This is a genomic window from Paenibacillus sp. 01T443 (genome assembly GCF_056398325.1).
Genome location: NZ_JBFTPE010000013.1, coordinates 57672 through 151305, shown reverse-complemented (window position 1 = coordinate 151305; position 93634 = coordinate 57672). Strand labels below are relative to the sequence as shown.

At 48.3% G+C, this 93634-nt stretch carries 71 protein-coding genes and 1 pseudogene (1 of these 72 running past the window's edge); 60 read left to right on the top strand and 12 right to left on the bottom strand.

All coding sequences use genetic code 11. From position 1 onward, the window contains the following. Positions 1-618: 618 nt before the first annotated feature. Both AC1DLI_RS23750 and AC1DLI_RS23745 read right to left on the bottom strand, forming a co-directional pair. Positions 619-945 carry an antibiotic biosynthesis monooxygenase family protein gene (locus AC1DLI_RS23750; protein WP_477606967.1) on the bottom strand — a complete coding sequence of 109 codons (327 nt, stop codon included), beginning with the start codon at positions 943-945 and terminating at the stop codon, positions 619-621. A gap of 130 nt (positions 946-1075) precedes the next feature. After that, complete coding sequence (locus AC1DLI_RS23745; RefSeq protein WP_477606966.1) at positions 1076-2230, bottom strand: AI-2E family transporter; 1155 nt, start codon at positions 2228-2230, stop codon at positions 1076-1078. 167 nt (positions 2231-2397) lie between these two features. On the opposite strand from AC1DLI_RS23745, the gene AC1DLI_RS23740 reads away from it, so the two are divergent. Beyond that, a complete protein-coding gene (locus tag AC1DLI_RS23740; RefSeq protein ID WP_477606965.1) occupies positions 2398-3789 on the top strand; it encodes a polysaccharide deacetylase family protein in 1392 nt (463 codons plus the stop codon). 234 nt (positions 3790-4023) lie between these two features. On the opposite strand, the gene ilvD is transcribed toward AC1DLI_RS23740, so the two are convergent. After that, positions 4024-5709, bottom strand: a complete 1686-nt coding sequence (ilvD, locus tag AC1DLI_RS23735; protein ID WP_477606964.1) for a dihydroxy-acid dehydratase — start codon at positions 5707-5709, stop codon at positions 4024-4026. 241 nt (positions 5710-5950) lie between these two features. Here ilvD and AC1DLI_RS23730 point away from each other — a divergent pair, with 241 nt between their 5' ends. The 18 genes from AC1DLI_RS23730 (at position 5951) to melA (ending at position 23337) form a co-directional block, all read left to right on the top strand. Then, complete coding sequence (locus AC1DLI_RS23730) at positions 5951-6655, top strand: response regulator transcription factor (protein ID WP_477606963.1); 705 nt, start codon at positions 5951-5953, stop codon at positions 6653-6655. Beyond that, on the top strand, positions 6645-7748 hold the full coding sequence (locus tag AC1DLI_RS23725; protein WP_477606962.1) for a sensor histidine kinase: 1104 nt from the start codon (positions 6645-6647) through the stop codon (positions 7746-7748). Before AC1DLI_RS23730 ends, AC1DLI_RS23725 begins: the two co-directional genes overlap by 11 nt. Positions 7749-7837: 89 nt before the next feature. Next, positions 7838-8818 carry a D-alanyl-D-alanine carboxypeptidase family protein gene (locus AC1DLI_RS23720; protein ID WP_477606961.1) on the top strand — a complete coding sequence of 327 codons (981 nt, stop codon included), beginning with the start codon at positions 7838-7840 and terminating at the stop codon, positions 8816-8818. A 213-nt stretch (positions 8819-9031) separates the two neighbouring features. Next, positions 9032-9337 carry an urease subunit gamma gene (locus AC1DLI_RS23715; RefSeq protein WP_308995766.1) on the top strand — a complete coding sequence of 102 codons (306 nt, stop codon included), beginning with the start codon at positions 9032-9034 and terminating at the stop codon, positions 9335-9337. Positions 9338-9373: 36 nt separating this feature from the next. Beyond that, positions 9374-9742, top strand: a complete 369-nt coding sequence (locus AC1DLI_RS23710) for an urease subunit beta (protein WP_477606960.1) — start codon at positions 9374-9376, stop codon at positions 9740-9742. Next, positions 9739-11454 carry an urease subunit alpha gene (gene ureC, locus AC1DLI_RS23705; RefSeq protein ID WP_477606959.1) on the top strand — a complete coding sequence of 572 codons (1716 nt, stop codon included), beginning with the start codon at positions 9739-9741 and terminating at the stop codon, positions 11452-11454. Before AC1DLI_RS23710 ends, ureC begins: the two co-directional genes overlap by 4 nt. A gap of 42 nt (positions 11455-11496) precedes the next feature. After that, on the top strand, positions 11497-12189 hold the full coding sequence (locus AC1DLI_RS23700) for an urease accessory protein UreF (protein ID WP_477606958.1): 693 nt from the start codon (positions 11497-11499) through the stop codon (positions 12187-12189). Between the two features lie 32 nt (positions 12190-12221). After that, positions 12222-12950, top strand: a complete 729-nt coding sequence (gene ureG / locus AC1DLI_RS23695) for an urease accessory protein UreG (protein ID WP_477606957.1) — start codon at positions 12222-12224, stop codon at positions 12948-12950. Beyond that, positions 12951-13832: an urease accessory protein UreD gene (locus AC1DLI_RS23690; RefSeq protein ID WP_477606956.1), complete on the top strand. Its 882-nt coding sequence runs from the start codon at positions 12951-12953 to the stop codon at positions 13830-13832. It abuts the gene before it with no gap. Between the two features lie 232 nt (positions 13833-14064). Beyond that, complete coding sequence (locus tag AC1DLI_RS23685; protein ID WP_477606955.1) at positions 14065-14490, top strand: MarR family winged helix-turn-helix transcriptional regulator; 426 nt, start codon at positions 14065-14067, stop codon at positions 14488-14490. A gap of 144 nt (positions 14491-14634) precedes the next feature. Further along, positions 14635-15690, top strand: a complete 1056-nt coding sequence (locus AC1DLI_RS23680) for a BMP family lipoprotein (RefSeq protein WP_477606954.1) — start codon at positions 14635-14637, stop codon at positions 15688-15690. Between the two features lie 122 nt (positions 15691-15812). Next, positions 15813-17312 (top strand): ABC transporter ATP-binding protein, encoded by a 1500-nt coding sequence (locus tag AC1DLI_RS23675; RefSeq protein WP_477606953.1) that lies wholly within the window; start codon positions 15813-15815, stop codon positions 17310-17312. Further along, complete coding sequence (locus AC1DLI_RS23670) at positions 17305-18354, top strand: ABC transporter permease (protein WP_477606952.1); 1050 nt, start codon at positions 17305-17307, stop codon at positions 18352-18354. Before AC1DLI_RS23675 ends, AC1DLI_RS23670 begins: the two co-directional genes overlap by 8 nt. 1 nt (position 18355) lies before the next feature. After that, the gene (locus tag AC1DLI_RS23665; RefSeq protein WP_477606951.1) at positions 18356-19279 is read left to right on the top strand and encodes an ABC transporter permease; all 924 of its coding nucleotides are present in this window, start codon (positions 18356-18358) and stop codon (positions 19277-19279) included. 72 nt (positions 19280-19351) lie between these two features. Then, complete coding sequence (locus AC1DLI_RS23660) at positions 19352-20026, top strand: sulfite oxidase-like oxidoreductase (protein WP_477606950.1); 675 nt, start codon at positions 19352-19354, stop codon at positions 20024-20026. A gap of 4 nt (positions 20027-20030) precedes the next feature. Next, positions 20031-20753 (top strand): nucleoside phosphorylase, encoded by a 723-nt coding sequence (locus tag AC1DLI_RS23655; protein ID WP_477606949.1) that lies wholly within the window; start codon positions 20031-20033, stop codon positions 20751-20753. A 33-nt stretch (positions 20754-20786) separates the two neighbouring features. Then, positions 20787-21680 carry an AraC family transcriptional regulator gene (locus AC1DLI_RS23650; RefSeq protein ID WP_477606948.1) on the top strand — a complete coding sequence of 298 codons (894 nt, stop codon included), beginning with the start codon at positions 20787-20789 and terminating at the stop codon, positions 21678-21680. A 160-nt stretch (positions 21681-21840) separates the two neighbouring features. Continuing rightward, positions 21841-23337, top strand: a complete 1497-nt coding sequence (gene melA, locus AC1DLI_RS23645) for an alpha-galactosidase (RefSeq protein WP_477606947.1) — start codon at positions 21841-21843, stop codon at positions 23335-23337. Here the strand turns inward: melA and AC1DLI_RS23640 are convergent. After that, complete coding sequence (locus AC1DLI_RS23640) at positions 23334-23948, bottom strand: 3'-5' exonuclease (protein ID WP_308995781.1); 615 nt, start codon at positions 23946-23948, stop codon at positions 23334-23336. The genes melA and AC1DLI_RS23640 overlap by 4 nt on opposite strands. A 1116-nt stretch (positions 23949-25064) precedes the next feature. Between AC1DLI_RS23640 and AC1DLI_RS23635 the strand changes: the two genes are divergently transcribed. The 4 genes from AC1DLI_RS23635 (at position 25065) to AC1DLI_RS23620 (ending at position 31290) form a co-directional block, all read left to right on the top strand. Next, positions 25065-26333 (top strand): MFS transporter, encoded by a 1269-nt coding sequence (locus tag AC1DLI_RS23635; protein WP_477606946.1) that lies wholly within the window; start codon positions 25065-25067, stop codon positions 26331-26333. A gap of 179 nt (positions 26334-26512) precedes the next feature. Beyond that, positions 26513-27850, top strand: a complete 1338-nt coding sequence (locus tag AC1DLI_RS23630) for an ABC transporter substrate-binding protein (protein WP_477606945.1) — start codon at positions 26513-26515, stop codon at positions 27848-27850. A gap of 30 nt (positions 27851-27880) precedes the next feature. Continuing rightward, a complete protein-coding gene (locus AC1DLI_RS23625) occupies positions 27881-29665 on the top strand; it encodes a cache domain-containing sensor histidine kinase (protein WP_477606944.1) in 1785 nt (594 codons plus the stop codon). Between the two features lie 5 nt (positions 29666-29670). Next, positions 29671-31290 carry a response regulator transcription factor gene (locus AC1DLI_RS23620; RefSeq protein ID WP_477606943.1) on the top strand — a complete coding sequence of 540 codons (1620 nt, stop codon included), beginning with the start codon at positions 29671-29673 and terminating at the stop codon, positions 31288-31290. Positions 31291-31335: 45 nt separating this feature from the next. Here the strand turns inward: AC1DLI_RS23620 and AC1DLI_RS23615 are convergent, their stop codons facing one another. Further along, entirely contained in the window at positions 31336-32061 is a 726-nt protein-coding gene (locus AC1DLI_RS23615) for an alpha/beta fold hydrolase (RefSeq protein WP_477606942.1), read from the bottom strand. Between the two features lie 126 nt (positions 32062-32187). On the opposite strand from AC1DLI_RS23615, the gene AC1DLI_RS23610 reads away from it, so the two are divergent. The 5 genes from AC1DLI_RS23610 to AC1DLI_RS23590 all read left to right on the top strand — a co-directional run bounded on the left by AC1DLI_RS23610 (position 32188) and on the right by AC1DLI_RS23590 (position 38050). Further along, positions 32188-33138, top strand: a complete 951-nt coding sequence (locus AC1DLI_RS23610; RefSeq protein WP_477606941.1) for a helix-turn-helix transcriptional regulator — start codon at positions 32188-32190, stop codon at positions 33136-33138. A 359-nt stretch (positions 33139-33497) separates the two neighbouring features. Next, positions 33498-34547, top strand: a complete 1050-nt coding sequence (locus tag AC1DLI_RS23605) for a GGDEF domain-containing protein (protein ID WP_477606940.1) — start codon at positions 33498-33500, stop codon at positions 34545-34547. 209 nt (positions 34548-34756) lie between these two features. Next, positions 34757-35575 (top strand): ABC transporter ATP-binding protein, encoded by an 819-nt coding sequence (locus AC1DLI_RS23600; RefSeq protein ID WP_477606939.1) that lies wholly within the window; start codon positions 34757-34759, stop codon positions 35573-35575. 9 nt (positions 35576-35584) lie between these two features. Then, positions 35585-37405, top strand: a complete 1821-nt coding sequence (locus tag AC1DLI_RS23595) for an FtsX-like permease family protein (RefSeq protein ID WP_477606938.1) — start codon at positions 35585-35587, stop codon at positions 37403-37405. A gap of 84 nt (positions 37406-37489) precedes the next feature. Continuing rightward, positions 37490-38050, top strand: a complete 561-nt coding sequence (locus tag AC1DLI_RS23590) for a hypothetical protein (RefSeq protein ID WP_477606937.1) — start codon at positions 37490-37492, stop codon at positions 38048-38050. A gap of 73 nt (positions 38051-38123) precedes the next feature. Here AC1DLI_RS23590 and AC1DLI_RS23585 read toward each other — a convergent pair whose 3' ends face one another. Then, complete coding sequence (locus tag AC1DLI_RS23585) at positions 38124-39365, bottom strand: serpin family protein (RefSeq protein WP_477606936.1); 1242 nt, start codon at positions 39363-39365, stop codon at positions 38124-38126. 142 nt (positions 39366-39507) lie between these two features. On the opposite strand from AC1DLI_RS23585, the pseudogene AC1DLI_RS23580 reads away from it, so the two are divergent. From AC1DLI_RS23580 to AC1DLI_RS23475, 22 genes and pseudogenes are all read left to right on the top strand, one after another. Further along, positions 39508-39663 (top strand): annotated as a pseudogene (locus AC1DLI_RS23580) (serine/threonine protein kinase); the annotation flags it as partial. Between the two features lie 778 nt (positions 39664-40441). Continuing rightward, on the top strand, positions 40442-40618 hold the full coding sequence (locus AC1DLI_RS23575) for a hypothetical protein (RefSeq protein WP_477606935.1): 177 nt from the start codon (positions 40442-40444) through the stop codon (positions 40616-40618). 250 nt (positions 40619-40868) lie between these two features. Continuing rightward, positions 40869-43709: an extracellular solute-binding protein gene (locus tag AC1DLI_RS23570; protein WP_477606934.1), complete on the top strand. Its 2841-nt coding sequence runs from the start codon at positions 40869-40871 to the stop codon at positions 43707-43709. Further along, positions 43706-44605 (top strand): carbohydrate ABC transporter permease, encoded by a 900-nt coding sequence (locus tag AC1DLI_RS23565; RefSeq protein WP_477606933.1) that lies wholly within the window; start codon positions 43706-43708, stop codon positions 44603-44605. The genes AC1DLI_RS23570 and AC1DLI_RS23565 overlap by 4 nt, the downstream gene beginning before the upstream one ends. 16 nt (positions 44606-44621) lie before the next feature. After that, a complete protein-coding gene (locus tag AC1DLI_RS23560) occupies positions 44622-45491 on the top strand; it encodes a carbohydrate ABC transporter permease (RefSeq protein WP_477606932.1) in 870 nt (289 codons plus the stop codon). Between the two features lie 20 nt (positions 45492-45511). After that, entirely contained in the window at positions 45512-46981 is a 1470-nt protein-coding gene (locus tag AC1DLI_RS23555) for a hypothetical protein (protein ID WP_477606931.1), read from the top strand. Continuing rightward, entirely contained in the window at positions 46978-47643 is a 666-nt protein-coding gene (locus AC1DLI_RS23550) for a Yip1 family protein (RefSeq protein ID WP_477606930.1), read from the top strand. Before AC1DLI_RS23555 ends, AC1DLI_RS23550 begins: the two co-directional genes overlap by 4 nt. A gap of 32 nt (positions 47644-47675) precedes the next feature. Beyond that, a complete protein-coding gene (locus AC1DLI_RS23545; RefSeq protein ID WP_477606929.1) occupies positions 47676-49895 on the top strand; it encodes a DUF5696 domain-containing protein in 2220 nt (739 codons plus the stop codon). 11 nt (positions 49896-49906) lie between these two features. Continuing rightward, positions 49907-50809, top strand: a complete 903-nt coding sequence (locus AC1DLI_RS23540) for a carbohydrate ABC transporter permease (protein ID WP_308995802.1) — start codon at positions 49907-49909, stop codon at positions 50807-50809. Continuing rightward, complete coding sequence (locus AC1DLI_RS23535; RefSeq protein ID WP_477606928.1) at positions 50725-51789, top strand: carbohydrate ABC transporter permease; 1065 nt, start codon at positions 50725-50727, stop codon at positions 51787-51789. The genes AC1DLI_RS23540 and AC1DLI_RS23535 overlap by 85 nt, the downstream gene beginning before the upstream one ends. A gap of 137 nt (positions 51790-51926) precedes the next feature. Continuing rightward, positions 51927-53282 (top strand): ABC transporter substrate-binding protein, encoded by a 1356-nt coding sequence (locus AC1DLI_RS23530; protein ID WP_477606927.1) that lies wholly within the window; start codon positions 51927-51929, stop codon positions 53280-53282. A gap of 138 nt (positions 53283-53420) precedes the next feature. Next, the gene (locus AC1DLI_RS23525) at positions 53421-54947 is read left to right on the top strand and encodes a family 43 glycosylhydrolase (RefSeq protein ID WP_477606926.1); all 1527 of its coding nucleotides are present in this window, start codon (positions 53421-53423) and stop codon (positions 54945-54947) included. A gap of 25 nt (positions 54948-54972) precedes the next feature. Next, complete coding sequence (locus tag AC1DLI_RS23520) at positions 54973-56433, top strand: glycoside hydrolase family 32 protein (RefSeq protein WP_477606925.1); 1461 nt, start codon at positions 54973-54975, stop codon at positions 56431-56433. A gap of 28 nt (positions 56434-56461) precedes the next feature. After that, on the top strand, positions 56462-57955 hold the full coding sequence (locus AC1DLI_RS23515) for a glycoside hydrolase family 32 protein (RefSeq protein ID WP_477606924.1): 1494 nt from the start codon (positions 56462-56464) through the stop codon (positions 57953-57955). Continuing rightward, positions 57931-58953, top strand: a complete 1023-nt coding sequence (locus AC1DLI_RS23510; RefSeq protein WP_477606923.1) for a PfkB family carbohydrate kinase — start codon at positions 57931-57933, stop codon at positions 58951-58953. Before AC1DLI_RS23515 ends, AC1DLI_RS23510 begins: the two co-directional genes overlap by 25 nt. A gap of 1050 nt (positions 58954-60003) precedes the next feature. Continuing rightward, the gene (locus tag AC1DLI_RS23505) at positions 60004-65637 is read left to right on the top strand and encodes a GH32 C-terminal domain-containing protein (protein WP_477606922.1); all 5634 of its coding nucleotides are present in this window, start codon (positions 60004-60006) and stop codon (positions 65635-65637) included. A 223-nt stretch (positions 65638-65860) separates the two neighbouring features. Next, the gene (locus tag AC1DLI_RS23500) at positions 65861-66304 is read left to right on the top strand and encodes an SRPBCC domain-containing protein (RefSeq protein WP_477606921.1); all 444 of its coding nucleotides are present in this window, start codon (positions 65861-65863) and stop codon (positions 66302-66304) included. A 26-nt stretch (positions 66305-66330) separates the two neighbouring features. Then, positions 66331-67059, top strand: a complete 729-nt coding sequence (locus tag AC1DLI_RS23495) for an MOSC domain-containing protein (RefSeq protein ID WP_477606920.1) — start codon at positions 66331-66333, stop codon at positions 67057-67059. 349 nt (positions 67060-67408) lie between these two features. Beyond that, positions 67409-68380, top strand: coding sequence for a PA14 domain-containing protein (locus AC1DLI_RS23490; RefSeq protein WP_477606919.1), 972 nt, complete (start codon positions 67409-67411; stop codon positions 68378-68380). A 51-nt stretch (positions 68381-68431) separates the two neighbouring features. Further along, positions 68432-71632 (top strand): 3-keto-alpha-glucoside-1,2-lyase-like domain-containing protein, encoded by a 3201-nt coding sequence (locus tag AC1DLI_RS23485; protein ID WP_477606918.1) that lies wholly within the window; start codon positions 68432-68434, stop codon positions 71630-71632. Positions 71633-71945: 313 nt separating this feature from the next. After that, positions 71946-72884, top strand: coding sequence for an aldo/keto reductase family protein (locus tag AC1DLI_RS23480; RefSeq protein ID WP_477606917.1), 939 nt, complete (start codon positions 71946-71948; stop codon positions 72882-72884). Positions 72885-72934: 50 nt separating this feature from the next. Beyond that, positions 72935-73783: an NAD-dependent epimerase/dehydratase family protein gene (locus tag AC1DLI_RS23475; RefSeq protein ID WP_477606916.1), complete on the top strand. Its 849-nt coding sequence runs from the start codon at positions 72935-72937 to the stop codon at positions 73781-73783. A gap of 234 nt (positions 73784-74017) precedes the next feature. Here the strand turns inward: AC1DLI_RS23475 and AC1DLI_RS23470 are convergent, their stop codons facing one another. Genes AC1DLI_RS23470 through AC1DLI_RS23460 form a run of 3 tightly spaced genes read right to left on the bottom strand, consistent with a single transcriptional unit; the run spans position 74018 to position 77213 of the window. Beyond that, positions 74018-75763, bottom strand: a complete 1746-nt coding sequence (locus tag AC1DLI_RS23470) for a CotH kinase family protein (protein ID WP_477606915.1) — start codon at positions 75761-75763, stop codon at positions 74018-74020. Between the two features lie 18 nt (positions 75764-75781). Beyond that, a complete protein-coding gene (locus AC1DLI_RS23465) occupies positions 75782-76498 on the bottom strand; it encodes a DUF4956 domain-containing protein (RefSeq protein WP_477606914.1) in 717 nt (238 codons plus the stop codon). Position 76499: 1 nt separating this feature from the next. Continuing rightward, entirely contained in the window at positions 76500-77213 is a 714-nt protein-coding gene (locus AC1DLI_RS23460) for a polyphosphate polymerase domain-containing protein (RefSeq protein WP_477606913.1), read from the bottom strand. A 157-nt stretch (positions 77214-77370) separates the two neighbouring features. On the opposite strand from AC1DLI_RS23460, the gene AC1DLI_RS23455 reads away from it, so the two are divergent. Beyond that, entirely contained in the window at positions 77371-78621 is a 1251-nt protein-coding gene (locus AC1DLI_RS23455; RefSeq protein ID WP_477606912.1) for a purple acid phosphatase family protein, read from the top strand. Positions 78622-78709: 88 nt separating this feature from the next. On the opposite strand, the gene AC1DLI_RS23450 is transcribed toward AC1DLI_RS23455, so the two are convergent. Continuing rightward, on the bottom strand, positions 78710-80239 hold the full coding sequence (locus AC1DLI_RS23450; RefSeq protein WP_477606911.1) for a sensor histidine kinase: 1530 nt from the start codon (positions 80237-80239) through the stop codon (positions 78710-78712). Next, positions 80236-80922, bottom strand: coding sequence for a response regulator transcription factor (locus AC1DLI_RS23445; RefSeq protein WP_477606910.1), 687 nt, complete (start codon positions 80920-80922; stop codon positions 80236-80238). Before AC1DLI_RS23445 ends, AC1DLI_RS23450 begins: the two co-directional genes overlap by 4 nt. 208 nt (positions 80923-81130) lie before the next feature. Between AC1DLI_RS23445 and AC1DLI_RS23440 the strand changes: the two genes are divergently transcribed. Continuing rightward, entirely contained in the window at positions 81131-82069 is a 939-nt protein-coding gene (locus AC1DLI_RS23440) for a peptidoglycan-binding domain-containing protein (RefSeq protein ID WP_477606909.1), read from the top strand. A gap of 210 nt (positions 82070-82279) precedes the next feature. Here the strand turns inward: AC1DLI_RS23440 and AC1DLI_RS23435 are convergent, their stop codons facing one another. Continuing rightward, complete coding sequence (locus AC1DLI_RS23435; RefSeq protein ID WP_477606908.1) at positions 82280-83230, bottom strand: substrate-binding domain-containing protein; 951 nt, start codon at positions 83228-83230, stop codon at positions 82280-82282. Positions 83231-83405: 175 nt separating this feature from the next. On the opposite strand from AC1DLI_RS23435, the gene modA reads away from it, so the two are divergent. From modA to AC1DLI_RS23395, 8 genes are all read left to right on the top strand, one after another. Continuing rightward, the gene (modA, locus tag AC1DLI_RS23430) at positions 83406-84257 is read left to right on the top strand and encodes a molybdate ABC transporter substrate-binding protein (protein WP_477606907.1); all 852 of its coding nucleotides are present in this window, start codon (positions 83406-83408) and stop codon (positions 84255-84257) included. A gap of 2 nt (positions 84258-84259) precedes the next feature. Then, on the top strand, positions 84260-84922 hold the full coding sequence (modB, locus tag AC1DLI_RS23425; RefSeq protein ID WP_477606906.1) for a molybdate ABC transporter permease subunit: 663 nt from the start codon (positions 84260-84262) through the stop codon (positions 84920-84922). Between the two features lie 312 nt (positions 84923-85234). Further along, positions 85235-86809 (top strand): glycoside hydrolase family 43 protein, encoded by a 1575-nt coding sequence (locus AC1DLI_RS23420; protein WP_477606905.1) that lies wholly within the window; start codon positions 85235-85237, stop codon positions 86807-86809. A 312-nt stretch (positions 86810-87121) separates the two neighbouring features. Further along, positions 87122-88468, top strand: coding sequence for an ABC transporter substrate-binding protein (locus tag AC1DLI_RS23415; RefSeq protein ID WP_477606904.1), 1347 nt, complete (start codon positions 87122-87124; stop codon positions 88466-88468). Between the two features lie 92 nt (positions 88469-88560). Further along, positions 88561-89454 (top strand): carbohydrate ABC transporter permease, encoded by an 894-nt coding sequence (locus AC1DLI_RS23410; protein WP_308995827.1) that lies wholly within the window; start codon positions 88561-88563, stop codon positions 89452-89454. A 1-nt stretch (position 89455) separates the two neighbouring features. Continuing rightward, positions 89456-90286: a carbohydrate ABC transporter permease gene (locus AC1DLI_RS23405; protein ID WP_477606903.1), complete on the top strand. Its 831-nt coding sequence runs from the start codon at positions 89456-89458 to the stop codon at positions 90284-90286. 161 nt (positions 90287-90447) lie between these two features. After that, the gene (locus AC1DLI_RS23400) at positions 90448-92229 is read left to right on the top strand and encodes a sensor histidine kinase (RefSeq protein WP_477606902.1); all 1782 of its coding nucleotides are present in this window, start codon (positions 90448-90450) and stop codon (positions 92227-92229) included. After that, a protein-coding gene (locus AC1DLI_RS23395; RefSeq protein ID WP_477606901.1) for a response regulator crosses the window boundary here: on the top strand, positions 92204-93634 show its 5' portion. Its footprint extends 168 nt past the window's final position; only the first 1431 of its 1599 coding nucleotides appear in the window; it begins with the start codon at positions 92204-92206; its stop codon lies beyond the right edge, outside the window. Before AC1DLI_RS23400 ends, AC1DLI_RS23395 begins: the two co-directional genes overlap by 26 nt.

Genomic DNA, 93634 nt, shown 5'->3' with positions numbered 1-93634 from the left:
CCTTAACACCTGCAAGCACCTCTCGAACTACTCTCATCTGTGTTTCTTCACTAACTCTTCTTCCTCCCATAACGGATCATCTCCCTTGTCCTAAGTTTAAATTATTGGATGGGAGGACTCCAGTTTAATTAGGGGGCCTAAGAGAAACTACACTGTAGCAACCGAGCTTAATATACAGTTACAGTTACACATGCACAAACCGTACAGTCGCCGCCTGAGCTTAATCCGCAGTAGCACAATTTCTAAACAGCAGTTTCACATGAACAAACTACGCACTGGTTCCCCCGATTCCCCCCGTGGTTAAACTAACAAATTCACATAGTAGAATAGAAGCGGTGACTTAAAGTGGGAATTCGGAGAACACAGACGCATCGTCCGATGAAGTAAACTTTGATCTCAATTACTTGGCTACAATGGATCTTGGTCAGCTTGATGCGAGATAAGAGGTACGGGAAAAGCCCCTGCTTCAAGCAGGGGCTAATATATTCCGTTTTCATATTCTATCAGTACCTCAGCCAGCATGGTAAGCTTTTAATCTTAATCAGATTACATTTCTTCTAAGTAGTATAAGTCCCCTATAGCTATCAAATTCCACCGTCTTACAGTAATCAAGCACAGCTACATCTCGAAAAAATAATCCCTCTCCACTTTGCAGACTCTCAGAGCGAAGCTTTGATACCATTCGCTTTTCCCTCGCTGCTGTGCAACTTGATGAGCGGCGTTCTCCTTCCACACTTGGATGGCATTTAAAGAATCCCAATAGGATACGGTAATGCCTAAGCCGGCATCGCGCGCAGACTCTATTCCTAAATAACCTTTTTGCTGCGAAGCAAGCTCCACCATTTTGTTTGCCATGTTCCCGTAACCCTTGTCGCCGTCTGTTCGCTGCGAAGCGAAAATAACCGCATAATAAGGCGGAGCAGGCGTTTTAGCAATTCCGTTCATAAGTCATTCCTCCAATAGGCAATAATTGAATAAAAAGATCTGTTATGAAGCCAAATGAATAAAAATGAAGCCAAGCCGTTAGCAGCAACGAAACGCTGGTAAGGCTTGACTTCAACGTTAATGGAGCAGATTAGTCTTTTTTCGTATGATCTTCCGGCTTCACGATTGTTTCCTTATTAGGCTGGGTTGGCGCCACATCGTATTCTCCTGCCGGCGTGCGAATCCAGCGGTGGAAGTAGCCTTGATCGTACAATGATTTTATTAATATCATCAGGATCGGGGCAAGGATAACGCCAGCTACCCCAAACAAGGACAACGATACAATCATGAATGCGGTCATGGTAAAGGCGGATACGCCAAGGGAATCGCCGGTAATTTTAGGCTCGAGAATTTGACGCGTGAGCACGACCACCAGAAAGAGGGCCGAAAGCCAAATGGCCAACGTTATTTTGCCCACGATGATTAAGTAAATAATCCAAGGAATAAAAATTGTACCTACACCGAGCAGCGGCAAGATATCGAATATTGCGGATACGACCGCGATGACGAACGCATTATCCACACCGAGCAGCAGCAGAGCAATCAAGATGACGATAAAGGTAATGCCGATCATTTTTGCCTGCGCTTTAAGGTAGAGCGCGATGCCTTTCAGCACATTATCGCGAAGGAAAAAAAATGCAGCTTTAAACGTATTTGGTGTCTTATTCTCAGCCGTTTGCTTCCAAGTCGTAATTTCAATGCTTAAGAAATAAGCTAATATAATCCCGATCACGAAGTTGAAGATAAAGGTCGAGAAGGAAGAGACATAGCTGATCATATTGAGCATCACGGTTTTACCGAAATTGGCAAGCGTGGCAGATGCGCCTTCAATTAAGTCCTTGGAGCGCTGGACCAGATCGAGGTCAGCCGGAGCCGATGAGAACCTCTGCTGGATCTCCTCAGTGATATTCGCGATTTGGGCAGCGAGTATTTTTTGGTATTTTGGAAAATTATCAACTAACTCCGTGCCTTGTTTCGTTACCAGATAAGCTGCCCCGGAGAAAGCAGCAAGGATAATAAGCGTAAAGAGGAGGACCGAAATGCCCGATGCGATCGATTTTTTCATGCCCAGCCTGTTCAGGCGCTTTGCCAGCGGTTCGATACATAAGAAAATGACAAAGGAAAAGAATATAGGCGTTGCGATTCGGTACAAATAACTGAATGAATACATAATTAAATAGACAGTAAGAGCAATCAGGGCGATGTCAAATGCGGTTCGCCAGTACTTTTTGTAAAAGGGCAGCATACGAGAACTCCTTCTTTTTTCCATAATCATATTTCCATAAAGATTGTACTATAGTTTTTAAAAAAGCGCCTATTTTTTATTGCATTATGCTACAATTAAAGCTACTGTTGTTGTTTTGTACCGCTATTCATTCGTCGACTAAATCATATAACGGTGGGGAAAACAAAATGGAAAATTTGCTGTTATGGGGATTATACGTTGCTTCCTTCTATGCGTTTCTTCCAGGTCTAATTAGCCGTACATTTGGCTTTCGTGTTTTTAAGAAGGGCCGTGTAGAAAAAGAGATATCCTTGACGTTTGATGACGGGCCGGATGAGATTTATACGCCTGAGCTTCTTGATCTGCTTGCACGCTACAATGCGAAGGCGACTTTCTTTGTCGTGGGTTCGCATGCTGAGGGGCAGGAGAAGCTGCTGAGGCGAATGAAGGATGAAGGCCACAATATCGGCGTTCATAATTATGTGCATAAATCAAACTGGCTTATGCGCCCTCGGACGGTTAAACGCCAAATTGAGCGTACCCTTGATATTATAGAGCAGGCAACGGGGTCGCGTTCGGCTTATTATCGGCCGCCATGGGGGATCGTAAACGTATTTGATTATGCGAAGCTAGGACATTTACAAATTATTTTATGGTCGGCTATGTTCGGTGATTGGCGAATTCGACTTGGTGCGGAGCGGCTGAAGAAGCGGATGCTGGAGAAGCTTAAACCAGGAGAAGTATTGCTGCTTCATGATTGCGGCATGACGTTCGGAGCTGATAAGCACGCGCCTCGGAATATGCTTATTGCTTTGGAGGCTTATTTGGAAGAAGGCGTCAAGCAGGGCTACCGATTTATAAACATCCAGGAAATGATGAAGCTGACTGAAGCTGCGAAGTCGATGCACATCTCGATTTGGAAAAAGTCTTTGATTTCACTATGGCTCATGTGGGAGAAGCTGTTCCACGTTGTCTTCCGTCTAAAAACGGTCGGCAATGTTGAAGATGCTGCGTTCCATTACCGGGTGATCCGATATACCGGTCAAGATGTTGAATTTGCGGACGGCGGGCGTGTGGCCAAGGGAGACAGAGTCGCAGAGCTGCATTTTGATAACAAAAAGTTGTCAACCATCGCGGCGACCTCCAAATCGCCTGTTGCGACAGGCATCCGAATGCTTCGGGAGGTTGAGCAGGCACTTCCGCTGCTTGCTAATCAGCTTGCTGCTGATTTTGAGGCTAACGATATCAAAGCCGTATATGGGGTCACGATGATCCATCGCGGTGCAGATCGTCTGGGCTTTGAAATTTTCCAGCTGCCTGAGGGCTTGTTCGCCAAGTCGACTCGTGTCTACTTGCGCATATTGATAAAGGTGCTCACGAATACGCAGAAGTCGGCCAAGGACAAAAAGAAAAGAGACCTGATTTCACCGCGCATGCTGCTGATGCCTGTTGCAACTATTAGACGTTATGCGACGAATCAGTTGAACATGATGCAGGATATAACCGATGTTGTAGAACGAACATTAAGCGCGGCAGCCGACGAAGCTGCACAACTAGGTACGAAAACAACAGCAATATAACGTGAATGAGGGTTGAATTCCCTCGCTATTAACAGCTGCTCAGGGTATGTTCCTTGATCAGCTGTTTTTTTATGTAGAAATTTTTACTAATAAATGTGTATAAAGGTTCAGGAGCTTGTGCTTGCATGCTTGCAAGAAAGTTAATTAGCGGTTAATACTGATACTTCACAAATAAACAAACAAAAAAGGAATGCAGGCTGTTTCCAGCTTGCATTCCTTTTTTTTAATTTAAAGCTACATTTTCATTACGCCGCCAGTGCTGGCAGAAGTAACAAGATGAGCATAACGGGCCAAGTAGCCGCGCTTGATTTTGAGTTCAAAGCCTTTCCATTCGGAACGGCGTTTTTCGAATTCTTCATCGCTGATCAGTAGATCCATCGTACGGTTGTTCATGTCGATCTCGATGATATCGCCATCTTGAACAAATGCGATTGGACCGCCTTCGGCTGCTTCTGGTGAAGCATGGCCGATGCTGATGCCGCGGGAAGCGCCAGAGAAACGTCCGTCAGTGATAAGGGCTACCTTAGCGCCAAGTCCCATCCCAACGATTTGTGAGGTTGGTGCCAGCATTTCCGGCATGCCTGGGCCGCCGCGAGGTCCTTCATAACGAATGACAACTACATGGCCTTCTTTAATTTTTCCGTTAGCGATGCCGTGAAGCGCATCATCTTGGGAATCGAAGCAGATAGCAGGACCTTTGTGGTAGCCGCCAACTGACTTGTCCACCGCACCTGTTTTGATAATTGCGCCGTTAGGAGCCAGATTACCGAACAATACGGCTAGACCGCCGCGTTCCGTATGCGGGTTATCAATGGTGCGGATAATATCCGTATCTTGGATTTCGCATCCCATTACATTTTCGCGAAGCGTTTTGCCTGTAACGGTAATGCAGTCGCCATTCAAAGCGCCTTCCTTTTTAAACAGCTCGTTTAGAACCGCGCTTACGCCGCCTGCATTGTGAACATCTTCAATGTGATAATCGGATGCCGGAGCGATTTTCGCCAGATGCGGAACGCGCTCAGCCACTTCGTTGATACGTTCAATCGGGTACTCGATACCTGCTTCATGTGCGATAGCAAGCGTATGAAGAACCGTATTTGTGGAGCCGCCCATTGCCATATCAAGCGCGAATGCATTGTCGATTGTATCCTTTGTAACGATATCACGCGGTTTAATGCCAAGCTCAATGATCTTCATAAGCTGGCGAGCCGCATCTTTAACGAATTCTTTGCGCTCTGGAGAAACGGCAAGAATCGTACCGTTGCCTGGCATAGCAAGTCCCATGCCCTCTGCCAAGCAGTTCATCGAGTTAGCTGTAAACATACCCGAACATGAACCGCAAGTCGGACAGCCGAATTGTTCCAGCTCCATCAGCTGATCGTCATTAATTTTACCGGCTTGGTGAGCGCCTACGCCTTCAAATACGCTGGAAAGCGAGATCGAACGACCATCGGAAGTTTTACCTGCTTTCATTGGTCCGCCGCTGACAAGCATCGTCGGGATGTTGACGCGAAGAGCGCCCATGATCATACCAGGTGTAATTTTGTCACAGTTTGGAATGCAGACCATGCCGTCAAACCAGTGAGCATTAACGACCGTTTCAATCGAATCGGCAATAATCTCACGGCTGGCAAGGGAGTAACGCATACCGATGTGGCCCATCGCGATGCCGTCATCTACGCCGATTGTGTTAAATTCAAAAGGAACGCCGCCAGCTTCGCGAATGGCTTCCTTAACAAGCTTTCCGAACTCCTGCAAATGAACGTGACCTGGAATAATATCAATATACGAGTTACAAACCGCAATAAACGGCTTGTCGAAATCTTCCTCTTTTACGCCTGCGGCACGCAGCAAGCTGCGATGCGGTGCGCGGTCGAAACCTTTTTTGATCATGTCTGAACGCATTCTTTTGGCCGCCATGTAAGTGCCCCCTATGTGCATAATAAAATATAATACTCTCGATTTTATCACAACGGACAAGCGTTGGCTATAACGCCTAGCAGTTACGGAAACGAAGCATTCATTAAGAAACCATTAAAAAATACTTAAACATTGTGATATTGCGCCAAACGACAGGACATGCCTGAGGATATTCATGTATAGTATGCTCAATGGACACAATGAGAACAACAATCGGGAGCTTAAAGGAGTGTGCTTTATTATGGAAAGACGCGTTTTAATTGTCGATGACGAGCGTGAAATCGCTGATCTTATAGAAATTTATTTGAAAAACGAAGGGTTCGCTACGGAAAAGGCCTATGACGGAGAGCAGGCATTGCAGGCTTTCGGGAAAAAACCGTTTGATCTGGTCATTTTGGACATTATGATGCCCAATATGGACGGTCTGGAGGCGACTCGCCGCTTAAGGCGCGACCAATCCGTACCTATTCTCATGTTAAGCGCAAAAGCTGAGGATATGGACAAAATCATGGGGCTGATGACCGGTGCGGATGATTATATGATCAAGCCGTTTAATCCGCTCGAGCTCATTGCGCGCGTTCGTTCCTTGCTTAGACGATCTTATCAATACAGTAATCAGACAGAAGGAAAAATCGATACGCGTTCGGATAAAGAGCTTCGGCTGGGTCCGCTGCGCATCGATAAGCTGAGCCATACCGCAGAGGCCGATGGCAAGCCCCTTCATCTTACCTCTACCGAATTCGGCATATTACATTTGCTGGCCAGTCAGCCCGGCAGGGTTTTCAGCGCAGAGGATATATTTCAGCAGGTGTGGAAAGAAAAATATTTTGATTCCAATAATACGGTGATGGTTCATATCAGCAAGCTTAGGGATAAGCTGGAAAAGGAACTTGGCGATAAAATGATCGTAACCGTGTGGGGGGTTGGCTATAAAATTGAAGGATAATATTGCCCTTAAACTTGTTTTCCGAACCCTTCTTCATTTTATAATTAGTGCTGCATTAGCTTTTGTAACGGTGTTTTTCTTCATATTTTCAGGCATGTATTTAGCAAAAAGAATAGGGTTCATAGAAGATATAGCTCGTAAATTAATTTCATTGTACGGTGAAGTTATTCTGTTTGGCGGAACAGGCATTGTGCTGTTCTTTTTGTATTTTTTTATTTTGCAGTGGCAGCAGTTTCATTATTTTGGTCAAATGAACAAGATCGTTCGCGGCATAGCGGAAGGCAAATATGATTTGGATTATAAAATTGAAATGCGTAAACAGAATCTTTTTAGCCCAATGGCTGCCAACATCAATAATCTCGTTGGACGTTTGCATCATGCGCTTGATGAAGAGCGGAAGGCTGAACAGACCAAAAATGAACTTATAACGAATGTTTCTCATGATCTGAGAACGCCGCTGACCTCGGTTCTTGGTTATTTAGGCTTGATTGAGCAGGACCGGTACCGCGACGAAGTGGAGCTGAGGCATTACGTACAAATTGCCTACGATAAATCGCAACGGTTGAATGTGCTTATCAATGACTTGTTTGAGTATACGAGAATGCGTCACGATACATCGGGGCTCAAAGTAACGAATTTTAATTTGATTGAAATGCTGGGGCAGCTGCTCGTGCAGTTTAGGCTGCCGTTTCAGGAAGCGGGCATGCAGAGCAAGCTCGTGGCCGATAATTCGATTGTAATGGTTAAAGGTGACGCAGCAAAGCTGGTTCGTGTTTTTGAAAACCTGATCTCGAATGCCATGAATTACGGCAGAGAAGGGAAGCAAGTGAATGTAACCGCCAAGTTAGAGGAACGCGCTGCGGTTGTAGAAGTTATAAATTTCGGTGATCCTATATCCTCTGCGGATCTGCCTTATATATTTGATCGTTTCTATCGGGTAGATAAATCTCGTACGCAGTGGGCAGGCGGATCGGGGCTGGGACTTGCCATAGCAAAAGGCATCATTCAAAAGCATGGCGGAACCATTTCGGTGACCAGCGACTTGGAACAAACCTCGTTTAAGGTAACACTGCCGATATTTATTAATAATTAAGCTTTTCTTATGGTTTGGTTACAGTCTCCTTAAGCTCCGTCTCCTATACTTGGTTGTATAGAAGCGTTAGTGAAGGGGAGATCAACATCATGCTGATGGAGAGAACGTATAAAGAAAGAACAAATAGCACAAATACGGCTATTAAATTTATGCTCATTGCGGCTTGCGGAGTGATTATCATCCTGTATCTGATGTCATTGAAGGGGAAACCGGCAGTACCCGAGCTGCAGCTCGAATCAGGCTCAGCCATTCTGTTGGACCTTGAAACAGGCGAGGTGCTTTATGAGAAAAATGCAAATGAGGCATTGCCGCCCGCGAGTATGTCTAAGCTGATGACAGAGCTGATTATTTTGGACATGACCAGCGAAGGAAAGCTGGGCTGGGGAGACCGTGTGACAACTAGCCTTTACGCATCCTTGGTACCTGGAGCTCAAATCGGTTTTGAGGCAGGCGAATCCTATACCGTTAGAGAGCTGTTTGAAGCGATGGCGGTACATTCGGCAAACGATGCCGCAGTTGCGCTGGCTGAGCATGTTAGCGGAAGTGAGGCGGAGTTTGCAGCGTTAATGAACAGCCGTGCCATGAAGCTGGGCTTGTCCAGTCAAACGGCATTTGCTAATGCAACCGGGCTAAGCTCCGAAGATTTGCTGCCTTATGAAGGAGCGTCTGCTAAAGCGGATACGGTGATGACGGCCAAGGATACGGGATCGCTTGCCGCCTATCTATTGAAGAAGTATCCAGAAGTACTGGAGGTTTCGAGCCGCAGCAGCGTAAAGCTCGCCAGCACGTCGCAGAAGCTGAAAACGACAAATCTCATGTTAACTGGAATGCCTTATGCCTTTCCTGGCAATGATGGCTTGAAGACGGGGTATACAGTGCAAGCTGGTTATTGCTTTACGGGTACAGCTAAGCAGGAGGGACGGCGGTTAGTATCTGTTATTATGGGAGCCCATTCGCCGGAGCAGCGATTTACGGAAACGAGTTTATTGTTTGATTACGGATTCAAGACGGATGGTTTAGCGAGTTTAATCGGACATATACAAAGTAAACTGGGGATTCAGACGGGTTAAAAGCAAGTGCGCTGCCGGTTATATCGATTTTCGTCGAAAAATGTCGATTATACCGAGCGGATTAATAGTGTAAGCATCGTGTTAAATCTAGAAAAAGCGGATGTCGCTTTTTCTAGATTTTTTGTTTTAATGTCACAAAATCTAACGCAATGAGATTTACTATCCATAATTTGCTGTCTATAATGGAATTATTACGGATGAAGAGGTGAAAACATGCAGTTGACTGAACGTGAAAAAGAGAAGCTGCTTATTACGATCGCAGCTGATTTGGCAAGGCGGCGTATGAACCGCGGCGTGAAGCTTAATTATCCTGAGAGCGTTGCGCTTATCACCTCTGAAATTATGGAAGGCGCGCGTGACGGGATGACGGTAGCGCAATTAATGGAGTTTGGAACGCAAATATTAAAGGCGGAGCAGGTTATGCCCGGTATACCGCAAATGATACATGAGGTTCAAGTGGAAGCAACTTTTCCAGATGGGACGAAGCTTGTCACGATACATGATCCGATTACGCATTAGGCGGTTGATACATAGTAGAGAGGGGAGCTTTGCCAAATGATTCCTGGTGAATACCGAACTGCTTTAGGCGAGATAGCATTAAATGCCGGGCGCCAAACCAAGCAGCTTATCGTTGTAAATACAGGTGACCGACCTGTTCAAGTGGGCTCTCATTTTCATTTTTTTGAAGTAAATCGCGCTTTAAAGTTCGACCGGGAAGCAGCGTTTGGCATGCGGCTTCATATTGCCGCGGGAACGGCGGTCCGCTTCGAGCCGGGCGAAGAAAAGCCTGTCACGGTCGTAGAGCTTGGAGGATCGAAGCTTTCCTATGGACTGAATGGCCTGAGCCAAGGAAAAGCAGAAGCTGGTGCTATGCCTGATGCCGTTCGGGAACGTTTGAAAGCATGGGAGGGCGGCGGCGCATGACGAAGATGGATCGACGAAGCTATGCTGCTATGTTCGGACCGACTACAGGAGATGCAGTAAGACTTGCGGACACGGAGCTTTGGGCCGAAATTGAGCATGATTTTACGGTGTACGGCGATGAGTGTAAATTCGGCGGCGGCAAGGTTATCCGGGACGGCATGGGACAATCGAGCGGCGCACTGCGTGATGAGGGTGTGCTCGATACGCTCATTACGAATGCGGTCATCATCGATCATTCCGGAATCGTGAAAGCGGACATCGGCATCAAAGACGGCTTTATCGTTGGAATTGGCAAAGCGGGTAATCCGGATATTATGGACGGTGTTCATCCGAATATGATCGTCGGTGCAAGTACCGAGGTAATCGCTGGAGAAGGGAAAATCGTAACGGCCGGAGCCATCGATTCGCATATCCATTTTATTTGTCCGCAGCAGATTGAGACAGCGTTATCCTCAGGCGTCACGACGATGATCGGCGGCGGAACGGGACCTGCGACAGGCACCAATGCGACAACGGTTACGCCGGGCGCGTGGCATATGCGACGGATGCTGGAGGCGGCGGAGCATTTTCCAATGAACATCGGTTATACAGGAAAGGGCAACGCCTCGTTTACTGCCCCGCTCATCGAGCAAATCGAAGCGGGTGCGATCGGACTAAAGCTGCATGAGGATTGGGGAACGACGCCAGCGGCGATCGATGCCTGCCTGCAGGCCGCAGATCAGTACGATGTGCAGGTCGCGATCCACAGCGATACTTTAAATGAGGCGGGTTTTGTAGAGGATACCTTAGCGGCTATCGGCGGCCGGACGATCCATACCTACCATACGGAAGGTGCGGGAGGCGGTCATGCGCCGGATATCATTATCGCGGCAGGCGAGCTGAACGTGCTGCCGTCTTCAACGAATCCGACTCGCCCTTTTACAATCAATACAATAGAAGAGCATTTGGACATGCTGATGGTTTGCCATCATCTCGACAGCAGCATACCGGAGGATGTGGCGTTCGCGGATTCACGGATTAGACCGGAGACGATAGCTGCCGAGGATATTTTGCATGATATGGGCGTATTCAGCATGATCAGCTCCGATTCCCAGGCGATGGGACGAGTAGGAGAAGTCATCATTCGCACCTGGCAAACGGCTGACAAAATGAAAAAGCAGCGCGGTCCGCTGTTGCCGGATAACGAGCAGAATGATAACTTCCGCATCAAGCGTTATATTGCGAAGTATACGATCAATCCAGCGATAACGCACGGTGTTTCGCATTTGGTCGGTTCACTTGAAGCAGGTAAATTCGCTGACCTTGTCATATGGAGTCCCATGTTCTTCGGGGTTAAGCCGGATCTTGTACTCAAGGGCGGAAGCATTGCATTTGCACAAATGGGAGATCCAAACGCCTCGATTCCGACGCCGCAGCCGGTATTCGGCCGTCCCATGTTTGCATCCTTCGGCAAGCTGGTATTCAACAGCTCCATAACGTTTGTATCTCAGGCAGCTTATGACCGAGGAATAGCAGAGGAGCTTGGCCTTCAGAAGCGTATCGAACCGGTGAAAGGCTGCCGCACGGTTACGAAGAAGGACATGATCCATAATGACGCGACACCGAAGCTGGAAGTAGACGCGGAGACCTACCATGTGCTGGTAGATGGCGAGCATGTAACCTGCGAGCCGGCAGAGGTGCTTCCGATGGCTCAGCGTTATTTCTTGTTTTAAAGGCTATATAATGCCTCAGGGGCTGGGAGGAGGCAATGGAAAATGAATGATAGTGTCAGATGGCTGGCCATGCAGCAGCTGCTGGATTCGGCCCTGCCGATCGGCGGTTTCTCGCATTCGTTCGGCTTGGAGACGATGGTTCAGGACGGCAGGATGAATCGTTCCAATCAGCTCTTCGCTTATGCCGCCGCGATGCTGCTGCAAAGCTGGGCGAGCTCGGATGCCATGGTCATCAAAGCCGTATACCGCGATGCACCCCAAGCGGATTGGGAGCGGCTGTGGTCGGTTGAACGGCTAGTGCATTTGCAACGGGTCGCTTCCGAGACACGCAGCGGCGTGGAGAAAATGGGCAGGCGGCTGCTTCAGCTCGCATCGGCGATTCATCCGCAGCTGGACTGGGCCCCGCTTTCTGAGGCGATGCGGGCTGGCAAATGTTTTGCTTCGCATCCGCTTTCGCATGGCTATACGTGCTGGCTGCTTGGCGTATCGGAGGAGCGGGCAATACAGGGTTATTTTTACAGCTGCATCGTAACCTGCGTCAACAGCGCGCTGCGACTCATGTCGATGGGACAGACAGAGGGGCAATTTTTGATTGCAAGGCTGACTCCATTGACAGAGCAAGCGATGTCAGTAGCGAGGGAGCTTGAACCGGAGGCGGCTTACTCAAATATGCCAATGGCGGAGATAGCGATGATGCGGCATGAGCGTTTGTATTCACGATTATTTATGTCTTAACGACTATCTATACGAAAATGGAGGAATAACAAATGTGCCAAGGACAAGGACATACACATCAGGAATGGGAAAGCCCGGCGATCGACAGCTCAAGACCGATTCGAATCGGAATCGGCGGACCGGTAGGGTCTGGCAAGACAGCGCTTGTGGAAAGACTGACGCGCGAGCTTCATACGAAATATAGCGTGGCCGTGATCACAAACGATATTTATACAAAAGAAGACGCCAGAATCCTTTTCAATACAGGCGTGCTGCCAGAGGAACGCATCATTGGCGTGGAAACAGGCGGATGCCCGCATACGGCCATTCGTGAGGATGCATCGATGAATTTTGAAGCGATTGAAGAGCTGGAGCGTCGTTTTGATCATTTGGATCTTATCTTTATTGAGAGCGGCGGAGATAATTTGGCGGCTGCGTTCAGTCCCGAGCTGGTGGATCGTTTTATCTATATTATCGACGTGGCCCAAGGAGAGAAAATTCCTCGCAAAGGCGGCCCTGGCATCATGCGTTCCGATTTGCTTGTCATTAATAAAATCGATCTGGCACCTTATGTAGGCGCAAGTCTCGAGGTCATGGAGGCCGATACTGTGAAAATGCGTGGTGATCGCCCATTCGTGTTCTCCAACTTGTTCGGCGGCGACGGCGTTGACAAGATCGTGAGTTGGCTGACGCATGAAGTTGCCCATGCGCGGGGGACGGAGCATTCCCATGTGATCCAACTGACCAATATACCTTCAGACCATCGGCATACTGCATCCTAAATGGAACTTGTAAATCAATTGGGTCAGCATGACGGCACGGTGAGTGAGCATCGCATCCGGACGTCTGTGCTGCGCGCAGACTTTGCAAATCGGCGAGGCCGGACGTTCGTCGAAAATAAGTTTCATACCGCGCCTATAAAAATTGCGAAGGCATTTCCGCTGGATGACCAGTTAGGCGTCATCGTCATGGATGTGTCGCCCGGTTTGCTCAGCGGCGACAGATATGAGCTGGATTGGTTTTCCGGCCAAGACTCTCATGTCATGATTACCAATCAATCTTACACGAAGGTGCATCCGAGCCAGCCAGCTGCTGACTCTTCGATGCTGCAGGTGTTCGCTCTTGAAGAGAATGCCGTCGTCGAGCATATGCCTGAGCCGGTAATGCTGTATAAGGATGCGGCGTTTCGAAACGAGACAAAAGTTAATTTGAAGGCGGGTTCGGTTTGGATGCAGGCGGATGTGCTTTGTCCTGGACGCACCCTGCGGGGCGAGCGGTTCGATTATCGATTCTATCGCAACTCGCTGTCCGTTTATTACGGGGAAGAGCTTATTTTCTCCCAGCGTCAACGGATCGAGCCGGCGAAGCAAGACATAACGGCGCCTGGCTGCTGGGATGAAATGACTCACACCGCAACCTTTTATCTGTTTTCCGATCGCGTGAACAGCTCGCATTTAGAACAGCTGCAGGAAAAATTGGATAGCTTTGCTTCGCCTGAGGGCCATTTGATCGTTGCAGGCGCGTCGCTGACATATCGGTTCGGGGTAGCGGTCTCAGCGGCTTCGACAGCAGCTTGGCCTTTGCAGCAGCTAATGCGGGAGTTGTGGCAGACAGCGCGCAAAGGTTTGCTGGATAAGCCTCCGCTGCGCTTTTTGCAGGGATAATTGCGTAAGATTATGTTTTCGAATTGTTTCCAAGTGTAAGCAAAAAGGCCAGCCGGCGTTTCTTTTGGTTGGCTTTTTTGCGCTTCTGTTAAGAAAGTCGTATATTTCTGTAAAAGAGGATTAGTTAATCTCATAAAGGAACGTTATAATATGAACAGCTGATTGCTTTTTATGAAATATAGGATAGGTTGGTGATCGATTGGAAGCTTCAAATGCAGAAAGGCTCGAATTAATGAGAAAACTAGACGAATCCTTTCGTCAAGTCCGCAGGCAAATCAATGCGGAATGGAATAGCTATAATGTGCATGGGCTTGGATTGACCCATGGCAGGATGCTCATCATCTTGTCGCAATCAGGCGCGCAGAAGGCATCGGCATTAGCGGAGCAGCTCATGATTACGAGCGGGGGAGTAACGGGGATCGCGGACCGATTGATAGAGCTGGGTTATGTGAAGCGGGAGCGGGGAGAGAAGGATCGTCGCGTGGTCATGCTTGACCTGACAGACGAAGGCTTAAAAATCGTCAACCTTATCGAAACAGTCCGCTCAAAATTGATGCATAAGCTTTTTGAAGGCATGTCGGTAACGGACATGGAGAAGGGTGTCCAGCTTTTTGAACATATGAGCAGGAATATGGAATCGGATGTTACAAATTCGTGACTATTTACATATTTCATTATTAATACACGGAAAATTGGTGTAGAATAAACTTGAAATTTGTCGAATGAAATAGGTTGACAAATTCCGATAAAACAACTAGGATTAAAAGGAATTAATACATTCAATTGTTTAGGGGAGATTACGATGAAAAAGGCATTAGCATTAGCGGTTTCGTTGTTTCTGATGGTTGCGATTGTCGCAGCTTGCGGAGCAAACAAAAATGATGCAGGAAACGCGGCGAATAACGGCGCAGCGACGAATAACACGGCTGGCGACAAAGCGGAGAAGAAAAAGATCGCGCTTGTGCTGCCTGAAAAAATCGGCGTGAACAAATTTTTTGTATTGATGGATGAAGGCTTCAAAAAAGCCGGCGATGAATTCGGCGCTGAAGTAAAAACAATCGAGTCCACTGACCCAGCAGGCTTCGAACAGAACCTTCGCGCAACCGTTGCCGAAGATTATGATCTGATCATTACCGCAACTTTCCAAGCAGAGGATGCATTGAAGAAGGTTGCTGCTGAAAACCCGGACAAGTCATTCGCTGTCATTGATACAGTCGTTGATCTTCCAAACGTACGCAGCGTTAACTTCCGCGAGCATGAAGCATCTTACCTGATGGGCGCGCTTGCTGGCCTTTCCACTAAAACAAATATCGTAGGCGCTGTCGTCGCAATGGACGCGCCGCTCCTTAGCAAATATACATCAGGATTTGAGCAAGGCTTGAAAAGCACGAATCCAGATGCGCAATTCCTTATCAACTATGTAGGCAGCTTCACGGATCCGGTTAAAGGTAAAGAGCTTGCTTTGCTGCAACAATCTAAAGGAGCTGACTTTATCGCAGGTATGGCTGCTGTTGGCGACAACGGCGTATTCGAAGCAGCGAAGGAAAAAGGCTTCTTTACATCCGGCCAAGATACAGACCGTACCGAAGAAGATCCAGAGCATATCGTTCTTTCGCAATTGAAGGGTACGGATGCGGTTGCTTACGAAACGGTGAAAAGCTTCGTAGATGGAAGCTTCGCTTTCGGCGTAGCAGACTACGGCTTGAAAGAAGACGGCGTAGGCCTTACGTTCGTAACCAGAGACAGCAAATCTACGCTTAGCCCGTTCATCGGCCAAGAAAATGTAGATAAAGTTAAATTGATTGCTGAAGATATCAAATCTGGTAAAATCGTAGTAGTAAACCCGCTAGCTCAATAGAATGACATGCCGGCTGCTACCCATGCAGCCGGTTTGCTTGTTGCTTGGAGGCTTCTTCCTATATGGAGGAAGTGGTTTTTTTTGTTTAAACGGTACGGCATGGAATGGGGAGGAGCATTTGTATGTTGCTGCAAATGGACAGCATTACGAAATCATATGGGAGCGTAACCGCAAATAACAATGTTCAGTTTTCGCTGCAAAGAGGTGAAATTCATGCCTTGGTTGGTGAAAACGGTGCTGGGAAGACAACGCTGATGCGCATATTGTACGGAATGGAAAGTCCGACAAGCGGTGAAATCCTTATGGATGGAAAACCGGTTTCGTTTGCCAGTCCTGCTGATGCGATCAAGCATAAAATAGGTATGGTCCACCAGCATTTCATGCTGTTCCCGACGTTTACGATAGCCGAGAATATTGTAATCGGGCGTGAGCCCTCTAAGGGAGTAGGCTTTGATCGTAGGGCCGCTGCCGCCGAAACGGAACGAATCGGCAAGCTTTATGGCATGCCGGTAGATCCTTGGAAGAAGGTTGCAGATTGCTCGCTTGGCATGCAGCAGCGCGTAGAAATTTTGAAGGTTCTTTATCAAGGAGCGGAAGTCATTATTTTGGATGAGCCTACGGGCGTTTTAACCCCTCTTGAAGTAAAGGAGCTGCTGATTGCGATAAAAGGATTAGCTGCGCAGGGTAAAAGCTTTATTCTGATCAGCCACAAGCTGCAGGAAATTATGGAAGTCGCCGATCGGGTAACCGTTCTGCGGGATGGCAAGGTTAGCGGAACGGTTGACGCAAAGGATACAAGCGCGGAACAATTGTCACGGCTTATGGTCGGTAGGGATTTGATACATATATCACGTAATGAGGCCAGCAGAGGCAAGAAAGTGCTGGAGGTATCAAACGTTTCCCTCAAAGGATTGAAAACAAAGCCGCTGCTCACGAATGTGAACCTTCATGTAGATGAAGGAGAGATAGTCGGCATTGCAGGTATATCAGGCAATGGCCAATCGGAACTCATTCAAACGATATCCGGCCTTATAAAACCTGATGGCGGTGAAATAAAGCTACTAGGACAGGACGTGACCGGTTCACCGGCGGGTGTTATTCGTGAGCGGGGGCTTGCTCACATTCCGGAAGACCGTTACCAATGGGGCGTTGCGAAGGATGCAACCGTTACGGAAAACGGTTTGATGGGTCATACAGGCAAGCATCAGAAATACGGCATGTTAGACGGTGCCGGAATTCGTCAGATGGTAAGTGAATGGGTTACGCGCTTTGGCATTAAAACAGGCTCGTTATCTACCAAGGCGCAGTTCCTGTCCGGAGGCAATCTACAAAAACTTATTGTTGCTAGGGAGCTTGCCCAGAAAACTCCGTTCCTCATTGCGGCTGAACCCACGCGCGGCGTGGATGTCGGCGCTATGGAGATCATCCACGGAGAGCTTCTCAAGAAGCGAGACGAAAGAGGGGCAATCCTGCTCATTTCCTCTGAATTAACCGAAATATTGAAGCTGTCTGATCGGATTTTGGTGATGTATGAGGGGCAGATCGTAGGCGAGCTGGATGCGGATACGGCTACCGAGGAGCAAATTAGTTTGTTAATGGCAGGAGGAAAAGCGGTTGGATAAGCTGGTACAAATCGGACGCTCGCTGCTGCAGCCGCTTTTGGCGGTTCTTGTCGGCTTGGCAGCAGGCGCAATTGCCATCGTCATCGTCGGGGGCTCCGTTACGGAAACATACGCTGAAATGTGGAAGGGCGCATTCGGCAGCTTCTACTTTTTTACGAATACATTAAGCCGCGCGACACCGATCATATTGATCGGGCTGGGAGTTGCGCTAGCCTTTCGTGCTGGATTTTTTAATATGGGCTCAGAAGGTCAAATGGTGCTGGGCGCGCTAAGCGCAGCAGTAACAGCCATCTACCTGCCTGGACCTGGTTGGTTCAAGCTTATTGCTGCAATTATAGCCGGTATTATTTCCGGGGGAATATGGTCGGCATTCGCAGGCTGGCTGGATGCCAGATTCCGAATGAATCTGCTGATCACCACTTTATTGCTTAATTATATTGCTACTCTCTTTGCAGGTTATATCGTATCTTATCCCTTGAAGGATCGCACGGGTTCGGCAGCAATGGCTCAAACCGTTATGATCGATCAAAGCGTATGGCTGCCAAAGCTTTTTAAAGGAATGAGCCTGCATGCCGGCTTCCTTATTGCTGCAGTTGGGGCCATATTGTTGTTCCTGTTTATGCGCTATACGGTTAGAGGCTATGAAATACGCATGCTGGGCGGCAATCCGCTATTTGCAAGCTATGGCGGCATCAAGCGGGGGAAAATGATGCTGATCAGCATGTTTGTCAGCGGAGGTTTGGCCGGTCTAGCAGGCTCCGTTGAGGTGCTGGGTACACAGTATCGTTATTTGGACGGGGCATTAACCTCGCCAGGATACGCCTGGTCAGGGATAATGGCAACGCTGCTTGCAAGCTCGCATCCGCTGGGAACCGCGGTAGCCGCGATACTGCTTGCCGCCTTGCAGACAGGCGGAATGGGCATGGAGCGTAACACGGAGGTGCCGCTCGAGGTATCAAGTATCATTCAAGCGGTCCTTATCTTATTCGTTTCTGCGAAATTCACTTATTCGTTTATAAAACGCAAGAAGGCGAGGTCATAATATGGATTTTTTATTAGATGCCTCCTTGTTTGCCTCGACACTTCGTATGGTAACGCCAATACTGCTTGCGGCACTCGGCGGCGCCATATGCGCACGAGTCGGTTTGTTTAACGTAGGTCTTGAAGGCTTAGTGCTGATCGGTGCCTTTTCTGCGATCGTGGGTAACCATTTTACGGGGAATGTATTTACTGCAGTGCTTTTTGCGGTATTATGCTCGCTTTTATTTTCGATATTGTTTGGATATATGAGTATACAGCTTAAGGCGAACGTCATTGTTGTCGGGATAGCCCTTAACTTTTTGGCGCTGGGGCTGACGACGTTCTCCTTGCGTGCGATCTTTGATGTGAAAGGCGCATACTACAATAAGGATATGGTGGGCCTGCCCAAATGGGATATTCCGGTTCTAAAGGAAATTCCATGGCTTGGGGATGTATTATCCGGGCATTCACCGCTCGTTTATTTATCGATTCTGCTAGTCATTGCCCTGCAACTATTTTTGTTCAAGACGGTAACAGGCTTTCGATTGCTTGCCGCAGGCGAGAATCCAACTGCAGCCAAGAGTCTGGGCATTAAAGTATCACGGATCCAATATGGCGCAGTGCTGATGTGCGGCGTGCTGTGCGGGCTTGCAGGCGCCCAGTTGTCGCTTGGGAATGTAACGATGTTTACGGAAGGCATGACATCCGGACGGGGTTTCATCGCGCTCGTTGCGACGATGCTTGGCCAATCGAATCCAATCGGTGTTGCTGCATCGAGCCTGCTGTTTGGCTTCATGGATGCACTTAGCATCAGGCTGCAGGGCTTCGCCCTGCCGACGCATTTTACGATGATGCTGCCTTATATCGTTACGATCATTGCTATGTTATTCTTTAAAGACAAAGGCTACATGCAGGAAGCGCGCAAATCGAATGAAAGCTCTCGGTAAATTGGACAGAGCAAGTAGACTGCTCGATTAGTCATACAAGTAAGCAAATAGGACAAGTATGGAGGTAAAACGATGCATAAAAAAGCAGATCGGCTCAAAAAAGTGACGGCAATCAGACAAGCGGAGATTGCGCAGGAGATTGCCCATCGGGTGCCCCCAGGTCAAACGGTTACGGAACGGTTTCCAATCCTGCATGAAGGGGAAGTTCCCGTCTATGATTTAAACAACTGGAAGCTTCGCGTATTTGGCGAGGTCGCTGAGGAACGGACTTTCAGCTTCGAGGAGCTGCTTGCTCTTCCGCAAACGAAGACCTTATGCGATATTCACTGCGTAACCAGATGGTCCAAGCTGGATACCGAGTGGGAGGGCGTGAAATTTAAGGATTTGCTGCCCCTGCTCGGCGTGAAGCCGGATGCCAAATACGTCATGATCCATGCAGATGAGGATTATGATACGAATGTTCCGTTAGCGGATTTGCTGCATGAAAATGTATTGCTGGCGCACCGCTTTGACGGCGAGCCTCTGACTGATAAGCATGGCTGGCCGATGCGCTTGCTTGTTCCTCATTTGTATTTCTGGAAAAGCGCAAAATGGATTACGGGAATTGAATTTATGAAAGAGGACCGCGAGGGCTTCTGGGAGCGCAACGGCTTCCACAACTATGCAGATCCGTTCCAGGAACAGCGTTTTAGCAGCGACGAGAACGCAATGCCTGAGGATGAATGGCTAAAAAAGGAGTTTGATTGAGCAGATGCTTCCTATATTACAAGTTAATCCGGAGGATTTGCCGGCTTACGCTATCGTTTGCGGCGATCCGCGGCGTGCCGAGCTTATATCGCAAAAGCTGGTTAATGTTAAAGAGCTTGCGTTTGCGCGGGAATACCGTACTTTCGTAGGGGATTATGAGGGTGTGCGGCTTGCTGTCGTAAGTCATGGCGTAGGCTCGCCAGGAGCGGCTGTCTGCTTCGAGGAGCTGATTCGGGGCGGCGTAAAAACACTAATACGTGTCGGTACGGCAGGTTCGTATTCGGCGGATCATCCTGCAGGCAGTCTGGTCGTAAGTACGGCTGCCGTCCGGGCTGAGGGCCTAACGCATCAGCTGGTGCCGGCAGGTTTCCCTGCTGTTGCTGACAGTGAGGTGACAGAAGCTCTTTATGCGTCGGCGCTGGAGAGCGAAGGGATTGTAAAGAAAGGCATTACCGTTACGCTCGACGTGTTCTTCTCCGGCGTTGTGGACATTCCACATCGTCAATACAAGCAAGCGGGAGCAATTGCCGTTGAGATGGAAATTGCTGCGCTGTATGTCATTGCAACGCTTCGTGGAGCGCGTGCCGGTGCAATCTTGGCATTGGACGGTTACGCGGATTCCGATTTGGCTGGCGAGTACGATCCGCATACGGATGTCGTAACGAAAGCGGTTGAGCGGGAGATCGAAACGGCGCTGCGGGCTGTTTCCAAGCTTGCGGCCGTGTAAAAATCTTGTTGCTGGGCAAGGAGGAAACGTCTCGTGAGCAGAACATTGTTTAAATGCGAGTGGCTGGGTGGCGATTTGCATCCGCATGTGTCTGCTTATTATTTTAAGCAGTGGTCTGATTACTCGATGACCTTTCACACGCATGACGCTATCGAAATTATGTATGTCATCTCCGGGGCGTGCGTCATCGAGCTTGAAGCGGCAGGGTCGGAGGAAGCTTGTGATATGATGCTCAAAAAGGGTGACTTCGTTATTTTAGACGCGAATGTTCCGCACCGGCTCATCGTCGACGAGCGCGGTCCATGCCGTATGCTTAACGTTGAATTTGATTTCCGGAAGCGCCATGCGGCGTTTCCCTCTATGCGTCAGCTTGCTTTGGAGGACGAGGATGTGGCTTATTTGTTCACAGCGCAGTCCTCTTATTTGTTTTTGCGCGATGCAAGCGAAGTGTACCAAGTACTGAAGAGCTTGGTGCTGGAGCTGGACAGCATAGGCAAACGCATCAATATGAAAGCGGAGCTTTTGTTCGCTCAGCTTCTGCTTGCCATTGCAAGACTGCACAAGGAGTCAGAAACGAAGGGCGTTAACCCTGCGGATCTCTATGTAAAACAAGCGATTGAGTACATGCACCACAACTATGACCGCGATATTCAAGTGAAGGATATTGCGGCGGCTGTCAACCTGCATCCCGGTTATTTGCACCGCGTTTTTCGGACACAGCTGGGCAAAACGCTTACAAGTTATTTGACGGAGCTGCGGATGGAAAAAGCGAAAATGCTGCTGATGGAGACGGATATCGCCATTGCGGATATTTGTGATTACGTCGGTGTAGGAAGCAGGCAATATTTCCACGCCATGTTCAAAAAATACACGAGCCTGACGCCGATTGCTTACCGGAATTCGATGGATACCCATAACTACCTGTAAAATAGTTCATAGCTGTCAGCCTGCTTAGTTGCAAAAGTGATGATTTCTGACACTTGCGGAGACACTTGGTCACTATTTTGATAACGCTTCCGAAATATCGTTGCTAAAATATAGAGGAGATTAAACGAATCTATTAGACGATAATTGGAGGCTGATTGGCATGTCTGCATTTAAAATTACATTTATAGGCGCGGGCTCGATTGGATTCACGCGCGGCTTGCTGCGAGATCTGCTTGCTGTTCCTGAATTCCAAAACATCGAGGTTGCGTTTACCGATATCAATGCGCATAACCTTGAAATGGTTACGGCGCTTTGCCAGCGTGATATCCACGAGAACGGTCTTTCGATAGCGATCCAATCGACTACGGATCGCCGCGAGGCATTGAAGGATGCGAAGTACGTAATTTGTACAATCCGCGTCGGGGGTCTAGAGGCTTTTGCAACAGACGTGGATATTCCCCTCAAATACGGCGTTGACCAGTGCGTAGGCGATACACTGAGTGCCGGCGGCATTATGTACGGCCAGCGGGGCATTGCAGAGATGATGAACATTTGCCGCGATATTCGCGAGGTGGCGGCGGACGATGTACTTCTGCTCAACTATGCTAACCCTATGGCGATGATGACATGGGCTTGCAATAAATATGGCAACGTACGAACGATTGGTTTATGTCATGGGGTACAGGGCGGACATTGGCAAATTGCCGAGGCCTTTGGTCTTAAGCAGGAGGAAGTCGATATTATTTGCGCGGGTATCAACCACCAAACCTGGTATATCCAAATCAAGCATGGCGGCGAGGATTTGACAGGCAAGCTGCTGGAAGCATTCGAGAAGCATCCGGACTTTAGCCGCACGGAGAAGGTGCGTATCGATATGCTTCGCCGCTTCGGTTATTACAGCACCGAATCAAACGGCCATTTGAGCGAATATGTGCCTTGGTACCGTAAGCGTCCGGAAGAGATTAACGATTGGATTGATATGAGCTCTTGGATTAACGGTGAGACAGGCGGATATTTGCGTGTATGCACGGAAGGACGAAATTGGTTTGAGACGGATTTCCCTAACTGGATGAAGGATCCGGCAAATGAATTCAAAAGCGAGCTCCGCAGTCATGAGCACGGCTCTTACATTATCGAAGGTTTGGAAACGGGACGAGTTTACCGCGGTCATTTTAATGTTGAGAACCATGGCGTCATCGCGAATCTGCCTAATGATGCCATCATCGAGGCGCCAGGCTATGTGGATCGCAACGGGATCTCCATGCCGACGGTAGGCGAGCTGCCGCTTGGAGCTGCTGCTGTATGCAACGTTAGCATATCTGTTCAGCGCCTAGCAGTTGAAGCAGCGATCCACGGCGACGATAAGCTGTTGCGTCAAGCTTTTATGATGGATCCACTTGTCGGTGCCGTTTGCAATCCGAATGAAATTTGGCAAATGGTCGATGAAATGCTTGTGGCGCAGGAGCAGTGGCTGCCGCAATATACTGATTCTATCGCAGCAGCTAAAAAGCGCCTAACGGAAGGGCCGTTGCTTCCTACGCGTGAATACGAAGGCGCAGCGCGTCTGAAGGTGAAGACGGTTGAGGAGATGCAGCAAGACCGGGAGGCTGCGAATAAGAATGCAGGCGAATCGGATAAAGGGAAGGAACGCGTTTAACGCGGTGCATATTTCAGTTCAATAGGTTCGAGGACGGCGCCGGGAGGACTCCATGCAGGCGGTCCGAACTTCTTGAGGTAACCAAGCGTGTTCATATAGTCTTCAACAGGCTGCTCTTCGTCCATCTTGCGGAATATTTCCCAGCAGGCGATGACATCATTTAAAGCTCTATGGCCGCCGATGAGCGGGATGCCGTATCGATCCGACATATCCTTAAGGGTATGCGGATAAACATGGCGTGCACGGCTGATGGTCAGCGTGTCGATGAAGCTGTTCGAAAAAGACCTGCCAGCGATGCGAAGCAGGGAATGATGCAGGAATCCGAGATCGAAGGCGGCATTGTGGGCAATCAGAACGTTGTCTCCGAGCATGCGGTTCAAGATACGAAATGCGGTATCTTCGTCCATTCCTGTAGCCGTCATTTCATCGGTGATGCCGGTCAGCTCGGTTATTTTGGCCGAAAGCTTACCGTCATATCGAACCAGTGTGCTGAATTCACTTGCAATTTCGCCGTTAACGCAGCGGATAGCCGCCATTTCTATAACACGGTCCTTCTTCGGATCAAGTCCGCTCGTTTCAAAATCAATGACGGTATAAGAATGTGCAGTCATAGCTGTTTCACCACTTTTTCTAGTAATAAGTTTGAGTTCCTTATGCTTATTATTCGCTAAAAGTGATAAATAACCTTTTATTTCGCGCTTGAAACAAAGAGACTGGTTCCGGAAAAGGCTGTATGCCTTTCGCCGAACCAGTCTCTTTTTTACTGAAGTTAAGGAATGGGCACATGAAAAACAGTGTCGTTTATACTGGCGCTGTGCAGCAGTTACGTACACGTTTCAACAAAAGCTCAAGCTGCTTTTCTATGCCGAAGCCTAAGTAAAATCATCTAAAATGAAGAGTACTTATTGCTGCGCTGTAGTTTTTACAATCTAAACCCTGCTCGAGAGTAGATTCTCTGACTGCATTGCAGTTTCTGCAATAGATTTCGCAGAATCCGTTAATTTTTCCGTCAAGGAGGGTGTTTCTGATGTATTTTCTGCAATGTAGGTCTTTGAACTGAATGTCATGTCAGCTTTCTATTGTAGAAAGTGCAGTAGACCTCATGCGATTCAGGAGCAACAACGCTACAGCAGTCTAAAGAGACGGCACAGTTAGGTAAAAAGCCTTCCTGGCCGTCTCTTTGGCATATGGACTTATCCTTAAACTGCGGCGTTAGTGGTTGTTGCCAGAAGCGTTTCCTTTTTTATCGGATGTTTTTGTTGTTGTGTTTTTTGTAGCATGACCTTGCTGCTTTGCCATTGTGAATTCCCTCCTTTTCGATGCAATAGCTGTAGTGTGTGATTAATGAATCGGTTGCTATTCGAAAATAGGTGTCTGAAGGCTGGTGAAAATCCTGCCAATCCAATGGCTTCATTTATTTCAACTTTGATTCGAGGAATCGAACAAATCCAATCCTAATTTTCATAGTCACATCCATTTGTTAATTTTTGTTAGATTTATGCACGAATTTCGTTTCGGCCAGCGTTTTCAAGTCGAGGCTGTGACCTTAATCGCGAGAACAATGAACTAAAACAAAGAATAGGTTTCCTAGAGCTTCCCATATGGGAGGCTAGTGACTATTTTGAGGAAGAGAGCGCTTTCTTGCTGAAAGGGAATACTGTATCGATATGATAAAATGAATAAAAAGAAAGCGTTATCGAGTTGATGTACAACGGGGGATGCAGCAAATGCGGAATGGGACGAGTTTTTGGACCAGATTAAACCTTTTTAAAGGTGCGCCGCTTTCTCCTGAAAGCAAACTCAGCAAGGATGCCGTTACGGCACTGCTCATTCATTGCTGCTTTCAGTTCGGCGCATCCATGTCAGGCTTGTTTCTAAATTTATATTTATGGCGGTTAACGCAGGATTTGATGGTCAACGGGATTTATAACATTATCGTATTCCTGCTGACGCCGCCGGCATTCGCGCTGGGAGGCTGGATTGCCAAACGCCGTGACCGAATGGTTACCTACCGGTTAGGAATCGTGATGATTGCCATCTTTTATTTGATGGTCGTTATTGCCCAGGAGCATGTCGCGCAATACTACATAATGTTTGCTATTTTCAACGGGATTGCCGCGGGGCTGTATTGGACCGGCTACTTAGTCATTCAATATGATGTCTCAACTGAAGCGAACCGCATACGTTTTCTTGCAATCAACATGATCGCATTTAACGCGTCCGGGCTTGCCGGGCCGGCACTTGCGGGGTTTATCATTCAGCGCAGCGAGGGTCTGACGGGCTACGTATTTATATTCATGCTGGCGTTTATCATGTTCTTGATCGCCGCGATTGTCAGCTTCCGTATACCGATGATTCCATCTCATCACAAAGCGTATTATTTAAAATTTATGGGGCTTGTCATGAACAAGAACCGACGCTGGATGAAGGCGTTGTTTAGTTTTTTTGTGCTCGGCCTATTCCAGGGCATTATGCTGTTTTTGCCTAATATCATGCTTTATCAAACCGTTGGCCGCGAGGATTGGGTCGGATATTTAGGTGTGTTTTTCTCCTCTCTGACCGTTGCTACCGGTTATGTCATCTCAAGGAAAGCGCAAAAAGAGCAGGTTCGCAAATACGTGCTGCTTTCTACAACGGGTGTCGCGTTAGGCTCGTCGCTGCTGCTTATCCAAGTGGATTTTTGGTCTGTCGCCTTATTTATGATCTTGTTCTCGATTTGCAATCCGCTTGCAGTCAATACGCTTACCTCTTATTATTACCGATTGATCGGCACACTGCCGCTCAAAGGCCAGCTGCGCGTAGAATCCGTCGTCATGCGGGAGCTTTTTCTTAACGCGGGAAGGGTGCTCTCCATTAGCTTGCTTATCTTTCTTGCTAAGGATTTGGAATCGGTATGGATGCCGGTTGTGCTGTTCAGCATGGCCGTGCTGCAATATGTATCGGTGCTATTAATTAAGGAGAAGCAGTGCGTGGAGCAAGAGCAATTAAAATCATAATGGGTTAACCTCAGCCTTGTGGAATAAGGGCTGAGGTTTTTTTTGCGTTTGCAGCAAGTGACCAGAGAATATTTAAACTTAAATACAGAAAAAATTATAAGTATTCATGCTGTAAAATCTGTTATTCTGAATGGATGAATACTTGCGGACGAATGAAAAAAGCAAAGGGGAGTTTATCCGTGCAGAGGAAATATCATACCATCTATCTCATGATTACGCTGGGAATGCTGCTGTTGACGGGCTGTATGAGAGGCGGCGGAGACCCTTCTATTCATGAAGAGGCTGACCATACTGAAATTACAAAAACGGTAACGCTTACTTTTTGGAGAAATTCCGGAAACAAGGCGGAAAATGCCGCTTATGATCAATTGATTGCAGCGTTCATGGAGAAGAATCCTTCGATTCGAATACAAATGATGCCATTCCCCTATAGCGATTATGATACGAAGCTTCGAACCTCTGTAGCCGCCGGCAACCCGCCGGACATAATGGCCATCGATGCGCCGAACCTTGCGTCCTATGCCGAGGCAGGCGCACTTTTGCCCTTAACGGATCGTTTTCAGCGTGATGGTCATATCGAGGATATCCCGCAAACGACAATTGACGGCTACACTTATCGGCAAAATATTTATTTGGCTCCAATGACGGAATCATCGATCGCGATGTTTTATAATAAAAAAATGTTCGAGGCTGCCGGAATCCCGCTACCTTCGCGTAATCCCGATGAGGCTTGGACCTGGGAGCAGGTGCTGAGCGCTGCAAAAAAAATCAATGACCCCAGCCGAGGGATTTATGGCATCGACCCTGCACAGGGCTTTCAAAATGCGGGAGCAACCGCCTATTTCAAATATCCGATCATTTGGCAGTTCGGCGGAGAGGTGATGAATCCGGAAGGAACCTCGGCGAAAGGCTATCTGGACTCACCGGAAACGAAGCAGGCATTGCTGTTCTATACGGAGCTGTTCACTAAATACAAAGTGGCTTCTTTTGAATATCCTGTCGATGCGTTTCCGAACCGCAAGTTAGGCATTACCATCGACGGAACATGGTCTCTCGCGCATTTAGCTGAAAATTTCCCGGATTTTAAACTCGGCGTGGACTATGACGTTGCCCCGCTGCCGAAGGGAACGAGGCAAGCTGTCGCCAATGGCAGCTGGGGACTTGGAATTTCATCGAAAAGCAAATATCCGGAGGAAGCATGGATGTTTGTGAATTGGATGACAAGCTATGATGGCTTGAAGCTGTATACCAGCATTACAAGGGATATTCCAGCGAGATATTCTGTTGCCAAGGAGTTTACGGAGCTGAACGAATATCCGAAAAATATTTTTGTCATCCAAAACCAAAAGTACGGCAGGCCTCGCCCGATTACGCCGGTGTTTCCGCAGGTTTCTGAGGCAGTCAAACACTTATTCGAGCAAGTAACGCTCGAGAAGCGTGATCTGGACGAGGCGATCCAAGCCGCGATCGGCACGATCGATAAGGCTTATGCCGATTCAATTGCGCTATCGCAATAATGATGCCAGTAAATGATGAGGGGGCTGCCAATGTTTTTCTCGCTAAGAAGCCGGCTGATGGCGGCTTTCTCCTTACTTCTAATTGTTCCGTTTATTACGCTTGTATTCGTTCTAAGCGAAGAATCGACCAAGCTTATCAAGCAGTCTATTGAAACCTCGACGTCGCAGACGATTGAACAATTTGGATCGCATGTCAATACCTCGATGACACAGGTTGAGGAAATCGGCAATCAAGTAATGAGCAATCGTGTGACGCAGGAATGGATTACGGCTCAAATGAGTCCTGACAGCAGCGTAGAGGAACGTCTTCTTGCGAAGCATAGGCTTATGGAATATGTTTCGTCTTATTCGATAAACAATTCCAGCGGAATATCCATCGGTGTTTTTTCTGATTTCGGAGGCGGCGTATGGACGCAGGATCGAACGTATTTGGAACAGGATTGGTATAGTCGCTTTCTAGAGGAGGACAAGCGCTGGACGGAAGCGCATTCCGATCCTGATCAAGCAGACACCATTATGAAAGCCAGATTGGTGAACAGCTATATGCTTCCTTTGGTACAGCTGCAATCTTTTACGAAATCAGGTTTTGTGAAAATCAATTATCCGACCTCGGTACTGCGTGATGCGATCGTGAAAATTAAATTCGGCAAAACGGGCAGAGCTTTTTTGCTCACTTCTGATGGCAGCAGCGTGCTGGATCAACAGCTTCCGGAGGATAGCCTGATGATATTATCGTCAGGTCTTGCGGAGATTAAAGCAGCAAAGGGTTATGATACAAGCGGCGTTTTTCCGATTAGGAGAGACGCAGAAACGTATTTGCTATTTTATCGTTATTTCGAAGAGCAGGACTGGTATGTTATCGGAGAGGTTCCCGAGAAGGAGCTTTTCGTGAAGATCGAGCAAATTCGCCGTACGATGCTTTTTATAAGCCTGATATTGCTGCTTCTTATTATTCTTGTCGCCTATTGGCTCTCTTCGGGGATTACACGGCCGCTTACATCGATGGCTAGAGCAATGAAGCATGTCGAGCGGGGAGAATTCACGCAGGCCTTCAGCATGATGCCGACGGTCCGTACAGGGCACAGTGAGGTTGGTTATGTAACCAGAGTGTTCGAGAATATGACGACGCGTTTGCGTTTTTTAATCGAGACGGAGTTCGAGACCAATCTCCGGCGTAAAAATGCGGAATACAAAGCGCTGCTCCTGCAAATCAATCCGCATTTTTTTAATAACACTTTAGAAATTATTAGCGGCCTAGCCGCCATGAAAAAAAATGATGTATTGATGGATGCGACGGAAGCTCTCGGCCAAATGATGCGTTACTCTTTAAATTTAAACAGTGATTTGGTTAAAGTAAAAGAAGAGATGAACTATATTCGCGATTATCTGTTTATTCTCCAGCTGCGTTACGAGGAAAGGCTTCATGTAGAGATTGAAGAAGATTTGGCTTCCAATACGCTGCTTATCGCAAAGTTTATATTGCAGCCGATTGTGGAGAATGCTGTTAAATACAGCTTGGAGGAAAGCGGCGTAGCGAAAATATCCCTTCGCGTCAAAACCGAGGAGGACAGGCTGCACATGGTCGTGGCAGATAACGGGATCGGAATGGATGCTGAATTAGTTGAGCATTTGATGAGAGAGCTGAGCAGCACCGATTCCGTAGACATTCTGAACAGCGGAGGGGACAGCATCGGACTGAGGAATGTATTATCGCGCTGTAGATTGTATTATGGGGAACAGCTAGAGGTCAGCATTGATTCAAAACGCGGAGAAGGAACAGAGATCCGAATCAGCATTCCCGCAGTAAAGGGGTGAGAGACGTGTACAGCATAATGATCGTTGATGATGAAGCAGGCGTTAGGAATAGCATAAAAGCAAAAATTGATTGGCAGGCATCAGGATTCCATATCGCGGCTGAAGCGTCGAACGGCGAGGAGGCTCTGAGCCTCTTGCAAGGAAGACGTCTTCCTGATGTGCTCCTGACTGATATAAGGATGCCGCAGATGGATGGTATCGGACTCATTAATGCTTGTAAACAATTATATCCGTCTCTCAAAATTGTCGTCTTATCCGGTTATTCGGATTACACCTATATGCAAGCAGCGATACAGGCCGGCGTCAAGGACTATCTGCTTAAGCCCGTGGGCCGCAGAGAGCTGGTTACTCTGCTCCAGAAGCTCTCTGCTGAAATTGCTGCCCAGCAAACAGACGAGCAGCTGCAGCATGCTGAGCAGCGGCAGAGAAAAGAACAACTGCTTGCCATGCAGGAGCAAATGCTGCTTCGGATGGTCAAAGAGGATTTCTACAGCTTGCTGATCATAAAAGAAAGGCTGGAACAGCTACAGCTGTCAGCATTTATCGATGAGCGGCTTCACGTCCGTTTTGTGGCTGTAGAAATGCGGGTGCCGGCCGGCAGGCTGGGCGAAGAACGAGGTCATATCGATCTGCTCCATATGGCGTTCCAAATGCTTTGTAGAGAAACGGCGAGCCTGTATTCGGGCGTATATCCTTTTTACGACGCGAGCCATCCTTCCATGATGCATTTTCTGGTGGAAGCTTCCTCCCGGGGAATTGACGGAACGGATTTAACGGATCGTCTGGTTCGCCAAATCAGAACGAATATCCAAAAGTATTTGAGGCTCGATTCTGTTATCGGAGTAGGGGAAACGGTTAATGGAATCCGTCAATTTAAAAACGGATATTCCTCAAGCATGCTTTCATGGAGCCAAAGCACCATTCATGGAACGAATAGAGAAGGTAATCTGCTGGTGCAGGATTTGATCGCTGCATTCTCGCCGGAGCTGGAGAGGCAGCTGGTCGTGTCCATCGAAAATGGTGATTTCAAAGCCTATTCGGCGCTGATCGAGCGCGTTGTTCCGCGCGGGGTCGATTTCCCGATGTTCTCCTTTACCTTTATCGCATCGCGCATATTGCTTCTATTTCATTCGATTGCGAAGAAGTATGAGGCAGGAGAAGCGGTGCTCCAGAAGCGGCTCTGGGACTGCCAGATGACAATCGGTGATTTCCATTCGAGGGAGCAAATATTGGAGCAGCTGGAGGAGCTTGCGCGGCTGGTTATGAATGAGGCGCTAAAGACCCGGAGCTCCAGCGGGCAGTCTATCGTTAAGACCATTCAAAAATACGTAGATGATAATTTCGCCTATGAGCTTACATTGGCTTCGCTCGCGGGGATGTTCCATCTCAATGAAACGTATTTGTCCGGGCTGTTCAAGCAGCATGTCGGCGTGACGTTCAGTGAGTATGTGACAAGCTTGCGCATGAAAAAAGCAGGTGAGCTGCTCGCGCAAAGCGATCTTAAATTGACTGATATTGCCATGCTCGTCGGTATTTCAAGCTCGAGTTATTTCAGTACGTCCTTCAAAAAGTACTATGGGCTCAGTCCAAAGGAATATCGGGAACGTCATCATACGAAAGCTTGAAACCGATCGCGTTCGGAATTTCATGCTGCATGATTAGCAAGGTTACTATTCGTTCTCAATGCGAGCGATGAAATTTAGCAGCAATAGGCGCAGCCCGGCTGGATCGCTTAGCATGGGCAAATGTCCGGTATCCAGGCTTTGTACCGACTGCGGTGCAAAATGCGAGATCATTTTATTTTGCAAGGAGGGACTTAGTTCTTTATCCTTGCTTAGCTTCACGTACAGCTTCGGCACAGCTGGAGCAGGCGCATCAGCCCGATCCGTATAGACACGAACGGACTCGGGTTTGAATTTATTTGTAATCAAGGCTGCCTGCTCTTCTGTGAGGTCATTGCATAATCCTGTACGGATGGAAGCCTCGGGAGGCTTCGTTCCCATTTTGCGCAGAATCAGAGACATCAGTATTCGCTTTGGCAGGGGGAGAACAGATAAGAAGGAGCCGCCTTTCTTTGGGATGATCGCTCCAACAGCGATAAAACCTGCCAAACGATCGTTCAGCTCAGCTGCCAATTTAAGTGAAAGTACACCGGCTAAGGAATGTGCCACGATAATAACCCTCCGTGTACCCCATTCATCGATTTGTTGTTTCATATGCATGACGTAATCCGCTAAAGCAAGCTCTCCCCGTTGTTCTTCCCGATTCGGAAAATCAATCAATAAATAAGGATGCTCGAAGCCCTCTAGCACTTTGCTCCAGATGTCTCTATTCAAACCAGCACCATGGATAAATACAACCCCCGTTTTTTCTTGCGCATAAGCATGATTGATCATGTTTTATTCCCCCACTATGATTATTCCTGATTGGATCTCAGATATAGCTTATCATTCAAACAAGACAATTATTGTCTTATTTAAAAAAGATAAGCTAAAATAAAGCTACAGAGAGAGGTGATGCTCTTGCAAAAATCACAGCGCCTTTTCCAATTAATGATGATGGTCAATGCGAGAAAAGCTTTTACCGTGCAGGAGCTTGCCGATGAATTAGGCGTTTCCAGCCGCACGATTACAAGGGATTTGCTGGAGCTCAGCGAGCTTGGGGTTCCCGTCTATTCGGTTCAAGGAAGAGGCGGCGGCTACAGGCTGCTGCAAGAGAGAATGCTTCCGCCGATCAGCTTTACGGAGGGCGAGGCGGTCGCTATTTTTTTTGCGTGCCAATCCTTGGAGTATTTCGGCTCCTTGCCGTTTGGAGATGGAGCTAGCTCTGCGCTTCATAAGTTTTTTCACTATTTGCCAGCCGATGTGAAAGGTCGAATCGAACGGTTGAAAGATAGGGTAGCGATCTACAGCCCGTACCGCCAGATGTCGCCTGACATTCTCCAGACGCTTCTGCATGCGATAATGGATCGCAGCATTGTGACGATCGGGTATCGCTCGAGCAAAGGAGTGCAGGAGAGAAATATTCAACCCGTCGGCCTTTACGCAAGCTCGGGTTACTGGTATTGTCCGGCGTATTGTTTTCTGCGGAAGGAAATGAGACAGTTCAGGGCTGATCGGATGCTTTCGGCAGTCATAAATCCAGCGATGGAAAGCCGGGAGGATATCGAACGGCAGACGCTGCTAGATAAGCCTGAAAAGGATCAGCTGGAGCAAACCGTGCTCCTGCTGGAGTTAACGGAAAAAGGAATATGGCAGCTGGATACCAATACACGGTTTGCGCCATTTATAAAACGCAATGAAGATGGCACAGGCACGGCTGCTGTTCAGATTGATGCGGAGGATCTGCATTTTTATGTTGAGCTGATCTGGGCGCTCGGGGAGGACGTCAGAATTACGGGGCCGACTGAGGCAGTTGCGCAGATCAAACAAAAAATGAAAGCAATGCATTTGCTGTATGAGCAATCAAGATGAAAACAAGGCATGCGAAACTTAAAATAAGAATGATGAAATGAAAGCCGCAGTCTCTCTAGGCGAATGAATTTCAATTAAGTGTAACTAAATGGTAAAATTCGTGTCTAAAAATGGGAATCGTAAAAAACCCAGACGGAGGTAACTAGCATTTCGATTAGTTAATGCAATAAAATAAATGATGATCCAGTATAATCAAAGAAATTAGTTATTTTCTGTATAAGTTGGTGTTCTGCATGACATTGTTTCTAGACATGAAGACGGTTATGATTTTAATCGTATTAGGCCATCTATTTTCAGTCTTGCTTATTAGCGCTTACTGGCGTACGCAAACTAAGGATCATATCTTGAGCAGGTTCTTGTTGGCTAAATGTACTCAAGGCTTTGCTTGGATGTTAATCGTTGTACGCAATGGAGTTCCGGATGTGTACACGATGTCGATAGCCAATTCCCTGCTATTTATTGGATTTGCGCTTGAAACGGTCGCGATGCTTAAGCTGCAGCAGGCGTTTCATCGCTCTACAAAAATGCTTTACGCTGCCTTGACCCTTGGCGCGATCGTCGGTTACCATCTTGTTATTATTTTTAATAATCACGAAAATATTAGAATCGCGGCCGCCTCGATTGGAACAGCGCTCTTTATGGTCGTTCCGGCTTACTTAATGATTCGTACTAAAGCTGCATCCTATATTATGAAGATCATGGGTCTGCTCTATATTTCTACGATAGTTTCACTTATTGGGAGAGCGATCGTCGCCTTGCTGTCCGACCAAACCATCGGTATGTTTACGCCGGGCATTTATCAGACATTTTCCTTCCTAGCGCTTTTTTTGATCATGTTTATCGGCAATATCGGTTTTGTACTGCTTTTGAAGGAACAGGTCGATCAAGAGCTCGTACGGTTGGCGAACTACGATGATTTGACGGGTGTTTTAAATCGGAGAACTTTCGTGTCGTTGTCAAAGCAAGTCATAGCCGAGCACGCCAAAAAACAAAAGCATCTTTCCTTGGTGCTGTTCGACATCGATCATTTCAAAAAAATCAACGACACCTACGGACATCACATCGGAGACCGAGCCTTGCAGCAGCTGGCGAAGCATATCGGTTCTCAGCTAAGAGGAACAGATTCCTTCAGCCGGTATGGCGGCGACGAGTTTGCTATATTGCTGCCAGGGGCGAATGAAAGTGAGGCTGACCGTCTGGTGGAGGCTTTTAGACAGACAACCATGCAAATTCACATACCGGGAATGACAGGCTCGCTTTCCATTAGTCTTGGCGTTGTAACCCTTATTCCGAACGAGCAAACAAAGCTTGAGGCGCTTTACAAGGTGTGCGACAGAGCCTTGTATGATGCGAAGGACAATGGCCGCAACGGTGCCGCACGGATACGGGCCGCCACATTGCTGGGCTGATTGGTTATGATCTTAATTTAATAACACTTGAAACCGACGTTAGCGAGATACGCTGAAGCCGGTTTTTTTGTGTGCACGCATAACTTGTTCTCAATGTTAAGGAAAACTTTAAGAAATCTTTAGTGTTACATTACGTTTGCTTGAGATGTCTTATTTATACTGAGTACAGAGCAAGGTGGACATTAGCTCAAGGTAAAGGAGAGGTCAGAATGACGACAATTACGTCGGTTATCGCGATCAAGCAAATATCTAAACGATACGGCAGCAAAAATACGAATCAGGTATATGCTTTAAATAATATCTCTTTCACGATGCAGGAAGGGGAATTTATCGGAATTATGGGGGCGTCGGGTTCCGGCAAGACTACGCTTCTTAATGTGATCTCAACGCTTGATACCCCTACGGAGGGGATGATCAGCATCGCCGGTACGGACATCACCCGAATGAAAGCGAGGGAGCTGTCGGACTTCAGGGCTAAGCAGCTTGGCTTTATTTTTCAGGATTTCAATCTGCTGGACAACTTGACCGTCTTTGAAAATATCGCACTGCCATTGTCCCTGCAAGACACACCTGCCGGAGAGATCCGAAGCAAGGTAATGCAGGTGATGGAGAAGCTTGGCATAACGGATCTTGCGGAGAAATATCCGGCAATGATCTCAGGGGGGCAACGGCAGCGAACGGCAGCGGCACGCGCAATCGTTCATAAACCAGCCCTGCTGCTCGGCGACGAGCCGACGGGCTCACTCGATTTAAAGAATGCCGTCAGTCTGCTTGAAACGATGAAACGGCTGAATGAAGAGGACAACATATCTATTCTTATGGTGACGCATGACGCATTTAGCGCAAGCTATTGCGGAAGAATCCTATTTATTCAGGACGGGCAGCTGGTAAAGGAGCTTCACCGATCGGGCAGCCGAGAAATATTTTATAAGAAAATCTTGGATGTTCTCGGCGATTACGGATCGACTGCCGCACAAGCTGCGGCTGAGAGAGTGCCGGTTGTTTCATCCCGTTCGGAGAGGCACTGAGGTGAGGAAATGTTAATGAAATTAGCCTTAACGGGCATGAAAAGCAAATTTAAGGATTATACGGTGTTACTTGCCGGACTTGTCATGTCGATATCGATCTTTTATATGTTTCAGACGATGGCCTGGAATCGCAGTTTTACAGAGGCGAATGCGGTTATTGACTCGATTCAGCTCGTTTATATTATGGGATCGATCTTGCTGTCGGGGATCACACTATTTTATATTCTTTATGCGAATGGCTTTCTGCTCTCGCTGCGCCAGCGGGAGTTCGGTCTTTATATGGTACTCGGCGCCAGAAAAAATAAAATACGCTCACTAATGTTTATTGAGACGGTCGCGCTTGGACTGATCTCATTGGCAGCGGGGCTTGCGCTCGGCTTTTGTTTATCTGCGCTTGTCGGGCAGCTGATGGCCAGGCAGCTTGATATAACATTGACTGGATACCATGCTGTTTATGGACCGGCGATCTTGTTTACGATTGTGTTTTTTGCGATGCTGTTTGCTTTATCTGCGTTATGGAACCAGTTGAAGCTCGCCCGTATGCAGGTGCTGCAGCTCGTTCACGGCCATGCCCAGGCGGATCGAATCCGGAAGCGGAGGATATGGAAACTTGTCCTTGGGATTGTTGGTCTCATTGCTTTAGGTCTTGGTTATTTTTCCTTAACGTTTATGGAGCAGCTGCGGGAAGTCGGGTTGTTTACGGCAACGTTTATGACACCGCTAGGCACCTATTTACTATTTATGGTCCTGCTTCCGCCCTTCGTGGAAAAACTGAAAAAAAGGAACAGCACGCGGGGAATACGGGCTTTCACCTTCGGACAGCTTAGCTTCCGGATTAACGGCCTAACGAAGCTGTTAGCGACCGTTGCGATGCTGGTAGCGCTTGGTGCTGGCGCGATCGCAGGGGGAATGGCTTTCGTGAACGATGCAAAGATAAAGAGCGAGAGCTACAGTGTATATGATGCGATTGTACACGATCCAACACCGGAGCAGGAGAAGGTTCTGGCTGCCCTGCCGTTCATCGATCGGCTTGAGTACCGTTATAAGCTTGAGAGAGAAATAGTGTATTACGCCAGGGAGGATCTTGAAGGCAATAGGCCGCTTATTCCATCCATACAAGGCCAAAAATACGGGGATCAACTCGTTCGAATTAACGAGATGCTGCGGGCAGGGAGCGGAGATACAGCAACAGCGTACAGTCAGGAGTGGGAATCCTTCATATGGCAGATTACGCCGAATCAGCAGCAGGATTATAAAATCTTAGATGAAAACCAGTTCATTTCCCTTTCAGCAAAAGAGCAAAAAATCGTCATTGGAAAAACGAGCGATTTTCTGGCACATCGTTCATCATGGGAGGCGCTGGACAATTTGGTTGCAGGCAGCAGCGAAGACGCCTATCTGCCGTGGAGTAAATGGCAGTATTACCAGAATGCGCTCGGCGATGCAAGCGGGACGCTATTTATGGGCTTTTTCCTCGGAATTGCGTTTCTAGCCATGATGGCGAGCTGCTTGATGTTCAAAATCCTATCTGGTGCAGCCAAGGACGTACAGCGGTATGAAATGTTAGATAAGATAGGCGTAAGAAAGGAAAAGCTGACGCGTTCGATTTACCATGAGCTTTTCCTCGTGTTTTTATTTCCAGGCGCTGTAGGTCTCTTGCATGTGCTGGTCGGGATGAATCTGTTTTCGTTCATTCTGTCCGAGCCCTATTATAAGCTGTGGATTCCGATTGCATTGTTTGCTGCTATCTATTCCGTCTATTATCTCTTAACGGTAAGGATGTATCAGAATATCGTATTGCCAGGCCGAAATAAGGCCGCTAGGCATTAAAAAATAGTCGAATCTTCTATTATGCAACTTCTTCCTCCTATTTGCGTCTTTATTTTGACGAAGAAATATTTGGGAGGCAGAAGAATGAAGCGAATAGGCATATTATTATTCGTATTTCTTTTTATCATAGTTGGATGCGGCACGGAACCGGAAATGAATGCAGCAACCCAAGTCGAACAGCCGGAAAACGAAACCGTCAAGCAGCAAAACAAAATGTCTAAGGAAATGCCCGGCACCTTTGATTTCATGGTGCGTTTCGGATATGGAACGGTAAATAAAAATGAAATTAATACCTTTCAAGATACAGTAACCAAAGATTTGATCATGAATGGGACGGCATCGGCGCAAATCACGTTGACCAAGGAAGAGATGCGAAGCATCTACAATCAAATGAGAGAAATAAACATCATGGGCGAAAAAGTTCTGGCTGCAGCCAATCAAACCTGTGAACGCGTTCCGTATAGCGAAGATATATGGGAAATCAATATTAACGGAGAAACAAAAACATTAACGTGGACAGATAGATTTTGCACTCAAACCAGTGATATGGAGCAATTGCTGGAACTGCGAAATTTCGTGGATCAGATCGTAAAGACCAAAGAGGAATATAAAAAACTGCCTGAATCAGAGGGTGGCTACGATTGATTACAGAGTTTAGATGAAGCATCCCATCGCCTTGGACATTAGGAGGGAATCTGCTTCATCTAACCTCATGTTTTTATGGTGTTTCTACAAGCCCTACAAACAGGAGAACACCGCTTTGCAGGTCTTGGATAGCGAAAAGAAACGGCCGGTTGACCTTCATTTCGAAGTTAACGCTGGGCTTAGCACTTCCTGCATCCATTCCAACTAAGGTTACGGCAGCCGCCTCAGTGCCTTGTTCAGAAACGTCGATAACGGTCTTATGCAAAATACGGTTGATAAAGAGCCGTTGATCGCCGCTATTTTCAGCTAATTCGCTGAAGTCCGCTTGTCCCGCATCGAATGGCAGGCGCATTCCCATTGCGCTTAAGGTGTCGATAAGCTCACGCTGGCCCTCTATACGAAATTTCGGCAGCGTTAATTTGCCATTCACTTCGTTAAATGGTTTGGTCCAAAATTCGGTATCCGCGAGCAGCTTCGCGGTGAGTGTCTCTTGGTCCGTACGTTGGCTCGGGAGAACGACGAGCATGCCCATTTGACCATCGCCGTATGGCAAACGGATGGCTTGGTAATCCTCCGTTTCGTCATATTCGTAAGTGCCTCCCTGATTCATGAAAGGGATGCGCTGTATTTCTCCGTCCGATTTTGTGAATTCATCTTCTTTTGTTGCTTTTGGCTCAAAGGGCGTCTTCCAAGTCCCATCAAAATATAGGGCGTTTAACAGCATGAATTTCGTCATCTCTGATATAGGCTTATCCAATATTGTTGGAATAAGACCGTTTGTCTGTTTGTTGACCCATTTGTTCATTTCCTTCAGCACGGCAGGGTCGACCAGATTTCGTTCGTTTAATTGGGCGTCGTAGGCTTCCTTTACACGGTCGAGATAATGCTTTCGGAACGGCCAGCCCTTTTGCAGCCAGAGCGAGTTTGCCATGGACAGCTTGATACCGGGTCCTGGTTGCAGCAGAAGTTCTCTCAGCTTTTGCTGTTCCTCATTCAGAACTTCCACAGACAGTCCATCTACATGCAATGTCCTCGCGATCTGGTCGCGTGTTTGGCCGGCGGCTCCATTCAGCGTCATCGACAACGCCTGTACGATGCTGACAGGTGAGATAATAACGTTTTCCCCTTGATGTTCAATAATCATTTTCTCCGCAAGTTCGAGGCCGAACGTATTTGTTGCCTTTGCCATTTGTGGGTCAAGCTTCTCAGCTAGCCGAGCTCGTTCCGGCATTGTATTTGTCTTTTCTTCTGGCTGTCCGCATGCTGTTAACAGCAATACAGCAGTCATGGCGATGAAAATGGTTTTGCGCAGCAAGTCATTCCCTCCCATTTTTTGCATGCATTATCCATATCGACGGTCTATGAGGAGCAAAGGTTGCTGAATATATCCAAATGGACGGTTTCATATTTAATATAATTTACATGAATGAACACATGGTAAGTTATTGACTAAAAAGATGGATAAAGCAGAGAAATCGCCAGTCAACATTACGTTAGGCGATGTTACATTTCAGCTTCAGGAACCCCATGAGTTCAATTGGATCCTGTCTCATGGTCATGTATTCCGTATATTTGACGTGCAAGATTCGGGTAATATTTATTTTGGCGTTGAGATCTGAAAATAAAAGTTCGGGCAGATTTCTATGATGTAGTTTCTGCAATGTAGGGTTATGAAAATAGTTGAACCGGAGCGTACAATGCAGTTTCTGCAATGGGAGCGCCTATTTTCGAACGGTTAGTAACGGTTGGCGCCCATTCTGTTGTAGTAAATGCATTATAGCTAAAATAAAGAAGTATATTTAGCCATTCTGCTGTAGTAACTGCAGTGTACCGGACTGGCTGACGGCTAAGAGGATGCTCTAGTCTTGCGAGGCTAAAAGTAATAAAAGTTCGTGCTGTGTACTACAGTGTAGTTTCTGCAATGTATCGATTTGAATCGAGGCGTACAATTTTGGGAATTCTGCTGATGCGGTTAAACGCTTAACTGAAACCATTCCTTTATACGAGGTTTTGGAGCATCTGCATCTCATCAAACCATTGGATCACTTTGAAGCGGCAGGCGGGATTGCAGCGGTTTTTGATTGGTTTGAAAGTGAATGCCTGCATTCTATTGGTCTTTTCCGCCGCCTCAAAATACGAAGACCAGGCATCCTCGTTTTATAGTACCAACATATGCCGATTGCAAATCGGATGAGTATCTGGATGCGATTTTTTCTTTTCATGAGTACGGAGAATCAAAAGGGCATGTCGCAGTAGATTTTATTATATGAATTCTCCAGCCAAGTAACCAAGATATGTGATATTGATTTTTACAGGTTAGCACCCACTTCAAATGATATGGGCGAAGATTTCTGGGGAGCCAAGCGGTCTATATCCACTGAGGAGTTCGTGTTGGGCGCTCTAATCGATGCGAGAACGAATGTATTTACTCATACCTATCAATGCGAGGAAGACGGCGTTCTTCGACCATTCACCGGTAAGGATAACCGAATTTCACTGCTTGTGAAGTTTATTCGCAAGGAAGACAATAATGTGCAATTCAGAATCGTGAATAAAAATGATAGATGAATAAAAATGATAGATGACTACAAAGATGACTCCAATCCATGGAGTCGTCTTTTTTTATGCCCGTTTTTGACCTCGAGCACCTCCTCTTCTCTATGATGAGTACCAAAAACTTTGAAAGTACGAACCCGAGCATTGTGAAATAAGTGCGGATTTCTTTTTGATATATTGTTCATGCAGCAGCAATTCAGAGTGCTTTCAACTAGCTCAGGCTAGGGCGGGAGAGCAGAAAAAACGAATTCGGGGGTTGGCCGTGAATAAAAATTTGATCTTTTACACCGTGATGTTCTTGCTTCTCATTGTAACGACAGGCGCGGCGGCAGTGTTCTCTTATTCCGAGGAAGAAACCGCTGATGCGGTATCATACAAGCTTGCAGATGCGGAGCGGCGGGCAGGCGGCATTCTTCTAAGCGCCAACAGCATGAGTACGGATAAGGCGAACGCAATTATCCTTCCCGAATGGAAGGGGCGGAAGCAAATTGCGGAGTGGAAGGAAGGCGAGACGCTTGAATGGTCCGTCGATGTGACAGAGCAAGCCGATTATGAGCTTTCACTCGGCTATTATCCGCTGAAAGGAAACGGACAGCCGATCGAGTTTTTGCTTTACGTAGACGAAAAAGCGATATCCGATCCCTACGCGCCCTTCGAGCTTAATCGCTTGTACTACGACGAGCCGGGTAAGCTCAAGCGAAGCGGCGGGAACGAGCTTCGTCCAAAGCAGCTTGAAGGAGAGGTTTGGCTCGATACGAAAGTGGCGGCAGCAGGAGAGATGGAGGACGGCCCGCTGCAGCTCTCGCTTACAAAGGGCATGCATGTCATAAGGCTTGAGAATGTGAGAGAAAGCGCAGCCGTTGATTACATCAGGCTGGAAAAAGCAGTAACGGCGAAGGCTTATGAAAACTATAAAGCATCGCAGGCAGCAGAGGCTTCCAAAAGCGGCGACGAGGCTTTCATTACGATTCAAGCGGAGCATGCTTATGCCAAATCGGATTCCGGCTTGTTCCCAACGACGGATCGGACATCGCCGCTCACGACGCCTTACAGCCCGACCTTACTTCGAATCAATACGATCGGAGGCAGCAACTGGGATGTTCCAGGCCAGTGGATCAGCTATAAATTCGAGGTGCCGGCGGACGGGTGGTATAAAATTGGAGCCCGATATCATCAGAACGAAGTGAAAGGCTCCTTCGTATCAAGGAAGCTTGCGCTTGACGGTCAAGTGCCTTTTCAGGAAATGAACGCGGTTCGTTTTCCTTATGCACTAAAATGGGACATTTTGGAGCTGGGAGAAGAAAAGGGCGAGCCGTATCAGTTCTACCTTACGAAGGGTGAGCATGAGCTGAAGCTGGAGGTTACGCTTGGCGATGTTGCGCCAGCCGTGCAAAGCGTTCAGCAAATGGTATATGACCTCAATCAGATTTACCGCAAGATCGTGATGATTACAGGCGTTAACCCGGACGTCTACCGCGATTACGAAATTGAGAAAAGCGTGCCGGGTCTTATCGAGCAGTTCCAGAAACTTTCCTCTCAAATGACGGAGGAAGCCGCCAAGCTGAATGAAATGTCGGGTCAGGCTAACGCAGGATCCAGAACATTGAAATTGCTGGCGCTTCAGCTTAACGGATTTATCGATCGGCCGGACCAAATACCGAAGCGATTGGAAAATTACAAAACAAACATCACTGCGTTGGCAGATTGGATGCTCAGCGTAATGAAGCAGCCGCTAGAGCTTGATTATTTGTATCTAGCTTCCTTAAATCATGAACAGCCAAAAGCAGAGGCTGGTTTGTTCGCACAGGGCGTTCATGAAATCAGGGCGTTTGCGGGATCATTTTTTCAAAATTACGATTCCATGGAAGGCAACGAGCAGGCGGATCGCTCCATACAGGTATGGACCGGACTCGGCCGTGACCAAGCCTATGTACTCAAGCGCTTAATTGATGAGTCGTTTATTCCTGAAAGCGGAATTAGCGTCAATTTGAATCTGGTGGGCACATCGCTCGTGACCGCGGTCATGGCGGGTGAAGGGCCGGATGTCAATCTCTTTACGAGTCGCGGCGATACGATGAACCTAGCTGTTCGCGGCGCGTTAACGCCCCTCGACCAGTACGATGAGTTCGCAGCCATGAAGCAAGAATATATGGACACGGCATTTATTCCTTACCAGTACAAAGGAAGCACCTTCGCCATTCCGGATGATCAGGAGTTTTTCATGCTGTTTTACCGGAAGGATGTTTTACAGGAGCTTGGCATCGAGCCTCCGCAAACATGGGAGGAGCTGCTGAAGATTGCGCCGGTACTGCAGAACAATAACATGCAGATTGGCTTGCCTTACGAGAACCTGGATGCCTTTCAACTGCTGACAAAGGGAATCGGAGCGCTCAATCTGTTCCCGACGCTTCTTATGCAAAACGGCAGCGGCATCTATAACGTGAAGGAAGATGGTACTCGCTTCGACGAGCCTAAGGCCTATAACGCCTTCAAGCAATGGACGGACTTCTACAACCTCTATGATTATCCGCTTTATAAGGATGATTTCAACCGGTTCCGTACCGGAGAGATGCCGATTGTTGTCTCAACCTATAAGCTTTATACCCGCTTAGCCGCAGCAGCGCCTGAAATTACGGGGACATGGGACATGGTTCCGATCCCAGGCAAGCAGCGCAAGGACGGAACGATCGATCGCTCGACAGGCGCAACCGGAACGGCATCGATTATTTTGAAGGATGCCAAAAACAAAGAAGATGCTTGGGCTTTCCTTCAATGGTTCAATCGACCGGAAATTCAAAGCCAGTTCGTCAGCGAGCTGGAAAATGAAATGGGTGTGCTTGGAAGAAGGGTGCCTGCGAATCTTATCTCGTTCGAATCGACGAATTGGAGCCGGGCCGAGCAAGCAAAGCTTACTGAGCAATGGAAGCAGGTTAATGAAATTCCTGAGCTGCCGGGCGGCTACTATACGTCAAGAAACATCGATAACGCGTTCCGTGAGGTCGTGTTCCAGATGGGCAACGCCAGAGAAAGCCTCTTCTATTGGAACAAAGACATTAACGAAGAAATTAAAAGAAAAAGGTATGAATTCGGGGTGGAGCAATGAAAAAATCGATAACCCAAACGATCGGCAGACATAAGGAAAGCTACTTGCTGATGACGCCGTACATGATTTTCTTTTTGCTCTTTACCATCCTTCCCGTCGTGCTGTCGATCGTGCTTGGATTTACTTATTACAACATGATCGAGCCGCCGCGTTTCATTGGCTGGTACAACTATATCCGGCTTTTCCTGGATGATGATATCTTTATCGTCTCTGTCAAAAATACGTTGTTCTTTGCTTTCGTCACCGGACCAGTGAGTTATATGCTCAGCTTTTTGGTCGCTTGGATGATTAATGATTTATCCAAAACGCTGCGCTCCATTGCGACGACCGTGTTTTATATCCCGACCATTATCGGAATCTCGGTGTTCCCGATGTGGCGGCTTATTTTCAGCCCGGATGCTTACGGTTATTTGAATGGCATGCTTATGGGACTCGGGATTATAAGCGACCCGGTCGCTTGGCTGCTGGATAAAGAGTACATTTTGCTTATTCTGATCGTCGTGCAGCTGTGGATGAGCCTAGGCATCAGCTTTCTGGCCTTTGTCGCAGGTCTGCAAACCGTGGATCGCAGCTTATATGAAGCGGGAGTTATGGACGGGATCAAAAACAGGTTCCAAGAGCTGTGGTATATCACATTGCCATCCATGATTCCGCAGCTGATTTTTGGAGCAGTTATGCAAATTGTTATTTCCTTTAGCGTAGCAGACGTTTCCATTCAGCTTGCCGGTTTCCCGAGTACGGAATATGCCGGTGAAACCTTGGTTACCCACGTCATGGATTACGGCAGCATCCGTTACGAGATGGGTTATGCATCCGCAATGGCAGTCGTCTTGTTCTTCATGATGGTATTCACGAACCGGCTCGTGACGAAAATATTGCAGAAGGTCGGAATTTGATCGCAGGAGGACATCCATGTTCACGATAACTACCAAAAAATCCGGCATAAAAGCAAGACGCTCGCTTGCCGGCAACATCGCGATATTCGGATTCGTGGCGCTTCTCGGTGTATTCTCAGCGTTTCCGTTTATCTTCGCGATCATTACATCGTTGAAGCCGATTGACGAGCTGCTTCAATTTCCACCTCGCTTGATTGTAATGAGGCCTACACTCAATAACTTTACGGATTTATTCCAGCTGGCCTCCAATATGTGGGTTCCGCTGTCCAGGTACATTTTCAACACGGCGCTTATTTCCATCGTGGGAACGGTGCTGCATGTACTGTTCGCGGCGATGGCGGCATACCCGCTTGCGAAGCATAAGTTTCCAGGCAAAAACCTATTGTTCTCGATCATCGTGATGGCGCTTATGTTCGTGCCTCAGGTAACGTTCATCCCGCAGTTTGTTCTCATGTCTGAGATGAATATCGTGAACTCGTACGCGGCATTAATTCTGCCTTGGATCGGCGCTTCGCTAGGGCTTTTCTTAATGAAGCAATTTATCGAGCAGCTGCCTGACGCTATCTTGGAGGCAGCGCGGATTGACGGCGCAAGCGAATATAAAACCTTTTTCTCGATTATTTGGCCCAATTCGACGCCTGCCATTATGACGGTCGTTATCTTTCAATTTATTAATCTGTGGAACTACGCGCCGAAGGAGCTTATCTTTGGGGAATCGCTCAAGGTGTTCCGGATGGCGCTCGAGCAAATCGTAGCAGGCGACCCTATAGCAAGGATGGGGGCAGGCTCCGCGGCTGCCGTCATTCTGATGATCCCGCCGATTATCGTATTTGTTTTGCTGCAGCGGAAGGTTGTAGAAACAATGACCTTTGCGGGGATCAAATGATGGAGGTTAGAGGTGGAGTCATGAAAATGAAATGGATGCTGGCTGCAGTGCTGCTTCTCCCCATTTTGGCTGCAGCGCCGTTAACGGTCTCGGCGGAAGCGCCTTACCAGTCCTACGTGTACAACGAATGGGATCAATCGAAAGCGGCTCCAGCGAGCTATTTGCCGGAACGCACCTACACAGGAAATCAGCTCGGAGCGGGAGCCTTCAGCGATCCTCAGGATCTATTCGTGGATAAGAGCGGTGCTATCTATATCGCGGACACAGGCAACAAACGAATCGTAAAGCTGAATGAACGCTTTGAAACGGTAGAGATCATCGACAAGCTCAGCGATAACGGCAAAGAAATGACGCTGGCAGCCCCAATGGGACTTTTCGTTACCGATGAAGGCACGATGTATATCGCGGATAAGGATAACGGTCGTATTATTCGGGCTGGCGCCGATCACAAGGTAGAGCTGATCATCGAGAAGCCTACCGATCCACTTATTCCCGAAGGCTTCCAATTCAAGCCGACGAAAGTGGCGGTGGATAACGCGGGACGCATCTATGTGCTGTCGGAAGGACAGTTTTACGGATTGATGCAGTTTAACAACAAGGGTCAATTTACCGGCTATTTCGGAAGTAACCGGGTAGAGGTCACGCCGGCCGTCGTGCTTGAGACCTTCTGGAAAAACCTGCTTTCGAAGGAACAGCGCTCGGCAATGATGAAGCTGCTTCCAATCGAATATTCGAGTCTTGACGTGGGAGCTGACAACTTTGTCTACACGACAACGATTATTTCCAAAAACTCGCGGGAAGAAATCAAAAAGCTGAATCCGCTCGGCAACAATGTACTGATGGGACAGGAGGGCGGTACTGATTTCGGCGATAAGGAGTTTTCCTTCAAGCAGGGCGTGAAGCAGGATACCTCTTTCGTTGACTTAAGCATTGATGCAGACGGTTTCATCGCAGGGCTGGACCGGACGAGAGGGCGTATCTTCGAATACGATTCGGAAGGCAATCCAATTGCGGTATTCGGATCGCTCGGCAATCAAAAGGGTACCTTTCTTCAGCCTTCAGCCGTTTCTTACTGGAAAGGCGAGGTGCTGGTGCTCGATACAGCAAAGCGCAATATAACGAGGTTTGCGCTTTCCGAATACGGGAGTCTCGTACGCCAAGCGACAGTGCTTTATAACCAAGGCTTGTACGAGGAAGCAGCCGTGATTTGGAAGTCGGTTGCAAAAAGAAATGCCAATAACAGCATTGCTTACGTGGGTATTGCCAAGGCGCTGGAGAAGGAAGGTAGCTACGATGAGGCGCTTGCCTATTACCAGCAAGGAACGGATCGTTCGGGCTACTCGGATACCTTTGGCCAAATCAGGATGCAAACCGTACGTAACAATTTACCGGTTATCATGACTGTCTTTATCCTCGCAATAGCCAGCTACTACGGCTATAAAGCCATTGCGGCAGCAAGGAACAAGAGACGAAAGGAGGTTACAAGGTGAGCGCATCGGCGGCATACCAGACACCGAAGAGACTATATCCTTTTCAGACACCGAAGAGACTAAATCCTTTTAGCTCCTTGCTTCATCCGTTTGACAGCTTTTATGCCATCAAGGAGGAAGGCAAGGGCTCGCTGCTTGTTTCAGCATTTATTGTTCTTGTTTTCTTTATCGCTACGATCTTCAAGCGGCAAAGCACCGGTTATACGTTCAACTTCTCTGACCTCAGCGCGCTGAACGTTTGGCTGATCGCAGCAAAAACGATTGTGCTTTATGCCCTATGGGTGGCTGGGAATTGGGCGGTTGCCACTTGGATGGACGGCGAGGGAAAAGCCAAGCAAATTGCAGTCGTCAGTGCATATGCCAGTATTCCTTATGTTGCGGCGGTCATCTTCACCACGCTGCTCAGCAGAGTGCTTGTTCAAGAGGAAGGCATGTTTCTTGGCTACATGACAACGATTGCCATGATATGGAGCGCCGTGCTTATGTATATCGGCCTGCTGACCATTCATGACTATGGTGCGGTCAAGACGCTGCAGTCCGTTGCACTGACATTTGCTGCGATGGGAATTGTGATCTTCCTGGCGGTATTGTTTTATACGCTGTTCCAGCAGGTGTATGTGTTCATTTATACGATTTATAACGAAATGCTGTTCCGCTTATGAGGCAGAACATTGATCGGAAAGGGGAGGGCAGCTTGAGATTACGATTATGGACAGCCTTCATGACGGCAATGCTGCTTATTATCGCTTCAACGAGCGGAATAAAGGTTCAATCCGCAGCGGGCACGGCAGTAAAAGCAGCACAAAACGGTGATTTCCAGCGTGTTGCGGACAGCGGCAGACTCACGCTTGATTATAATCCGAACACGGCTGAAATCATGGTGACGGATAAGGAGTCAGGTGCCCTTTGGCGGAGCAACCCGGTTGACCGGGACTCGGATAAGCTCGCCAAGGGTGCCAAAAAAATGGATTTATCCGCTCAACTGCTGCTTGATTACGTGGATGACCTGAACAAGCCGTTTCAGCTAAACAGCTTTACAGGCAGCGTCAAGGAAAAACAGCCGAATTGGAGTAAGGTGCAGGGCGGCATTGAGGTCATTTATGAATTTCCGAAAGCAGGCTTTACCGTGCCGGTCCGTTACACGCTTACGGGCGATGGTTTATCGGCAGCCATACTGACGGAAGGCATTAAGCAGCAGGATAAATTCAAGCTCGTTAACATCAGCCTGCTGCCGTTCTTCGGGGCGGCGGGCAGCACGGACAAAGGATATATGTTCGTTCCAGACGGCAGTGGCGCGCTGATCAATCTCAATAACAACAAAAGCAGCTACAAAAGCTATAACGAGAGAGTATACGGCGGAGATCAGGCGCTCGATTATTCGAGCAAAACTGATCAGAAGGAAGCGATTCGCCTTCCGGTGTTCGGAATGAAAAAGGAAACGTCCGCCTTTATCGCCGTCATTCATCAAGGGGCTTACCAAGCGGGCATTACGGCGGAAGTAAGCGGCAAAAACAATACGTATAACAACATTTTCAGTTATTTGAATCTGATCGAATTCGAAACCAATCTGCTGCTTGAAGGCACCTTAAACGAGAAGCAGGTAACGCGGGCTTCGCAGTCAATGACAGGCGGTATTGATTACGAAGTGAAATACTTTTTCCTTCATGACGCCGATGCCGACTACGCAGGAATGGCAAGCAGGTACCGCAGTTATTTACAGGATGAGCAGGGCGTAAAGCCAGCGGAATCCAAGACTGCAGCTGACGACAAATTGCCAATGCTTGTTGACTTTGTCGGCGGCGTGAAGAAAAAAGCGACTTTTCTCGGCATTCCATACAACACAGTAGAAGTGCTTACCTCGTTTAAGGATGCTGGTCAGGCGGCAAACCGCTTGCTTGATGACGGGTTTGCAAACTTAGCGCTTCGGCTTGAAGGCTGGACGGCAGGGGGAGCAAAGGGAGAGGTTCCCGTCTCGCTTAACGCAGATGGAAGGCTTGGCGGAAACAAGGCCTTCAAGAAGTTGGCGAAGGAGCTGGAGTCAAAGGGCGTAGCTTTTTATCCGACTGCCGATCCCGTCAAATTGTATGAAGGCGGAAACGGCTTCAGCAGGTTCTCGGATACCGCAAAGGGAATCAGCCGGGCGCCGGCACTGAAATATGATTACCGCTTGAGCGACCAGATGAAAAACAAGGATTTAAAGCGTTGGTACTTGCTGAAGCCAACTTCGGTTAATGAGGCTATTGACCGCTTTACTGCAGCCGCGGCAAAGGCAGGCTTGAAGCATGTATCCTTACAATCTGTCGGCTCGTTTATGTACTCGGATTTCCGGCGCGACAGCCAGCCGAAGAACATGACTGGCACCATTTGGGAAAGCGGACTGCAGAAGGGGCAAAGCAATCTCGGCGGCCTCATGTTCGATCAGCCGAATGCATACACGTTCCCATATGCACAAAGCTTGTCGGATGTCCCTTTATTCGCAAGCGGCTTTGACACAGAAGATGAGGAAGTACCGTTCTACAGCATCGCGCTGAGCGGACTTCTGCCTGCTTACAGTGAGCCTATTAATCTCTCAAGCATGCCGCAGCGCTATTTGCTGAAACTAATTGAAACAGGAACTTTCCCGGCCTATAAGTTTATTGCAAGGGATTCCTCGCTGCTAAGCCATACCGAATACGATTCGCTTTACAGTGCCGATTTTAATTTGCTTTACGAGGATATGAAGGAGCAATACGATCGTTTGAACGAAGCGCTTGGCGGCCTGACGGGTCTTGCGATTACCGACCATGAGAAGCTGCAAGAAGGCGTATACCGCACAACGTTCGAGAACGGCAAGTCAGCCGTCGTCAATTACAACAATGAGATGGCTGCCGTTGGCGCTGAGAGCATTCCAGCGCTTGGCTACCTCATCCGTTAGGGGGTGAACGCATGATTAGACAACTACGAGCTTTGCCATATACGAAGAAAAAAGAGCTTTACGGCTTTTTATTCGTACTGCCTTGGATTCTAGGCTTTATCTTGTTTTTCGCAAAGCCGCTGTTCACTTCGCTCGTCTTTTCGTTTCAAAACATGGAGATGACACCCGAGGGACTGCGCGGCGTGTTCATTGGCTGGGACAATTTCGAGTACGCCTTATTTAAAGACCCGGCCTTCATTAGAGAAGCGACCAATTCCTTTATCAACATGCTATATGGCGTTCCGCTGATTTTGGTTTACAGCCTATTCGTGGCCGTGCTCCTCAAAAACAAGTTTCGAGGCAGAGGGTTCATGCGGGCGGTGTCTTTCCTTCCCGTTATTATCGCCTCGGGCGTGCTGATGCAAATTTTGAAGGAGGATGTATTCTCGCAAGGCATGCGCGGCGGAGCGGAAAGCGTTTATTTGTTCACGGGAGCAGGCATTAACGGTATTCTCCAGGAACTTGGACTCGGGGCGCAGCTTATTGAAATTTTCAATAACGTCATTGCTAGAATCTTTGACCTAACCTGGCGATCAGGCGTGCAGGTGCTGCTCTTCCTTGCCGGTCTCCATGCCATACCCGGCTTTTTGTACGAAGCTTCATCCATTGAAGGCGCAAGGCCTTGGGAGCAGTTTTGGAAAATAACGCTGCCGATGCTTACGCCGATGATGCTGCTGAACATCGTGTACACCATTATCGATACGTTTACGGATTATGGAAACAGCGTCATTCTGATGATTTACAATACGGCTTTCTCGCAGGTTAGATTCGGTTACAGCAGTGCGCTGGCGTGGCTGTATTGCGTATTAATCGCCGTATTTCTAGGCGCTGTCTACTTGCTGCTCAAGAAACGCATCGTCTACATGCAGGATTAACGGAAAGCGAGGAACTCGACTTGAATGCAATCATTCAGAAAAAACAGCTGAAACGGGCAAGGAAGACCTTGTCTTCAATCATACGTTTCTCACTTCTGGCGGCGCTGGCGTATCAGCTGCTTTATCCGCTCTTGTATATGCTCAGCATGGCGCTCCGCCGTCCAGAGGAGGCGATGGATCCAAGCGTGATCTGGGTGCCGAAGACGTTTACGCTGAGCAACTTTACGGATGCGCTGCGGGTAATGGACTTCTGGGATGCGCTCCAAAACAGCTTGATTATCGGGATCGGCTGCGGGCTTCTGGACGTGCTGTCCTGCGCCTTCGTCGCATACGGCTTTGCGAGATTCAAGTTTCCTTTCTCGGGAACCCTGTTCACGCTCGTTATTTTGACGCTGGTCGTGCCGGTGCAAACCATTATTTTACCGCTGTATGCCGACATGAAATACTTTGATGCTTTTGGCTTGATGAAGCTGACGTCGATGGTGACGGGCGGGCCGGATTCTATCAGTCTCGTGGGCAGCTACTGGGCATTCTTCCTGCCCTCAATGCTTGGTATGGGACTTCGCTCAGGCTTGTACATCTTTATTTTCAGGCAGTTCTTCAAAGGTATGCCGAATGAGCTTGAGGATGCGGCCTACATGGATGGCTGCGGGCCGTTCAAAACCTTCTTTACCGTCATGCTTCCCAATGCGAAAAATGCCATCATCACGGTATTCCTATTCTCCTTCGTATGGCATTGGAACGAATTCTATATGTCCAATCTGCTGCTGGGCAACTTAAAGAAAAACTTTGCGATTGCGCTCTCTTCCCTTCGGGTAGATCTTCAAGCCGTCGTCAATGTGCAGACGATCAGCGACCCGCTTGTTGTGGTGACACGGATTCAAGCAGGCGCATTGCTCGCGATATTGCCGCTGTTTATTCTTTATTTGGTTACGCAGCGATATTTCACGGACAGTATCGAGCATGTCGCGATTAAATAGGGCATGAACGATTAGAGAACTTCTCATGAAGGGAGGCGAGGCCCGGATTTCACAGTCAAGCGCAAGAGGAACCGCCGATTCATAAGGGTGTCATGCAGGTACACAAATGAACTTAAATTAGGGGAGGCTTTTTTTAAATGGTCAAAAATATGAAATCATTCGCGATGATGCTGGCTGCTGTTGTTATGCTCGTTACCGTAATGGCGGGCTGCTCGGGCAATAACGGCGGCAATAACAAAACAAACGAAGGCGCTGCAAACAGCGGCGGCAACAAGCCGGAAGCAACGGAAGAGACAAAGGAAGAAGCGCCTAAGCTTGAAAACGGCAATATTACGATTCTTTATCATACCTCCAAAGAGCAATATGACGAGAACAAAGCGGCAAATCCTGCTGCCTTTGACGCAGTATGGGAAACGGTTGCACAGTTCGAACAAGCATACGGCGGTAAAGTAAATGTTATCGCGGTGCCTTGGGGTGATCAAAAGTCAACGCTGATCTCGATGGTTAACGCAGGGGACCAAGTTGACGTCGCGCAAGCGAACGATCAAAACTTCCCGGTTTATCCTTTGAAAAAGATCGTACAGCCGCTTGATCAATACATGGATCTGTCGGATCCTTTCTGGAATTCATCAGTAACGAAAGCGTTCACTTTCGGCGGTAAGCCTTATGCGGCGGGCGTTGGCGCAGCTCCTATCGTGATTTACTACAACAAAACGCTGTTTGACAATAACGGCGTAAAAACGCCGGGCGAGCTTTACAAAGAGGGCAACTGGACTTGGGATACTTTCCGCTCCACTGCGCATGAGCTTACGCAGGATACAGACGGCGACGGCAAGAGCGACCAATACGGCTTCGGCTGGTGGGATGCAGGCTACGCACTGATGGTGGCTTCAAACGGTGTAACTAATCTTTCTTATAATGAAGACGGCTCGATCACAACGAATTACGAGTCCGATAACATGAAGGAAGCCATGCAATTTACGCAGGATGCTCTTCTGAAAGACAAATACATCGATAAAGACAAAGAAGGCGACTATTTTAACGCAGAATTCAAAAACGGCAAGCTTGCTATGACGGCAGAATACGGCTTCGGCGGCTTTACGGTATTCAAAAGCGATTATGAGCTTGATTTCGTACCGGTACCGACTGGACCTAAAGGTACAAAGGATGTTGGCCCAGGCGGAATGTCAGGCTGGTCGATCCCAACGGTTTCGAAAAACCCGCAAGGTGCTGCCGTATTTATCAAAATGATGTCCGAGAACGAGCTTGAAGTAGCTACAGAAAACAACGTGAAGCAATTTGGTCAGGAAAAAGTTGATCAAATGAACGAGCTTGGCACAAAAATTCTATTTGCTCCAATCGGCGTCGAGAAGTATTGGGATGCTAACACGGCTGCTTTGACAGGTATCAAGGACGGCACGCCGGTAGGCACATTTGCCGCTACTGCCAAAGCCATGCTGGAAGAAGGCATCAAAATAACGCTGACTCAATAAATAGCCCATTACCTATCCGCCGTCATGCATGCATGGCGGCGGGTATAGTTATAGGCACTTAGACAGGAGGAGAAATGTATTATTAAAAAGCTATCACGAACGGCCCGTCTGGCCGTAATGGGTCTAGCAGCCGCAGCAATGGTGAGTGCATGCAGCAATGGAAATACGGCGGATCCGGGTGTTGCAGCAGCTCCAAGCGCAACTGCAGCAGCAGATCCAGCCGTAACGGCAGCCCCTGCGGATGAGATGAAGCAGGCGGAGGATCGTCTGTTCTGGAAACCGGCTGAGGGCTGGGTAGGCGATGTCATGCCATTTAGCGATAATGGCCAGATCCATCTGTTTTATTTGCAGGATTGGCGCGACGGCGCCCCAGGCTTTCATCCTTGGCACCAGGCATCGACCGCCAATTTGACCGACTATGCATACGCGGGGGAGTCTATCCCGTTTGGCCAAGAGGCTGACCAGGACTTGGCGCTTGGCACGGGCAGTGTTATAAAAGCGGGCGATACGTACCATGCGTTTTATACCGGCCATAATTGGAAGTTTCCCGATCAAGGAAAGCCGAAGGAAGCGGTTATGCACGCGGTCAGCAAAGATTTGAAAAGCTGGACGAAGGTTCCGGAGGATACCTTTTATGCGCCGGAAGGTTATGAGAATGACGATTTTAGAGATCCCTTTGTATTGTATAACGAGGAGAAAGGCGAGTACTGGCTGCTGCTGAGCGCAAGGAAGGAAGGCACAGGCGGCGTCATTGCTTTGTTTGCTTCAAAGGACCTGAGCAAATGGGAGGTTCGCGAGCCACTCTCCGTCGAGGCAGCGTCTTCTTTCTTTATGCTGGAATGTGCGGATATCTTCCAAATGAATGGGAAATGGGTGCTTGTGTTCTCCGAGTTCAGCGACAAGAAGTCGACGCATTACCGGATCAGTGATTCGCTGAACGGACCATGGGTAAAACCCGAGAAGGATGTATTTGACGGCCGAGCGTTTTATGCAGCCAAAACAGGCAGCCTGGGCGAACGCCGCTTCCTGTTCGGATGGGTGCCGACGCGCCAGCTGGAGAAGGACTATATGAAATGGGACTGGGCAGGCAATATGGTTGCGCATGAAATGGTTATCGGCGAGGGCGGCGCGCTAGGCGTTAAGGTGCCGGATGAGGTGGACCGTTTATTGTCTAAGACGTCTCCGTTAGGAGAAGCAAGGCAGCTTGGGTCGGTAACGAATAAGGATAATGAGTATGTGCTGGACGGCGCAGCGGGCGTCAGCGGCATTATTTTCGATAAAATGCCGCAAACGGCAAAAATTACAGGCAGCGTACGATTTGATGAAAAGGTTACTTACAGCGGACTTGTAACGGGTGTAGGCGAGGAGCCGGAGAAGGCTTACGGCATTCAGCTTGAGCCAGGCAAGGATCGTATCCGCTACGACGCGGCTGGCGGGGAGACGCTTTCCTCATTGGAGCCTGATGTGCAGGTGCCGATTGCATTTGAGCCAAACGTTGATTATCCGTTCACCATTGTGATCGAGAATGATGTAGCGGTCTTTTATATTGGAGACTCCGCTTTAACGACAAGAATATATAAAATGCCGGGCCAAGCATGGGGCTGGTACTCGCGAGGCGGAAAAACAACGCTAACAAACCTTGCTGCAGCAGTTCGAGCGGATTAAACCTATTTTAATTGGAGGGATAAGCGTGACGGAGCTATACAAGGAGCGGTTTCGGCCGCAATTCCACCTCACACCGCCAAACGGACCGATGAGCGATCCGAACGGCATGGTATTTTTTGAAGGCATATATCATCAGTTTTATCAATTTACTGGCAGATGGGGGCATGCGGTCAGCCGTGATCTCATTCACTGGGAGCATTTGCCGCTTGCGCTTGTTTCGGATGAGCTAGGCGATATATGGTCAGGCTGCTGTGTCGTAGACAAACAGGATACAAGCGGATTGTTTGGCGGTGAAGCAGGGCTAGTTGCCCTGTTCACTCATTACAAGGAGGGCTTGCAATCCCAAAGCCTCGCTTACAGCTCTGACCATGGAACGAGCTGGACCAAATATGCCGGCAATCCGGTTATTCCGAATCCAGGCATCCGCGACTTTCGCGATCCGAAAGTGCTCTGGCATGAGCTGAGCGGCAAATGGGTGATGGTGGTGTCCGTGGACAAAAGAGTCCATTTTTATTCGTCCAGCAACTTGACGGCGTGGCATTTCGAGAGCGAGTTCGGCGAAGGCCAAGGCTCACAAGCGGCCGTGTGGGAATGCCCTGATCTGTTCTGCCTTCCGGTAGACGGGGATGCTGATCGCTTGAAATGGGTGCTGCATGTCAGCATTGGCGACAACATAGAAACAGATGGCTCCACTGCGCAATATTTTATTGGAGAGTTCGACGGACAACGCTTTATAAATGATGATGCGTCAGGCGAGCATATTCGCTGGACCGATTATGGCCAAGATTTTTATGCGGCGGTGACTTATTCCGATATGCCGGAGGAAGACGGCCGCAGCGTTTGGCTTGGCTGGACATCGAACTGGAAATATCCGTTTGCAGGACCGACGGAGCCGTGGAAGGGCGGAATGTCGGTGCCTCGCACGCTGGAGCTTCGGACAGATTACGATGGGGTAATCGTGCTATGCCAGAAGCCCATAGCTGAACTCAAGCGATTACGAACAGATACGCTTCGATTTGCCTTCGTAAAAGCATCCGATCAGGTTGTGAAGCTTGACTTCCAGGGCGCTTCTTTCGAGCTGGTAGCGGAAATAGAGTGGAAGGATGCCGAGTCCTTCGGCATTCGTGTGCTTTGCTCGCAGTCAGGATCGGAGTCAGCGGTCTTCGGGTATGAAACGGCTGGGCAGACGGTTTTTGTGGACCGGATGCATGCCGGGCGGAATGATTTTATTAATCGCGAGGGTGAGCCGTTTGATTTTGGCAAACGTTTTACCGCTCCTTACAAGGCAGCGAATAATCGAATAAACTTTCATGCATTTGTAGATGAATCGGTGATTGAGTTGTTTGTTGGCAACGGGGAGAATGTTTTTACGGTTTTGGTATACCCGGCACCCGAAAGCCATGGCCTCGAATTATTTGCAAGCGGCGGCTCCGCCGTATTCCGGAGCGTTGACGTCTATCGATTGAAATCCATTTGGCACAAATAAAAATTGTAAGCAAGGATAGGTGAGTGGGATGAAAAATACGATAAGCAAGCATGATGGACATCAGGCTTTTATCGCGCAAGCCGAAAAAGCATGGAGAGAGAATGCGAATAAACTAGATGAGAAGTACCGGCTCCACTATCATATGATGCCGCCGGCGGGCTGGATGAACGATCCGAACGGGATGATATATTTTGACGGCCATTATCATTTGTTCTATCAGCATGATCCCTATCAGGCGAAGCAAGGGCCGATGCACTGGGGTCACGCCAGAAGCAAGGATCTGGTCCACTGGGAGCATTTGCCGGTTGCGCTCGCTCCATCCGAGGACTACGACATGGGCGGCAATGCCGGACAGGGCTGTTGGTCTGGCAGCGCGGTAGACAACAACGGCGTCTTGACACTCATCTATACCGGCCATGTTGACGGTAAAACGCCGGAAGAAGTGCAATGCCTTGCGACCAGTACGGACGGTGTGACTTTCCATAAGCATACCGCTAATCCCGTAATCGGCGATTCGCCGGATGCCGAGCGGTTTGGATTCCGCGACCCGAAGGTATGGAAGCACGGGGAGAAGTGGTACATGATTGTCGGTTATGGCAAAGACGGGCTCGGCAAAGGCATTATTTACACATCGACAGATCTGCTCAGCTGGGACTATCAAGGGGCGGCGGCAGAGAGCGACGGCACAATGGGTGATATGTGGGAATGCCCGGATCTATTTCCTCTCGGATCGGACCAACAGCATGTGCTGCTTATTTCTCCAATGAACGTTGCGCCGATCAAAAACTTGTATCTTGCTGGGAATTTTAATTATGACAGCTGTCGTTTTGAGCAGAAGCATGCGGCGCAAATCGATTACGGCTTCGATTTCTATGCGCCGCAAACGCTGCTTGACGATAAAGGCAGAAGAATTATGATCGCTTGGATGAATATTTGGGGAGCGACGATGCCGGAGCAAGCCCATGGCTGGCTTGGCGGGATGACATTGCCGCGCGAGCTGACGCTTGCGGACGACGGCACGCTGCGAAGCCACCCGGTACCGGAGCTCGCTGCGCTGCGCGGACAGCATACTGCTGCTGCCGATGTCGCTCTAGCGGACAATGATTTTGTAACGATAGACGCAGTTCATGGCGATTCCGTAGAATTGGATATTGTTTATGATCTAGCCGGCTCTGATGCATCAGAGGTAGGCATTCGTGTCCGCTGCTCGGAGGACGGTTCTGCCTATACGGAAATTCGCTACTCCATTACGGAGCAGAAGATCTATATGGATCGCAATCTAGGCGGTGAGGGTGACGGCGGAGTCAGTGAAGCGCCGCTGCTCAAACAGGCGGACGGACGGCTGCGGATAAGGCTGTTCCTCGATCGTTCCTCGATCGAGTTGTTTGCCGGCGAGGGAAGAACTGCAATAACCAATCGAGTTTACCCGAATCCGAAGGACTTAGGTATTACATTCTTCGCTCGAGGCGGAACGGCAAAGCTGGAGACGTTGGATGCATGGGAGTTGAGCTCGATTTGGTAACGAATGAGAGAGCTATGACAAACAAAGGCTTGGATGTTGTCGCGCTTGGCGAGCTGCTGATCGATTTCACGCCGCATGGCGTATCCGAGCAGGGGCAGCCGCTATTTGAACGAAATCCGGGCGGTGCGCCTGCGAATGTGCTGGCTGCTTTAGCAAAGCTGGACCTTGCAACTTCGTTCATCGGAGCGGTAGGCGAGGATGCGTTCGGCCGCTATTTGAAGGATGTGCTGGAGCAATGCGGCATTGGCACGGAGGGGCTGCTGCTCACGTCGGAAGCCAAGACGACGCTTGCTTTCGTTCATTTGGACGCGGACGGCGACCGTTCCTTCTCCTTCTACCGTCAACCGGGTGCCGATCATATGCTGCATGAGGAGGATATAAACCGCGGGTTGATCGATTCGGCTAAGGTCTTTCACTACGGCTCTATCTCAATGACTCATGAGCCATCTCGGACAGCGACCCTAAGTACAGCCGCTTATGCGAGAAGCAAAGGACTGCTCATCTCTTATGATCCGAATTTGCGCTTGTCGTTATGGGAGAACGAAGCTGTGGCGAAGGATCGGATATTGGAAGGGCTTCAATATGCGAATGTGGTAAAGCTGTCGGAGGAGGAGCTTCTGTTTTTAACGGGAACCCGTGATCTTGAGACGGGAACTAAGCAGCTGGCAGCGCAATTTCCATCCATGTTCTTGCTGCTTGTTACGCTTGGCGCGGAAGGCAGCTATTGCCGGGCAGGCGAGGCAACCGCTTCGCATGCGGGTTATCTGGTCGAAGTCAAGGATACGACAGGAGCGGGGGATGCCTTCTTCGCAGGCATTCTTTACACCCTGCTGACCGAACGGGCAACTGCTCGAAACGTTTGGACGCAGGCACAGCTGGAGTCGATGCTCGCGTTCGCCAACGCAATGGGCGCGCTCGCCGCGACGGGTAAGGGAGCTATCCCGTCGATGCCGACGCTTGAAGGGATTACGTCCCTCGCGGGAGCTTCTGCGAGATAGATTAGGTTCGCTTCAGTGGAACGAAGATGAACGTTAATTCTGACGATGGGGACGCTTGAAGGGATTGCGTCCCGTATGGGTGCCTCTGTGAGATAGATTAGGTTCGCTTCAGTGGAACGAAGATGAACGTTAATTCTGGGGATGGCGATGCTGGAAGCGATTGCTCCCTCGCGGGAGCTTCTGCAAGATAGATTAGGTTCGCTTCAGTGGAACGAAGATGAACGATAAGCCTGGCGGTGCCGACGCTTGAAGGGATTGCGTCCCTCGCGGGAGCTTCTGCAAGATAGATTAGGTTCGCTTCAGTGGAAGGAAGATGAACGTTAATTCTGACGATGGGGACGCTTGAAGGGATTTCGTCCCGTATGGGTGCTTCTGTGAGATAGATTAGGTTCGCTTCAGTGGAACGAAGATGAACGTTAATTCTGACGATGGGGACGCTTGAAGGGATTKCGTCCCGTATGGGTGCTTCTGTGAGATAGATTAGGTTCGCTTCAGTGGAAGGAAGATGAACGTTAATTTTGACGATGGGGACGCTTGAAGGGATTTCGTCCCTCATGAGTACGTATGTGGTTAGATAAGTCTCTCAGGAAAACGAGGATGAATGGCAATAAGAGCGATATCGTGCTTATTGCTCTTCATCGAGCGTTAGCGAATGGGTAGTTCTCGTATTTTTCGCTTCCTTTAGAAAGCGCTTACTTTTGGCTCGTAAGAGTGATTTTTTTTTCGATGTTGTAGATGAAATAACAGGAAATATTCCTGCTAATTGGACGCTGCATACGGCGTTGTTTCATTTATCAGGATTTTCTCCCGCTAATACCAATCCAAATGCTTGAAAATGTCTGTTAGCTAGAAATTAACGGGATATTTTCCATTTAAATGCCGTTTGCGACCCGAAGCAGCGGATTTAGCAGGAGTTTTTACCGTTAATTGTATTTTCAGATACCAGGATAAGAGAATACATTGCAGCGGACGCTCCGCATGGGCTGCGTCAAAGACAACGGTTCATCATGTCTAAATTATTCGTTTATATAAAATATAGGAGGTTCAAAGATGCGTATTAATAGAATAGGTACATTACTATTAACGATTTCGCTGGTTTGGTCATTGCTTCTTCCGATGCATGCCGCCGAGCATGCATATGCCGCAGAAGCTGCACCCGTGATGAAAAAGATGCAGGGCTATACGCCAATTAGCGGGAACTGGATGCCGGAGGGAAATGCTGCGGTTAACGGGAGCAGCGGGGCTGACGCCAATGCTTTCTTCATGTCATCGACCGGAGTCGGCTCGTATTTTGAGTACGAGGCAACCATAACGGTCGATCAAACCACGCCGTTTGGCGTAAGCTCGCTCTTGTTTCGATCGAATGCGGATGGCAGTAAAGGATATGTCGTAAGCCTAGATCCAAATATGGATAAGATTAGATTATTCGACTGGGCGTCCAATCAAGATATAGGTCAGCCCTATGCGCTTGCGCTGGAGCCGGGTACGCCATATCATGTCAAAGTTAGCGGGGATGGCATGAGCCTTCGTGTTTACGTGGATGATCAACTCGCGCTGGATGTTCAGAGTGCTTCTTATTCAAGCGGGAATGTCGGCCTGCATATTTATAACGGAAATGTACGGTTTACGGAGGTTAGCACGCGTGAGATCAATACGAATATCTCGGGTTGGAGTACCAGCGGCGGACAGTGGACGATGTCGTCCCAAGGCTTGGCAGTGGCTGCTTCTGAAAATGAGAACGCTTACGCGATTGCCTCGACGAACGGGGATGATCTAACCTATGAGGCGGATATTCTCATTCGTGACCGCTATGCCGTAGCAGCAATGCTGATCCGCTCGAATGCGAGCGGCTCGCAGGCTTATGCGCTGCAGGTAGATCCGAATGCAGGACGCATACGCCTGATCGATACGAACGGTGATCGAGAGCTTGGGGTGAGTACGACGGAGCTTGAGGTCGGTGCGGTTTACCATGTTCGCATTAAGGCCGAGCAGTCGAGGCTGGAGGTTTATTTTGGCGGCGGGTACGCACCGAAAATAGCTGTTACGGACCATGCTTATCCGGCAGGACAGATTGGTTTGCAGCTCTACAATGGAGCAGCCGTATTTCAAAATATGACGGTCAGCGCCTTCAGGACGAATATGGGTGGATGGTCAGCGGCTGCCGGAGTTTGGACTCCGCACTTAGAAGGGCTGAAAGGTGTTAGCGCGGGGACGGGGACGTCGTCGCGTCTGTCTGCAAGCGCAGCTTCAGATTTGGTGCTCGAAGGCGATGTTACGGTTGCAAGCTCTGCCGGAGCAGCAGGTCTTCTCTTCCGTTCGAATGCAGGCGGGACTTCCGGCTACGTGGCGGAGATCAATGCGGCAGCGAATCAGATCCGCTTGCTGCGGGCAAGCGATAGAAGCGTAATTGCAAGCTCGCCGCTGGCCGTGCAAATCGGCAAAAGCTATCATATTGAGGCCGCGGCGAGCGGGGCTGATATTAAGATTTATTTGGAGGCTTTTGCGGAGCCGGCGCTGTCCGTGCAAAACAATGAATTTATAAGCGGGACAGCAGGCTTGGAAGTGACGGACGGGACTGCCTATTTCCAAAATATTTATATGACCGACAAAGCGGATTATCAAGCGGAGCTGTATCGTCCGCAGTACCATTTTACACAACCGCGAGGCTGGGCAAGCGATCCTAACGGACTCGTATTTTTCCAAGGAGAATATCATCTCTTCCATCAGGACGGCGGGCAATGGGCGCATGCAGTAAGCACGGATCTCGTTCATTGGAAGCTGCTTCCGATCGCAATCGAATGGAATGAGATGGGACATGCTTGGTCTGGTTCGGCAGTTGCGGATACCGCAAACCAATCCGGTTTGTTTAACGGCGTGGCGGGAGGCGGATTAATTGCTTACTATACTTCATTTAACCCGGATAAATGGAACGGCAATCAGAAAATCGGGGTGGCCTACAGCAGCGATAAAGGCCGCACATGGTCTTTCTATGAGGACAACCCGGTAATTGAAAACATTGGCGGCGCAGGAGCGGGCTGGGATTTCCGCGATCCAAAGGTCGTATGGGACGAAGAGCATAATCAATGGGTAATGGTCGTATCGGGCGGAGATCATATACGCTTTTTCACCTCTGTGAACTTGCTCGATTGGACACCGATCGATTCATTCGGCTATGGCGCTTACGTTCATAACGGCGGCGTATGGGAATGCCCGGACTTCTTTCCGTTAGTCGTTGACGGCGTGAAGAAATGGGTGCTGATGATCAGCACAGGCGCAAGAGCGGAGACGAATGGCTCGGATGCGGAATATTTTGTCGGCAGCTTCGATGGACAGCGTTTTACAAGCGACAATACGCCGGAGACGGTATTGCGTCATGAAAGTGGCAGAGATATGTATGCCGCTATGACTTTCGCTGATATGCCGGACGGACGACGGGTAAAAATCGGCTGGATGTCGAACTGGGATTATCCTTTTTCCTTCCCAACCGCGCCATGGAAAGGTCAAATGTCTGTTCCTCGCGAGCTGAAACTCAAACCAAATGATAACGGAGACATACGTCTCGTTCAGCAGCCCATCGAGGAACTGGAAATACTCCGAGGCGACGGGTTGTCCTGGAGCAATGAAGTGATTACGCCGGAAAGCGGTAATTTGCTTTCGGGCGTGACGGGAACAGCCTATGAAATCGTGGCAGAGCTGGAGCTGCCAGATGAACAGGCCGCTGCGGAATTTGGTTTTGGTGTCCGGGAGCTTGGCGGCGAGCAGACCGTTATTGGTTACCAGACTGGCTCCAATAACCTGTTCGTCGATCGGACGGCGGCAGGGCGGAATGATTTTACACAGCTGTTTCGTCCGGTACAGGGGGCTAATCTTACTTTAGATGCAGACCGCCGGATCCAACTGCGGATTTTCGTTGACGAGTCCTCGGTTGAAGTGTTCGGCCAAGACGGATCGGCAGTTATATCGAGTTTGATTTTCCCGGGAGCAGCAAGGGATGGCATGAGCTTCTACGCTAAAGGCGGGAATATAAAGGTGGTTTCAATGGACGTATATCCGCTGAAATCCATTTGGCGGGAGGAAGCAAGCAGCAGCCAAGCGGCTGGGAAGATCGTAATGGACGCCCGCGCGCTGGAGCTTGCAGTCGGCCAGACTCATCGTCTTTATGCTTCGGTGCTTCCGCATTCAGCAGCCGATAAAGCTCTAACATGGAGCACGAGCAACGCTGCTGTTGCCGGCATATCCGGTACCGATTCACGCAGCGTTTCTGTGACCGCGGCCGGTGAGGGCAGAGCGATACTAACGGCATCGACTCCGGATGGAGGCATAATCGGCCAAACGGTTGTTACTGTAGGYAAGCTGCAAACCAATCTCACAGGTTGGCATGCTGCATCTAAAGGAGAGTGGTTTACGACTGCGGACGGGATATCCGGCAGGTTCGATAAGGATTCCAATTATATGTCGGCGGTGAGCGCGCGCAATTTCACTTACGAAGCTGACTTGAAGCTTGATTCTGCCGGCGGCGCAGCCTCCATGCTGTTCCGCGCCAATGCGGACGGTTCAAGCGGCTATTATTTCAACGTCGACCCCAATATGAAAGCTGTGCGGCTGTTTTATAAGGATAACGGGGCGTTTCAGGACGATCAGCTGGTGGCCAAGGTGCCAACCTACATATCGCCCGGAAAAACCTACCGCATTAAAATCGTTGCAAGCGGATCGAATATCAAAATTTATTTTGACGGCAGCAGTGAGCCGATTATCGACATAAATGACGTGACCTTTGCCAAGGGCTATTTTGGCTTAAACGTATTCGGCGGGAAAGCTTCCTATCAAAACGTCATTGCAACAGCTGCGGAACCATTGCAGGAAAAGGTCTATAAAATCGTAAATCCGAGCAGCGGCAAGGTGCTGGAGGCTGATAACGGAACGAACGGCGCCCGCGTGAGGATTCAAACGGATTCGGGCGCTGATAGCCAGAAGTGGTATGTGGAAGAAGCGGCTGACGGCACCTTCACGATACGCGGAGCCTTTAGCGGGAAAGCGCTTGATGCTTCGGGATCGGATAATGGTTCGCATCTGCAAATATGGCGAAACTTCGGCTTCGGCAATCAACGCTGGACTATGCCTGAGAATGAGGATGGCACCATTGGCATCGTAGCCGTTAACAGCGGGAAGGGGCTGGATGTGGACAGCGGCAGTACCGAAGCCGGTACGGCTGTTCAGCTATGGGAGCGAAATACATTTGCCGCGCAAAAATGGAGTCTTGTGGAGTTAGTTCCACCCTCAGGCGGCGATGAAGGCAGTGAAGAAGAAGGCTCCGGAGACGGAGGAAGCAGCAATCCGGATGAAGGGAACGGCGGCGAGAGCGGAGGCAATTCGGGTGAGGGGAGCTCTGGGATTGGGACGGGATTACCAAATCCAAGCGCTTCTGGCAGCGGAGCAATTACGACGCTAATGGATGGACAGGCAGAGTCCCTTGCCACAGCTAAGACCGAACAAACCTCGGAAGGCAGCCTGACAACGATCGTAGTGGATACGGGCAAGCTAAAGCTTTTGCTTGGGGCTGGGCAAAACCATAACCTGGCTATTAAAGCCGTTACAGCGGAAGAGGTTCGCTTAGAGGGTTTAACCGCGGCGGTAATGGAATTACTTAGCAGCAGCGGTTCTACTTTAACCCTTCATACGGCTTTCGGCATATTTCCGCTGGAAGCAAGTAAGGATTGGAAGAAAACCTTAGCTTCATTCGGCAGCGCAGTTTCTATCGATGACATTAAAGTCAGCTTCAGATTTGGCAAAGCTTCAGAGCAAATTCAGAAGCTTTCGAAGGCTACCGCGTCCAAAGGCGGCTATACCTTGCTATCCGGCCCTATTCTTGCTGTGATGTCGCTCAGCTACGGCGATTTGAGCATAAATATTTCCAGCGAGGGGAAAACCGTTAAATATTTAGCGCTGCCCGCGAAAATGGATCCTGCCAAGCTGGCTACTGCGGCGGCTGTTTATGCAGACGGTTCCATCAATCATCTGCCGACGGTGATCGAGCGGATCGGCCAAACCGATTATGCGAGAGTAATCGATTGGAATAATAGCTCGATGTACACGCTCATTGCTAACGCCCCATCGTTTTTCGATACAGAAGGCCACTGGGCAAAGAAAGCGATCGACAACCTTTCTTCGCGTCTTATTCTAACGGGATCGGAAGCACATGTGTTTTCGCCTAAACGGAATGTCACTCGCTCCGAGTTTGGCGCTATTCTCGTAAGGTCGCTCGGTCTTATGCAGCCTGTTGAAGGAGGCAGTAGATTCTTGGATGTAATCGAAAGCATGTGGGACCATGATGCGATCGTCATTGCTGCGGATAAGGGCTTGATAAGCGGCTATGAGGACGGTAGTTTTCGCGGAAGCACAAGTATGACGAGGGAGCAGGGCATGGTCATGCTTGCGAATGCGCTTAAGCAAGTCTTAGGGGAGACGTACATTCCTTTGACTGCCGCTGAGGAGGCTGAAATACTTGAGCAATATGGAGACTGCGAAGCCGCTTCTGCTTGGGCGCGGCCATCCATTGCCTATTTGATTAAGGCCGGTATTGTGAAAGGCGATGTGAATAAGCAGATTCTGCCAAAGCATTCCCTTTCGAGAGCACAAGCGGCAACCATCATTCATAACCTGCTGAAGCAAGTATCGTATATTTAAATTATAAGGCTCTTTGTCTCGGTCAATGCTCACGTTGATGGGACAGGGGCTCTTTTCTATTTTGCCGGATGCAGTAAAGCGCAGATCTAAGAGACGAAGCCGTATTGTTCAAAGCTGCAATGTAAACCGCATCCGGTAACGAAGCACGTTTGGCTTATCTCGCTTGCCAATCGCGTTTATACTATAATAATAGCAACTAATGAATGAAAAAAAGGGGCTGCTTATGGAACAGGTAACGGTTGTCTGCAGCATATGGATCTCGGCCATGCCGGAGCGGGTATGGCAAGCGGTAACGGAAGGGGAACAGCTTACCCTATGGTATTCCCCGGGCTCTCCTTGGGAAATTAAAGAACTAAAGGAAGGAGAAATTGTTTACTTCCATCATTCGCCCAATAAATATCATACGGGGTCTGAGGTTGTTACCATGCAGGCGGTGATTGAGTCACTCGACAGCTGTCGGCGTTTTGCGCTTCGGTGGGATCTGGGCGTGCTGGAGCCAGCCATGATTACCACATTTCTCCTTGCTGCTGAGGAGGATGGTACGCAAGTAACTATAACCGAGACGGGATATGAGTCCGAGGATCAGGCCAAGCCGACTAAAGAAGGTTATGCAATGTCGCTGGAGAACCTAAAGGCGCTTATCGAGGGCAGAAGCTTGCCTTATTGAGGTTGGATCATGAGGAGGTTTTTAGATTGTCGCGGATAGGCCTAATTAGCGGTATAAACCGGTATCCGGTGAAGTCATTTGCCGGGGAAAGCTTGGATACATGCAAAATAGATACATACGGGTTAAAAGGCGACCGATGCCACGCTTTTTTTGACGAAACAAAGGAAGGCTGGGACAGCTTCTTCACAGCAAGGGATATTCCGGCCATGCTTTCTTACAAAGCGAAACTTGTTGACAGGAACTCGGAATCGGATGATCCTCAACTAAAGATAACCTCTCCGGAGGGCAGGGAATTTAGCTGGGACGATGATTTGCTAACCGAAATGCAGCGGTATTCCAAGAAGAAGATGCTGATGCGAAGCTATCAATCACAAAGTCCGGATTTTAAAGCCGTGGATGAGGGCAGCATCCTCATCATCACCGATACGAGCTTGCGGAAGCTCGAAGAGATATGGGGAAAGCCGTTAGATGAGCGCCGTTTTCGGGCAAATATTGTCGTGAAAGTGGACGAAAGCGGCTTGAGCGAAAAGGATTGGATAGGGAAACGTCTCTCCGTAGGCAGCGCTCAATTGCATGTGGATAAATACTGTGACCGATGCTCGATGGTTACGCTGGATCCGGATACCCTTGAACGCGATGGATCCTTATTGCGAAAAATCAATGATGAGATGAGATTAAACTTCGGGGTATACGCATCCGTCGAGAAAACGGGCGTTATTCATGCGGGGGATCAGGTACATCTTATGGATAGATAAGGATTGGAACAGAGGTTAGGCTAGCTTGTTGCAAGGTTATGAAGTAAGTATCAGAAAACCCTCATCTTATTTAACAGATGAGGGCTTTTCGACGTTCAAACATATTAGCGTAAAATTACAAAAAATACCTGTTATTTGTAAATACACAGGGGTAGTGGGACTTGTATGCTGAATACAAGCGCACTGCTTTTTAAAAATGTTTACGCTTTCATTCCAGGACGAAGGGGGCCTTATATGAAGAAATATAGATGTGGTGTCCGTTTCACAAACCTATCTGCAAGCGGTTAAACCTGACCAGGCAGCGTATTTGCTATCTCTAGCAAGTTATAAAAAAGAGGAGATTATAAAAATGAAAATGGCTAAAAGCCTTGTGCAATTACTTATTTTTTCAATGCTTATCTCCATCATTCTTCCGTATAACGTTTCCATTGGACATGCAGCAGATCCCATACCTAATGGGACTAATTATGGATTGAAAGCGGAATATTACAAGAACTCCGGACCCGGTGAGTTTAGATTTGAAGACTTGATAACAACGATAGTCGATCCGTATATTAATTTTAGTTCATTGGAAGGAGCATTCATGACGCTGGTAGGTCAGAACAATCGCGTGAATGTGAGATGGACAGGACAGATCACACCAGAATTATCTGAAAACTATACGTTCTGGATGACTGGTGATAACGGTTTTAGACTGTGGATTGACAACAAACTAGTCATCGACCATTGGGTCGCTGACTGGGATAAGGAACAAACGAGCAGTCCGATTCCATTGGCAGCAGGGCAGAAATATGACATTAAAGTTGAATATTTCGAAAATGACGGTGGATCTAACTTGTTTTTACGTTGGGGAAGCCAAAGTGTGCCGAAGCAAATTGTGCCAGCGACAGCTTTCACTTTGCCTGTCGGCTTTGAAAATAACGGGCCAGTATCGGGATCGGTCTTTCCTGACGGTCTGCATGCAGAATTTACATTTTCGGAGGCATTAGCCGAGCTTGGCAGCAACGTGCGGGAGCAGCTCTCCGTCAATGTGTTAGGGAAGGATTGGCCGATCAAATCGGCAGCATTGAAGTCAGGCGATTCTAAAACAATCCAAATCGAGTTTGATTATCCGATGTATTCCCAGGATGCGCCTATGGCCAATATCGGATATACAGGCGGCGGAGCCCTTGTGTATGCAGAAACCAGCCAGCCGGTAAAAGAATTCTATCTTGCGATAAAAAATAATTCTACTTATCAGATAGAAACTCCGTGGGCAAGCCAGGTAGATGCAAACAATCCCTTGCCGGAATACCCAAGACCGCAGATGGTCCGTGATTAGTGGCTTAACCTTAATGGGAAATGGGAATTCCAGCCTGCGAAAGAGGGAGATTTGCTTCCAACAGGCAAAAAGCTTAATGAAAACATCATTGTGCCATTTGCAGTGGAATCCAGACTTTCAGGCATCCAGCGCCAAGAACAGTTAATGTGGTACAAGAGAAACTTCACGGTACCGCAAAATTGGAATGGACAACATGTGAAATTGAATTTTGGTGCAGTTGATTATGAAACGGACGTGTATGTGAACGGAACGAAGGTAGGAAGCCATAAAGGCGGATTCACCTCATTTAGCTTCGATATAACGGATCAGCTGAAGCCTGGGGAGAATGAATTGATCGTTCATGTACTCGATTATACGGATACCAAAGGGGATCAAATCAAAGGTAAGCAAACGGTAGTTCAACCAGGAGGCATTTGGTATACTTCGGTCTCTGGTATTTGGCAAACGGTATGGCTGGAGCCTGTCGCTAACGCAAGCATTGAACGGATGGATATGGTGCCGGATATTTGGAATGGCCAATTGAAGTTATCGGTAGATACTGTAAATGGAGCAGGTAAAACAGTAGAAGCTGTGGCTCTAATGAATGGCGTTGAAGTCGGCCGCATCAGCGGAGGCACCGATGAAGAGCTGCTGCTTCCGGTACCGAACGCGAGATGGTGGACACCGGATGATCCGTTCCTCTACGATTTAAAAGTATCATTGAAGGACGGCGGAACGGTAGTCGATAAAATTGACAGCTACTTCGGTATGAGGGAAGTAAAACTGGAGAAAGTCGATGGAATCCAGCGTCCTTTGTTGAATGGTAAATTCGTGTTTCAGATGGGGACTTTGGATCAGGGCTACTGGCCGGATGGCCTTTATACAGCCCCAACAGACGAAGCGCTGAAATTTGATATTGAAGCTGAAAAGCGCATGGATATGAACATGATCCGCAAACATATTAAGATTGAACCGGCTCGTTGGTATTACTGGGCAGATAAACTGGGTCTTCTCGTTTGGCAGGACATGCCGAGCGGAACGAGTAGAGATGTTACGGCTCAACCGCAATACTACAAAGAATTCGATGAGATGATAAAGCAATTACAGAATTCCCCATCCATTATCGTATATGTTGTGTTTAATGAAGGATGGGGCCAATTCGACAATGGCGGGGATTATACCAGGGAAGCTATCGCACATGCGCTAAAAGCGGATCCGACTCGTCTCATTAACGGTGTTACGGGGTGGTATGATGCGGGAGGCGGAGAAAACGAATCCAAAGCGGGCCATTTCTTGGATTGGCACAGGTATCCTGCACCGGATTCTCCCACACCTTCGGAATACCGGGCGGCAACACTTGGAGAATATGGGGGGTTAGGCCTTCGCGTGCCAGGGCATGAATTCAGTCCTTTGATCGTTTACTCTGAACTACTAATGAAGAGTAAGGAAGAGTTAACGGATAAGTATATTAGTTATATTAGTATGGTTAAAAAATTGAAAGATAAACCCGGACTCAGTGCGGCGGTGTATACGCAAATCGCGGATGTGGAGTATGAAATAAATGGATTATTAAGTTATGACCGCAAAGTGGAGAAGGTTGACTTCGCGCGCGTTGCCGCAGCGCATAGGGAATTAATCGGGAATAGCAATAAATCCGATCTAATGAACAACATCAATGCTGCGAAGCAAATTCGTGACAATGCAGCAGTAGGGGATGGCCCAGGACAGTATAAGCAGCAAGTAATCAATGATTTCTCTGCTGCTATCGCAAACGCCCAGGTTGTCTATGACAACGCTCAAGCCACCACGGATGGTATTAAGGCAGCAATAGATGTTTTAAATGCGGCCGTCAAGCAATTTCGCGCCAAAAGCAACAATCCTCTGCCTTTCATTGAGAAGTTTGACGATTTGAACGCAGAAGGTTGGACGACTTATGGCGGTGAGTGGAGTGCTGCCAGCGGTGCGTACTCCGTGATTAACGGAGAAGGCTTTAAAGCGGTTGCTAATGATACTAACTTCCAAGATTTCACTTACGAAACCGATGTTTCTATAAGTGCCAGCCCCAATTTAGCCAATGCTGGTGTTATATTTAGGGTTACTAATCCGACTGTTGGCAGTGATAACTTGCAGGGATATTATGCTGGTATTACGCTCACGGGGCGAGTTCAGCTAGGCAGGCTTGATAACAATTGGACAGAACTGGCGAATAAAGCAGCCCCGCCGATCGGCGTAGATACCGTATATCGGTTGAAAGTTGTGGCCAAGGGACCGAACATTGAGGTTTATGTCGATGATACACTTGTGGTAAGCGCTGTAGATAGTACATTTTCAGAAGGTGCTATCGGACTTCGAACCTATAAGGCTAACGTAACGTTCGATAACATTAATGTGACTGAAATGGAAGATGCGGTTAAGCCAATTGAGAGCATCGTCATCAATGGTGATTCAGCGATTACGACTAGCGGCGGCACGCTTCAATTAACCGCGCAGGTTTCTCCTTCGGATGCCACGAGTTCAGCAGTCACTTGGTCTGTAGAAAATGGAACGGGAAGCGCAACCATTAATGAGTTAGGGCTATTAACAGCTGTGAGCAATGGTACGGTAACCGTGAAAGCAGCTGCGAAAGATAATTCTGGAGTCACGGGAACCAAAACCGTTGTAATTAGCGGACAGACGCAGCTAAGCGATAGCATGACATTGGATGGCGCTGGCAGTGTAAAAGAAGGTTCGACGTTTACAGTTAAGTTAGGTGTATCGAATGTAACAAACGATGTGTTCGCTTCTGATATTACGTTGAACTATAATGCAGATTTGTTTGAGCTTCAGGAAGTAAGCTCTGCTGCGGACGGAATAGAAGTTGTTAAGTATGCTGATGACTGGAAAGGCAGTGTTCGCATAGTACTGGCGAACATTGGTGAAGAGACTCAAAGCAAGCAGGAGTTACCGCTTGTTAACGTAGTATTTAAAGTGAAAGGCTCTCCTAATTCATCTGGTAAAATTTCGGTGATTCATGCAGTGCTGGCCGATGGGGAAGGCAAGGAGACTGAAGCTGCTCACGCTGAGCTTGCTGTGAGGATTGAGGGCAACGGCTTAGACGGCGACCTGAACCATGATGGTAAATTCTCGATTGGTGATATAGCGATCGTTGCCATCCATTACGGCAAGGACAGTAACAGTCCGGACTGGAACGTTGCAAAAACCGCCGATTTGAATGGCGATGATAAGGTAGATATTGAAGATCTTGCAAAAATGGCGCAGAAGATCTTTTCGTAAAGCTAAAGGGACGCTTTAGTTGAACAACCAAGGAGCAGTTTGCTGCGGCAGCTGTTCCTTTTCTTTATTAAGATAACTGGCGGATTGCCACAGTACCTGGCATGTTCATATTCATGTACATATGTATTAAATTGGATAAATTATTTTAAAATTATATTGCCAATTAGTATACAAAAGTATAGCAAGTATTCTAATTATAATTAAGTAATAAATATTTCACTTCTATAAATTATATATAAACTGTTTTAGAATAAAGAAGTCTTCTTAGAATAGAACTGTTTAATTCAAATCGTTTAATAGGAGGAAATAGATCATGAAATATCGGAAATTAGGCGGGACTGGCTTAAAGGTCAGTGAAATCAGCTTGGGGAGCTGGCTTACATACGGTGGATACGTCGAGCGTGAAAACGCGGTCAATGCCATTAAAACGGCATACGACCTCGGCATCAATTTTTTTGATACGGCGAACGTATACGAGCGGGGCGCGGCTGAGGAATTGGTTGGGGAAGCGTTGAAAGCATATCCGCGCGAATCCTACGTGCTGGCGACAAAAGTGTTCGGGCAGATGGGCGATGGACCGAACGACCGCGGTCTGTCCCGCAAGCATATCATCGAGCAGGCGAACGCCAGCCTGAAGCGGCTCGGCCATGATTATGTAGACATCTATTACTGCCACCGCCATGACCCCGAGACGCCGCTGGTGGAAACGCTCCGGGCGATGGACGACCTGGTGCGCCAGGGCAAGGTGTTGTATATCGGCGTCAGCGAATGGCAAGCCTCTCAGATAGCGGAAGCGCTGGGTGTTGCCGACCGCTATTTGCTGGATCGTATCGTCGTGAACCAGCCGATTTACAACATGTTTGACCGTTACATCGAGAAGGAAATTATTCCGCTTGGCGAACGTTCCGGCATCGGGCAGGTGGTGTTTTCTCCGCTCGCGCAAGGCCTGCTGACGGGCAAATATACGTCCGCCTCTGACATTCCGGTTGATAGTCGCGCCGCCAAGCTGGATTGGGTGCGCAAAGGCATTACCGACGAGAAGATAGGGAAGGTCCGCAAGCTGGAAGGCATCGCCGGAGAGCTCGACATTACCGTTGGCAACCTGGCCCTAGCCTGGATTTTACGACAGTCCAACGTCGCGAGCGCATTGGTCGGCGCAAGCCGTCCTGAGCAGGTGACGGAGAATGCCAAAGCGTCGGACATCGAGCTTGACCAAGATGTATTGAACAGGATTGAAGAGATATTGAACTAGAATTTTTTAAGGCTAGAAAACGTACATCATGAAGACGGAGGGAAAATTGTATGTCTAAAGTAGTCGTTACGGGAGGAAGCGGCATGCTTGGCCGCTGGGTAGTCCGGCATTTCGTGGAGCAAGGGTACGAGGTGTTAAACGCAGATACCCGCCAGCCGGAGGAGCCGCTGTGCCCTACGCTCATCGTGGATCTTGAGGATCTGGGCCAAACGTATGGCGCTCTTGCCGGGGCCGATGCGGTCGTCCATATGGCTGCCATTCCCAGAGCGGGCATGGCACCGCCCGAGGTGACTTTCCGCAATAACGTCATGTCGACTTACAATGTGCTGGAAGCAGCGGCAGGCCTCGGTATCCGTAAATCAGTCATCGCTTCCAGCGAATCATCGTACGGTATCTGCTTCGCGGTCCATCCGATCGGCCCGCAATATGTGCCGATGGATGAAGCGCATCCGCAGCTGCCGCAGGACAGCTACGGCTTGTCCAAGATCGTGAACGAAGCGACCGCGGATATGTTCCACCGCAGGACAGGCATGCAGGTTGTGTCGCTGCGCCTAGGCAACGTGATTCCGCCTGAATGGTACGAACGGTTTCCATCGTTTATTCATAATCCAAAGGAACGCGAACGCATCCTGTGGAGCTGCATCGACACCAGGGACGCCGCAGAAGCATGCCGTCTGGCAATCGAGGTGGAAGGGCTTGGCTCGGTAGCGCTGAACCTGGCGTCAGATGAGTCCAGCATGGACATGCCGAGCCGCGAGCTGATGGCCGCGAGTTATTCGGAAGTCACCGACTTCCGAACACCGCTCAGTGGGTACGAGTCGTTGCTTAGCAGCGAGAAGGCGAAACAGCTGCTTGGCTGGCAGCCAAAGTACAAGTGGCGTGAACAGTTGGGCATGTAGCCTGTCAAGTTCTAAGGTGAGGCAGTAAAAAAGCTTGTCTAAAAGCTGATACCGATGCTCCGTCGGCATCAGCTTTTTCAATTTAATCTGGATTATGGCATTCGAACAGAATTAGACCATTATGGAGTTGATAGCTTTACAAGCTTATTGAAGCAAATCAAAAAGATCGCAAGCTGAATGCCTGGGGGCAAACAGCTGCGATCTTTTTGAAAATATAAGAAAGTATTGATCAAGTTATAGTCGCTTAGGTTTGTAATAGACAATGACCGCACAGGAGAGTAGCAGGATAATAAGCGCGATGCCGGTTGCCGCAGCTTCCTTTGGACTACCTTGGGCTTCGACCTGGGTCTGCTGCGCGCCCGGACCGCCGAAGCCGCCCATACCGCCTTGCCCATTTGGCCGTTGGCCGCCAAAGCCGCCCTGCATGCCGCCCTGCTGGTCAGGCATTTGGCCATCTGGCGGAACCATGCCTTCGCCTCCAGTCGGTGCCTGTCCATTAGCGCCTTTGGTGCCGGCAGCGCCTTGCCCGTCTGGTGCTTCGCCTGGCGCAAAAGCTCCTGGTGCTTCCGCATTGCCGTTCGGCGTGTTGGCCTGCGCCCCGTCCTGCTGGGCGTTAGGCCGTTGGCCGCCAAAGCCTCCGCCCATGCCGCCTCCGCCCATGCCACCACCGCCGCCGCCGAAGCCGCTGCTTCCGCTGCCTGATCCGTCGCCGGAGGACGGGATTGTGCCGGCAAGCTGCTGAGCGACAGAGCTCGTTTGCGTTTTATTGAAAGAAATGACTTGAGTTACACCCTGCTCGTATTGCTCATACGTGTAGAAGGAGGAGGGGTCAGCCTCGACATAACTCGATATCATCGCTTTAATCTCAGCTATTCTCGCTTGGAAGTTCTCCTCTGCTAAATAGCCATTCAGCATGTTTTGTATGATTTCATGATATTTTTCCTTGTAGGCTTCAACCTTCAGCAGCTTATCTACGAGCGGGCGATCCGCTACCGTTCCGGTAGTAGGCTCATCAATCAGAACGCCGGAGCCGCCGAAGCCGCCGAAGGACATATTATAATCCCATGGTAAAATATTGAATAAGCCGTCATCCTCATATAAATAATAGTTATGCTTTTTCTCAGACAGGTAGCTGTCAAAGTTGCCGGCTACCGCATTCAGAGCGATAAATTTCAAGGCTTCATCCACGTCCAGCACGCTCTCGTAATTCGTACCGTTGTTCAGCTCATCGAGCATATCCAGCAAAATATCATCGTTTGATTTTTCCGATTTCATATCGAGACCTGTGTAGGCATCGATGGTCTCGAGCCAGTTCAGCTCGCTGCCGCTTCCGCCGTTTGCTTTGTATAACGCGCCGTAAGCATTGCCGAAGTTGCGTTCGAGATACGCATCTCCAATTTGCTCTACCGCCAAATAAAAGCCCCAAAGCTCGCCGTTGACGTAAACATTCACATAGGAATATTTAGGCGTCGGAAGCCCCATTTGCTCAGCCAGCTCATACGATAAAAATTCACGCATATAAGAGGCATCGCTATAGTTGTTGTTCAAGTTGATTTTGCTTATTCCCTGAAGAGTCTGGTTGACGTACTCGTCAAAGGAAATTTTAAAGCTGTATCGATCGGAATCAGTCATTCTGACTACGCTGTTCAAGCTGAGATTTCCTTTTGTACGTATGCCGACGTTTTCAAGCTTTTGACCGTTGTATTCGACAGTCGCTTCTTTAAATTCCTCGGCGCTGGCATTGTCCAGCATGCTTTGAAATTCTGTTTCATCGATCGTAATTTTGACATCAACGACTTTATCCTTCGGAAAAACAGTCTCATCAAGCTTTTGCTCATCCGCTGATTGCTCATTATCGCTCGCATTTGTGCTCGCGCCTGTGAGGTTGAAGGATGTCCCTCCAAAGGAACATCCGGACAAACCGATAATCAGGAGAATAGAGCAAAGGCTCAATAAAAATAATTGAGCTTTCGCTTTCATTGAAGCACCTCCTGATTATTAAGAGACATAATCACCGCTGTAGCTGATAAGCACGGCATTCCGTACGCCTGAAAGTTCAGTCAATTGGTTAATAAAGCGGCCGGTTTCGTCGCGAAGACGAACCTCAAGCGTCATTTCGATATTGCCCTGCGTCACTGATTTTTGTTTGACATTGTAACGCTTAACGATAGAGCCAATTTGCTTGTGCACGAGCTGCTCTGTTGCGTCGCTGTCACAGTTTACGACGAGCAGGTATGGCGATTCGACAGATCCGCCTTTGACGAAGAAGAACAGAATGAGACCAACAACGGCAGAACCGATGACCGCTAGCGTGAAGAAGCCTGCGCCTGTTACAATCCCTGCAACCGCAGCCCAGAACAAGAAGATGAGATCGGTTGGATCCTTGATCGGCGTTCTGAAACGTACGATGGACAGCGCGCCGACCATACCGAGCGAGAGCACGAGGTTGGAGTTAATCGCAATAATGACGACGGAGGTAATCATGGTCATGCCGATAAGCGACACATTGAAGCTCTTCGAGTAAAGCACGCCGCTGAAAATCCTTTTGTACAGCAGGAATATGAAGAAGCCAAGCAGGAAAGCGACACCAAGCGTAATCAATATTTTGGATAAGCTAATGTCGGAAGAGAAGTTTTCGATCACTGATTTTTTAAGCACGTCTGCGAAGTTGGTGGTTGTCTCGGTCGTTGCGGCAGCAGTTGTTGTGGTTTCCATTTTAATAATCCTCCCAAGTGTTGAATTTCAGATGCTTTCGGCAGATCACGTATTTTGAAGCGGATTGCCGATTAAGGCCTTCGAGCTGCAAAGCCATTTTGATATAAGCAGGAATATAAGCATCATATTTCACCTCAAGAATGATAAAATCATTGTCGAGGGCACGGATAGGCTCTAGGCTTTTGTCAAAAATATCGACGGCATGCAGGCCGGTTCGCAGCTCTTTATCGAATGTGATCCTTACGTTACCGTTGTCGCATACATAGGGCTCGCGAACATAATCAACGATTACCTTCGGCCTAAGTAAATGATGCTTCATTTCATTATGAATCTCGTTCAAAAGCGGCTTGTCCGGCTCTTTCAGCACATCGTGGTCACCGGCTATGAGCCTGTCGTACATCTCTCTAGTAAGCGGCTCCTTCACCTTGGCGATATAGTCTTTGAATTTAATTTTTTTCTCAAAATGAATGATATGATCCTGGCCGTTATAGATACGGATGCGGTATTTAACCCGATCCCGAACGCCGCCAAGCTTCTCGTGCAAAGCCTTGTTATTGATATCATCAAAGTACAAGCTTCGAATATGATATTCGCCAGTCGGACCGACATGTTTGTCATGGTCCATCAGATCCTTCAGCCTCTGGCGGATAATGAAATATTGATGATAATTAATGAAAAATTTCAACTCGTTGCGATAGTTTAAATCTTTGTTCATTTCACACCTCTTTTCATGTTCAGCGCCCCTTGTTGCTAACAAATGTTATTCTACTGGCCTTTACTTATTCTTAACTTAAGGCCGGCTGAAAGATTGCTGAATGCGCGAAATGCAGGTTTATTGTTAAGATATATTGAAGAATAAGAGAGATAGAGGAGTGGATATCTTGAAGTTTCGTAAAGACGTGCTAGTAGTGCTCGCTTGCTGCGTACTGTTAATCATAGGCGCAGTAGGAATGGAGTGGCTTCGGACGGATCATGCAAAAAAACCGACAGCGGTTGTGACCACGTTCAAGGGGGAACCGATGACAAGCCGTGCTTTTACTTGGTATAGCTCGAATCCGGAGGCTGACGCGATCGTGCAGGTCGTGAAAGGCGATGCAGCGAGTGATTGGGAAAGTGAACAGGCGCTGACCTTTAAAGGTACGACGACTTCGGTTATAGCTGCTGATGGGAGCACAGAGCAAGCCGTGCATAAAGCAGAAGCTTCCGGGCTTGAACCGGGAACGACGTATTCCTACAGAGTCGGGAGCGGGGAAGAGAAGGGCTGGAGCGATGTTGCTGTATTTCAGACAGAGGAAGCAGACACGGAAAACGTTACTTTCATTAATGTAACGGATTCGCAAGGTGTCACGGAACAGGATTTCTCGTTGTGGGGCCACACGCTGGATAAAGCCTTTGCGATATTTCCCGCGGCTTCGTTCATCGTTCATAACGGCGATTTGACGGAGGAGCCGTCAGATGAACAGGCATGGTCTTATTTATTCGAAAAAGCAAGCAAGTGGGTAACGCAGGTTCCGTTTATGCCGGTTACGGGCAATCATGATGAGGTTGACGGCAATGCGGAGCCGTTCGTTTCTCATTTCAACCTGCCAGACAACGGCGCGGAAGGCTCGATTCCGGGAACAAGCTACTCCTATGATTACGGACCTGTCCACTTTGTCTTTCTCAATTCCGAATCAAATATCAAGGAGCAAACGAAATGGCTGCGCAGCGATCTCGAGAGTACGGATAAGGCTTGGAAAATCGTCGCTATGCATCAAGGCCCATACGGCGGTAATACCTATAAGAAGGTGAAAGACTGGACCGAGCTATTCGATGAGTTTGAGGTAGATTTGGTGCTGCAGGGGCATAACCATGAGTATTCGAGATCCTATCCGCTGCGTGACGGGAAAATCGTCGGAGACGGCGAAGCAGCCGTGCAAAACCGCGAGGGTACGGTTTATGTGGTGACGAATACGGCTGGGCAAAAGTTTAATGAGAAGAAGGAAGATAAATTTTACCATAAGGTGCATTTTCAGAACGAGAAGCAAATGTTCGCGGGCATCGTGATCAATGGAAAAACACTGACTTATCAGGCCTATGACGTGGATGGCAAGAAGTGGGATGAGTTCGTGTTGGAGCATTAATATCGATTGATGCGTTGAAAAGCCGAAGAGGGCAGCCCGGCATCAAATGATGCTGCTGGGCTGCCTCTTTCTGTGTAGTAGAGATTTCTTATCGCAGATCAAGCGGAAGCGTAATTCGGAAAGTCGTACCCTCGCCGGGCTCGCTGATTACCTCGATGGTACCTCCATGAGCATCCACGATCGACTTGGTTATTGCCAAGCCTAAACCGGCGCCGCCGTTTTTCCGTGTGCGAGAAGATTCGCTGCGGTAGAAGCGCTCAAATAAATGGGGCAAATGGGCTGCGGCAATTCCGGTTCCATTGTCCGTAATGCTTATTCTCGCCTGGTTTTCCAGACGTTCGAGCATTATCTTAATTGTGCCTGTCTCTGCATCCGTGTGCTGTACAGCGTTAAGAAATAAATTCAAAAGTATCTGCTTCATCTGATCGGAATTGAATTTGCCGCTTATGGCTGATTCAATAACGAGATCTATTTTACGGTTTCCGGCAAGCAACTGCAATTGCGGCTCCATTTCTTGAAGGAGTTCATCGAGCCGGGCAGCAGACAGCTGCAGCTGCGGGGCTTGATCAAGCTTTGCAAGCGCGAGCAAATCCTCCACGAGCCTGTTGATGCGCTTGGATTCCAGCTGCATGCTGTTCAGCGCGCGGTTGAGCTGATCGGGATTTGCGGCTGCTCCGCGCAGCAGCACTTCAAGAAAGCCGTGAATAGACGTCAGCGGCGTTCTCAGCTCATGCGAAGCATCGGCAATGAAGCGGCGCATTTTTTCGGTTGTTTTCCGTTCGGTTTCGAAGGAAATATCCAAACGCTCAAGCATCCCGTTAAAAGCATCTGATAAGCGATCGATCTCTTCTTGGCCTTGGCTTGCCGGTATGCGTTTGGTCAGGCTGCCGGCATCGGTCTGCTGAGCAGCAAGCACGACGCGGGATAACGGCTTTAACGTACGGCGAAGCAGTGGTAAATAAAGGGCAAGTCCGGCCGCGAGCGCCACAATGGAAAGGGCTGTGAAAATAGCTAGCTGGGTCATGAGGAGCTGCCTTAGCGAATCGGTTTCCGTGCTTACTTGTACAATCCCCTCTACTTTGTTAGGAGGACCGGCATTTCGGAAGACGACAAGCTGCTCGACTCCATCCGCATTATTTAATATTTTGTAATCAATCTGTTGTCGTTCTTGAAGCTGTTTTGTTATTTGCTCATATTCCTCAGCTGACAGGAGCGGAGCGCTTGCCTCGGTATCCTTTGAGACATCGGTAACTGTACCGTTCGAATCAATGAAGACGATCGATAAGCCAGGTTGGTAAAATAATGGCGAGTCCCGTCGCTCTTTCGGGGGGCGAGACGCTTGGACCGAATCGCCATCCTTATTATCAGACTCCAGATGATTGTCATCCATTTCAGATTTTTTGTCGTTCGTAAACCAATCCATCGGCATAGCCATGATTTGAGTGTTTAAGGATTCAGCTTTATTTTTGAATATAAAGTCCTTCATAATAATGTACTGTAGAACGCCGATCAGCAAAAACAACGCGGCTAAAATAAGCAAGGATCGGTACAATAGCTGGTATCTTAGGGAACGCGGGGCAAAAAACCTCGCGAAGGCAGGGGGCGTTCGGCGGCTCATGGCAAGTCCATCCGGTAGCCGGCACCTCGCAGCGTACGAATAAGGCGATGCTCCTTATCATTCAATTTATCCCGCAGGGAACGGATATACACCTCCACAATGTTCTCTTCCCCTCCAAATTGATATCCCCATACTTTATCCAATATAAGCGATTTGCTAAGCACGACCCCGTTGTTCAAAATAATAAACCGAAGCAGCTCGTATTCTGTTGGCGACAGCTCAAGAATCTGGTCCATATAGATAAGCTCTTTGCGCCGGTCATCTAGACGGAAAGGTCCGTAGGCAACCTCTCCCAGCAGATTGGGAAATTGGTTGCGCAGCCTCGCTCCGATTCGTGCGAGCAGCTCGCTGAAGCTAAAGGGTTTGATCAAATAATCGTCTGCGCCGAGCGTTAATCCTTTCACGCGATCCTCGACTTCATCTTTGGCGGTAAGCATAATAACCGCGATATTATCTCCGGTTGCACGCAGCGCGGCGCATACTTCGAATCCGTTCATTCCTGGCATCATGATATCCAGAATGACGACATGCGGCTGAAATACGCTCGCTTCTGCCAGAGCGGATTCACCGTCATAGGCGACCCGGATGTCAAAGCCTTCATTTATAAGACCCAGCTCCAAAAACTGTACGATGTTTGGCTCGTCATCAACGAGCAATATTTTAATTCCTTTGAAGGATGTCATGTTGGATCTCCTTTCACTAAGATACCTGTCTATTATCGGCTTTTTGAGGAAAAGATGCACCTGTTTGCCTGCAATTTCAGCAAACTTTAAGCTGATAGCCAGGAAAATACCCGTTTTTTTAAATGTGAAAATCAAGGGAATGAAATTGAAAATTTGGGGATATTAAAGTGGTGCTCGAAAAAGAAAAGAGAAGGATGGTGTATTTTGCATGCAACAAAACAAAAAGGGAATGGCATCAAGTGAAACCGGCAATAAGATTGGAAGGCTTGCAGCAAGGTACATAGTTGCGGCATTATTGTCGATTACGTTGATGATCAGCATGCCTTATACAGGACATGCGATCGGAAAACATGCCAAGGGACCGGATGTATATGTCATTCAAGGCATGCTGAAATCATTAGGCAGCTATTCGGGACCGATTGATGGTTACTATGGTGCCTCGACCGTGCGCGGCGTTAAATATTTTCAGAAAAAGCATGGTTTGAAGGCAACGGGTTCGGTAGATATTAAAACGCTTCAATCGATTTCCTATTCGTATACTGATATGAAAGCATCGATGAAAGCAAAGAGTAAAGCGAAGTGGAAAGGTAAAGCGAAAGCAATCGGAAATGGCGGAAAAGGTAACGGTGCAGGCGGCGGAGCTGGTGGCGGTGCAGGCGGCGGAGCTGGTGGCGGTGCAGGCGGCGGAGCTGGTGGCGGTGCAGGCGGYGGAGCTGGTGRAGGTGCAGGCGGCGGAGCTGGYGGCGGTGCAGGCGGCGGAGCTGGTGGCGGTGCAGGCGGCGGAGCTGGTGAAGGTGCAGGCGACGGAGCTGGCGGCGGCGCAGGCAAGTCTGGCGGCATTGGCGGTGGCCAAGGCGAGAACCAAGGTAAATCTGGCGGAATCGGCGGCGGCCAAGGCGAGAACCAAGGCAAATCTGGCGGAATCGGCGGCGGTAAAGGCGAGAACCAAGGCAAATCTGGCGGAATCGGCGGCGGCCAAGGCGGCAACCAAGGCAAGTCAGGCGGAATTGGCGGCGGCCAAGGCGGCAATGGCAATCTAGGCGGCGGTCAATCCGAGAATCAAGCGCCGAATGGCGGAAACTCGGGTAATCCTGGTAAGGGCGGTAATCAATCCGAGAATCAAGCACCGAACGGCAGCCAACAGTAGAACGAAAAATAGATATTCCTTCTATATCGGATGATATCTTTTTGAGTATGAAGCTAGGAATAAATAAAGGCGACCAATTGTTTTTTTTTGGTCGCCTTTATTTCTGTGTAGTTACTTCTATTGCACCGCATTCCACACAATGACCATGCCTCGAAAAACCACATTTTTCGGTATTAGTAAATATCACAGATAACGCAGCGGCTTGTGTCTCTACGTTTCTAATAATATTTCACCAGTGCGCGTAAGGTCATAGCCGGATATGGAATTCAGCTCCATCTTAAAATCATCGGATCTGAGAATTTGGAGCAGAGCAGAGATCCATGATTGATTGTTTGCGGTCTTAAGCATGACCAAGTCATATCGTTCCTGAATTAAGGGTATGAATTCAATGTTACCAACAATAGAAGCCGTTTTTTCTATGCCAATGCCAACGTCAGCTTCTCCAGATGAGACTTTTGAAGCTACGCCGAGATGATTGCTTTGTTCATGCTGATATCCGATGAGTGCACTGGACTTTATGCCATGCAGCCTGAGCTGTTCGTCCAGCAATACGCGGGCGCCGGAGCCTTTCTCCCGATTAGCAATCCGTAAATTGGCAGTGCTTAAATCGGACCAGCCTTTCAGCGACAAGGGATTACCTTTCTGGACATAAAAGCCTGCATTCCTAGAGAGCAAATTAACGACGATGTAGGAGGAACCGATGAGCAGTTTCTTGATATAAGGGAGGTTGTACTCCCCTGTATCGCCATCAAGCAGATGTGTGCTGACGATGTCGGATTCGCCGCGGTACATCGAGATCAGGCTGACAAGGCTGCCGACATATGCGCGCAGCGGACGTATGCCGTCTATGTTCTTTTCCATGTATTTGGCTAGAATGTCAAGGCTAAGATCCTGTCCTGTAATGACGATGGGACGTATGCCGGTATTTAATGATTGGGTATTGGAATGAGCAGGCGTATCTGTCATTGCCGGACGCTCGTTCATTTGCACGCCTCTGGCTCTCTGTTTATATGCTTCCAAGTCGGCAGGGTCCACCCGCATCTGTTTGCCTACCCGGTAGGAGGGCAATTCACCTTTTTTTATAAGATCATATACTGTGAGTTTGGATATTTTCAGCAGCTTGGCAATTTCTTCAGTCGTATACGAGACATCGCTGGTCATAATGCTCCTCCTTCTGAACTCTACGGACTATTTCACTATAAATGTCATTGTATCATATTAGGATGTGTACGTTCTTTTAATTGTATTTACAAAAGCATCATTCACTCTATATAATGTGTTTTAGATATAACTAGTTATATTTGATTATGTTTAATTATAAATAAGGGGTGTATCTATGTTTAAAATGATTAAAGGTTACATGGTTTTATCTATCGTTACTGCAATGATGTTAGTGTTTGCAGGCTGTGGAGCTGCACAAAATACAAATACAAATGAGAGTACGAATATTCCAGCGGAAAGCACAATCGCGCCTAGCGAGCAGCCAGCCGAAACGGTTGAGCTAACGATTTCAGCAGCGGCAAGCATGACGGATGCCTTAACAGAAATTCAGAAAACGTATGAGGCTAATAACCAAAATATTAAACTGAGCTTCAATTTCGGCGCATCCGGCGCACTTCAACAGCAAATTGAGCAAGGGGCGCCAGCTGATTTATTCTTGTCTGCGGCCGTTAAGAACATGACGGCACTTGTTGACAAACAGCTGATTGATGCAAATCAACAAGTCAATTTGTTGAATAATGAGCTTGTTGTAGTTGTTCCTGCCGATGGCAAAACGCCGATTGAAAATGTAACTGATCTAACTAAGACAGAAGTGAAAACAGTAGCGATTGGCATTCCGGAAAGCGTGCCAGCTGGCAACTATGCAAAGGAAGCGCTAACGAACGCAAAGTTATGGGATGCTTTACAGGCGAAATCCGTACAAGCGAAGGATGTAAGACAAGTGCTGCAATATGTAGAAACCGGAAATGCTGATGCCGGTTTTGTATATAAAACAGATGCGCTGACCACCGATAAAGTAATAGTGGCATTTACGGTTGATTCAGCTGCCTATAAGACAATTCAATATCCAATCGGTATTGTAAAAGCTACGAAACATAGTCAGGAAGCCGAAGATTTTTATACGTATTTGCAGTCGCAAGAAGCGCTTGACGTGTTTGTTAAGTATGGCTTTACTGTTCCTAATTAACTGTGGCGTTCATAAATTGGCAAGAGTTTTGGCTGCCTATACGGCTTTCATTACAAGTTGCATTGTTATCAAGTATAGCGGTATTTCTCATCGGAATAGCCGTAGCTTGGTGGATGTCACGCCGCAAGTTTAAAGGGAAAATCATTATTGAAACCATGTTTATGCTGCCGTTGGTGCTCCCGCCGACAGTAGTCGGCTTTTTGCTGCTTGTGATGCTTGGACGGAGAAGCTGGATCGGAGAATGGATCGAGTGGTTGTTTGCTGCACCCATTGTTTTTTCTTGGTGGGCTGCCGTCGTTGCTTCTATCGTGGTTTCCTTTCCGCTCGTCTATCAAACCATGAAGGTCGGCTTCGCTTCCGTAGATCGGGATTTGGAGGATGCAGGACGCTCAATTGGGGCAAATGAGTGGGCGGTATTCAGGTATATTACACTTCCGCTAACGTCCCGCTCACTAATATCCGCCTTTATTCTCGGCTTTGCACGCGGTTTGGGCGAGTTTGGAGCTACGCTGATGATTGCGGGGAATATTCCGGGTAAAACACAGACGATTCCCACGGCCATCTATGTTGCGGTCGATTCGGGGAACACCGCAATGGCATGGGCTTGGACATTCGCTATTATTGCAATATCATTTATGTTACTGCTTATTAGCCGGCAGAAATAATATTAGATATGGAAGAGATCTTGAAGAGCCGATATAATAATCGGCTCTTTTCAATTTTATGTGCATTCTGTTCCAACTTCGAAACGATTGCCTGATTGCCTTGCTTCGTTTACTCCACTGATGCTTCAAGCTCCGCAACGATTACTGCAAGCGGCCCTAAGTCGTCAAAATGATTAAATTATTGCACTTTAATCTAAAAAAACATACATACGCTTTTTTTTTGACCATGCTACGATAGTTAATATTTGATGGAATGTTCCGACGGTCCCGACCCGTGGGTAAGAGGAACGTACACATAAGGAGGCAAAGTAAGTGGTCATAAACAATCCGATCTTGCCCGGTTTTAACCCGGATGCATCCTTCCTGCGCGTTGGGGAAGACTATTATATTGCAACTTCAACCTTTGAATGGTTTCCGGGCGTCCAGCTTTATCATTCCAAGGATTTAGCGAACTGGGAGCTGCTTCCTCATGCACTGACCCGTACTTCGCAAGTAGATTTAAGAGGGAATCCGAGCTCGGGCGGTATTTGGGCACCTGCGCTTTCTTACGATAGCGGACTCTATTATTTATTGTTTACGGATGTAAAGGGCCGCAAAGGCGTCTATAAGGATTTGCACAATTATTTGGTAACGTCAGAGAGCATGAGCGGACCGTGGTCTGAGCCGGTTTATTTGAATGGCAGCGGCTTTGATCCTTATTTATTCCATGATACGGACGGAACCAAATGGCTGCTGAATATGCAGTGGGATTTCCGGGACGGCCATTCCAGGTTTGGCGGTATTATGCTTCAAAAGTACGATCCCAAAGAGCAGCGGCTTGTAGGACCCGTGAAGAAAATATACGAGGGTACGGATCTAGGCGTGACCGAGGGACCTCAGGTGTTTAAACGGAACGGTTATTATTATTTGTTGGTTGCAGAGGGGGGCACAGGGATTAACCATGCTGCTACGTTAGCCCGCTCGCGTCAATTAGAAGGACCTTACGAAACAGACCCGTCTTATCCGATACTAACCACCCGTGGCACTCCTGATTATCCGCTTCAAAATGCAGGCCACGGCATGGTTGTAGAAACGCAAACCGGCGAATGGTATATGACACATATTTGCAGCCGACCCTTTGCGGGCACGAAGCTTAATCCGCTCGGCAGAGAGACATCGATTCAGCGCTGTGTATGGACTGAGGATGGATGGCTTCGCCTGGAGCATGAGGGAAGATTGCCTGCTCTCTCGGCACCGGCCCCGCAGCTTGAACCGCATCCGTTTCCCGTTCCGCCTGCAAAGGATGACTTCGATTCGCCAAGTCTAGGCTACCTCTATCAAACGCTGCGTGCTTCGGCGGAAGAATCGTGGCTCAGCCTAACGGAAAGGCCCGGCTACTTGAGGCTCCGCGGCAGGGAATCACTCCATTCCTGGCATCAGCAAAGCATGATTGCCCGCAGATTGCAGCATTTCCGCTGTACGGTTGAAACAAAGTTGGAATACGAGCCTGAGCATTTCATGCAAATGGCTGGACTTGTCTTTTATTATGACGAGTTGGATTATTTTTATTTACGTGTCACGCAGGACGGCGAAAATGGCCGGAAGCTTGGTTTGATCACAAGTATTCAAGGAAAATACAGCGAAAATAGAGAGCATGAGCTCTCTGTCGATGGCTGGGATGCTTATTATTTGAAGGCGGTTGTCCGAGAGAGGGAGCTGCGTTTCTACGCTTCTAATGAAGGCAAAGAATGGCTTCAGGTTGGGACAGTGCAGGATTTAGGCGTCTTGTCCGACGAATTCGGAGGGAAGCTGGGTTTTACCGGCACGATGATCGGCTTATGCGCACAGGACATCAACGGAACAAAGAAACATGCGGATTTTGATTATTTTAGCTACGTAACGGAATAGAAGAAACCAAAAGAACGGATGGACGGCTGTGATAGCCGTTTATCCGTTCTTTTACCCTTCAATCGTTAAGGCGCATACACGGCTGAGAGAAGTTGAAAAATAAGACTAAATAACCAGCCATTTGGCCAATTTGTAACCTTCGGCGCAGCAATGATCTTAAATTATCGGCATACCGTCCTTAAAAAACTTCATTTAAGCTGTYGGAATTTGATGTTAATCTTAGATCAGGAAACGGGATTGAACAAGATGATGCGCACATCTTACATGAAAATTCCTCTTAAACAGCGGATATTAAAGGGAGGTCAAATGAATATGGCTAAAAAATCATTCTTGCAATTGGTATCTCTTATGTTAGCATTGACCGTGATTTTGACCGCATGCGGCGGTAACAACAACGGCAATAATACAGCTTCACCAAGCAATAATACGGGCACATCGGAGACTCCGACAGACGCATCAAAGAAAGACGTCAGCTTCTCGCTGGCTTATGCGACAGGCGACCCGGCAACGAAAAAAGCAATTGAAACGACGATTGATGCCTTTACTGCAAAAAATCCTCATATCAAAATTGTTAACTATAGTGAAACAACTTCGGCTTCTTACTTAGATTGGCTTAAAACAAAAGATGCAGTAGGCCAATTCCCTGATCTCGTAGAAATGCGCGACACCAAAGTATTCGTTGACGCAGGCAAAATCGTAGAGCTGCCGGAAGATCTTCGCAGCATGTTCTCGATCCTGCCGGAATATGCAGGCAAAATATATAATGCTCCACTTACGGGCACTGCGCCGCAAGGTATTATTTACAGCAAGAAAGCGTATGCGGATGCAGGCGTAACCGAGCTTCCGAAAACGTACGATGAGTTTTTAGCGATCCAAGAAAAGCTTGCGGCTACCGGCATTTCGCCAATCGTAGTCGGCGGTAAAGATATTTTCCATATGGGCTTCTGGACAAACTTCTTCTTCATTAACGAGGTTTATTCCAAAGATCCGGACTGGAACTCGAAACGTACGGCAAAAACGGCAAGCTTTGCGGATGCCGGCATGGTTCAAGCGGTAACCGATTATAAAGAGCTGTTCAGCAAGTATGTGGATAAAGGCTGGCTCAGCACGGCAGATAACCAAACGGCATCTATTCTAGTAAGCGGCAAAGCGGCTCAGTTGTTCTCCGGTCCTTGGATGTTCGGACAAATCGCGGAAGCAGATCCAAGCTTCGAGTTTGGCTTCTACGCAATCCCTGACCGCAGCGGCAAAGTGAATATTAACCAACTGCCTAGCCTATCAGGTTGGTCGCTTTCGGCAGAGGGAGCCAAAGACCCGGATAAAGTTGAAGCGATCAAAGCGTTCATCAAATTTTTCTTTGAGCCTGAGCAATACGGTCCTTACCTGGCTACCGTAAACGGAATTCCGACGACATCAGCTGAAGTGACTTATGAAACGGGCGAGCAAATGCAAGAAGTAATGAGGCTGGTTGGCGATTCCACGGTTAACAAATCACTTGGTCTTGCGAACTGGTACGGCGACAATGCGATTCCTCCGCAATTCCGCAACTGGTACTACAAGCTTCTTCAGGAGCTTGTATTGGAAAACGGCGACGTAACGGAATATATGAAAAAAGCAGACGCAGAGTACGACAGCAATGTAAAAGCAAATCAACAATAAAGCATGCGTTGTAAAGAAAGAAGGACGGAAAGAGCAGCCTCTGCTTACGCGGAGGTTCTCTTTTTATCAAGAACTTAGGAGGTAGGAGAGCCATGATTGCCCAGCTAAAGAAAAAGAAATGGACAAATTATGCCATTTGGTTTATATTGCCTGCATTTCTACTGTATACGGCTTTCGTCATCATCCCGACGTTGAGCAGCGTATATTTAAGCTTTACCTCATGGGATGGGCTAAGCAGCAATATCCGGTACATCGGTCTTGATAATTTCAAAGAAATCCTAAGCAGTCCAAGGGTCCACAATGCTTTGAAAAATACGCTGATCTTCGCGTTCTCACTCGTTATATTGGAAAATGCGCTTGCATTGCTGCTTGCTATTTTAGTAGATCAGGTACGTTGGTTCCGAAACTTTTTCCGCAGTATTTTCTATTTTCCGGTATTAATGAGCGGTATTATTATGGGCTTTATTTGGATGATCATTATGAATTACAACTTTGGCGTATTAAATCAATTGTTGGATATGACAGGCCTCGGCTTCCTGAAGGCAGATTGGTTGGGAAATCCTGATTTCGCGTTAATCGCGATCGTTCTCTCAACTGTATGGAAGGCAGCCGGTTACTATATGGTCATTTATTTGGCAGGACTGCAAGGCATACCACAGGAATTGCATGAAGCCGCAAGCATTGACGGAGCGAATCGCTGGCAGCAGTTCCGAAGCATTACTTTCCCTTTGCTCGCAGGAGCAATGACGGTATGCGTGATGCTTTCCATGATCGGCTCACTCAAAATCTTCGATCAAATCGCGGTGATGACCGACGGAGGTCCGGGATTTGCGACCGAAACGTTAACGTATATTATCTATAAAGTCGGCTTCGGTGAATTGAGACAAGGTTTTGGTACAGCGCTTTCGATGGTATTGTTCCTGCTTACGCTCGCGATTTCCTTGATTCAAATGAAAGTTCTTCGGAAAAGAGAGGTGCAAATGTAGGATGAAAAAAAAGATTAAGGCTAACGAAATCGTCGTTTTCGCCGTTACGTTTGTTATCGCTGTCGTGTTTGCTTTTCCGATTTACTTTAATATCATGTCCGCCTTTAAGAGTAACGGCGAAATCATGCGAGATGCGATCGCCTTCCCGAAAGGGCTTTATCTCGAAAGCTTCAAGTATCTTTTGACGGAGACCCAGTACCCGGCTGCGATGCTTAACAGCGCGATTTTAACCTTCTCCTCCATTATCGTTATGGTTCTAGTCATTCCGATGGCTGCTTACGCAATCGAGAGGACGAATTCGAAGTGGACGAATGGCGTGTTTACGTACTTCCTCTTCGGTATGATGATTCCTTTCCAGGTATACATGATTCCGTTGTTCAAGCAGTTGAAGATGATCGGTTTATTCGGAACGCTAACAGGGCCAATTTTTGTGTATATTTCCGGATCCGTGGGCTTCGGCGTCCTGCTCTACACAAGTTTCCTTAAGGGGATCCCGCGGGAGATCGAGGAATCGGCAGAGATTGACGGCTGCACGCGAACAGGTATATTTTGGAAAATAGTATTTCCTTTGCTGGGGCCGGTAACAGCCAGTATGGTCGTGCTGCAGGGCCTCGGAATTTGGAACGATTTCTTAATGCCGATGATGGTGCTTCCATCCGGTCAAGCCAAAACGATGATTGTCGAGCTGTTCTATTACGTCGGGGAATTTTCATCCCGTTGGGATATGATCTTCGCGGGTACGACGATGTCGCTTATCCCGGTTTTAATCGCTTTCCTTTCCTTGCAAAAATATTTTGTAAAAGGCGTCTCGTCTGGCGCAATCAAGGGTTAAACAATAAATGATACATCCAGCAATAATCACAGCCGGAAGCTCCTCTAGAGGAATTTCCGGCTGTGCCTGTTGCTTATCAGGATGAATTAAGACGTTGGTCATTTCATGTTATGATGAGATAACATAACAGGGTTCAGCGTTTGTATAGGAGGAGCTTATCGATGAAGTCGTGGGGGCGTAGATGGAACAGTGTATTCGTGAAATTTTCGGCGGCGTTCATATTAGTTGGCCTTATTCCGTTGTTTGCGCTCAGTTATTTCTCCGTACAGACCTTTACGGGGCATGTCGAGCGGTATACAAACGATAATTTGCGCCAGATGGTTCTTTATATCAGCTATAATTTGAATTCCGCATTCAATAACTATAACGAAATCTCCATGCTGATGTACACGGGGCGATATGATGGCCTGCAGGACAGCTTCTCGGACAATCAAACCCGCAATGTGAACGAATTGCAGCAAATCAATTCCGTTCCAATCGATGCTTTTCTCAAAATGATCATGTACAGCGACCGGTATATAACGAGTACTTATTTTGTTCGGACGAATGACAGCAAGCTTTATTATCAAACGAAGGAAAATAAAGTTATCATTCCGGAAAAGCTGCCCATTCGGGAATGGCTAAGCACGATGGACGATGACCCTACCGGACTGATGATTTATCCGACGCATGAGGATTATTATATATTCAATTCCCAGGATAAAGTCATTACCATCGGGCGGAATTTGATTGATACATCAGGTACGCTCACGCGGGAACCCAAAATCGTAGGCACTTTGTTTTTTGATGTCGACGCCAAAATAGCGGATCAGTTTTTGCGTGAGCTCAATTTGGGAGCGAAGGACGAGCTGTATGTGCTCGATGACAAAGAGAGGCCCTACTTCAGCAATAAGGAGCTGGCTGCCATACAAGTCCCCGTTTCTACGGAGAACGACAGCGGCAAGCTTATTTTAAGCGAAGAGATCCCGTTTATTAAAGGGCAGCTGCTTGTTAAGTTCGAGAACGAGGAGATTTACAAGCAGCTTGGAACAACCAGCTCCGCTGTTTATATCGCGATCGGAATTTGCTCGTTGGTGCTTATTATTATGGGAACCTGGTTTTCAAGACGGCTTGCTGCGCCGATTCGCGGGTTAATTAAGCAGATGTCCAAAGTAGAATCAGGCAATCTGGAGATACAGGTCGAAGTAAGAAGCAACGACGAGATGGGAAGATTAGCCCATGGCTTCAACCGGATGGTGGATCGGCTTCAGGCCTTCATCAACGAAGCCTATGTTGCTGAGATCAAGCAAAAGCAAACCGAGCTGAATGCACTGAAAAGTCAAATCAGGCCTCATTATTTATATAACACACTCGAGGTCATTCGGATGAATGCCGTCCACAGCGATGCCGATGAAGTGGCGGATATGATTCTCTCGCTCTCGAATCAACTGAAGTATGTCATTGATTACGGCGAGGATTGGGTGACGATCCAGCGGGAGCTGGAGCATCTCAAGGATTATTTCTATATCATCCAGGTAAGATTTGAAAACAGATTCGAGCTCAGATGCGATATTTCGGAAGAAGTAAATAGGGAATGGCCGATCCTAAAGCTTTCCCTGCAGCCGATCGTCGAGAATGCGATTCAGCACGGGCTGCGACTCAAAGGAAAGGGCATCGTGAAAATATCGATCGAGCTTTGGGAGAATAAGCTTGCCGTAACAGTTTACGATGACGGCGTCGGCATGGATAAGACGGAGCTCGACCGCCTTAACGCGATGCTTGAGGATGCAGCGGCCCCTTCCAAAAATGTCGGCGTAAAAAATGTGCATGAACGAATTAAATCAGTCTGCGGAGAAGGCTACGGGGTATCGATAAGCAGTCGCAAGCATGTCGGCACGTCGGTACTGATGCTATTTCCAGTGAAGGAGGAACTAACGCATGATACGACTTATTCTGGCAGATGATGAACCGATTATCATAAAAGGATTGCGGAAGCTGATTGATTGGGAATCGTTCGGCATGGAAATCGTCGGTCAAGCCTACGATGGCAATGAGTTAATGCAGCTGATTGAAGAGCTGGTTCCTGATCTTGTCATTAGCGATATCAGCATGCCGCATCGGACGGGGATCGATATTATAAAAGAGATCAAGCAAAGAGGAATGCCTGTGAGCGTGATCTTTATTAGCGCGTATCAGGAGTTTTCCTTTGCGAGAGACGCAGTAGCTTTTGGAGCAATCGACTATTTGGTGAAGCCGGTCGTGAAGCAGCAGCTGGAGGGCGTGCTGGACAAAGCAATTACATTAATTTCGGAGCATAACGAAGAGCAGAAGCGAAAAGGGAAGCTCCAGCTGCTGGAGCGGAAGAGCCGGCATGAAGAGATGCAGGATGCCTTAATCCAATTAACAGATGGCAATTTATCGCCTAATACGAAGTCTTTTCAAGAAACGGACGCACAGCTTCATGGGCCGCGCTATTCGGTATTAATCATAGAGGTAGAGCGCTTGAAGGAAGAGACGGACCGCTGGACGGAAAAGGAAAAGAAGCTGATCGAATTCGCGATCGGGAATGTGCTGCAGGAGGTCATTATCGATACGCGCATCGGTTATGTTTTTATGAAGCGGTATCAGCATGTCATCGTTGTCAGTCACGACGAGCCGGAAGAGCCTGTTTCGCTGGCCGAGGATATGCAGGGGAAAATAGAAACCTTCCTGAAGCTGAAGGTCTCGATTGCCCTTAGCCGTCCCGTGAGCGAGCTGATTAAGCTTGCCGATGCTTACCGCGAAGCGGAGCAGGCCATGGAGATGAAGTATTTCTTAGGCTTGAACCGCGTTTTAAGCTTTGTTCCGCAAGGACAGCCGCAATCCTTCGATAAAGAACTTTATAACCTGCAATGGGATGTCATCCGCGCAATGACGTCAAAGGCATGGCCCGAGGTGCAGGCCGCACTTGCGGTATGGCTCGATACGATCAAAAATGAAACTTATGGAAATCGTTCACTTGCCGTATCGACATGTTTCTCCTCGGTGTCCTTTATTATCCAAGAGCTATCCAAATCGGGTGTGCCTCTATCAGAACGCGCCTTAGACAAACGCGAGCTGCAGCAGCTGCTTGCTAACTTTGAGACCTTTGACCAAATGCGTTCTGAAATTATTGGCGTATTTGAGAAAACCTACAAAGAAATGGACAGCGATTCCGGCAATAAGGACAAAATTGTGCTAGCTAAAATCAAACAATACATCGATGAGCATTACAGCGAGGAGATTACGCTCGAGTCGATGGCGAGCATGGCTTTCATGAACTCCTATTATTTCAGCAGCTTCTTCAAGAAGCATACGAAACAAAACTTTAAGCAGTATGTGACGGAGGTT

Coding starts and splice junctions, on each gene's coding strand:
- AC1DLI_RS23750 (WP_477606967.1), bottom strand. CDS start 945: ATGAACGGAATTGCTAAAACGCCTGCTCCGCCTTATTATGCGGTTATT.
- AC1DLI_RS23745 (WP_477606966.1), bottom strand. CDS start 2,230: ATGCTGCCCTTTTACAAAAAGTACTGGCGAACCGCATTTGACATCGCC.
- AC1DLI_RS23740 (WP_477606965.1), top strand. CDS start 2,398: ATGGAAAATTTGCTGTTATGGGGATTATACGTTGCTTCCTTCTATGCG.
- ilvD (WP_477606964.1), bottom strand. CDS start 5,709: ATGGCGGCCAAAAGAATGCGTTCAGACATGATCAAAAAAGGTTTCGAC.
- AC1DLI_RS23730 (WP_477606963.1), top strand. CDS start 5,951: ATGGAAAGACGCGTTTTAATTGTCGATGACGAGCGTGAAATCGCTGAT.
- AC1DLI_RS23720 (WP_477606961.1), top strand. CDS start 7,838: ATGCTGATGGAGAGAACGTATAAAGAAAGAACAAATAGCACAAATACG.
- AC1DLI_RS23715 (WP_308995766.1), top strand. CDS start 9,032: ATGCAGTTGACTGAACGTGAAAAAGAGAAGCTGCTTATTACGATCGCA.
- AC1DLI_RS23710 (WP_477606960.1), top strand. CDS start 9,374: ATGATTCCTGGTGAATACCGAACTGCTTTAGGCGAGATAGCATTAAAT.
- ureC (WP_477606959.1), top strand. CDS start 9,739: ATGACGAAGATGGATCGACGAAGCTATGCTGCTATGTTCGGACCGACT.
- AC1DLI_RS23700 (WP_477606958.1), top strand. CDS start 11,497: ATGAATGATAGTGTCAGATGGCTGGCCATGCAGCAGCTGCTGGATTCG.
- ureG (WP_477606957.1), top strand. CDS start 12,222: ATGTGCCAAGGACAAGGACATACACATCAGGAATGGGAAAGCCCGGCG.
- AC1DLI_RS23690 (WP_477606956.1), top strand. CDS start 12,951: ATGGAACTTGTAAATCAATTGGGTCAGCATGACGGCACGGTGAGTGAG.
- AC1DLI_RS23685 (WP_477606955.1), top strand. CDS start 14,065: ATGAGAAAACTAGACGAATCCTTTCGTCAAGTCCGCAGGCAAATCAAT.
- AC1DLI_RS23680 (WP_477606954.1), top strand. CDS start 14,635: ATGAAAAAGGCATTAGCATTAGCGGTTTCGTTGTTTCTGATGGTTGCG.
- AC1DLI_RS23675 (WP_477606953.1), top strand. CDS start 15,813: ATGTTGCTGCAAATGGACAGCATTACGAAATCATATGGGAGCGTAACC.
- AC1DLI_RS23665 (WP_477606951.1), top strand. CDS start 18,356: ATGGATTTTTTATTAGATGCCTCCTTGTTTGCCTCGACACTTCGTATG.
- AC1DLI_RS23660 (WP_477606950.1), top strand. CDS start 19,352: ATGCATAAAAAAGCAGATCGGCTCAAAAAAGTGACGGCAATCAGACAA.
- AC1DLI_RS23655 (WP_477606949.1), top strand. CDS start 20,031: ATGCTTCCTATATTACAAGTTAATCCGGAGGATTTGCCGGCTTACGCT.
- melA (WP_477606947.1), top strand. CDS start 21,841: ATGTCTGCATTTAAAATTACATTTATAGGCGCGGGCTCGATTGGATTC.
- AC1DLI_RS23640 (WP_308995781.1), bottom strand. CDS start 23,948: ATGACTGCACATTCTTATACCGTCATTGATTTTGAAACGAGCGGACTT.
- AC1DLI_RS23635 (WP_477606946.1), top strand. CDS start 25,065: ATGCGGAATGGGACGAGTTTTTGGACCAGATTAAACCTTTTTAAAGGT.
- AC1DLI_RS23625 (WP_477606944.1), top strand. CDS start 27,881: ATGTTTTTCTCGCTAAGAAGCCGGCTGATGGCGGCTTTCTCCTTACTT.
- AC1DLI_RS23615 (WP_477606942.1), bottom strand. CDS start 32,061: ATGATCAATCATGCTTATGCGCAAGAAAAAACGGGGGTTGTATTTATC.
- AC1DLI_RS23600 (WP_477606939.1), top strand. CDS start 34,757: ATGACGACAATTACGTCGGTTATCGCGATCAAGCAAATATCTAAACGA.
- AC1DLI_RS23595 (WP_477606938.1), top strand. CDS start 35,585: ATGTTAATGAAATTAGCCTTAACGGGCATGAAAAGCAAATTTAAGGAT.
- AC1DLI_RS23590 (WP_477606937.1), top strand. CDS start 37,490: ATGAAGCGAATAGGCATATTATTATTCGTATTTCTTTTTATCATAGTT.
- AC1DLI_RS23565 (WP_477606933.1), top strand. CDS start 43,706: ATGAAAAAATCGATAACCCAAACGATCGGCAGACATAAGGAAAGCTAC.
- AC1DLI_RS23560 (WP_477606932.1), top strand. CDS start 44,622: ATGTTCACGATAACTACCAAAAAATCCGGCATAAAAGCAAGACGCTCG.
- AC1DLI_RS23555 (WP_477606931.1), top strand. CDS start 45,512: ATGAAAATGAAATGGATGCTGGCTGCAGTGCTGCTTCTCCCCATTTTG.
- AC1DLI_RS23540 (WP_308995802.1), top strand. CDS start 49,907: ATGATTAGACAACTACGAGCTTTGCCATATACGAAGAAAAAAGAGCTT.
- AC1DLI_RS23530 (WP_477606927.1), top strand. CDS start 51,927: ATGGTCAAAAATATGAAATCATTCGCGATGATGCTGGCTGCTGTTGTT.
- AC1DLI_RS23525 (WP_477606926.1), top strand. CDS start 53,421: ATGGTGAGTGCATGCAGCAATGGAAATACGGCGGATCCGGGTGTTGCA.
- AC1DLI_RS23515 (WP_477606924.1), top strand. CDS start 56,462: ATGAAAAATACGATAAGCAAGCATGATGGACATCAGGCTTTTATCGCG.
- AC1DLI_RS23510 (WP_477606923.1), top strand. CDS start 57,931: ATGGGAGTTGAGCTCGATTTGGTAACGAATGAGAGAGCTATGACAAAC.
- AC1DLI_RS23500 (WP_477606921.1), top strand. CDS start 65,861: ATGGAACAGGTAACGGTTGTCTGCAGCATATGGATCTCGGCCATGCCG.
- AC1DLI_RS23490 (WP_477606919.1), top strand. CDS start 67,409: ATGAAAATGGCTAAAAGCCTTGTGCAATTACTTATTTTTTCAATGCTT.
- AC1DLI_RS23480 (WP_477606917.1), top strand. CDS start 71,946: ATGAAATATCGGAAATTAGGCGGGACTGGCTTAAAGGTCAGTGAAATC.
- AC1DLI_RS23475 (WP_477606916.1), top strand. CDS start 72,935: ATGTCTAAAGTAGTCGTTACGGGAGGAAGCGGCATGCTTGGCCGCTGG.
- AC1DLI_RS23470 (WP_477606915.1), bottom strand. CDS start 75,763: ATGAAAGCGAAAGCTCAATTATTTTTATTGAGCCTTTGCTCTATTCTC.
- AC1DLI_RS23465 (WP_477606914.1), bottom strand. CDS start 76,498: ATGGAAACCACAACAACTGCTGCCGCAACGACCGAGACAACCACCAAC.
- AC1DLI_RS23460 (WP_477606913.1), bottom strand. CDS start 77,213: ATGAACAAAGATTTAAACTATCGCAACGAGTTGAAATTTTTCATTAAT.
- AC1DLI_RS23450 (WP_477606911.1), bottom strand. CDS start 80,239: ATGAGCCGCCGAACGCCCCCTGCCTTCGCGAGGTTTTTTGCCCCGCGT.
- AC1DLI_RS23445 (WP_477606910.1), bottom strand. CDS start 80,922: ATGACATCCTTCAAAGGAATTAAAATATTGCTCGTTGATGACGAGCCA.
- AC1DLI_RS23435 (WP_477606908.1), bottom strand. CDS start 83,230: ATGACCAGCGATGTCTCGTATACGACTGAAGAAATTGCCAAGCTGCTG.
- modA (WP_477606907.1), top strand. CDS start 83,406: ATGTTTAAAATGATTAAAGGTTACATGGTTTTATCTATCGTTACTGCA.
- AC1DLI_RS23415 (WP_477606904.1), top strand. CDS start 87,122: ATGGCTAAAAAATCATTCTTGCAATTGGTATCTCTTATGTTAGCATTG.
- AC1DLI_RS23410 (WP_308995827.1), top strand. CDS start 88,561: ATGATTGCCCAGCTAAAGAAAAAGAAATGGACAAATTATGCCATTTGG.
- AC1DLI_RS23405 (WP_477606903.1), top strand. CDS start 89,456: ATGAAAAAAAAGATTAAGGCTAACGAAATCGTCGTTTTCGCCGTTACG.
- AC1DLI_RS23400 (WP_477606902.1), top strand. CDS start 90,448: ATGAAGTCGTGGGGGCGTAGATGGAACAGTGTATTCGTGAAATTTTCG.